Raw genomic sequence first — 115,343 nt, forward strand, 5'->3', positions numbered from 1 at the left:
GCGTATTCCTGTTATTATGCAAGAGCGATTAATTGAAATAGGAGATTGGTTGAAAGTAAATGGAGAAGCTATTTATGGCACTACTCTTAATGAAGAAACATGCCAGTGGACAAAAGGAAAAGTAGAAGATGCTAAAAGAGGTCGATATAAAGTAAAATACGACGTTATGAAATTAACTGTATCTCCAGATAAAGGTATGGCAACTAAGCAAATAATGTTTACTAAAAAAGGAAATATATTATATGGAATTTGCCCTATTTATCCAAAGAACCAATTGGTTGTAAAAAATGTAAAATTAAATTCGTCTGCTAAAGTAACATTGCTAGGGTACAGTAAACCTTTAAAATGGGTGCAGAAAGGCAATAATGTTGTTATAGAAGTACCTGCTTTAACTGCTTCTGAAGTACCTTGTAATTATGCGTGGACCTTTAAACTAGACGGGCTTAAATAAAAATAGCCTATTTATTTAGTAATAACCATCATTAAAGATGCTGGATATGTTTCTTAAGTAGTGTAATAAGTTTGTTTATCAAAACCTTTTAAGAAGACGAGGAAATGATAAAAGGATAGATAGGCCAATAAAAAGAATATTTTAAAAAGAATAAAATTTTAAAACCTGAAGGGGATTCTAAATATTCAAGAAGAGCTTCTTTTAAGAAGATTCATTAGATTTATAAGTAAAATATAGAAACTGATTATATTATTTTTTTAGAATTAGCATATTTATAGTTAGCACCCATTCAGCTCATTTCTCTGTATTCCGTTAACCCTTTCCGTTACTCTAGGAGCACTTCATTCTCAAGTAAAAAGTGAGAATCAAGTCCGCCAAATAAGGAAAAATATATTTATGTTTTGTTCCATTTCCTATGATTTTGTATTTCACAAAGAATTTAGAATCACATCCTAAGGCAACACCGTTATACCTTTTTTTGACATAAAAATAACAGCATTCAGTTTTTAATTTAGCGTTAGTTTGGTATATTAAAAACTGATAATCAACAACTTAAAAGGTTTCAAAGAAGGAATCATGTTATTCCTGTAAAGGTTAACTAAAATATGGACTTAAAAAATCTAATTTGTTGTACTCAAATAAAAAACCCAAGACTAAAAATCTTGGGTTTTCCTTGTAGCGAGAGGGGGGCACGATCCCCCGACCTCCGGGTTATGAATCCGACGCTCTAACCAACTGAGCTACCTCGCCATAATTTAAGGCTGCAAATATAAAAACAATATTATTGTAAGCAAACAGATATAGGAGAAAATATTATTAAAAATTGTTGTTTTACTTATCAATTAATGTATATATTGGGAACATAAAATTTTTAAGCTATTTATGGACGATAAAGTTAAATTTGATATTGAATTTCCAATACAAGCATCCCCTCAACTGTTATATCAATATATATCGACACCTTCAGGTTTATCTGAATGGTTTTCAGATAACGTAAACTCTCGTGGCGAATTGTTCACTTTTATTTGGGATGATAGCGAAGAGCAAGCGAAATTATTAAGTAAGAAAAGTGGTGAACGTGTTAAGTTTAGATGGATAAATGATGAAGATGATCAGGTTTCGTATTTCGAAATAAGAATTCAGGTGGATGAAATCACTAAAGACGTGTCTTTGATGATCACAGATTTTGCAGATGAAGACGAGGTAGATGAAGCTAAAATGCTTTGGGAAAATCAAATTTCTGATTTAAAGCATGTGCTAGGATCTGTTTAATTCTATATTTTAAATTATATTTGTCCCGCTCTTATTAATTAATAAAGCGGGATTTTTTTATGACAAATTTTAATGGAAATATTCTGGAAGAAAATACAATTCTTTCAATCGAAAATCGAGGCTATAACTATGGAGATGCTTTATTTGAAACCATTAAAGTAAGTTTTGGTAAAATCTTATTTTGGGAAGATCATTATTTTAGACTCATGGCTTCTATGCGAATTATGCGTATGGAAATTCCAATGAATTTTACTATGGAATATTTGGAAGAACAGATTCTTGCTACATTGCATTCGAATGAATTATTAAAAGCATCAGCAAGAGTTAAATTGTTGGTACATAGAAACGAAGGAGGGCTATATACTCCAAATACGAACGATGTAAGTTTTATAATTTCAGTAAAGCCTATTCAAGATGATTTTTATTTGTTTCAAGATCATTTTTATGAAGTTGATTTGTTTAAAGATTATTATGTGTCACCTAGCTTATTATCAACATTAAAAACGAATAATAAAGTATTAAATGTGGTAGGAAGTATTTATGCAAAAGAGAATAGCTTACATAACTGTTTGGTTTTGAATACCAATAAACATGTTATAGAAGCTCTTAACGGTAATGTTTTTGTTGTAAAAGGTAATGTTATAAAAACAGCTCCAATAAGTGATGGTTGTTTAAAAGGGGTTATGCGCAAGCAACTTATAGATATTATTAAAAGTATTCCCGATTATGAAATTGTTGAAGATTCAATATCTCCATTTGAGCTTCAAAAAGCTGACGAAATTTTTATAACAAATGCTATCGTTGGTATTCAACCCGTATCTAAATATAGAAAGAAGGTATATGTTAGTCAGGTATCTAAAAATTTACTACAAAAGTTAAATGTAAAAATAAGATTGAACTAATTATAGTTTGGGTTCTCTGGTGCATTAGACCAAATACTATATTCTCCTCCAAACTCTAACATTTTCTCTTTCCAAAATGATTTATAATCTTTTTCTATAATATTGTTTTTATAAATATTTTCAGTAACAACCCAAGAATTGGCTCTAAGCTCTTCTTCCAACTGGTCAGCTTCCCAACCAGAATATCCTAAAAAAAATCGAATATCGTTCTCGTTTATATCACCATTAGTAATAAGTTCTGCTACTTTACTAAAATCTCCTCCCCAAAAAATACCTAAAGAAATTTCAATACTTTCTGGTATTAACTTTGGTATCTTATGAATGAAATACAAATTATCCTGCTCTACAGGACCTCCATTATAAACTTTATAAGTAGCTTCAACTTCTGGAACCAGCTCATTGATGGTATAATCTAGAGGCTTATTGAGTATAAAGCCAATAGAACCTTCTTGGGAATGATCCGCAATTAAGACTATTGAGCGATTAAAAGAAACATCACCTATTATCGCAGGTTCAGCGATTAACAAATCACCTTTCTTTGGTTTAATTGTTATCATGCTTTTGAGGTATTAGTAACTAAATCTAATATTTATTTATTAAAAAAGCAACTGTTTTATAGATATAAAATAAAAAATGCCTCCAAATATTGAAGACATCTTTATAATATAAAAGAAGTAAACGACTAGTTTACTGCATTTGATAAATCTGATCCAGCTTTAAACTTAACAACGTTTTTAGCTTTAATTTTGATAGTTTGTCCAGTTTGAGGGTTTCTTCCTTCTCTTGCAGCTCTTTTAGAAACTGACCAAGATCCAAACCCTACTAAAGAAACTCTATTACCTTTTTGTAAAGCTCCTTCAATTTCAATGATTGCACACTCTAAAGCTTTCTTTGCAGCTGCTTTAGTGATTCCTGCGTGTTCTGCCATTGCGTCGATTAAATCTGTTTTGTTCATAATATAAAATTTAATTATTAATAAATTGGTTAAACATTATTGTTAAATCCTACTACAAATTTATACGGATTATGAAACCATGCAAGTAATAGCAAGGGAAAAACACGGTATTGTTAATAACTTGACGCTTTTGTTAATAAAGACAACGTATTTTATCGATGATTTGTAATATCAATGAGAATAAGGGTTTAGAGCGCTTTGGCATTTGCTTCAAAAGTATAACCGTTTAAAAGCGATTTTATATCCATAGTGCGCTTACCTGGAAGCTTAATTTCCTTTATGGTGATGTAACCATTTGTAACTGCTATCTTTAGCTCTTTTTTATTAGAAATTATACTTCCAATACTTTTTGTGTGTGGTGTTATTTCTTTATCTGCTCGATATATTTTTACGTCTAATTCATCTTCTCCATTTATAAAAGTACACCAAGCTGCTGGATATGGGCTTAAACCACGTATTTTATTATATATATTGTCTATAGAGGCATTCCAGTCAATTTTGCAATTGTCTTTATGTAACTTATAAGCCGTTCTAATATTTTTTGTTGTCTTCTGTGGAGTGGTTTTAACGTCTCCTTTTTTTATAGCGTTAACCGTTTGTATAACTAAGGTACTCCCTATATTCATTAGTTTATCATGGAGGCTCCCTACGTTTTCATCAGACTCTATGTCTATTTCTTCTTGGAGAATCATGTCACCAGTATCAATTTTTTCGTCAATAAAGAACGTTGAAACCCCTGTTTTGACTTCACCATTAATAATAGCCCAGTTAATAGGAGCGGCCCCACGATAGTTTGGTAGTAATGATGCGTGCAAATTAAAAGTACCATATTCAGGCATTTGCCAAACTACTTTTGGTAACATTCTAAATGCTACAACAATTTGAAGATTTGCTTTAAGAGCTTTTAGCTCGTCCAAAAAATCACCCTGCTTTAAATTGGTAGGTTGTAGAATGTTTAAATCAGCTTCTTTGGCATATATTTTCACAGCACTTTCATTAAGCTTGCGACCGCGTCCAGCTGGTTTATCTGGAGCAGTAATAACACCAACGATATGATACTTGTTTTCGACTAGTGCTTTTAAAGTGGTAACAGCAAAATCTGGTGTTCCCATAAATACAATTCTTAAATCCCTCATGTATGACTTAATTTATATGTGTTTGTTGGTGTAATAGTTATTATGTGATGTTCTAATAATAGTTTTAATACTATTTTCAAATCTGTTTCTTTACAATTCAGGGTTGAAATTATATCTCTAGATGATTTATCGCCGTTTTCTAATAATTCTACAATACGTTTTTTTATTGTATTAGTGTCTTGCGGTGTAACTGCTTTTTTAGACTCAATACAAATCGAGCACATATCACAGGGTTTTATGTCTTTTTCACCAAAGTAGGAGAGGAGCTGCATGCTTCTACAAACCGAATCATTTTCAATATAATTAAGCATGGCATTAACTTGATGCTGTTTTAATTTGTTTTGTTGTTCTATAATTGATGCAATTCTATTAATAGTTTTATCATCTTCCCTAGGTTCTATAAAAGTAATTTGAGCATCTGTTTTTGCTAAGTTCAAGGTAATGATTTTATCACTTTCTAATTGTTGAAGTACGTGAGTTAATTTAGTTTCACTTACCGATGCTTTGTTAGAAATTTTCATCAAATCAATTTTTGTAACATGATCAAAAATACCACCGTACATTCTTAATATTGATTTTACAATCATACTAAAATCTTGATGTGTTTCTAGATAATTAAAAAGCGAAGAGCTTGATATAACAAATTGAGCAGTTACTTTGTTTTTAAATTGTTTCGATAAGGTAATAATACTATTTCTATCTAATAACAATAATGTATTATAACATAAAACAGAACTAAAATTATAAGTTTTACAAAAGGTATTAAACTCAAAATCAAAAGTTAGATATTCGCCTTCTCCATAAGATATTTGAAAATAACTACATAGTTTTCTATAAACTTGTTTTACAAAATTGACTGTTGGTAAAATACTTAAAAACTGATTTTTAACTAAGGTAGCATCACTATTGTTTTTAAGAATTACGGCAAAAGCCTTTTCTCCATTACGGCCTACACGACCTGCCTCTTGAAAATAACTTTCAATACTTTCTGGTAAATTAAAATGAATAACCGTTTTAACATCTGGCTTATCAATGCCCATACCAAAAGCATTCGTGGCTACCATAACTTGTTTTTTGTTTTGAGACCACGCAGCCATATTAGAGTCTTTTTCGATATTGGAAAGACCTCCGTGGTAATATGTAGATGTAATATTTTTAGACTCTAAAAAAGTACTAATCTCCAGGGTTAGTTTTCTATTTCTAACATATATAATAGATGAGGTTTTATATTTTTTTAAAATAGTTTCAAGTCTATAATATTTATCATTCTCATGAAATACCATGTATGCCAGATTCGGTCTAACAAAAGATTGTTTAAATATTTTGGGTTGAATAAAATCGAGTTCTTTTATAATGTCTTCAACGACTTCTGGTCTCGCAGAAGCCGTTAAGGCTACGACATTTACACTGGGTTGTATTTGACGTAATAACGATATGTTTTTGTATGCAGGTCTAAAATCGCTTCCCCATTGTGAAATACAATGCGCTTCATCAACAGCTATTAAATTTACATGCATTTGTTTTATGCGATCTTGTACTAATTCCTGTTGTAAACGTTCTGGCGATAGATATAAAAATTTGTAATTTCCGTAGACACAATTGTCCAAAAGGGTGTCTAATTGGCTGTAGCTTATTCCGCTTGTAATTGACATAGCTTTGATGCCTTTATTATTTAAGGCTTGTACCTGATCTTTCATAAGAGAAATTAAAGGCGAAATAACAATACAAATGCCTTTTTTTGCTAAGGCGGGAATTTGAAAACATAATGATTTTCCACCACCAGTTGGTAATAGAACAAAAGTATCCTCTCCTTCAATAACAGCATTGATGATAGCTTCTTGGTTGAGCCTGAATGATGTAAACTTCCAATAGCGTTCCAATATGTTTATGGGGTGTTCCATAATTACATATCTAATGTGTTTAAAATAAAATCGACTCTATTTTTAATGGTGCCAAAGGGAACATCAATTAAGCTGTAATTAAAATTTTGATAGGTATTCAGTAAATGTTTATGAATGTCTAAAGCTTGTTCAAAATTTTCGTAACGCTCATTATCACTCTTGTAAATGGCTTCCCAAGGTTTTAAAATAAAAACGATATCATAAGCTGAATCGTTACAGGTATCTACAAAACTCTGTGGATAAGAGTCGCCTATATAATCCATATAAGCTAACACATCTGGTAAGCCTCTATCAAAAAATACAATTTCAGAAGACAGTATATTGGAATCTAAAAACTGTTGTTGCCTGCCTTTTAAAAGTAATTCACTAAACAATAAAGGGTTGGTTAAAAATAGTTGGTCAATGCCTTCTTTTTTTGCATTTAAAGTAACTTGACGTGAAATTTCTTCAAGACAGGTGTGGCCTCTATCAATCAATTCATTTATTAAAGTAGATTTCCCTGTTCCCGGCCCCCCTGTAATTACAATCTTTTTAGTATTCAAAACTGGCATTATTTTGCTGTAAAAATCGGAATTAAACTGCGATAAAAAAAATGTATACAGAAACAGTTATAATCAAAGTTCTTTATTCATATAGTTGTGATTGAGTGACTGTTATTTTATTGTGTGGAGAAGTCGTTAAGTATGCTGTTAAAAATGATGATTTAAACAGATGAAACTGTATATTTGTAGGATATAAAAATGACTATGAGTACATCTCCAAATTCCGAAGAGTTTTACGAAAAGCTAAAAGGACAATTACATGAAACTGCAAGTTGGCCAACAGAGTATTTATATAAATTTATTGTGAAATCTGATGTTGAAAAAATAGATAAACTAGAAACTATTTTTAATAACCTAGGAGCAGTAATAAATAAGAATGAATCTAAAAATGGCAAATATACAAGTATTTCAATCAATTTGTTGATGAAAGACCCTGATGCTGTTATTGAAAAGTATAAAGAAGTAGCAGAAAAAGTTGAAGGGGTGATAAGTCTTTAGTTTTTTTTTGTATTTTGCGCATGCATACCAACTTACATGCATAAATAATTAATTCTACACATTTAATTTTGATTATAGATAACTTAGAATACAATACAGAGCGTGAACATTTGATCATTCCAGAATATGGTCGGCATATGCAGAAAATGATTAACTATGCCAAGAGTATAGACGTGAAAGAAGAGCGTAATAAGGTTGCAAAAGCCATTATTGCCGTTATGGGAAATATACAACCACATTTAAGAGATGTTCCAGATTTCCAACATAAACTTTGGGATCAACTTTTTATAATGGCTAATTTCGAGTTAGACGTTGATTCTCCTTATGAGAAGCCTACGAAAGAACTTTTTGAAGAACGCCCAGAGCCTTTAAAATATCCACAAAATTTCCCTAAATATCGTTTCTATGGAAATAATATTAAAACAATGATTGATGTTGCTAATACATGGGAAGAAGGTGAACTTAAAGAAGCATTATTATATACGATTGCTAATCATATGAAAAAGTGTTTTTTAAATTGGAATAAAGACACTGTTGAAGATGCTGTGATTTATAATCATTTATATGAGCTTTCTGGAGGTAAAATTAATTTAAAAGGTTCTAAAGAAGATTTATCCGATTCTTCTAGTTTGTTGCGTTCTAAGAACAAATTTTCAAATAATAACAGTAATAAGAAAGGCCACCACAAAAAGAATTCTAATAGACAAAGAAAACGCCACTAGTTAAAGTATGGGAACATTTAAAATTGAGGGTGGTCACCAACTAAAAGGAAGTATACAACCTCAGGGAGCTAAAAATGAAGCGTTACAAATTTTATGCGCAGTGTTACTAACTCCAGAATTAGTAACGATCAATAATATTCCTGACATTGTTGATGTTAATAAGCTAATTAGTTTATTAAGAAAATTAGGAGTTAAAATTCAAAAAATAGCACACGGATCATATACGTTCCAATCAGACGATATAGATTTGGATTATTTAGAATCTGATGAATTTAAAGTTGATGGACGTGGTTTACGTGGATCGATTATGATAGTAGGGCCTTTATTGGCCCGTTTTGGAAAAGGCTATATTCCAAAGCCTGGAGGTGATAAAATTGGACGAAGACGATTAGATACACATTTTGAAGGACTTATAAATCTAGGGGCTAAATTTAGATATAGTAAAGAAGAGCAATTTTACGGTGTTGAAGCTGATAAATTAAAAGGAGCTTATATGCTTCTTGAAGAGGCTTCAGTTACTGGAACTGCAAATATTGTTATGGCAGCAGTTTTAGCAGAGGGCAAGACAACTATATATAACGCTGCTTGCGAGCCTTACTTACAACAGTTATGTAAAATGCTAAATAGAATGGGCGCCAAAATAAGCGGTGTTGGATCTAATATGTTGATTGTTGATGGCGTTGAGGCTTTAAGAGGAACAGACCATAGAATGCTGCCGGATATGATTGAAATTGGTAGCTGGATTGGACTTGCTGCTATGACAAAAAGCGAGCTGACTATTACCAACGTGTCTTGGGACGATCTAGGAGTGATTCCAAATGTTTTTAGAAAACTAGGTATTACTGTTGAACGCAAAGGAGATGATATTTATATTCCTGCCCATACTGATGGTTATGAAATACAAAGTTTTATTGATGGATCTATTTTAACGATTTCTGATGCACCATGGCCTGGGTTTACACCCGATTTATTAAGTATTATTTTAGTTGTGGCCACACAAGCTAGAGGAAGTGTTTTAGTACACCAAAAAATGTTTGAGAGTCGTTTATTCTTTGTTGATAAATTAATTGACATGGGAGCAAAGATTATATTGTGTGATCCACACCGAGCGACAGTTATAGGTCACGATTATAAATCGACATTAAAAGCAACAACTATGACGTCTCCAGATATTAGAGCAGGAGTATCATTGCTTATCGCTGCGCTTTCGGCAAAAGGGACATCAACAATTCAGAACATAGAACAGATTGATCGTGGCTATGAGCGTATAGATGAACGTTTACGTGCTATTGGAGCTAAAATAGAAAGAATAGATTAAATAGATTAGCTGTTGTTCCGTTTCGGTTTTTATCATATCATTTTATAGCAAAATGTAATTCGTCATATTTATCTTTTATATATTTTAAGAAATACAACCCTTTAGAATCTATATTCTCAAATTCTTCCCATTCACTTTTTGGAAAGTTATGGTATTGTCTGATTTGCCTGTTTTTTTAAGCTCAATTTCTAAAATTTTATTCTCTGAATCATACCCTATACTAACGTGAGTTCGACCTAAGAAACTTGTCTTTACGTTTAGAAAAAGCCTAGCTTTTAACATTAACTTTGTGCAAACAAATCAAATGTGCCTTAATCTTTTAGCTAGGTCGAAAACTCACGTTATTGTTAATATTAAGAGTTTATTGATGTTATCTCATATTCTAAAACATAGGGTGGTCATTCGCTACTACTTTAGGAACTCGCTGTATAACATCCCAATGTTCAACAAGTTTATTGTCTTCAACTCTAAATACATCCATAACAGAAGTAGGCCTGGGCTCTAAACCTGTTTTGGTATGAATAAAAACTAAATCGTCAGCGGCAAATAACTTTTGAACATCAATTGTTTCTTTACTTGCTGTTGGAAACCATGGACTAGCCCAATCAATTAATGCTTGCTTACCATCTGCAAGACTTGGGTTATGCTGTATATAAATATCCCCTATATATTTATGAATAGACTCCAAATTTTTATCTCCAAAAAATTCTTGATAAAAATCGCTAACCAATTTTTCATTTGCTTCTAATCTTGCTGCTTCAATAGCCAGATTTTCATTTGCTTCAACTTTCACATTCAACTCTTCAATAACCAACTCCAATCTTTCAATTTCTGCCAAAAGCTCTTCAATTCTTGTTTGTTGCGTTTCTAACTGTTCGGTATCATTACCATCATCTTCAGAGCATGAATTAAGACATAATAATAAAATGGTTAACAGTGTAAATACTTTAAATGATTTCATTTTTTTGTTTTTTATAATTATTTTTATTTGAAATCAAAAAAAGTAAATCTTGGTGTGTAAACTGTTTAGAATCCTGTTTCTAAACCAAAAAAATAATTAAACGCCACTTGCAAACTCTTTTCTAAATTGAGTTGGTGTCATTCCATGTGTTTTCTTAAATAAAATATTAAAAGTAGATTTTGAGTTAAACCCAACCATGTAATATATTTCTGAAATTGTTAACTTTTCTCTTGAGTTATGCTTTAATAACTCTTTACTTTTTTCCAAACGATATTTATTAACATAATCATTAAAATTAGAGTCAAATTTTGAGTTAATTGCTTGAGATATGTGTTTTGTAGGCACTTTTAATTCTTCCGAAAGTTTTGAAATAGAAAATTTAGGATCTATGTAAGGTTCCTTCAATTTTAAGTAAGCTTCTATTTTTTCATATAAATCATTAATGTTTTTTTCTGTGAGGCCAGATGTTTTATACTTTATTTGATTAATTATTACGTTTTTTGACTCAACAACAAAATACATAATTGTATAAGTAATAACAAAAGCAGTAATAAAATACATCCCATTAGTATAAGGGCAGATATAAAAATCTCTATAAATATCTATTAAAATAAAAGAGGAAAAATGTATCATCCATAAAAATAGAAAACCAATAAAAAGAGCATAAGACCATTTAATCTTTTCTTTAATTTTTATTTTAGGTTTCACTTTTTTAATAAGCCTGATAATAAGCCACAAGTAAATACTATTTTGAAATAAAATTAAACCCCCAGAAACAAACCTTAAAGGAGAAAAAAATATATTAAATCGCTTTTTTAAGGACAATAAATATATCAATATAGGGGTAGTAACAATAAACAGAAGAGTGTGTATAAGAAATTTTTTGAAAACAAATTTTTCATTGGTAAGAATCGTTTTTATATAAACGTACAAAAGCGGAATTAATAATAATGATATATGCCTAGATAGAAATAAGGCCTTATTATAATATTTAGGCAAATTAGAAATTGTTAACATATTACTCATAACAAGTAATGAAAACAATAACAATATGATAGCAAAAACTTTATGTTCATTAGTATTTGTTTTCTTTTCAAGAAAAAAATAGATAAATAAAAAAAACGTGTGTACACTTGCAATAAGACTAACAATAAACAAGACATTCGTGATATTCATAAATTAATAAAATATATAATTTATTTTAAATTTTAAAGAGCTGGCAAAATAGAAAATACTTCTTTATATCCTATAGAAATAAAAGTGAAATAATAGTTTAGTTCGTGTTTTAAGTGTCCGAAATTGATACACAGGTTTTCGATACTATATATAAAAAACCCAGAAAAATATAAAATGTTATATATTCTGGGGTTAATTTTTTAGGGTTTATAAAGACCTAATTTTAATAAAAAGGTAATTTATTTATCGCTATTCAAATTAAGAAAAATGAATATTAGTAGATATTTATGGTCTTCCTTTTAATCTTTTCTCTATTTTTTGCTTAATTACCGTTAAACGCTTCATTAAATCCATAATTTCTGGATCTTTCTCTTCTTTATAAATTTTATTTAAGCTTAATATTAAATTTTTAACTTCTCTTGATGCCTCTATTCTTTCGCTTGTTGTTTTAAAAGACTGTTTGCGTTGTTCGAATTCTAAAGCGTTGTTAATAATATCCATGTATTTTAATCTAATTTAAATCTGTCTGACAATTTTCTTTTTTCAGAATTTGACAATATAATAAAATATATGAGATATTTGATTTTTACAATGAATAATTATGTAAAATTTAATATTTTAAGTTTTTCACAGCACCTAATCGAGAAGTTTTTAAATTTTAAGCTGTCAAAGGAGCTCCTTTTAGTCGCTTTTCAACCTTTCTTTTTATTACGGTTAAGCGTTTCATAAGATCCATTATTTTTTCGTCTTTTTTTGCCTTATATATTTGATTTAAATCTAAAATTAAAGCTTTAGCTTCTCTCGAAATTTTTACTCTGTCACTAGTTGATAACGACCTCAAGCTTCTATTTTCAAATTCATGTGCTCTATCTAGTAAATCCATAATACCAATTTTTTAAATAGTTTTTTAATTTTTCTTTTTTTGGGTATACACCTGTACACATCTTTAGGTACTGTACAATATATAGTGATTAGCTATATCAAATATACAAAACGCATCATGTGCTTTTTCTATAAATTAAGCATAAATACTGATAGTATTATAAGGTTTCTTTATAATTTCGGTCTTTGATACCCAAAACGTGATCTGTTTTTAGGGATCGCATACCCATCTAATCCATTTATGGCTGCCACATCTGCTTTTGAAAGGTTTATAAAGCCATCTTCTTCAATGATTTTATTGTTAATATATAAATCAATTATTTTGCCAACTATTAATATCGTATTATTTGCTTTAATATGATATTCTTCAACAAATTCCATTGCTAATTGAACTGGAGTATTTTTAACAAATGGCGCATGAAAATTATTTTTATATTCTGATGATAAGCTTGTTACATCAAATTCTGAAATAGAAGCTTCATACTTAGCAGAGGTATGATGAGCTTCTTGAATAATATTTTCATGAATATGATTTATAGTATAAAACCCTGTGGTTTTTATGTTTTCGTAGGTATTTCTGATTACAGTGGTAGGTCGTAAAAAGAATCCTAGCATGGCAGGGCTTGAACCAATATGAGTTACAGAACTAAAGACAGCAACGTTTTCAAGGCCATCTTTTGAAGCCGTTCCCATTAAATTTGCCGACTTATACCCAGAACAGCTATTTATCAAGTTAATTTTATATAAATGATCTAGTTTTTCGATAGCTTCTTCATTAAAATGCTGCATTATAAGTTGGTGTAGTTATTTATTTTGATGTTATCAGCCTTTAAATCAAACATTAAATTATATAGACCAAAGAAGGTTCTATTTATATAGATAAAATGTTTCGAACCTCGATTACCATTCATTTTTTTTAAGTCGGTACTTTTTGAATAACGTTCACCCAATTCGGCAATTTTACCAAAGAATTCTGCGTCTGAAAAATCAAAAATATCAACATGAAAGGGTTTTGTAAATAAACTTAACATCTCATGAAACATGTTCGTGAAGAATTCAAGTTCTTCATTACTATCATCATCTCTTAATATCTCTAATTCATATAGTTTAGCAATAAAATGGTCTTTATTATTGATGTTCTCTGGTTTTGCTAATTCAAAATATGGAATATAAAAAGTGTCAGGAATGGATTTCATACACCCAAAATCTAGAGCTATAAGCTTACATTGTTCCGAGATTAAAAAATTTCCTGGATGCGGGTCTGCGTGTACGTTCCTTAACTTGTGAATCTGAAACATGTAAAAGTCCCAAAGTGCTTGCCCAATTTTGTTTGATTTTTCGGGATTAGTATTATATGAAGTGAATTCAGAAATATGTTCACCATGCATATAATCCATGGTAATAATACGTTCAGAAGATAAATCTTCATAATATTTGGGAAATAATAGATTAGGAATATGAGTGCATGATGAAGCAATCTCCTTGCTCTGTTTTATTTCCAAAATATAATTTGTTTCCTCAACTAATTTATTTTCAACTTCTTTAAAGTATTTATCAGAATCTCCGCCTTTTATATTGAACATATTCATAGCAATAGGTTTAACCATTGCTAAATCTGAAGCGATACTTTCTGCAACTCCTGGATATTGAATTTTCACAGCAAGTTTTTTCCCATCTTTTTCTGCAATGTGCACCTGGCCGATGCTAGCAGCATTTACAGAAGTTGCATTAAAAGTGTCGAATATATCGTTTGGTAATTTACCAAAGTATTTTTTGAATGTTTTTAGAACAAGAGGTGGAGATAATGGAGGAACTGAAAATTGTGCCAAAGAAAATTTTTCTACATAGGCCTGTGGTAAAATACTTTTCTCCATACTCAGCATTTGTGCAACTTTCAGAGCGCTCCCTTTCAATTGTTTTAATCCGTCATAAATATCAGATGCATTATTTTTATTTAAACGTTCTTTAGCTTCTGTTTCTGAGCTTACAATTTTATCCCCGTAGTATTTTAAATAATTTACGCCAACTTTAGCTCCAGTTGAAACCAGTTTTGTTGCTCGTTGAATTTTTGATGTAGGTATTTTATCTATAGTTTTCATAAGCTTAGTTCATGTGCATTTTTTCTTTAAACAAAAATTTCCCAAAATCAATAACACTTTTTAAAGGGGCTATATTTATAATATCAAAGCTTGTATTAACAGATTTTTCTATGAAAATATCTGTTTTTTCAAAAGATGGAGACGTATCATCTAACCAAAATTTAATGGTTAACAATAATTGCATCCATGCAGACTCCTGCAATGTTTTCTGTTGAATCTTTTCAAGTTTTTCTTGTTTAATATCTATCATTTCTATTTCTAAAAGAGAGATATAGTCCGTGAAATGCTTTTTCAACCCTGAAAGCATTTTTAATCCTTTCAAACCACCTTTGTATTTATGAAGTACATGAGTTACATAGCTTCTGTTTGCTGTAAGATTTTCGAAGAATGTGAAATAAAAGCTTAATAATTTATTTCTAGAATCGAAGCCTTTATAATCAGAACTTTTATCGAGAGCCGTTAGTGTGTTTTTATAAAAGGTAACAAAAATGCCTTTTTCAATAGCTTCGAATGATGTGAAGAATTCATAGAATTTCGATTCTTCTAAATGATTCGCTTTGCAAAAAGAATATATGGATTTAGGATTTTCATCATGTTCTAAAACATAATCCATATAAAAAGATATGATGTCGTTATTTGAGACTGTTTTTTTCTTTGCCATAATGATTAAGTTTATGGTAAAGATACAAAATGTTTAACAATATTTAAAATAAGTTAAACAAAACAATATAAAGATTCAATCAGAAGTTAAAATACCTTTAACAGCAATTATCATCTTTTACAATTTTGCAACTAGAAACTGCGGTTAAAGCTCCCAATATTGGTGCCGTAATATATAACCATAAATATTGAAAATTCCCAGTAAAAAGGGCAGGAGCTATAGAACGAATAGGGTTCATTGAGGCTTTGGTCATAGGACCAGCAAACATGGCTTCTAAAAGAATAACACCTCCTACAGCAATGGCGGCCATGGTTCCAATTTCTTTACTACCAGTGGAAACGTTTATAATAACAACCATTAGGAAGAAGGTTAATAAAAATTCTAAAATTGCAGCCTTAAACGGGGGGAAACCTGCTGCTGGAGTAGTTTCTCCCAAAAATTGACTTTCAGGAAATAAAAACCATAAAATAAAACTAGCAAATATAGCACCTAAAGCTTGCGCAAGTATATATTTAGGAACCTCTTTCCATGAAAACTTCTTTGCAAAAGCAAAACCAATAGTTACAGCTGGATTAAAATGTGCTCCAGAAACTTCACCAAAAGCATATATCATAGCCATAACGATAAGTCCCCAGGTAATTGCTACCCCAACATGCGATATACTACCATTTGTAATTTCATTTATAGTCATAGCGCCACAACCACAAAATATCATGGTAAATGTTCCTATTGTTTCTGCGTAATATTTTTTCATCAAATTTAATTTTTAGCCTTCACATAGAGTATAACTAGGATTCAACCCCTTGGTCAACGCCATAATTATTTTATATGGGGTAAATATACAACCTCTTATTTTAAGTTTTTGTTAACAATAATAGGATTTCGTATGCTTAATTTTATGAATATTATTAGAACTTATAATTAAACTTAATCAAAATGAAAAAACTATTATTAATGGCCTTAGTATTAACGTTTTCTTTTAATGTTAATGCACAGGTTAAAACACCGCAGCCTAGTCCGTTTTCTAAACAGGAACAAAAAGTAGGCTTAACAGACGTAACCATAGAGTATTCTAGACCGAATATGAGAGGACGTACCATTTTTGGAAACTTAGTGCCTTACGGAAAATTTTGGCGTACTGGTGCTAATAAAAATACAACTATTACTTTTAGTGATGATGTGACGGTTGATGGACAAACTCTTAAAGCGGGTTCTTATGCTATTTTTGTGAAACCTAATGCAGAATCATGGGATGTTGTATTTTATTCGGATGCTAATAACTGGGGAACGCCTCGCAAATGGGATGACACTAAAGTGGCAGCTAAAACAAATGCGAAAGTTTATAAGCTACCAATGAAGATTGAAACATTTACAATGTCTTTTGATGATTTAAGTAATAGTGGAGCTTCTTTAGGCTTAATGTGGGAAGATGTATATGTAGGAGTTAAATTTGAAGTCCCTACAGATGATGCGGTTGTTGCGAGTATAAAAAGCGCAATGAAAGGACCAAGTGCTGGAGACTATTTCTCTGCAGCTGTTTATTATTTACAAGAAGGTAAAGATATTAACGAGGCTAAAACATGGATTGATAAAGCTGTTGAAATGACTAAAGACAAGCCACGTTTTTGGTTTTTAAGACAACAGTCTTTAATTCATGCAAAAGCAGGAGATAAAAAAGGCGCTGTTGCTGCTGCTAAAAAATCTTTAGCTGGTGCTGAAAAAGCTGGAAATGCCGATTATGTAAAAATGAACAAAGATTCTCTTAAAGAATGGGGAGCTATGTAATTTAGTACCTAGACTCTATTAAAGGTCTAAAAAGTCTAATTTGACTTGTCATTCTGAGGAGCGCCAATAAGTGCGACGTGAGAATCTTTTAAATTAAAACTAAAATTAAGCAGATTGCCACAGTCGTGCCTCCTTCGCAATGACAGACAGAGAATTAGACTTTTTAGACCTTTTGTTATATTATTAATACTCCAATTTAATATTGACCCTCACATCGTCCAGAAGTTTTATGAGTTTCTTACTAAATTCAAAAGTCATAATATTACTTTCAGTTTTCCCTTCTCGCAAGAGCTTATTAAAGTGCATGATTTCATAGTTATATCCAATCGTTTTGTAATCAAAATCGATAGTTTCTTCTTTACCATCAGAAATTAATGTAACCGTTGTTGGCATAAAGAAGCCTTTATTTATTTTAATAGTTCCTTTTTCACAATAGAAAATAGCTTCAGTAGGGGTTTTTTCTAAAAGGGTACTTTTTAAATGTGCTGTTACATCATTATTGTAATTAAAAATCATATGACATGATGAGTCAGCTCCGTTTTCAAAGAAAGTAGCATCTGTTTTTATGTTCTTAGGAATGCCAAGAGAAGATAAAGCAGCAAAGATTGGGTAGATGCCAATATCTAATAAACTTCCGCCTCCTAGAGACTTTTTAAAAAGTCTGGTAGACTCATCAAATTCACGATAAAAGCCAAAATCTGCTTCGAGCTTCAAAATATTACCATAAGTTTTATTCTCTAATTCTTTTAATACATATTGATAATGCGGAAGAAAGTAAGTCCAAAGGGCCTCCATAAGAAGTACATTTTTCTCTTTGGCTGTAGAAATCATGGCGCTAACTTCTACGGCATTCATAGCAAACGGTTTTTCACATAATACAGCAATGTTATGTTCTAAACATAATAGTGTGTTTTCCTTATGTAATGCATGTGGTGTGGCTATATAAACGGCATCGATATTAGAATCTTTAACTAATGCTTCATAACTATCGTACGCTTTGGTTGCATGGTATTTAGAAGCAAAAGTATTTGCTTTTTCTTGAGACCTTGATGCTACTGCATATAATTTAGCGTCTTCAACAGTTAGTAAATCTTGTGCGAATTTATTAGCAATATTTCCTAGGCCTATGATGCCCCAGTTGATGGTTTTATTAGTCATTGTACCTGTATTATTCTATATTCGAATATAAAATTATAATTATAAAAATGGCTAGTATAAGTTTGCCAATTTTTGATGTTTTTCGTAAATCAATACACTGAACTCATTTAGATTTTTTTGGTATTGTTTGGAGAGAATAATTGAATTATGAAAGCAATTAATATCACTAAAATACATCCAAATAAATTTAGCCACAAGTATGGCATCCAATCAAACCACCAGCCAATAACAACTATTGTTTGGGTAATTAAAGCAGCTACGAAAACAGCATTTGCTTTTACAAATTTGAAGAAAAAAGCTAACAAAAATATGCCAAGCACATTGCCATAAAAAATAGATCCAATAATATTTACCAATTGAATTAAATTCTCAGCAAGATTAGCAAAACAAGCAATTATGATGGCTATAATTCCCCAAATAAGAGTGAAAAGCTTAGTTGCTTTAACCATGTGCTTTTCATCCTTTTTTTCTTTAATATTTCTACCATACAAGTCTATAGACGTTATTGTGGCTAAAGCATTAATTTCCGAAGCTGTTGAAGACATGGCAGCAGATAGAATAACAGCTAAAAGTAACCCAATTAATCCTTTTGGAAGGTATTTAAGAATGAATGAGATAAACATATAATCTCTATCGTTTGTTTGGGTGTCTTTTGCTGCTTCTTTATAGAAATCTTTTAATGCTTCTTTCTTTGCTATATAAGTATCACCTTCTTTATCCTTAATAGCTAGCAATTCATTATTTAAGTTATCATATTTATTCGAATAGACTGTATCTACAGCTCTTTTTATTAAGTACTTTGATTCTAATCGATATGTTTTTTCAATACTATCTAAATGCGATAAATTAGCTTTTATAGACTCTTCGTTGTTTTTTGAAAATAATATGCTTAACTCTTTCTTTTTATTGAAAAGTTGATTTTGTTTTTGTTGGAGCTCTTTGTATTGCTGAGAATACTCAGAAGCTAGAACTGTTTTTGTTGACGCATCGATAAAATTTAATGGCGCAGCGTTAAATTGATAAAATACGAAAACCATAACTCCCACTAATAAAATGAAGAATTGCATAGGAACTTTTAATAGGCCATTGAATATAAGCCCCATTTGCATTTCTTTCATGGATTTACCAGATAAATAGCGTTGTACTTGACTTTGATCGGTTCCAAAATAGGAAAGCATTAAAAATGTACCGCCAATTAATCCAGACCAAACGGTATATCTATTTTCTAAATCAAATGAAAAATCGAGAACCTCCATCCTACCACTGGCTCCTGCAATATCTATTGCTTCTGTAAATGAAACATCATCAGGGATTAAATTTAAAATTATAAATAGAGCGGCTAGCATACCTGCAAAAATGACAAACATCTGCTGTTTTTGTGTGACTGTAACAGCTTTTGTACCCCCAGTTACTGTATAAATTATAACTAAAATACCAATCGCGATATTTAAGTAAGTAATATTCCAGCCCAAAACAACAGATAGTATAATTGCTGGAGCAAAAATGGTTATTCCTGCTGCTAGACCACGTTGAATTAAAAATAGAATAGCTGCTAAACTTCTAGTTTTTAGATCAAATCTATTTTCCAAGAATTCATAAGCTGTGTATACTTTTAAACGGTGATAAAGCGGAATAAAAACAACACAGATTATCACCATTGCTAAAGGCAGTCCAAAATAAAACTGAACAAAGCCCATACCGTCTGAAAACGCTTGACCTGTAGTAGATAAAAAGGTTATAGCACTTGCTTGAGTTGCCATTACAGAAAGTCCGATAGTCCACCATTTTGATGTATTGCCACCACGCACATAATCTTGTACACTAGTACTACCTTTAGTTTTCCATGTGCCATATCCAACGATAGCCAATAATGTAGAAATTAAAACGACCCAATCAATCCAATCTAAAGTTTGCATCATTAAAAAGATTTGGTAATTATGTAAAAGATGATAAAATACAGTAAGTTAGCTATTAAAACTATAGAGTATAGCTTAAGCCAAGGCTGTTTAGGTGGTTTTTCATCTACCATGATTAGTCGTTTAATTTTGTTTCTAATTTTAAATCTTCTTTACCTATAGAAAGCATATTGGCAAATAAGCGATAAGCACCAGAAACGCCTTCTGGGAATTCTCTAAAAAAGCTTAACCCTGTATAGATGTAATACCCTTTTCCATGTTTGGCAACTAATAGACTGCCATCTTTCGGGGTCTCGTTTTTATCATTCATGGATAAAATAGGTGTGAATTCCTTAGACCATTTATTAGGAAAATACAAACCACGTTCTTGCGTCCAACCTTTAAAATCTTGTTGCGTGATTTTATTTGGGTAATTTAATAGCTCATGTTGTGGATTTAGAAATCGTACTTCTGCATGTTCATCAGTAACACGATCTCTTGATAATTTTAAATCGTAAGGAGCAAGTTTGTCAGTCTTTAATCTATAACTCGTGTTATATTGTACAATCATATTGCCTCCATCAGCCACAAAATCAAACAATACTTGCTGTTTAAACTGTAAGGCTTCTACAGTGTTATATGCTCTTATACCAACGACAACGGCATCAAAACGATTTAGTGTTTCTGGAGTCATGTCTTCTGGGTTAATAGTAAGCACATTATAACCAATTTGTTTTAAACTTTCAGGAACAACATCACCAGCCCCAGCTATATAAGCAATGTTTTCACCTCTTTTCTTAATGTTTAAGCGTACAATTTTGCTTTCGCTAGGAAGTAAAACAGTTTGAAACGGAATATGTTCATAATCTATTTCAATAAGTTCTTTTGTATAATTTTTATCATTAATATGAACTATAGGGCTTATATAACCTTCACTTTGATTTTTTGGTGGAATTATAGTAAATACAAGGGTTTGTTCTTCTCCCTTATGAGCAATGTTTACTTTTTGCTTTTCTGGATATACGCTCCAATCCTTTGGGTGACATAATTCTATATGACCTTCTAAATTATCGCGTCCAGATTTTACAATTACGGTAACATCCCGTTGAAGATCATTTTCAAAAACGATAACCTTTTCGGATATTTTAGCCGAGGCTTCTGGGATGATTTCAAACGGACGGTATAATTCGCCTTTATCTGGTTTTGAAAATCGCTGAATAATATGCTTGGTAAATGTTATTGGTACATTGTTAATTAGCAAATTAAAATCAATATTAAATGTTCTGGGAGTTTCTGGTAGGCCAATATATTTTTCATCAGCTCTATACATTCCTAAAGATCCTTTTTCATTAAGCCAATATGGCGTTGTAGGTCTTACATCATTATTAATCTTTATGGCTTCTTTAAAAGAGAACTTTACGTTGTTTTTTAAAACGATATTTTTTGAAACATTTAAATCTCTAGCATTATTATAACTTACTAAGGTAATATCTGTTTTACTTCTATTTAAGACTTCTATACTTAAATTTATAGATTCGCCTTGTGTTGCCCAGTTTGTTTTTGCAGAAGCTTCTAAATATAAACCAGCACACATTTCAATAATGGCTTTTAACTCTTTTGTTTTTTGAGCTTTCCAATGTTCGTCTTCAATATTTTGAAGTAATTTATAAGCTTCAATTAGTTGCGAAATGTGCTCGGAAGGGTTTTTAAAATTGAAGTTCTTTTCAATAGTGTATAAGATGTTACCAATAGCCTTGCCTCCTTTAACACGATTCCAAGATGTATCAATACCAGCAAAAACATTTTCGTTATTTGTTAATGCTTCTCCTTTTAAAAACTCTACATATTCTTGTTGTGTTCCTCGTTGGGCCAATCGTCCAAATCCTTGACATAAATGCTGACTACTTGCTATAGAGGCTAATTCATTATTAGAAAGTCCTTTAAGAGGATAATATGTTCCAATATCAAAACTAATCATGTTGCTTTTGTCGGCTTTCTCAAATTTTTCTTGGCTACCATAAAACCACCAGCTGGTATTAAAAAATAACCGCTGTGGTTTCCAAAGACTGGTTTCTTTTAATTGAGCAGGATATGCAGAGTTATCGTTGGCGAGATCAAAAGCCTCAAAACTCAACATAGCAGAACTTGTATGGTGTCCATGGGTGCTTCCTGGTGTTCTATGATCAAATCGATTAATAATAATATCTGGTCTAAATTTTCTGATAGCTAAAACGACATCGCTTAAAACCGTTTCTTTATCCCAAATATTAAGAGTCTCATCTGGGTGTTTTGAATAGCCAAAGTCGTTAGCTCTAGTAAAAAGTTGCTCACCACCATCAATACGTCTAGCGGCTAATAATTCTTGAGTTCGCATGACACCTAATAACTCTCTAATTTCTGTTCCGATAAGGTTTTGTCCGCCATCACCACGTGTAAGCGATAAATAAGCCGTTCTTGCTTTTACATGATTAGACATGTATGATATTAAACGCGTATTCTCATCATCGGGATGTGCAGCGATATATAAAACAGAACCCAAAAAATTGAGCTTTTGAATAGATTCATATATTTCTGAGGATGAAGGTGTTTTAGGTTTTTGGGCTGTAGAAATTGAAAAAGTGAATACTGTTATAAGTAGATATAGTATAGATTTTTGCATCATTGAGTTGTTAGCTAAAATCCAAATATAGCAAAGTTACGAGCTCTTCGAGTTTCTTTTAATGTTTCTTTAACGTTACTATGTTGTTGTTGGTAGAGAGTTGGTTGTTATACAATCGTATATGAGTTTAAAGTCAGGGACTTAAGAGTTACTCGCTAAATTAAAGCCACTTTTTACGTTTAAAATATATAAGCATACCAATAAAGAGGACAATCATAACACCCCATAAAATAAAGTAAGAGTATTTGTAATGTAGTTCGGGAATATTGTCGAAATTCATTCCATATATTCCTGCAATAAAAGTAAGTGGGATAAAAATAGAAGCCATGATGGTTAATACTTTCATCACTTCATTCATTTTATTGCTAATGGTTGTCATATACATATCCATTAAACTCTAGGTCATTTCTCGGTAAATATCTATATTTTCAGATACTTGAATTAAATGATCATAGATATCTCTAAAATAGGTAATGGTCTTTCGTTGAATGAGTTCACTTTCATTCTTTTCTATTCTATTAAGGATTTCACGAAGCGGAAAAATAGCACGGCGAACTCTTAAAATTTCACGTTTTAAATCTTGAATATTCTTATTAACATCTTCATTGGTGTTACCTGAAAATATTTCAGTCTCAAAATCTTCAATTTTGTCTCCTAAAACTTCGATGATATTAAAATAATAATCTACTACGGCGTCAATTAAAACATATAGTAAATAATCGGATTCCATGTTACGTATGCGTCCCTTGGCATGTCTAATTCGATTCCTTACAGCATCAAAGACATCTCCTTCTGACTCTTGGAAAGATAATACATAATTTTTGCCTAAAACAAAGCTGACTTGTTCTAAAACGATGTCTTCGTTTTTATCATAATACAACATTTTTAGAACGACAAATAAATAATCTGTGTACTCATCAATTTTTGGACGTTGAGAAATATTTACAATATCTTCAAGTACCAAAGGGTGTAATTTATAATGTATCCCTAGTTTTTCAATCTCTTTTACATGTCTTAAACCGTTTAGATTGACCCAAGTGGTGGAGTTTGTAGATTTAAATTTAAAACTGTCCTCTACATCAGATAAGTGATTTTCGGTATATTGCTCATTGTTATAATCAAATGCTTCAATAAAAAGCTCTTGAGATTCTTTTTTGCCAGTGTATATAATACTACCAGGAGCTTGTCCAGCTTTTTTTTTATAATTATTAGTTCTGGTTTTTGCCATTTGGAATAAAATCTATTAAATATTTAAACAGCTTCTGCACCTTCATCTATGGCATCTTTTTCAACAAGTGTGACTGCTTTTTGAAGCATTAAGTTATTGGGATAGGTTACTAAATCTCCATTATCTAATCTTAGGTGCAATTGGAACGCTCTAATATCTTCAATAATAGCTTTAATAGGAAAATCTTTATCATGAATTTCTATTTTATCACCTACTTTATAGGGGAAATTAAAAAACATGATAATGCCAGATGTTACGTTACTTAAGATTGACCAAATAGCGAATAAAGCAATGCCTAATATGGCAAAAACAGAAGAAAAAATAACTGCGAGGTCTTCAAATTCTGCACCAAAGATAAAAGCTTCAATAAGCATAGCAATTAAAAAAAGGGTCACGGTTACATATCTACGCATAAGGCGTATTCTGGCTTCGTTTATACCGTTTCTTCTGGCTACTTTTGATATAGTGAAATTTGTAACAAAGCGTATTACAAGTATAGAAAGAAAAACAATTCCTGTGATTATAAATTCTTCTTGGTTAGTTTCAAAAAAACTCATTTTATGAGAAATAAAGTTAAAAATCTAATGTAAAGATACGCTAGTAAAAATACATTTTTAATTTAATTGAAGTGTATCTCTTAAAATTTCATCCTTATTATGATTCTTTTCCCAGTAAGCTGATTTTATAGTTTTTAATTTTGTGGCTTTGGTCGTTAATTCTTTAGCATTCGAACCAAAACCACTTTTAAAGGTTTCTTCCCAACCTAAAATATCATAAGGAAAATTAGGGCTAAAATGAATAGCCAATGTTCTGTTTAAATCAGGATAATTTAAAGAGTAAGTACCATTAGCCAAAACTGCTGTGGCTTTGTATGCCTTTAAAGGAACATGCCTTAAACGACTATATTCAAAAGAAGGAATAATTTCTATATTTCCAATAGGAAGCGATTTAGGGGCAATACGTAATTGTGTCCACAATTCATTTTCTAAAATAGCTTTATCTAAGTTAAAACTTTTATCAGCTTCGCCTTCAAAGTAAGAATGGGACATGATCTCAAATAGCTCTTTATTGTTAAGTTGAGAATATACATGTCCACACCATTCTTGCATGGAGCTAGATGTTTTTATAGCATGTTTATTGTTAGAAACAGGGTAGAAGGTGCTTTGCATAATGGAATACGGATAAATACCCGTATTAAATTTTTTGGTAGCATTTAATTTTAAAACAGGCACATTACTTGCATTTTGCCCATCTGCTTTTACCTGAGTTTTTGGTAAGAAATCTTCTGTTACGTATATTAAAACAGCCTGCCCATTCCTTATTTCTCCATAGCGTGCTTGCTCTAATTTGTATGATGATATTTCTGCTTCACCTGCATACCAATAGCTTTTAAATTCCTTAGATAATTCTTTTGTTTCAAAAGGTTGATCTAAAACAGAGTGAGTTTCCAGGTTATAGGCTAGTTTTTTAGATTCAGATTCTTTTTTACAAGAGGTAAATAAACTTAGAATAGCAATAATGATGTAAAAAGCAATCTCAACTTTGATGATTTTTTTGAATGATTGTACCATGACGAAGATATTTAGCATGATAAAGTTACAAACTAATCATGCGTAAACCATAGCATTTAACGTTTTGTAAACAAGATAAAAGCGTGAGTTTAACGACTACTTTTTATTAATAACATTTTATTGACGTACCAGAAAACATAAATATTTGTTTGTACTACAATATGAATTATCTTTCACAAAATTAATCAGCATTTGAGTTATGAAAACCTACTTTATATAATTAATTCGAACCAAATACGTTAAAAATTCCGTATAATAAACAAAAGGCCCCAAATGAAAAACCTACTTTATTACCTGCTCATTTTTACGAGCTGTATGGCTATGTCATGTAGCAAAGACGATTCTGATGAGCCCACTAAGGATATCATCAAAGATACACCGCCAAATGTAATCACCACGCCTTGTGGGTTTGATTTATCAAATGTAGCAGCTAATTCCACAATAAAAATTGATTGTCTTTTAGATTTAAAAGATAAAACGGTCACTTTACCCGAAAATATTATCATTGAATTTGCAGGAGGTGATATTATAAACGGAGCGTTAAACTTCTCAAGTGGTGGTAAAATTGATGGCAATCTCCTTAGTTCTAAACTAAAACTAGAAGGGGATGTTAAATTAATTGACCCTACATTTAAATTTTATGCCGTAAGATGGGGTATTGTGGAAGGTGAAACGACTTCTGATATTGCATTAAAGAATAATGACATCCTTGAAGGTATCATGTTTTTTACACAAAAATTGGGAGCCACAACGTTTAATATAGATAAACTTGATGCTTATTTTGAGGTTACTAAAGTTACCAGTACAACTACGAATGCAAACTGGTATCCATCACAGGAAGCTATAAATATTCCTTCAGATTTTAATTTAGTCATGACAGATAACACGCATTTACGTGTATTCCCTGCTCAGCTTGGAGTAAGTAGAGAAGGAGCAACGTTACTAGCTATTAGACATGAATCTAACGTCACTGTAAAAGGAGGTATTTTACACGGAGATAGAGAATTACGTCAATATTCTGAAGATGATGGTCAGGAAGGTAGTCATCTTTTTCATATTCATTCAGGAAAGAACGTAACCTTAGATGGTATTCAATTTATAGAAGGCTCTGTAGGATCCATAACTATTTATTCAACGGGATTCTCATTTAATCCTAACTATGAGCCTACAACAGGTGTCGTTATCAAAAACTGTGAGTTCGTAAGATCCAGGAGAATGGCGATATCGCTTACAGATGGTCGTGATGTTCTTATTGAAGGAAATACGTTTATTGATACAGGTTTGCCTACGCCTAATTCTAAAGGAGGAGAAGTGGGCTACGCCATTAACATTGAACCCACCCGATTTAGAGACGAAAATGGAGAGCTTAAGGAATGGCAACGTGTTTTTGATGTACTTATTAAAGGAAATACAGAAACAGGAAGTAGAGGTGGTTTTGTAACATTAACCATAGGACAGGGATTAACTGTAGAAAACAATGATATAGGAACTAGAGTTGTTTATTCATTTGTTTCGGGAAGTAAGGTTATTAATAACAGGTTTAAAGCAACAGGAAAGGCTACAGAAAGCTGGGCTATTTTTGCGGCTGGTGATGGTGAAACAGTATTCGATAATGAGATTGGTGGAAATACTATAGAAGGCTATAGTCTTGGAATTGTAGTTGGATCCAATGACGCTTTTGTACATGATAATGAGATAAAAGATTGTGGTGCTGGTATACAGATAAGTAAAGCCTTTGAAGCTCGAATTCACAACAATACCATTAATGTATCTGGAAATGGGATACAAGCAACTAATACGCATAGTGATGCTATAGAAATTAAAGGAAATGAGGTAACAACATCTGGTAATTTTAATATCTATTTAGCTAATTTGAATATTGAAGAAGCACATAAAGATTATAAGATTGTACTTGATGGTAATAAACTTTTGAGTACTAAGAATGTAACTATTTCCAACGCTCGTGGGATAACCTTTAAAAATAATGAAGTGAATGGGGGTATAGGTGTTGGTGATGTGTTTGATGTTGAAGTATCCGCCAATACTATTAAACCTAACGAAAGCGATGGTATTCGTACGTTTGGCACAAATGCCTCTTTTTCTGTTTTAAACAATATTATAACAGAGCCCACTGGAGCAGCAAGATATGAATGTATTAATAATGATGCAGATAACCCAGATTCGACAGTTATGACTGGAAATACTTGCAATTAGTTAATGTGAGTCTACATAATTTGGTGATATTATGTAGACTTTATTTAAGTATGGGGCAAAATTACTTATACTGTACATTGGCTTTTTTTAAGCGATATGTTATTATAAACTAGCCTCACCAATAAAAAAGTATAGATTTTTTAATGAAGCGTCTCTTTTGGGAAATAATGCTTGCATTCGTTCATCTGTCCCCATTTGTTGCAAGCCTTCCATAGAATCAAAATAGAACCGATGAATCTCATTAGGCTGCTTTATACTTCCTTTTGATTGAAATGGAGCTATAAACCGTTCGAAGTGTGTCCCAAATTCTGGCATTATTGTACAAACTTCATCATGGTAAGCTTCAAATTGCTTTTCATATTTTTCACCATCATTAAAGTAAATTAATGCTACACCATAAGTTTTGCTTTTATCACCAACTTCTTTTTTAAATTCAAAGTCTGTATTTTTACTCGTAAAAATTGAAATATCTTTAAGTGCAGGAATCGCATATTCATTTCTAATTTGTATAAACTCAGGATCTTCATTGAATTTGTTAAACACTTCAATGCTTGGATAGCTAGCGAAATGAATTTCATCTGGCATCTCTAGTTCTCCTTTGACTAACATTTTTGGCTTGATAATGCGTTCAATTTTCCCTCCATATTTTTCCAAAATGCTACTTCCTTTCTTTTTGTATTCTTCAAAACGTGCTTCCTCTCCATCTTTTATATACATTAAAGCAACGTTTACTATTTCTTGATTTTTTGTATTCATTTTACCTGTTTTTTTTGTGTTATTATTTGAATTTTGTGCTTTTGTAGTACACGATAATAGTAATGATACTAGCAAAGCAAAACTTGTTAATGTTTTTAAATATTTCATTATTGATGATTTAAATTAAATGTTCCATTTGTAAAGCCTCTTTTATCAAATTTTCTTGAATTGGACTTGTTTTACTATTCAATTCATTTGTGTTGTAATCTATTCCTATAGCTTGCCTTATAGGTCTATCTCCTTTTTGTATTTCGATTACTTTTAAAATAGCATCGGGAATTTCTTGCGGATTTGGTGATATATCACTTTTGTAGAATGAATCAAAATTTTGAAGCATTGCTTTTGGAACATCAGCCATTTCTCCATAACTTTCTAAAGCAGTTACATCATCTTCTTTTGGTCCACTATACAATAGACCAGATGGATATGGTCCTGGTTCTATAACTGAAACATCTACACCAAGGGGCTTTAATTCGTATTTCAATGCTTGAGAATAAGCTTCTAAAGCAAATTTACTAGCACAATAAATCCCAAAATAAGGAAACACTAATCGTCCAGCTAATGACGAAATATTGATAATTAGCCCATCTGATGATTTTTTTAAGAGAGGAAGAAATGCTTTAGATGTTCGAATTACACCAAAGAAGTTCGTATCGAATTGTTCCTGTGTCTGCTTTAAACTATATGCTTCTGTAATGCCAACATACATTACGCCCGCATTGTTTACTAAAACATCTAGTCCACTTTCTTCTTCGATAAGAATTCGATCTATTAAATCATTGGTCGATTTATCACTAGTCACGTCTAATTCGGCAACTGTAATTGTAATGTTTTCTTTTGAAGCAATGTTTTCAAGTTCTTCTTTTTTTACTTTATTTTTCCCATTTATATCACGCATTGTTGCCCAAACGTTATAGCCTTTTCTGGCTAATGTTAATGCGGATAAATAACCAAGCCCGTTACTTGAACCTGTAATTAGTACTGTTTTCATATTTACATGCTTTTTTGTTACTGATGCAAAGATGAGAACAGAGAAAAGAGAAGTGTTTTAAGATTAGTTCAAAGATTTGTTTAAATGGGTCAACTTGTATGTTGTTGGAGAAATTCCGTATTTGTTTTTGAATGTTTTTGAGTAATGGGAAACATTTGAAAATCCACATTCATAAGCTATATCTGTAGTTCTTAAGTTTGTAGAAGCAAGTAGTTTAATAGATCTCTCTAGTTTTTTTTCACGTAAATAAGTTGCTGGAGATGAGTTGTAAATTTTTTTGAATTCTCTTTTAAAAGTAGATAAACTTTGATTATTTAATGTAGCTAGTTCTTCTAAGGTAATGTTTTCGTAGTAATGTGCTTTTACAATTTCTCTAAAGGAATGTGTAGTTGGACTAAACAGGTTAGAAAGTATAGATCGAATTGCTGAACCATTTTTGGTCTGATTTAACAAGAGGATGATTTCCTTTAGTTTTAAGATGAGTATTTCTTCCGTAACCAATTCTGGGTTCTGAAAATAAAACAAAATACCTTCAATATATTTCCGAATTAAAATATCACTATTCAGTTTAGACATTCCAATATCCAAAGGGAGATTTTGTGTTAGAAAACTAGGAAGCTTGTTTTCATAAATTTTCATCAAAATATCTGGATAAAAATGTACAGCTAGTGCCTGATAGGTCTGCGAATCTTTTGAAGGATACATATTACAAGTGTAGTTCCCACATTTCATTAATAGTGATTCTTCTGCTTCAATTCGAAGCCGTTCAGTTTCAGAAATAGAATCGTACTCACCTTTAATTATATACAAAAAACAGGCCTCATCAGGCATTAAATTGGGCTTTTTGTAAGGTGGCCTTAAAATGATTGTTTCAAACAATAACTTACCAAATAAGTCTATGGTTTTATAGTCTTGTACCATTTTCTTTTCTTGTAAAGATAACTTTTACAAATTGTTTAAAGTTTTCCTATTGGTTCATTTTGTTGTCAATTTGGGTCATTTTACAGCTTGCGTACACCAGTCTTTTTAGCTTCTCAATTCTGAGTGGATTCGGACGTTATCGAATTCACCATAATCTCGTTTATACATTTTTGGCAATTGGTTTTGTATCCAATCATATTCAATTTTTAAACGTAATATTCGTTATTCCAAATAGAATTCATAAATTCATGATGCATCAACAATATCATACAACGTTTTATAGACAAGATGTGTGGGTAGGCCCATAACATTAAAATAGGAACCTTCCAATTTGGTAACACCTATTTGTCCTATCCATTCTTGAATACCATAAGCACCTGCTTTGTCGAAAGGTTTGTAGGTGTTTATGTAGTAAGTAATTTCATCATCGGATAATTCTTTAAACGTTACTTTAGTAATAGCATGTAGTGTTTTTTCATAAGTTTTAGTTGTAAAGCAAACCGACGTAATAACTTCATGAGTTTCATTACTTAAAGATTTTATGATATTAAAAGCCTCATCTACATCTCTGGGTTTTCCTAAAGCTACATTATTATGCCAAACAATAGTATCACTGGTAATGAGAATATCGTTGTCTTTTAATTTTGCCTTAAAAGGAAGTGCCTTTAATTGAGCCAGGTAGTTGCTAATCTCAAAATGAGTTAAACGTGGTGGATACTCCTCTTTTACTGGTTTTAGAATGACATCAAAATCTAAGCCCAAATCTTTAAAAAACTCTTGCCTTCTAGGTGAGCCAGACGCTAAAATAATACGATGGTTTTTTAGTTTATCGTTAAGCATTGTGTAAAAAGATATACTTGTATAAAAGTAAGGAAAGCATTCCGAAAAGCATCACTAATTTAAGGATGTTACTAATATGATGGTAATCTTTTTTTGTTGTAGCACTAAAAGTCTTAATACTTATGTAGAATAATGGGCCAATTATAAATAGTATAGAATAAATAACAGCTATTTGGCTCTTATAAAGTTCGTTAATAGTATATAACGTGATAATAAAAAGTGGTACAAGTGATAATACAAATACTAGTTTGGTAGCGCGTTCTCTTCCTATTGCTATAGGTAATGTGCCCATACCGGCTTTATGATCACCATCAATGTCTTCAATATCTTTAACTATTTCTCTAAGTAAATTGATGATAAAAGCAAATATGGCATAATTAAAAATAATTTCAAAAAAGGCTAATTGTAATTGTTGATTTTGTCGCGTGATAGGAGGAAGTAATTCAAAAACACCAACAATAATAACACTTAGTGCCACTAATACGGAAATAACAATATTGCCTATTAAGATTATTCGCTTTAAATAACTAGCATATATATAGAGTAATACTGAAATGATCACAAAAATAGAAAAGAAAGGACTTTTGCCAACCAGATGTGATACATAGAAACCTAGACCAACTCCAATAACATTAAAAGCAATAAATAAATTATAGGCTGTTTTTTCTGAAATAGATTTGCCAATAATTAATTTATTTGGTTTATTGACTAAATCCGTATCTACATCATAAATATCATTAATAATATTTCCAGCAGCAGCTATTGATATGGTTGCTAGGATTAAAAGTGTAATACCTAAAGAAGTTAAACTTATTTTAGCTCCAAATGGTTCTAGAAAGGCATATTTAATAAGTAATTGCACAAAAGCAATCATAAGTAAATTTTTCCAGCGAATAAGGTTAAGGAAGTTCAAGGTTTAGTTAAAATTATAAATGGTTATCATGAATACACGAATGTTATTTTATTATCTATATGTTTTCTTTTGTGTTAAGTTCTATTTATTAATGATCTCTTTGTGCCTTAGCGTCTTTGCGAGCAAATAACTATATTACTAATAATATGGTTTAAAAATTCAAAATTTATTTACCCATTTCTGGATACTTCCACTACAAACAGCATACTTCCTTTAATCATACTTAGCTCCAAAATTACCATTCCATTTCTCTTGTACTTTTAATACTTGTTCAATAACATCGCGAGCAGCACCTTTACCACCTTTTTTATGCGAAATGTATTTGGAAATATTCTTTATTTCAGGAACAGCATCTTGCGGACAACAAGGTAAGCCAATAAGTTTCATTACAGGGAAATCAGGAATATCATCACCCATGTAGAGTACATTTTCAGATTTAATATGGTTATCTTTAAGGTAAGTGTTTAGCTGTTCAATTTTGTTATGAGCACCTAAATAAATATTAGAAATACCCAATCCTTGTAAACGAATACGAACCCCTTCATTAGAACCTCCAGAGATAATACAAACATTGTATCCCATATCGACAGCCGTTTTTAACGCATAACCATCTTTTATATTCATTTTCCGTAACATATCGCCAGACGATGTTACGGTAACAGTGCCATCTGTTAAAACACCATCTACATCAAATATAAAGGTTGTAATATGTTCTAAGTATTCTTTATAACTTTTTTCTTCCATGTGTACGCTGTATCGAGTTGGTTAATAGTTTATATATGTCCTTATGGTGTTGGTCTTCTAAAAGCTTTAAATGTTTACGAATTGTTTTTTTGTCATCACGCTTTGCAGGTCCAGTTTGTGCTTTAAAAGGAGACAAATCCTGTACTTTTTTAGCAGTTTCAAGAATAAGCGGTTTTAAAAGGTCGAATTCAGCACCTTGACTTTCAGTTATTTCGTGCCCTATCCTGTATAATTGATTGGTGAAATTATTTATAAAAACGGCAGCTAAATGCAATACTTTACGTTGGTCGCTATTAACCTTTTTTACAACGTTGCTAATAGCTAAAGCAAGGTTTTTTATAGTAGAATAGCTTTTTTTATCAATAGTTTCAATACAAATTGGTACAGTCGAAAAATCTATTTGAGCTTCTTTACTAAATGTTTGTAATGGGTAGAATACGCCTCGTTTGTGCTTTTTATCAATATCGTATACACTCACACTTCCAGAGGTATGCAATACTAATTTATTTTCAAAAGGAAGTTGAGATGATAGCTCCGAAATAGCATCGTCACTCACGGCCAAAATATAAACATTGGCCTCTTTTATTAATGATAAATCATCGATTATTTCAACATCATTTTTATAAGAAGCTATGACGTCTATACGTCTAGCATACCACTGATTTACATTGATATTATCCGCTTTATTAAAAGCCTTAAATAAATGAGTGGCAACATTGCCAGAACCTAGAATTACTACTGAAATCATGTTGCTAAAATACTAACGAATTACGAATTACGAATGATGAATTACGATTTTTTAACTGAAAGGTTTTTGGTAGTATTTAAAGAATAGGTTTTGGTCTAAATTAAATGTTATCGAATGTGCTTAGACTAACATTGTAACCTTAACTTAATGACATTGATTTTGCGGTTTCGCGAGAAAAAATACAGTAACTTTACAGGATGAATAAAAAAGATATTGAATCCAGAGAAGACGTGTTTTTATTGGTGTCGTCATTTTATGATAAAGTGAGAAAAGATACCGTTTTGGCACCCTTTTTTAACGAAGCTATAAAAGATTGGGATGCACATTTAGAGCGCTTAACAACTTTTTGGGAATCAAGTCTTTTTATGACACGAAAACTAAAAGAAAAGTATTTAGGAAACCCTTTAGAAGCACATATTAAAGTTGATAAGGAAAATAAACATCGTATTTCAGAAACACATTTTGGATTATGGATGAACTTATGGTTTGAAACTATTGATGAACTTTTTGAAGGAGACTATGCTGAAAACGCAAAAAGACGTGCCAGAAAAATGAGTACGTTTTTATATCTCAAAATTTTTGAAGCAAGGAAGGCTCAGTAATCAGTATTCAGTATTCAGTTGGCGGTATTCAGTTAGTAGTTTGGGAAAATAGGGAGGCAAATATTTTGGCTTTGCGTCTCTGCGCCTTAGCGAGAACAAATTCAAAACCCTAAGATTTTCAACATTATTAGCTGTCTTTTTTTTCAATACTTTAACATACCATAATAAACATAAATACGTAAATTTGCAGAACCTTAAAAAGGGTTTCAATTATGCAAAATAAGCTAACCAATATTCTCTTCTCAACGCGTCTTACAGCCATTTTATTTATTGCCTTTGCAGCAGCTATGGCTACAGGAACATTTTTAGATGCAGGACAAGAAACATCGCCAACGCCATATACCAGAAATTTAATTTATAACGCCTGGTGGTTTGAAGCTATTATGGTGTTTTTTCTCATAAACTTTACAGGTAATGTTTTCAGATTCCGATTGTATAAAAAAGAGAAGTGGGCGACTTTTACGTTGCATTTAGCCTTCATTTTTATTTTGTTAGGTGCTTTCATTACAAGATATGCGAGTTTTGAAGGTATGATGGCTATTCGGGAAGGCGCTACAGAAAACACCTTCCTATCTAGCGATACGTATATCATTGGACAAATTGTTGGAGATTATAAAATTAATGGGCAATTGCAACAACGATATTTAGAAAGTAAGGTTGATTTTTCTGGTAGATTGGAAAACGAATTTAAAATTGAAACAGATTACAATAAACAACCTGTTACTATTGAATTAGAAAAATTTATAGTTGGTGCCGAGGAAGATATTGTTCCAGACGAGCATGGCGAAGAATATTTAAAAATAGTTGAAGCTGGAGGAAGTGGACCTCATAATCATTTTTTAAAGGCCGGACAAGTACAGAGTATCCATAATATTTTATTTGCATTAAATAAGCCTACAGACGGCGCTATAAATATTACGTACAGTAAGAATGAGATTACTATCCAATCTCCTTTTGAAGGAGAGTACATGACCATGGCCACCAGAGCACAAGGAAAATTAGTTAAGGACAGTTTACAGCCTTTAATATTGCGTTCACGTTACATTATAGGCAATATGCAAATGGTATTTCCTAAACCAGTTGTTAAAGGAGTTTTTGATGTAGTTCAAAAATCAAAACTTTTAAAGAATGACTCCGATGGCGCTGTATTTAAAGTGACTGCTAATGGAGAAACAAAACGAGTTGGATTGTTAGGAGGAAAAGGTATTAACGGAAACTATAAACAAATTCAAGTAGGCGGTTTAGACTTTGCATTAAAATACGGCTCAAAAGTATTAGAATTACCATTTAATATAAAACTAAATGACTTTGAGGCAGAACGTTATCCTGGAACAGAACAAGGATTCTCGGCATTTTCAAGTCAGATCACTGTTTTAGATGAAAAAGAAGGTGATTTCGATTATAAAATATTTATGAATAATATCTTAGATCATCGTGGATATCGTTTTTTTCAGTCTGGATTTGATCCCGATGAAAAAGGGACTATTTTATCCGTAAATCACGATTACTGGGGGACTTTACTTACTTACATAGGTTATTTCATGCTGTATTTTGGGTTAATGGCTATTATGTTTGTGAAAGGGTCTCGTTTTGGAGATTTAAAAAATCAACTAAATAAAGTAAAAGCAAAGAAGGCAAAATTACTCACAGTATTGTTATTATGTTTTGGTTTGAATATGTTTTCTCAAGAACATTCTGCAAACGACGAGCATAACCATTCTAAGCCAACTAAAGCACAGATCGATTCTATTTTAGCAGTAAATATTGTACCCAAAACACATGCCGATGAATTTGGGCATTTGGTAATCCAAGACCTTGGTGGTCGAATGATGCCCGTAAATACTTATGCGTCAGAGATGCTACGTAAGTTAAGTAAACATGATACTTACGGCGATTTTGATGCTAACCAAGTGTACTTATCTATACAAGAAAGCCCAACGCTTTGGTACAATGTGCCCATCATTTATTTGAAACCAAAGAAAGCGGATTCTATTCGGAAAATGATAGGTATTCCTAAAGAAGATAAATATGCCACCTTAGCAGACTTTTTTACCGAACGCGGCGAGTATAAATTAGCTCCTTATTTAGAAGAGGCTTATAGAGTACAAGTGCCTAATGGATTTCAAAAAGAATTTAAAGAAGCCGATCAGCGTGTTACATTGTTGTACAATTCTGTAGAGGGTATGTCTTTAAAAATATTCCCGATTCCAAATGATGACAATAATAAATGGATTTCTACTTACGATTATAGACAGGGGACTCATAAAATACAAGATTCGCTTTATGGTAATTTTATAAAGAATGGGTTTAGCGTTTATCTATATACATTAAATCAAGCAAAACAAACGGGAGATTTCTCTGAAGCTTCAAAACTATTAAGGGCTTTCAGGAAAACACAGCACCAATATGGCGCTGAGGTTATGTTGAGTGATGATAAAGTACATACAGAGATTTTATATAACAAATATGATATTTTTAAGAAGCTATTTAGTTGGTATATGTATGCTGGTAGTTTACTTTTTATATTGCTGATTGTTCAAATTTTTAAAGATAGAAGTAAAGCTTTAAATATTTCTGTAACCGTTTTTAAATATATCATTCTGGGGTTATTTCTATTGCATACAGCTGGGCTAATTGTCCGTTGGTATATCTCTGGGCATGCGCCTTGGAGTGATGCCTACGAATCTATGATTTATGTAGCTTGGGCCACCATGTTTTTTGGCCTGGCTTTTGGTCGTAAAAGTGATTTAACTATTGCTTCTACTGCATTTGTAACATCCATGATTTTAATGATCGCTCATTGGAATTGGATGGATCCAGCCATTGCAAACCTACAACCGGTATTGAATAGTTACTGGCTTATGATACATGTAGCGGTGATTGTGGCTAGTTATGGCCCTTTTACTTTGGGAATGATTTTAGGAGTTGTATCATTATTATTAATGATCTTTACTAATAAAGAAAATAAAGAAAAAATGTTGCTCAACATTAAGGAGCTTACTATTATAAATGAATTGTCTTTAACGGTTGGTTTAGTCATGCTAACCATTGGTAACTTTTTAGGAGGCATGTGGGCTAATGAAAGTTGGGGACGTTATTGGGGATGGGATCCTAAAGAAACATGGGCACTTATTAGTATTATGGTTTATGCTTTTGTCATTCATATGCGATTGGTTCCTGGACTTCGCGGACGTTGGTTTTTTAATTTAATGTCAATCGTAGCATTTGCCAGTATTCTAATGACCTATTTTGGAGTTAATTTCTATTTAGCAGGGTTGCATAGTTATGCAAGTGGCGATCAAATTGTAAGCGTGAAATTTATAGCCATTGCTTGTGTTATAGTAGCTGTTTTAGCAGCTTTTGCTTATAGAGGGTATGCTAAATATTATAAAAAATAGTACATGCTATGGCTAAAACAGGTCGTGAGAAGAACACCAAAAACAAGTCAAAGCATACCAAATTAATGACTCGGAAGAAGAACAAAAAGAAATCTGAGGAAGCATTAAGAAAAGAGCGCTTAAAAGTGATCATTCAAAAAGCAAATTCACAAAGCAATAACGATTAATAGGGGGAAACCAATGTGTTTATTTTATTAAACGAAATCTCCTTAAAGTCTTTTATTACCATGTCAGCAATGCTATAATCTTGGTTTTTGGAGTGAAAACTATCAAATCCTACACAAAAAATATTGGCAGCTTTTGCTGCTTTCATACCATTAGTAGAATCTTCTATAACAATACATTCGTCTTCATTAAACCCTGAAGCTTCAGCAGCTTTAATAAAAATTTCTGGATGAGGTTTAGAGGCTTTTAAATCACCACCGCTTAGCTTAGCAACAAAATATGAATCTAAATCAAAACGTTCAAAAATTTGATTAATACTTGTCATAGCTGCTGATGATGCTAAAACCAAAGTTAATCCGTTACTATGATAGTCTTTAATTAAGTCTAAAACACCATCAATTAAAGCTAAATCAGAATTACTTTCAAAAAAACGTTTGTAATACTTTCGTTTTAAGGTAACTAAGGTTTCAGGAGTTTCTGTGAGGTTAAAATGATCACATAAACGTTTACAAATGTTAATAGTAGATTGCCCTGTAAATGATTCATAAAGTTCATCAGAAACATCAATTCCAATTTCATTAAACATATCATGATAGGCTTTGTTATGCATGGGTTCACTATCAATAATAACACCATCCATATCAAAAATAACAGCTTTTAGCATCTTTAATTTTTTTCACGAATATATAAGAATCACTTAATATAGCCTAAAAATCTATTTTGTAGTTTTAAATTATTTTGTAATCTTTGTAGTATGATTGTTTAAATTCACTTCCGTACCCGCGTTGAGGTTCTCTCAAGCAAAAATCTACTAAGCACACTTTATGTGTTTGGCTATTACTTATATTTAATACAATCAAAATGCAATCAAATAAAATTTCTTTAAAACAATTTTTTCAATATTTTAAAATAGCTGTAACAGGTAAAGAACAAAACTTTACTTCGGGTAGCATTCGTCGTGCCGTATTTATGCTATCCATCCCCATGATTTTAGAAATGCTCATGGAGTCAATTTTTGCGCTTGTAGATATTTTATATGTGTCTCAAGTTAGCGTAAATGCTGTCGCTACTATTGGCTTAACAGAATCTGTTATTACTTTGATTTATGCAGTCGCTATAGGTTTAAGTATGGCAGCAACAGCCATTGTAGCTAGGCGTGTAGGAGAAAAAGATATAAAAGGAGCTTCTAATGCAGCGGTGCAAGTTATATTCTTAGGGGTATTTGTAGCCGCTATTATTAGTGTAATAGGTATACTGTACCCTAAAGAAATCTTAGGATTAATGGGAGGTGAACCAGATCTTATTGCCGAAGGTTATGGATATACCCAAGTGCTTTTAGGTGGTAACATAACGATTATGTTACTATTTTTAATTAATGCTATTTTTCGCGGAGCTGGTGATGCTTCAGTGGCGATGTGGACATTAATTTTATCAAACGGTCTTAATATTATTTTAGACCCCATGTTTATTTTTGGTTTCGGACCCATCCCTGCTTACGGTGTTGAAGGAGCTGCCATTGCAACAACCATTGGTCGTGGTACAGCTGTTGTATTTCAACTAGCTATTTTATTTTTTGGATATAGTAAAATTAAAATAGGTGTTAAAGATATCGTACTTCGTGTTGAGGTTATGTTAAATTTAATAAAAGTATCACTAGGTGGAATAGGTCAGTTTTTAATAGGAACGTCTTCTTGGGTATTTTTAATGCGCATTATGAGTGAGTTTGGTAGCGAAGTATTAGCTGGCTATACTATTGCTATTCGTGTGATGATGTTTACTTTAATGCCAGCATGGGGCATGAGTAATGCTGCGGCCACTTTAGTTGGACAAAATTTAGGAGCTCAAGAACCTAAACGTGCTGAACTATCTGTATGGAAAACAGGAAAGTATAGTGCGATTTTTATGGGAATAGTATCAATTATATATTTAGTATTTGCACCGCAAATAATCGTGTTATTTAATGCCACTCCGGATGTAGTTAAATACGGAAGTTTATGCTTGCGAGTTATTGCAGCAGGCTATATTTTTTATGGCTATGGCATGGTGGTGATTAATGCTTTTAATGGGGCAGGAGATACCAAAACACCAACATATATTAATTTTGTATGTTTTTGGTTGTTACAATTACCTTTTGCTTATGTTATGGCCATTACTTTAGATTTTGGACCAGCAGGTGTGTTTTGGGCCATTACTTTAGCCGAAATATTAATAGCCGTTGTTGCTATTGTATGGTTTAAAAAAGGGCATTGGAAAACAGTGAAAGTCTAGCAAATTATTGTTTATTAGGAGCTTTATGAATTATGCTAAATGAAACAGATACATATTATCTAAATATAAGTGAGCCTAATAGATGTACTTTGCTGGCACTAAGAGATATTATTTTAGATCTGGATGAAACGATTATTGAATTTTTAAAATATAAAATACCTTGCTTTGAATATGGAGGTAAGGTATTTTGTTATTTATGGATTGATAAAGAAACAAATAAGCCTTGTATTCTTATGCAGGAAGGAAAAAAACTTAATCATCCGGATTTAGAAAAAACAAAACATAAACAAATTGAAATTCTTAGAATAAACCCAAACGAAGATTTACCAATTAAAAAGATTATTTCAGTTTTAAATACAGGATTAAAATTTCTTGAAAAAGAATAAAATAATATGGAACAAAGATTAACAATAGTTGGATTAGGAGTAAATAATTTAGAAGTCTCAAATGATTTTTATGAAAATAAATTTGGTTGGAAAAAGATGACATCGAGTAATGACGATATTTCATTTTTTCAATTAAATGGACTTTTATTGTCGCTTTATCCAAGAGAAAAATTAGCTGAAGATGCAGGTGTTAGCCATGAGGGAAATGGCTTTAAAGCATTTTCTTTAGCTTTTAATACCAGAACAAAAGAAGAGGTTGATGAATTAATAGAATCTTTAGAAGCAAAAGGAGTAACTATTGTAAAACGACCAGAAAGTGTTTTTTGGGGAGGTTATAGTAGCTATATTTCTGATCCTGATGGAAACTTATGGGAAATTGCCTTTAATCCCTATTTACAATTAGATGAAAAAGGAAATACAGTTGAAGAAGAATAAATAATAAGGTGCGTTCGGTATGAATTTTAATAGAAGAATAGGGTTTTGTAAAGGACAGAGTGAAGTATGAGCAACGAGACATCTCATAAGGATGAGATTCCTCCTCGAAAGCTCCGCTAGATATCTTCAAACAAAATACATTTTGTTTTCGATAGTGTTCGGAATGACATAGCTTCATTGCTAAAGCATTTAAATATCTGATTATCAGTTTTAAATATATATAACACGTTAATAGTTTAAGTTAAAATAAAAACCATCAAAAACAATCCAAACTTCCACGCAAACAACAAACATAAATCTGGATATGATTTAGATCTACTTTGTTCTTCATATCCAGATTTAGAACCGTTTGTATTTGAAAATAAATATCAAACACGAACGATTGATTTTGCAAATCCTAAGGCAGTAAAAGCATTAAATACAGCATTGTTGTTTGCTTATTATCATATTAAATTCTGGGAATTTCCAGATACTAATTTATGTCCACCAATTCCTGGTCGGGTAGATTATTTACATCATGTGTCAGATCTGTTGAAACAATCAAATATTCATGAAAATATAAATGTTTTAGACATAGGAACTGGTGCTAGTTGTATTTATCCTATCCTTGGTAATGCTGAATATAAATGGAGTTTTGTAGGTACTGATATTGATAAGGAATCATTAAAGTATGCGCAAAACATTATTTCAAAAAATGGATTAAAAAACTCAATTTCGTTAAGATACCAAGTGAATAGTTCAAACATTCTTAAAGGTGTTTTAAAAGAATTTGATAGATTCTTTTTAGCTATTTGTAATCCACCCTTTTATAAATCAGAAGTAGAAGCTTTAGAAGCGACCACAAGAAAATTAAAAGGTTTAAATAAGAACGATATTGTTAGAAATTTTTCAGGAACGCATAACGAACTTTGGTATCAAGGTGGTGAAAAGGCGTTTATTCATAACTATTTATATGAAAGTTCTTTGTTTAAAAATCAATGTATTTGGTTTACAACATTAGTTTCAAAAAAGGATTTAGTAAGAGGCATGCAAGTGTCTTTAAAAAAGTTGGGAGCAAAAGAAATTAAGATTATAAATATGGGACAGGGTAATAAAATATCCCGTATTGTAGCATGGACGTTTAAGTAAGATTGAGGGCGTCTAAAAAGTGTCATCAGAACGAAGTGAAGAATCTCAAAATGAGAACTCATAGGATTTTTATACACTCTCAGTCTTTATAATTTCAAGAGATTATCACGTTGTACCTCCTTGTAATAACAAACGGCTGTATTTCATTGGGTTACATAAGATGTTTTCGATAAAACTTACGTCGAAAACTCAGGTTAATTAGAAAATCATTATATACTAAATCTTTAAATATGTATATAGGAATTTTAATGTTTGTGCTCAATATGTTTTGAAAAAGTCTAAATGAGTTCTATATAAGCTATATAATTAAAGTAGCTAATATTAAATAATTTCAACTTTCCTAAAACTAAGTCCTAGAGGCTTTTTTCCAAGTCATATACAAAAGCATTTTCTATCAACCCTTTCTGTTCTGCCTATAGTGGATACACTAATGGAGTGAACTAAAAAGGGCATAACTACAAGTTGTTAGAAATAGTCAAAACATTAAAAGAATTAACAAAGGGGTTTAAAGATCCTAGATTTTTTGAATCGTAATTTTCTTAAGATAGAATAATACCATTTCTACATCCAAATGACCTTAATAAAACGCTCTTTTCTCCTTTCTACTTCAACATAAAAAGAAACCGTAACTAAGGCTATGCTTTATCTTTCTATTTTGTATAAAGAAAAAAACCTTCATTTTCTTTTACAGTAATTTAAATGCAGAAATGGTATAAAATCTAAAAAAAGGGTTACTCATGCAACCTTTTGTTTTTTCTAATGTCAATAAGTAAGTGTGAGAAAATATTATGAATAATTATTAATCCCAAAGAGAATGAAAAACACTTACAAAAATCTGTCAATAAACTCCTTGAACCCGCTTTTAGGGTTTGGTTGGAATACAAAAACATCATCAAAAAAAGAAACATTATATATTAAAAACAAAAAGAATGCGTTTAAAAACGAGTTCGAAACTGTTTGACACAAATCATATTTAAATTTTATAAAATCATTAATCAAAAAAGAATGAAAAATCTAGTATTAGTATTTATGTTGTTCACCGCAGTTTTGTCGGCACAAGAAAATTATACCGTTAGCGGTATAGTTAAGGAGGCGAAAAATGGAGAAACTGCTTTTGGAGCATCGGTATTTTTAAAAGGAACCAGTATTGGGTCAATTAGTAATGAGTATGGATTTTTCTCCATAACAGCTCCAAAAGGCACCTATACTTTGATTGTTTCGTACATAGGATTCGAAAATATACGTCAAGAAATAACTTTGGACCAAAATCAGAAAGTGAATTTTGAAATGGAGGAAAAATCAACTCAATTAGAAGAAGTTGTTATTCTTGCAGAAGAAAGCGAGCGTGTAAGCCTTAAGAAACCAGAAATGAGTGTTTCTAAATTAAACATTAAAACCGTGAAGCAAATGCCTGTCGTTTTTGGAGAAGTAGATGTTATAAAATCTTTACAAATGCTTCCTGGAGTGACTAAAAATGGTGAAGGATCTAGTGGGTTTCATGTAAGAGGTGGTGCTGTAGATCAAAATTTAGTATTATTAGATGAAGCTATTATATATAACACATCACATATGTTAGGTTTCTTTTCTGTGTTTAATGCAGATGCTATTAAAGATATCAAACTATACAAGGGAGGTATTCCCGCTCGTTTTGGAGGAAGAACTTCTTCTGTATTAGATGTACGTCAAAAAGATGGGAACAGTAAGCATTTTGCTTTAACAGGAGGAATTGGTTTAATATCCAGTAGATTAGCTGTTGAAGGCCCGGTTTTTAAAGACAAAGGGTCTTTTTTAGTTGCAGGAAGAAGTTCTTATGTAAACGTATTTTTAGCAGCAGCAGATGATGATGATAGAGTTGGCTTTTATGATTTAAACCTTAAAACAAATTATAAATTAAACGATAAAAACAAGTTGTATCTTTCTGGGTATTTTGGTAGAGACTCCTTTAAGTTTGGAAAAAGCTTTGCCAGTAGTTATGGTAATGCTTCAGGAAATTTAAGATGGAACCATATTTTTAACGATCGTTTATTTTCTAACTTATCTTTAATTTATAGTAAGTATGATTATGATTTAGAAATTACGCTTAATGAATTCGATTGGATTTCTTCAATTAATAATTATAATGTGAAGTATGATCTTAAATATTATGCCAGCGATAAATTTAAATTAGACTTTGGAGTCAGTGGTATTTATTATGATTTTGATCCTGGTCAAGTACGACCAACTTCCGAAACGTCACCTATAAACCCTTTATCATTAGATAGAAAAAAAGCATTCGAAAGCGGTTTGTATGTTAATGCAGAGCATAAGGTAACCGATAAATTAACCGTGCAATACGGATTAAGGTACAGTGCTTTTAGTCGTTTAGGAGGGCAAGCAATGACAGATTACGCGAACAATCAACCCGTAGTTTATAATAGTCTTTTGGGTATTTATGAGCGAGGTACAGCCATTGGGGAGACAGATTATGGCAAAAGTGAAACTATTAAAAACTTTGGAAATTTAGAGCCAAGAGCATCTTTGGCATACCAATTAAATGAATCATCATCTGTAAAAGCTGGATATTCAAGATCTGCTCAATACATTCACTTACTATCGAATACCACTTCGGTAACACCTTTAGATGTGTGGACTACGAGTGGGAAATTTATTAAACCACAATTATCAGATCAATATGCTATAGGATATTTTAGAAATTTTAATGATAAAAAATACTCGTTAGAAGTAGAAGGGTATTATAAAACAACAGATAATAGAATAGATTACATTGATGGATCTGATTTAATAGGTACAAACAATATAGAAACAGAGATTTTAAATGGAGAGGCCAGAGCTTATGGTTTAGAGCTTTTATTTCGTAAAAATGAAGGCAGATTTACAGGATGGGTTTCATATACTTTATCTAAGGCAGAACAAAGAACCTTAGGAGGAAATGCTGGAGGTCCAGGAATTAATAATGGGGATTGGTACAATTCTGCTTTTGACAGAACCCATGATTTTTCAATTACAGGAGCTTATGAGTTAAATGACAAATGGACATTTAGTAGTAATATGGTTTTTCAAACAGGACGACCAGTAACTTATCCTAATGGACAATATCAATATGAAGGACAATCGATTGCTAGCTTTGCAGCTAGAAATTCCGATCGATTACCAGCTTACCACAGGTTAGATATTTCAGCAACATATAAACCCAACAGAAAGCCCAATAACAGATGGAAAGGAGAATGGGTTTTTGGAATTTACAATGCCTATGGTCGAAAAAATGCAGCTTCAATTTCTTTTACCCAAAATCAAGACTTGGGTATTAATGAGGCTACCAGAACGTCTATTTTTGGAATGATGCCAGCAATAACTTATAACTTTAAATTTTAACAAAATGAACACATATTTTAAATTGATCGTACTTTTTTTAACTATGACATTAGTGTCCTGCGAGGATGTTATAGATGTAGATGTACAAGAGGGACCTACTAGATTAGTTATTGAGGCATCTCTTGATTGGGAAAAAGGAACAACAGGAAATAATCAAATTATTAAATTAAGTGAGTCAACACCTTATTTTGACACAACTACTAATACGCATGTTACGAATGCTTCTGTAAAAGTAACGAATGATGATAATGGGCAAGAGTTTATTTTTACACATCAAGGTAATGGTGAATATGTCGTTACCGATTTTGAGCCTATAATCAATCAATCTTATACCTTAGAAGTTATTCATGAGGGTGAAACGTATAGTGCAAATGAAACATTAACATCGGTTGTAGATATAGATGATATTTACCAGTCCACAGAAGACGGTTTCGATGATGAAGAGCTAGAAGTAAATATCATTTTTACAGATCCTGAAGCAGAAGAAAACTATTATTTATTTAAGTTTCAAAGACAGGGAGATTTATTGCCAATACTGGAAGATGGTGATGATGAATTTTCTAATGGTAAAGAAATTCCTTGGTGGTTTGAAAAAGAAGAAGATGAGGATACAGATGAAATAGAGGCTTTCAGGCCTGGAGATATAGTAGATATTTCTTTTTTTGGTATCTCTGAAGCCTATTCAAATTATATAGGAATTCTTATAGAACAATCTGAAGGGACAGGACTTTTTAGTACTACACCAGTACCTTTAAGAGGAAACTGTATTAATACTACAACTCCTGATAACTACGCTTTTGGATATTTTAGATTAACACAAGTTGTGAAAACCAGCTATACATTTCAGTAAGTATTGCTATTAAGATAAAGCAAAAAAGGTCTAAAAAGCTAAAATGAGACCGTCATTCTGAGGAGCACTACAAGTGCGACGTGAGAATCTGTCTAATTTAAAAAGATTGCTGCAGTCGTCCCTCCTTCGCAATGACACATAATTTAGCTTTTTAGACCTTTTTAAGAATTAAAGTAAACGATTACAATTCAAAATCCGCATGTTTCCAACTTTCTTTAAAAAATGAATCATAACGAACTGTGTTTTCTTTATCATTTAGTGCTTCATAAGCCGTTTTTATACCATGATAAGCCCATCCGTTTTTAGGTAAATACTCAAGGTCTTCAAGGTACAATTCAATAGCCATTTTATGTTGTCCGTTAAGTGTGTAAATACGTCCTAAGTGATGGCGAATTGAAAAAAACCAATCTGGTGGCTCGTTATAATTTAAAGCATCCTCCATGTCTACTGCCTGTTTTAAAAGTACGATACTGCTTTTTAAATCACCTTCTTGAGCTAAAATTTCAGCTTTTAAAACGTTTTCAGCTATTTTAACTAACTCGTAAACAGAATTAATATCCCAAACAGTAATCTCTTTTAATGTTTCGTCTTTTGCTAAGCTCTCAAGTTCTAATAATTCAGTTTTAGCTTTACCCAAATTTCCTTTTCCTAAATACGCCATACCTTCAGCATAATGCCTGATCGCTTTCGGATATTTTAAATTATAGGTTTCTAGCTTCATGTTTAGAATAGTATCCCATTTTTTAAACTTTACAGCTACATAATACGGGATGGTATAGTAATGTTGTAAAGTGCCCCAGCCAAGTTGTTTCATTATTTCTGGATGTACATGTTCAGATACTTTATGGGCCCCAATCATAGCCCAATGACTATTACCTTCTAAGGTCGCTGTAGCAGCCATAAAATGATAATTGTGAGGGTAATAGGCAAGTGGGTATGCCCCTTGTGCATGGCAGGTCGTAACATAAGCACTATCTGCTTTAACGGCAGCAATATTTGATAATGTTCCTTTGTGATATTCTCCAGTTCTTATGTACGTGTGAGAAGGCATATGTAACAAATGTCCAGAACCAGGAACTAATCTATCATCAAAAGCTTTTGCAGATATATTAGAACGTTCTGGGGTCTTTGAAGCTTCAACTGCATGAATATAAAAATGATGTGCACCAGGATGTTTCGGGTTTTGGGCAATAAGCTTTTCTAAAAGAGCTACTATTATTACAGTCCATGGTTTTTCTGTGCCATCTTTTTCATTTAAATCCCAAGGATGTAAATTCATAAGAGATTCCGCATATAAGGAACTAATTTCTGTATCATTAGGATATTGTGCATATAATGCTTTCATGGCATTAGAATATTTGGAGTCTAAAGCAGTTCTATCTTCAGGAGGTTCTGGTGCATAACGTAATGCCATGGCATCTATAAACTGTTTTTCCTTTTCGGTTGCATTTTTAGATAATTCTTTTGCTTTCTGGATAGCTTCATAAGCACGCTCGTAATTATCATCTTCCATACCAGCATTATAGTTGGGGCCTAATACATAAGCATATCCCCAAAAAGCCATAGCGCAATCTGGATCTAGTTTTGTGGCATAATAGAAAGAACGTGCTGCTTCTGCATGATTAAAACTATAAGCTAAAGTCATGCCCTGATTAAAATAACGTTGTACCAAAGCATTTTGAGTCGTTATTGGATAATTTACAACATCATAACCTTCTAAAAGAGGCGCTATATTGTCTTTTTTATACCATTCAGCATCTGTGACTTGTGGTACGCAAGCATATTTTGATGAGGTATTGGACTTCGTTATAAGTTCTTTTGGTGAAGTATTAGTTTTTTTACATGAAAAAAATAGATTTAGAGCAACAATTAATAATATTCTACTTTTCATTTTGTAAAATTTTAATTTTAGTAAATTTTTAACTTACAAATTACTAAAAATTTGGTTTTTATAATATAAAACTTACTTATTTTTGGTTTTTGTGTACCAAATAGATTAATATTACTTTTTTAAAGTGATGTCCTAAATATAAACAGTTAAATAGCGGTAAGCTACATTTGAAAACCCTCGAAAACATTAATAAATTATCCGATGAAGATCTGGTAAAAGCAATTGTGAAAGACAATAATACATTGCTTTTTGAGATCTTGTACGACAGATATGCCACTTTGGTATATAATAAATGTTATGGTTTTGCAAAAGATGAAGATGAAGCTCAAGATTTAACTCAAGATGTTTTTTTAAAACTTTTTGTTAAGTTGGGAAGCTTTAAAGAGAAATCGAAATTTTCAACATGGCTGTATGCCTTTACATATAATCATTGTGTAAATTATGTCACTAGAAATACCGCTAAAAAATTAGAAAAACAATCTGTAGATTATAAAGATATTGAAAACCTTTCTGAAGAAGACAATGATTATAGTTTTCTTGATATGAAAGTAGATAAGCTAAAAATAGCTTTAGAACTAATTTCTCCTGATGAGAAAATGATTTTATTACTAAAATACCAGGATTTCCTTTCTATTAAAGAGATTGAAAGTGTTTTAGAAATTGGGGAAAGTGCCGTTAAGATGAGAATTAAACGCGCTAAAGATAAGTTGATAACAGTGTATAACGATAATATCTTAAATAATGGAAAATAATCCGTTTAAAGACATAAACAAGCCACTTAAGCATGTTCCGAAGGAACTTAAGTCTAAGGTTATGAGAGATATTGCCATGGCCAAGTTGCTTATGGATCTCGCTGAATTATTTTCTTATAATATCGGCGATTTAATTGAATCTGTTATGAAGCAGAGAAAAGGTAAGAAATAACGAAAATTAAAATATAACATTAACAAAATAGAATATGGAAGAAGCAACAAAAGCTAAAGATGTAGCCATGGAGTCTTTAAGTAGGATGTGGCTTGAAATAACCGACATATTTCCGAACATTATAGGAACCATAATAGTCTTGGTTATTGGTTGGTTGGTGACTAAACTTGTTGTCAAAATTATCAAGAAAGCTTTAAAGCTGGCAAAGGCGAACAAGCTGGATAATGCTATAAATGACATTGAGATTGTTGAAGGGAAAAAGTTGAATTTTGACACTGTAAAAGTAGTCTCAAATTTTGTGAAATGGGTGATGTATATCATGCTATTAATCATGGCATCAGATATTATGAATTTAACCATGATTTCTACGCAAATAAGTAACCTTTTGGGGTATTTACCACAATTATTTTCTGCATTAGTCATATTTACGGTCGGATTAATTTTAGCCAATGTTATTAAAAAAGGTCTAAAAACTTTTTTTGAATCGATGGATTTATCTGGAGCAAAAATTATAAGTCAAGTGGTCTTTTTTATCATTCTCATATTTACTTCTATAACTGCATTAAATCAAGCAGGTGTAAATACAGAAATCATTACAAGCAACTTAACCATGATTTTAGCTGCTTTTTTATTGGCATTCGCTTTAGCATTTGGATTTGGTGCGCAAAAGGTAGTTGGAGACGTCTTAAAAGCTTTTTATACCAGAAAAATATACGAAATTGGACAGGTCATCGAATTTAACAATATTAAAGGTGAGGTTGAAACAATAGATAGTATAACTATTACGTTAAAAACTAAAGAAGGAAAATTAGTTGTTCCTATTAAAGATATCGTAGAGAGCCAAGTAAAAATTGAGGATTAACTTTAGTTAGGGTTAAAGTTTTGGTTGGTTACTTTTCCTGGTTTTTAGCAACTTTCTATAGCTCCCCTTTTCATTAGTTTGAGAAGGGGCATCTTTTTTTTAAAACCTTTCTAAAAGTTGCAATACGTCTTTCTTATAACTTCTACTTATTGGTAACGACTTCTTGTTAATAATGATTTCTTCATTTGTAAATGAAGCAATATTATTTATGGATATAATATAAGACCTATGTATTCTGATAAACTTTTTAGGAGGTAGCTTCCCTTCAATAGCACTAATGGTTTCTCTGGTTATAATGGTATTATCGGCTAAATGAATTTTAATGTAGTCGCTATAACTTTCTATATAAATAATTGCATCAAAATTTATTTTGATCATACGTCTATCAGATCGAACAAACATAAAGTCATTATTGTTTGTACTTTCTATAGCAGTATTTTTTGATTCACTATATATATCAAAATAATTGTTAACAGCTTTTAGCAGACGATTAAAGGAAACAGGTTTCAATAAATAATCGACTGCTTGTAATTCGAAACCTTCTACGGCATAATCCCGATAAGCCGTTGTGAATATAACTTTAATATCTTTGTTAATTGATTTTGCAAAAGAGATTCCAGATATTTCGGGCATATTAATATCTAAAAAAACCAAATCGATATTATTATTTCTTATATGAGAAAATGCTTCAATGGCATTACTACAGCTGGCTATTATTTTAATATTCGGTATTTTCTTTAGATGCGTTTCTATAACTTCTCTAGCTATATGTTCATCATCAATAATAAGGCACGATATGTTTTTGCTTTGTAACAATTATTCTGAAGCGTTGGTATTTAGAATTAAATTTACTTTAAAAAAATCATTATTCTTAGTAATATTTAAAGTGTAATTATCTTTATATAATAAATCTAGTCGTTTTTGAATATTTTCTAACCCAATACCATTTTTATAGGTGTCTGGTTGTGTGCTCGTATTTTCAATATTAAAATGAATGTTCTTGTCTCTACAGTTTAGATTTATTTTAATAGATAATAAACCGTTTTTTATAGCACCATGTTTAAAACTGTTTTCGATAAATGGCAGTAATAGCATAGGGGCAATCTTAATATCATTAGGAATGTTTTCGGTAAAAAAAACAATATCTAAAGTATCATTAAACCGCATTTTTTCTAGTTCTATATAATCTTTAATGTGATCAATATCATCTGTTAATTGTACAAATGGTTTGTCCACTTTATAGAGTAAATAATCTAATAAGTTAGAAAGTTTTAAAATCATTTCTGGTGCTTCATCTGCTTTTTTTAAAGCAAAACCATACATGGTATTTAGTGTGTTAAATAAAAAATGAGGATGAATCTGCATCTTTAAATAATTAAGTTGCTGTTCCTTAAGTTTAAGTTGTGTTTCTAAAACTTTGTTTTCGAGTTTATTGGTTTGTTCAACTTGTTTTAAATTAAGTTTTAATAATTTAAATCCACTTACTACAATAACCACTAAATAAACGGCAGTAGCTACAAAAAATAAATTTCTACTAATTGGAGCCATATCCGCATATTTAAAATGGGATAAATAAATTAATCCATAAAATACAGAAATAACAATGAGGTAGGAAGAGATTATAATAGTATATACACTATACAAACCAAACTGAAAGTATTTTTTTGTTATAAGGTAGTTAGGTACAAGCTTATAAATAAAAACATAGGTAGTAGCAATAGTTATCGGCATTAAAAACAATGAAAATGATACTACATAACTAAAATCAATGCTATCAAAACCAAAAAAATAGGTGTAGAACAAAAGGACACCACACCAAAATATGATATGGAGTAATAACTGACCTATTTTGTTAAAAAAGAATTGTCTTGTTAGCATTTACTTAAATAATATTACAATAATACCATATTTCTATAGCTAAATTGGTTTTTGTAGATAGATAACCAATTTAGCAATAGTTTTAACAGGATGTTATTTTAATTGCTAAATCAGTCATCCATCGCATTTTAATTAATCGGTTATAAAAGCACTATAAATTTGTGTCATGTTTAATTAAAATCATTAGTTATGATAATATTACCAATTCTTTTAGCAAACCTAGTAATGGAAAGCCATTGTTTATATCCGATAGTTTTTAATGTGAGAGTATAATTTAAGATATAATAAAAAACTCAAGGTTTACTTACACGTTTAAAACTTCTAATTCATATTAAAATTGTAAAGCAAATGAAAAAACTACTATTAATACTACTATTAGTAACAGCAACAGGTTTCTCTCAAAGTACTAATTATAAACAATTGGATTCCTTTTTAGAGTTATTATATCAAAATAATAAAGTTATGGGAAGTTTATCTATTCTGCAAAAAGGAGAATCCGTTTATAATAAATCTGTGGGCTTTCAGTACATCAATCAGAACGACAGTAAATTAGCAACAATAGCTGCTAAATATAGAATAGGTTCTATTACAAAAACATTTACCGCAACATTAATTTTCCAGTTGGTAGATGAGGGAAAAATCAAATTAGAGGATAAGCTGTCTGTTTATTTTCCGAAGGTTGCAAATGCATCAAACATCACTATTGCCCATTTATTAAATCACAGTAGTGGTTTATTTGATATCACTAATGATGAAAATTTTCAGACCTGGATGTTAGAACCAGCAACTCAAGCAGAAATGTTGCCAAGAATTATAAAACATGATGTTGTTTTTCAGCCTGGAGAAAAACATGAATACAGTAATTCTAATTATGTGTTGCTTGGATATATTTTAGAAAAAATAGAAAGCAAATCGTATAAAGAAATTTTAAAAGAAAGAGTTGTAGATAAACTTCATTTAAAAAACACCTATTATGGTAGTTTTATAGACATAGTTAGCAAAGAGTGTTTGTCTTATTATTATGAAAACGCAAGATGGAATGAAAAGTCTCAAACCGATATGAGTGTTCCTGGAGGAGCAGGGAGTATTGTATCTAACCCTTCGGATTTAGTTGTTTTTATAGATGCATTATTTCATGATAAATTAATGTCTAAAGAAAGTTTCGCTTTAATGACTAGAATTGAGAATGAATATGGTAGTGGCATTTTTAGTATGAAAAAGAACGGAATAACATTTTTTGGACATAATGGCGGGATCGATTCCTTTCTGTCTATGTTAATATATATACCAAAGTTAGAAATTGCAATAGCTTTAAATACTAATGCACTAGATTTTGATCCGATGTCTATCATGTTTAATGCTGTTAATGCAGTAACGGGTAAAGATATAATAATACCCAATTTTGGTACTATTGAGTTAACAGAAGAAGAGATAGAGCAATACGCAGGGGTTTATGAGAATGAGGAGATGCCCTTCAAACTGGTATTCGAGGCTCATGGAAAAACATTAATAGGTGGAACGGAGGGGAATAATTTACTAGAGCTATCAGCCAGACCAAAAATAGAGTTTACTACACTAAAGAATTTAGGGGTTGTTTTAGACTTCGATATTAAAAATAAAATAGTCATACTTAAAAACTCGGGACATGCGCCCAAAACATTCATTAAAAAACAATAAATTTATAAATTATGAGAACATTATATATATTACAAGGAAGAAGTTTTTTTTCAGAACTAGTTAAGAGATTTTACGAAGGAGGCCCATTATTCATGTCGTTAATATTGATATGTCTTTTAGTCGCCATATTCTTTTTAATTAGAGGATTTCTAAGCTTAAATAAGGATGGAGGAGTATCTAAAAAAATGTCTGCTCTGGCATCCGATGCAAGCTTATTAGGATTGGTGTTGGGGTTTTTAGGATCCATGATAGGTCTTATTACTGCCTTCGATATTGTAGAAGCTACGGATATAATATCTACGCCCAGATTAGCAGGAGGACTAAAGGTTTCTTTTTTAACTACAGTGTTTGGTAGTATTACTTTTGTTTTAATAAGAATAGGTATTATTATATTAAAAATATTTCAGAAATCTTAATACATTTTTACAAAGTATATTTAAGTCCCTTTTCAAATAAATGAAAAGGGACTTTTTCTATTAAGATTTCCTTTTTAAACGTTTTTTTATTAAAAAGAAAATTAAAACCCCAATAATAATCAATGGCCATATATGGATCATACCAATAACTATAGATTCTATAAAATCCCAACCAAAAGAGATACCCTCTTTAGATTTAGACCAAAATGTTTTGTTATAAGCGGTAGGCTCTTCTTTGTATACAACAGTTTCATACAAATCAATTTGAATGGTACTATAAGAGACCTTATTGGTTAGATATTTAAGTCTTCCTTGAGCTACTTCAATCTCTTCTTGTATAACTCTTAATTTGTCCTCAGTTGCTAAAATATCTTCAACAGTAATAGCATTTTTGCGTAAAATAGATTCATAACGCTGTTTTACTTCCAACTTTGTTTTAAGACGCGTTTCTATGTCAATATATTCTTCAGTAACATCTTGTGTGGTAATGTTTTCATAATCAATAAACTCAACAAAAGAACCAATGGAATCCATCATAGAATCAAAATATTGTTCAGGTACTTTAAGAGTAAACCGATTCTCTTTTTTGTATAGATTATTATCAAACCTTAAATCAGAAATATAAGCACCGTATTTGTATGCCATACGTTTAATTTGATTAGTAGCTTTTTTTACATCCTTAACTTTATATTTGGCATTAGCAGATTTAATTATTTTTAAATGTTTCGGAATTGCATTTGTTGATGCATCTTGTTTTAAAACAAAATCATAGTCGTCATCATTAACAGATTCAAAATCTTCATTTATTTCAACATTTGAAACAGGAACACTTTCTTTATACTTAGAAGATTGGTTACAAGCGAAAAATGAAACAAGGATTAAATTAACTGCTAAAATTTTTAATACTGTTTTTAATTGATTTGCTTTCATAATTTTATATTTTTAATAATTATATGAGCAAACATATGGAGCAATCAAAGCAACGAATTGTAAAGCCATTGTAAAAGGTTTGTAATCTGTTTTACAATTTGTAATTAATTTATAATCAGTAGTTTTTCGTTTGATTAAACAAGACCTTTATTACTTCAATCTTTTAAAAAAGAAAGTAGCAACTACTTTTTTAAAAAGTAATCATGCGCCAGATTTAATTGAAAAATGGAAAGGAGAAGACATTGTTTCATTTCAAGAAGACTTATTTGTTAAAGTAAAAGCAAAGGTTAGTGAAAAGTGGTTCTATACTTATTTTAAAAATAATACTGAAAAATTACCGAGAATTGACATGCTTAATTTACTAAGTGAGTATGTTGGTTTGAAGGATTGGAATACATTTAAAGCTACTCATAAAAACAAAGAACCCTTTTCTTTAAATAAAAGAAAATCTTTGTATTGGCTGTTGTTGCTAATTCCTGTACTTGTTTTTTTTGTGTTTGGTATGAATTCTAAAAATCAATTTCATTTTTGCTTTGTAGATGCTATTAAAAATGAGCCTATAACTAAAACGCCATTAGATATTAAGATTTTACAAGATGAAGAATCGCCTTTATATTTTAAAACGGATAGTTTGGGGTGTTTTAATTATGAGACTAAAGAAACTCGTATTAGGTTTGTAGTGCAATCTCCATATCATAAAACAGATACAATAGTTAGGTCTATCGACTCCAATTCCAACCAAACAGTTAAACTTATTACAGATGATTATGCTTTAATGTTACATTATTATTCTAACGGAAATGTAAAAGACTGGAAGAAACATAAACAACAACTTGATAAACTTATAGCAAATGATGCTCAGATATATCAATTATTTAATGATAACATAGGGGTTGAAATATTTACCAAAGAAGATTTTATTAGGTTTATCACAATACCTACCCGTAACTTAGGAAGAGTTGAAATTTTAGACAAAACATTGGAACACGGAAAGATTGTTAAACTTAAATTTATTGTGAAATGAAGAAACTGATCTATATAATATGTATTCTGATTTTTATTTCATGTAAAAATGAAGTTAATAAGGTCTCTGAAATTCCCGCTTTTGAAGAAGAAGATGCCGAAGTCTATCGATCTGATGATAATTTTGTAATGAATAGGTATCAAATTTTGTCAACTCAAAAACTTCAGGAGTATTTTGATTTAATTAAACTTAAAGAAAAACATCCGGAATTTAAAGATGATATTTTAATACAACTTAGAAAGCTATCAAATGATTCGATTCCAAATTATGCAGGAGATTTTTCTATAGAAAACATTCGTCAAGTAGGAGAGGTTGAGACTATTTCTGATTCTGTACAAAAAATAAAACTAGTTTATAATGTTGTATCAGACGCTTATAAAAGTAATGACTCCATTTTAGCAACCATTTCTTCAAAAACCATTTTTATAGATGATACAGCTACCATTTCTAATAAAGTTGTGTTTTCTGGATTATAGGAGTAATGTTTTTTTATAAATTATTGATTTTAAATTTAAAAATATAATTTTGTTTATGATCAGATGTCAAACGAATTTATATCTGATCATAATGTAACCCCAACCAAACCCCAAATGAAATATTACATCTACTTGCCAGTATTAATTATTCTTATCATTTCCTGTAATAATGATAAAAAAGGCCATGAAATTAATACCAATAATAACAAAACTTCGGAGCAAATCCAGAAAGAGAATGATTTGCCTAAAAAAGAATCTCAAGTAGAAAAATCAATAGAATCAAATACTTCAAGCATAAATAAGGATTCAGAAGCAATACTAATAATTAGAAAGCGGTTTAACGATATTAACGCTTCTATTTCAAGCTTCACAAAAAAAGAAAGTAAAGATATAAGTGTTAGCAAGGATATGAATCCTGAAAACTATGCTTTTGAAAGTGAAAGTATATATAGAATGGCTATGGCAAACCTAGATCGATTCTATCAAGGAGATGATTTAAAAAAATCAATTGTAAGTTTTCAAGGAGATAAAGCAGATTTAGTTTCAGAATATTATTATTGGAATAATAAGCTATTCTTTGTATTCAAAACGAAAACTGTATATCAAAACCCTAAGTGGTCCGAAGACTTTAAAGAATCTGACAAAGAGAAGATCGAAAACAGATTTTATTTTGAAAATGATAAATTGATTAGATGGATCGATCAAGATAAAAATCAAATAGATCTGAATAAAGAAGAAGCAAAGAACACGGAGAAAGAAACCTTGAGTGATTCACAATTGTATAGAGATTTAAAATAACAACTATCGAAAACAACTGCAAACTGCCACTGAAAACTGAACACTAAAAACTACTTCCTCTTATTCCGTTTATTATAATTCTTATCGCCTCTCGTTTTAGGTTTTTTATATTTAGCAGCAATTTTAAATTTATAAGAACCTCCTAAATTTTCTTTGGAATTTTTTTCAGACTTTTCATGAAACGCTGGGCCTGGAGCATCTTCATCTTTTCGTTTTGTAGGGTTGTTACGCTCTTTTATTTGTGGACGTTCTTCTTCAATTAATTCTGTAGAAACTTCTACAATAGGAGGGATTTCCAAAAGCGGGATTTCCATATTCATTAAAGATTCAATATCTTCAATAGACTCTTGTTCAGTTTTAGTAGAAAAAACGATTGATTTACCTTCACGTTCTGCACGTCCCGTTCTACCTATACGATGCATGTAATTCTCGGGGTATAAAGGCGTATCAAAATTGATAACATGAGACACGTTATCAATATCCAACCCACGCGCCATCACATCTGTGGCAATTAAAATACGGTTCTCGCCATTTCTAAATTGTTCAATACTTCGTAGTCTGTAATTTTGGGTTTTATTAGAATGAATCACACACAATTCGTCATGAAATATGGTATCTAGTTTTTCAAACAAACGATCTGCCATGCGTTTAAAGGCAACAAAGACTAAAACTTTATTAAAGGTTTCGGTGTCATTTAGTAAATGCGTTAATAAATTGACCTTAGTATAAAAATTAGGAACATTATAACGTGTTTGTGAAATGTTTTCAAGAGGTGTACCAGAAACAGCTATAGAAACACGCTCTGGACTTTTAAAGAAATCACTAATTAAAGTATCAACATCTTGCGTCATAGTCGCCGAAAACATAATGTTTTGTCTACGTGTAGGCAGGATGTCAAAAATATTAATCAATTGATGTCTAAACCCTAAATCGAGCATCACATCAACTTCATCAATAACCAATTTCTGAATAGATTTAAGTTGTAAAACCCTGCTTAAAGCTAGGTCGTATAACCTTCCGGGTGTGGCTACCAAAATATCTATACCTTCTGCAACCGCTTGTTTCTGTGTATTAATATTGGTTCCTCCGTAAACTCCTAAAATACGATTGTTCGTGTATTTAGAAAGCTTTTCTATTTCATCTACTACCTGTACAACCAGTTCTCGTGTAGGAACCAAAACTAAAACTCTGGGGTTTTCTTGAGTAGAATATTTTAAATTTTTAATAATTGGTAACATGTAGGCAAAAGTCTTACCAGTACCAGTTTGCGCAATACCGACCATGTCTTTACCAGAACTAACAACATTAAATGCTTGTTCCTGTATGGGCGTTGGGGTTGTAAAACCCAAATCGTCTAACGCGTTATAAAGTGGTGTGTTTAAATTTAAATCCTGAAAACTCAAAATGATATTATTTAATCGGCAAAGTTAAGCCTAATAAATTTATAAATGACTGTTATGTATTTCAATACTATAAGACGCTTTAAATGTTTGTTGCGACATCAAAGTTAAAATACCTTCTTTTTCTTTTAAATTCTGATTCGTATTTTCACTATCAGCAATACCAAGCCATGGTTCGATACATACATAATCACCATCCAGTTTTGCCCAAATGCCTAAATAAGGAAAATCTTTATAGCTAACTGTAAGAATAGCACCCTGCGATTTACTCTTTAAAGTAACTTTTTTAGATTTTAAATCTTTAAAAATAAGGGCATCTTCATTAAATAAGTCATGTCTCAATTCTAATATGTTAGAGTTATTAAAAATAGGTTTCGTTTTATTTGAAATAAGACCATTTCTCATGTTTATTAAATGTGTTTCAGAGTTTTCTGTGTGTTCAAATTCTAAGAAGTAATCATCATAGGCTTCATCATTATACACAGGACATTTGAATGCAGGATGACCACCTAATGAAAAATACATGATGGTATCATCCAGGTTATTAATAGTATGTGTCATGGTTATTATATTATCTATAAGTTTATAGGTAATAAGAAACTCAAACTTAAAAGGGTATATTTTTAATGAATCTTCGTCATAACTTAATTTAAAAGTTAAAGAATTCTCGCCTTGTTTATGTACTATTAGTTTATCATTGTTTCTTACAAGACCGTGTTTAGGTAGCTTATAAGTTTTATTTTCAATATGGTAAGAGCCGTCTTTTAATGCGCCAATAATAGGGAATAGGTTAGGGGCGTAACTTCCCCAAACCTTGGGGTTTGCATTCCACATAAAGTCAATATCATTTTTAATCGAAGTGATTTTACATAATTCTGCACCTGTTTTTTTAACAGCTATTTTTAATTTTTCGTTTTCTAAAGCGAACATGAAAATGGAATATTTTAAGTAATCAAATTGTTTAGACTGCAAAACTTATAATTTTTTAAGGATTCTAACTAACTTTACACATTAAATTTTATTCTTGAGGGCAACACAAATTCACAATTTAGAAAATGCTGAACAATTCAAAAATCAATTATTGATTTGGAGTCAGCAATTTGACGATGTTGTTTGGTTAGATTCTAACAACTACAAACAAAATCATTCCAACTACGAAGCAGTCTTGGCGGTAGATGCTTTTACAAGTATTCAAACGGGATTTGAAGGGAGTTTTGACATGTTAAAAGAATATCAGTCCAATGTAAATGATTGGATTTTTGGATATTTAACCTACGATTTAAAAAATGATGTTGAAGATTTAAACTCTAAAAATTTTGATAGTTTAGAATTTCCGGATTTGTACTTTTTTCAACCTAAAAAGTTGTTTCTGTTTAAAGGGAATCAGGTTGAAATACAATATTTAAACTGTGTCGATGATGAATTAGAAGAGGATTTAAAAAATATATGTCATTGCGAGGAGGTACGACGTGGCAATCTTTCAAATGAAGAAAAACAAGTAAAAATAAAACTCCGTATACATAAAGATCAGTACTTCGAAAAAGTAAACAAGATGCTTGCTCATATTCATAGAGGCGATATATATGAAGCTAATTTTTGCCAAGAGTTTTATGCAGAAAATACTAATATTGATCCATTGGAAACCTACTTGAAACTTAACAGTATATCAAAACCTCCTTTTGCAACATTTTTAAAATTTGGAGATAAATATCTATTATCGGCATCTCCAGAACGGTATTTGAAAAAAGATGGTGACACCATTATTTCTCAACCTATAAAAGGAACTGCGAAACGTTCTGCGGATATGGAAGAAGATGAAGCACTAAAAGAAGCTTTATCACAGGACACAAAAGAACGTAGTGAAAATATAATGATTGTTGATCTGGTGCGTAACGATCTATCTAAAACAGCTATAAAAGGTAGTGTAGAAGTAGAAGAATTAACCAAGGTATACACGTTTGATCAAGTACATCAAATGATTTCTACGGTCACCTCAAAGGTTGAAGAAACAACAAATCCAGTCGATGTTATTAAAAGTACATTTCCGATGGGAAGTATGACGGGGGCTCCTAAAATTTCAGCCATGCGTATTATTGAAGATTTAGAAGAAACGAAACGTGGATTATATTCTGGTTCTGTAGGCTATTTTTCTCCCACGGGCGATTTTGACTTCAATGTCGTTATTAGAAGCATTCTTTATAACGAAACAAAAAACTACGTGTCATACTCTGTAGGAGGTGCTATAACAGCAAAAAGTGATCCTTTAAAAGAATATGAAGAGTGTTTGGTAAAAGCAAAGGCGATGCGGCACGTATTAGAAAATTAGCTTAAATACTTTTAAAAGCCTCCATAACTAATTTTATTACACGCTCAACACGTTTAGTTTCAATATTTTTAACTTCAGCAATCTCATCGTAGGTAAGTCTGCCAAAAATAAAAAGATCGACTATATCTGATACTTTAATTGGTAATAATGTGTAAAATTTACCTAATAGATTTTTATTGTGTATTGCGGATAAATCTTCAATTTCTAAAGCATTTATTATAGAAGAATTGTTGTCATCATATAAAAATAGATGTTTGTGCTTATCATCTTGTTTATACGAGATATCATCTAACTCTTCATTCATAATAAAATCGAAACCGTCATCAACAGTAAAATTTTCTTCTAAATTATCTAGCTCTTCCTCTAAAATATAGTTTGTACTCACCGTATCTTTGTGAAAGGCTTCTTTTTTAAAAAGGGTATCCAAATCGGTATCAATAATTTTAAATAGCTTAATTTTTATAGCAGTGGTATCAATATCTATATCATATCCATTTTCATAAAACTTGGCAATACCTTCATCAATAAAATCATTAGAAGTGTACATGTTTTTGGGAATAACACCTATTGATTCGGCAATATATAATCTGTGTTTTATATAAGCTTGTAAATGCTGTGTTACTGAAACCACCTTCTTATTAAAAGCGGTTTGAGCCGCTTTATCGTTTAATTTTTCAAGAGTACACATGATAAATAGTTTTATAATTTATACTTTAAAGTTACAAAACCTACACTTTTGGTATATGATTTATGTCATTTGATTAAAGAATTAAGATACGTATTTAAATAGGCAAAGTTGTATATTTGAAAACATGCTAAATCAACTAAAAAAACATATTGATAATCGTCTTGATTTTTTAAATAAAAATAGACTTCTTATTGCTATTTCTGGAGGTGTAGATAGTGTTGTATTAACGCATTTATGCCACCAATTAAATTTAGACATCTCTTTAGCGCATTGTAATTTTAATCTTAGAGGAAAAGAAAGTGATGATGATGAGAAGTTTGTATTGCAACTAGCAGATGATCTAAATATAGAGGCTTTTACTGAAAGTTTTAATACAGAAGGATATGCTAGTGAACACAAAATATCAATTCAAATGTCTGCCAGAGAATTACGTTATTATTGGTTTGATGAGTTGGCACTACAATTAGGGTTTGATTATATCCTTACAGCACATCATGCAGATGATAATTTAGAAACCTTTCTAATTAATTTTTCCAGAGGCACAGGGTTAGATGGTTTAACAGGAATTCCAGAAATTAATAACAAGTTTGTGCGACCATTATTGCCATTCTCTAGAGAACATGTTATTGATTATGCAAAGGCTAACAATTTGAAGTGGCGCGTAGACAGCAGTAATGAATCCACTAAATATTTACGTAATAAATTAAGGCATGAAGTGATTCCTATTTTAAAAGAAATAAACCCTAGTTTGCTACAAAGCTATCAAGGTACGATTAATAATTTAAGTGATAGTGGAGATATCATTGAAGATACTATGGAGTTGTTTTTAAATGATGCCATTGATGTTATTGAGGATAATAAAATAACTTTTAAAATATCTGAATTTAAAAAACAAAATAACCCAAAAGCATATTTATTTGAAGTGTTTAAAGATTACGGGTTTACAGAATGGAATGATGTTGTTAATTTATTAGAGACCCAGTCTGGCAAATATGTGGTGTCTAACACGCATAGATTGATAAAACATAGAGATACTTTGCTTTTAAGCGAGCTTTTTTTAGAAGTGCAAGAAGACATTCTCATTTTAGATATAAATCAAGAAATTGAAACGCCTTTTGGCCTTTTAACATTTTCAAAAACTAATGGTGTTTCATTAAATGATACAACAACTATTTATGTTGACGAATCGCTTCTAAAGTTTCCTTTAGTAGTAAGACCTTGGAAAATAGGAGACGTGTTTTTTCCATTCGGTATGAAAGGAAAAAAGAAAGTAAGTAAATATTTTAAAGACGAAAAATTATCATTGTTAGATAAAGAAAGTTCTTTATTACTCTGCTCAGGCAATACTATTGTTTGGGTCATTAATAGAAGAGCAGATAATAGATTTAGAGTCACCGAGAACACAGAAAATATTATTAAAATAGAACTAAAATAGAACTAAAATAATGTTGTCATGCTGAGCATAGTCAAGGCATCTAACCAATTCATAATTTGAAAATACAAGGACACATAGTAGACATACAAAACAAGCGTATTTATAAAGGGGAAATTACTTTTGAAAATGGAAACATTATATCTATTCAAGAAAAAGAGCACGATGTAAACCATTATATACTGCCAGGTTTTATAGATGCACATATCCATATAGAAAGTTCTATGTTAGTACCTAGTGAATTTGCAAGGTTAGCTGTGAAACATGGTACAGTTGCAACGGTTTCAGATCCTCATGAAATAGCGAATGTATTGGGGGTTGAAGGTGTAGAATTTATGATTAGTAATGGTAAGAAAGTGCCTTTCAAGTTCAATTTTGGAGCACCTTCTTGCGTACCAGCGACTAATTTTGAATCGGCAGGCGCTGTTATAAATTCAGAAGCTATTAAAACACTTCTTGAAAATCCAGATATTAAGTATCTAGCAGAAATGATGAATTATCCAGGTGTGTTGTTTGATGATGACGAAGTCTTAAAAAAAATAGCATGGGCAAAACATTACAATAAACCGGTAGATGGTCATGCACCTGGTTTAAGAGGCGATGACGTTACAAAATATATTAATGCTGGGATTTCTACAGATCACGAATGTTTTACTTATGAAGAAGCCTTAGAAAAGCTAGAAAAAGGTATGAAAATTCTAATCAGAGAAGGAAGTGCCGCCAAAAACTTTGAAGCCTTAATAGATTTGCTCCCAGCACATTTTGAAAATATGATGTTTTGTAGTGATGATAAGCATCCAGATGATCTGTTACTACACCATATTAACAATTTATGCGCCAGAGCTGTAGCAAAAGGAATAGATGTTTTTAAAGTTTTAAAAGTAGCCTGTATTAACCCTGTAAAACATTATAATTTAGATGTTGGTTTACTTCAAGAAGGGGAATATGCAGATTTTATTGTTGTAGAAGATTTAACCAATTTTAAAACCGTTCAAACTTATATAAACGGCGAACTAGTTTTCGATAAAGACACCTCCTTAATACAGCCGGTAACTTTTAAGAATCTTAACAACTTTAATTGTAACAAAAAGGACGTATCAGATTTTAGATTTGAATCATCAACAAAACAAATTCGTGTAATAGAAGCCTTAGAAGGACAGTTGGTCACAAACGAACTTATTGTAAATGCTACCATTTTAAATGGAAATTTGGTTTCTAATACTGAAAACGACATCCTTAAAATGGCCGTTGTTAATAGATATCAAAATCAAAAACCGGCCATTGCTTTTATTAAAAATTTCGGATTAAAAGAAGGCGCTATTGCATCCTCTGTTGGTCATGATTCCCATAATATTATTGTTGTAGGGGTTAGTGATGAAGCCATTTATAAAGCTGTTAATTTGCTTATTGAGAATAAAGGAGGTATTTGTGCTGTTTCAAATTCCGAAGAAAAAACAGTACCACTCCCTGTAGCTGGTATTATGAGTGATAAAGATGGAGAAACCATAGGGAAGCAATACGCAGAATTAGACGCTATGGCAAAAGACTTAGGTAGTCATCTTTACGCACCTTATATGACCTTATCATTTATGGCTTTATTAGTCATTCCTTCATTAAAACTAAGTGATAAAGGACTATTCAATGGTACCGATTTTAAATTTACTTCTTTAGAAGTTTAAAATATATAGTAAGCAGTAAACAGTGTTCAGTGATCAGTAACAGTAGGCAGTTCTTGGAGTGTTCAATTAGTGTTATTAAGTTATTAATAAAATATTGCAAATGATACGAAAATCCACAGATGAAAAAACATCTTTTACTGAACACTGAACACTGAACACTGAACACTGAACACTGAACACTGAACACTGAACACTGAACACTGAACACTGAACACTGAACACTGAACACTAAATTATGCCAGTAATAGATTCAAAGTACAAACCTGCTTTCCTTTTTAAAAACGGATTCGTTTCAACCGTGTATTCTGGTTTGGTAAGACGGATTAAAGATTTAGAACAAGAACGCGAACGCATAATATTGTTTGATGGTGATTTTATCGATTTAGATTGGAGTTTTTCAAAAGCAAAAACAAAGAAGCTCGTTATTCTATTGCATGGGTTAGAAGGAAATGGGCAGCGACCTTATATGACAGGCCCAGCGAAACTATTTAATAATAATGATGTTGATGCTGTTTGTGTAAATCTTAGAGGCTGTAGTGGAGAAGATAATTTAAAATACCGCAGTTATCATTCTGGCGCCACCGAAGATTTAGAAGCTATTATTACACATATTATTTCAGAAAAAGACTATTCAGAAATTTATTTAAGTGGAATCAGCTTAGGTGCTAATATGATTTTAAAATATTTGGGAGAAAGAGACATCGTACCCAATGAAATAAAAGCAGCAATGACAGCTTCAGTACCTTGTTATTTGTATGGTTCGGCTAAAGCATTACATACTTTTAAAAATAAACTGTATCACGATCGATTTTTAAAGTATTTAGTGAATCGTTTAAAAACGAAGCAGCAAAACTTTAAAGATGATTTAAGCATTGAAGACATTGCGTCTATAAAAACATTATTCGACTTCGATACTATTTATACATCCAAAGCACATGGTTTTAAAGACGCACTAGATTACTATGAAAAATGCAGCTGTTTACAATTTCTTCCAAATATTAAGGTTCCAACTTTAGTTATTAATGCTTTAAACGATTCATTTTTATCACCAGAATGTTATCCTGTAAAAGAGGCAAAAAACAATCCCAATCTTCATTTAGAAATGCCACAACATGGCGGACACGTTGGATTTGTGGATAAAAAAAATGTTTATTATAATGAAAAAAGAGCTTTAGAGTTTGTTAAAGAAATATCATAAAACTTCTTCTATAATGTGTTTTTCAGTGGTATCCTTATCAAAATAATATTCAGCACTTTCTTTAGAAATACTTGGTTTGAATTCTGGATGGTCATAATATTTCCATAGTATATCTTTTCTATGTTCTATGGCTTCTAGTTTTTTTCTGGAAATAAATGATTGCAAATAGTATGATGTCTCTTTATATCGACCTTGCCACACCGTTCTTTCTATCAATCGAATATAGCGATGGTTTTTTCTTATATAAAGATGATACACAGCTATGACACTAAAAATAATAACCCCATGTATACCCAAATACCCAAATAAAAACATATTGGAAGGCACAAACAACACTAATAACCTAAGATAAATGATGATTAAAACTATTCCAAGTAACATTCCAGGAACTATTAATTCTGATATATGAAAGTTGTTTTTCTCTAAGAATTTATCACGAAATCTAGGTTTATGTATTGACTTTTTAATTTGAGAAATTACGGTTTCACCTCCCTTATTTTCAATCGTTTTTCGATCAAAAAATGCTTCAGCCTCTTTTTTATGAGAATCACTATAAAATGACTCCACATCTTTCCATTTTACATTTTTGTTATAGATTATTTTTTCCAGTTTTTTGTATGAAATACATGATTGAACGACATAATATACATGATCTTCATTTTGACCGCTCTGTTCTGTTCTTTTTATGATTCGATAATAGCGGTGATAAAACGTGTTATGAATTTTAAATAGGATCATCATAACTACTACAGATGCGCCTAAAATATATAAGGACAAATGAATTGTTAAAAATATTACTAGTAAACCAAAAGCAATAATTAAAAACATGAGCATCGCAAGCAGGAATATGCCCGTATCTTGTCTATGACTACGAATGGTATTATCATATCTATAGGGCTTGTGTAATGATTTTCGAACTTGGGACGTTTCTTTCATTTTTGTTTTATATAATTTAGACTATTCTTTCTGTATGACTATAAATAATGGCATTGTCATATCTATAGGGTTTGTGTCTTGAAGATTTCTTTCACTCTTTTAGAAGCATGTATTTAATCTATTGATGCATGAGTTATTAGGTGTTATAGTTTACTTATTAGTATCGAAAAAGTGAAGTTTGTTACTAATTAATAAATAATTCCCTAATCTGAGGTGATTCCTTGATTTTTGGTTTCTATAATATAACTCAAGTTTCGTATCTGGTACTTTGGATATTTTCCGGCTATTAGATATAAAACTCAGAGGAATTTTTAATATCCTTTAAAACAAACGTACTGTTCAATACCCCGATATTTTCAATTTTGGAAAGTTTATACTTCACGAAATTATGATAATCTTCCAGCCCCTTTGTATTTATTTTTAAAATAAAGTCTACCTGACCAGCCATATGATAGCATTCCTGAACTTCATCTAAGTTTTGAATCTGTTCCTCAAACTTCTCAATAAAGGCTTCACTATGATACCGCATAGATACCTGACATATCGTAGTGACCGATCGATCAAGTAGTTTTTTATCTAGTATAGCAACATATTTTTTTATAAAACCTTGATTTTCAAGCCTACGTATGCGTTCGTAAACAGGAGAAGGCGTTAAATTTAAAATTTTAGCAATTTCCTTAGCCGTTTTTTTAGAGTCATTTTGTAAAATCCTAAGGATGGTAATATCAGTTTCGTCCAAGTTTTCCATATATGTCAAATAAAAATTATTGCAAAAGCTAATTATTTCATTGTTTAAAAGTAAATATAGCTGTTTTTTGTTTATGAAAAAGTTATAATTACTTAATTTTTATGTATATTTTATTTTAAAAGCTGTAATATTTAATTTTGTTAGTAAATAATGCTTTTATGGATACAATAGTTTTAATAATAGGGGCTAATGGTCAAGTTGGAAAAGTGCTTACCCAAACCTTGCAGGATAAATACGGAAAGGAAAGTGTCATTGTTTCAGATATAAGAAATAGTGAAGATTCAGATGGTATTTTCGAAGTTATTGATGCTACAGATATAGATAGAATTAAAGAAGTTGTAGTACAATATAAAGTAACTCAAATCTACCATTTAGCAGCTATTTTATCAGCTAAAGGAGAAGAAAATCCATTAAAAACCTGGAATATTAATGTGAAAACCTGGTTAAATGTATTGGAAGTCTCTAGGCTTTGTAATATAGAAAGGGTGTTTTATCCAAGCTCAATAGCAGTCTTTGGAAATAACGCCCCAAGAAATAACACACCTAATAATGCCTATTTAGATCCAACAACCGTATACGGTATTAGTAAGGTAGATGGTGAAAATTGGGCACAATATTATCATATTAAATATGGTTTGGATGTTAGGTCTATTCGCTATCCTGGAATTATAGGTTATCAATCGTTACCAGGTGGAGGAACGACTGATTATGCCGTAGATATATATCACAAAGCTGTTTTAGAAGAAGATTTTACTTGTTTTTTAAATGAAGATACAGCCTTACCAATGATTTTTATAGACGATGCAGTAAGGGCTACTATAGAAATTATGGAAGCTCCTACTGAAAACATTAAGGTGAGAACATCTTATAATCTAGGAGGGATAAGTTTTTCCCCAAAAGAAATTGCATCAGAAATTCGTGAAATATATCCTGAGTTTAAAATTGACTATAAACCAGATTTTAGGCAAGATATTGCTGAAGATTGGCCAAAGTCTATAGACGATTCTGAAGCAAAAATGGACTGGGGTTGGAAGCCTAAATACGATTTATGGGCTATCACAGAAACCATGATTCGTGAACTAAAAGAACAATATAAAGTAACCGCTTAAGTTTAATAAAAAAATAAGACTATGTACTCTAACATAAAGAATGATTTGCAGAATGAAATTGAAGACATTAAAGCTGCAGGCTTATATAAATCTGAAAGAATTATAACAACACCTCAAGGTGCAGAAATAAGTACAACAATATCGTCAGAAGTATTGAACTTTTGTGCGAATAATTATTTAGGCTTGTCATCTCATCCAGAGGTTGTTGATGCTGGTAAAAATGCCATTGACTCTCACGGTTATGGTTTGTCTTCTGTACGTTTTATTTGTGGAACACAAGACATTCATAAAGAGTTAGAGCAAAAAACAGCCTCATTTTTGGGAATGGAAGATTGTATTTTATATGCAGCTGCCTTTGATGCCAATGGAGGTGTATTTGAGCCTATTTTAAATGCAGAAGATGCTATTATTTCGGATGCTTTAAACCATGCTTCAATAATTGATGGCATTCGTTTATGTAAAGCAAAACGATTTAGATATGCCCATAATAATATGGCTGATCTGGAAGAACAATTAATTCAAGCAGAAGGATCTCGTAGAAAGTTAATCGTTACAGATGGCTCTTTTTCTATGGACGGTACGATTGCTCAACTTGATAAAATTTGTGATTTAGCTGATAAATATGGTGCCTTAGTTATGATTGATGAATGCCACTCTACAGGTTTTATTGGTAAAACGGGACGTGGAACTCATGAATATAGAGATGTTATGGGACGCGTAGATATTATAACCGGAACCTACGGAAAAGCTTTAGGAGGTGCTTCTGGTGGATTCACAGCAGCAAGAAAAGAGATTGTTGATTTATTAAGACAGCGTTCCAGACCTTATTTATTTTCAAATACGGTAGCTCCATCTATAGTAGGAGCATCTATAAGAGTCTTAGATATTATAAGTGCTTCTACTCAACTTCGAGATAAATTGGAAACCAATACACAATATTTTAGAAAAGAGATGACAGCGGCTGGGTTTGACATCGTTCCAGGAGATCACCCTATAGTGCCAGTTATGCTATATGAAGCGACATTAGCACAAGAATTTGCATCAAAATTATTAGAAGAAGGTATTTATGTGATCGGTTTTTTCTATCCAGTAGTACCAAAAGGAAAAGCAAGAATCCGTGTGCAGTTATCAGCAGGGCATGAACGTCATCATTTAGATAAAGCGATTAAAGCCTTTACCAAAATAGGTAAGGAGCTTAAGGTGATTTAATAGATTAAAGGATATAAAAAAACATAAAGGTTTATATTAAAAACCTTTATGTTTTTAATGCATTGGATTTAGAAAAATTACAAGTTATAAATCCAGAAAAAGAGATGACTATCGGGCTTGCTGAAAACGATTTCCTGATTGTTTTAATTGAAGATAAGCTTTAAAGGAGGATTTCTATTTTAAATTAGTTGTCATTTCGACAGAGTGAAGTATGAACCTTTCGGCTCCGCTCAAGATAAACTTGTGAAATCTCATAATAATGAGATTCCTCCTCATACTTCTAGCGGAATGACATAAGGCTCCGAATAAAAACTTTAACTAGTTTTTGAGCTTGTATCTAACAAAATGATTTATATCGATTTGTATTAAAAAATAGAAGCAAACCAATGCGATATCATAGAAAGTAGATAAGATATGTCATTAATAACTGGAATATCATAACGCACGCCTTTGCCAATAGAATAAGCAACAAACAGAACATATAATAATAATAGCAATCTAGCATGAAGTTTCTTGATACCATTTTTAGCCAAGACAAATATAAAGAAGACGATTATCGTTGAAATTAAGAGGAGAATACGTAATTGTCCAACATTTTCAATAGTATCGCTACTCATTTCTATAGGGCCATAAATTAGTGTAAAAAGAAAAAGAGGCAATCCAAGAGCAAAACAAACGTCAAAAATATTACTGCCTAAAGCATTAGCAACAGCATCATCGTAATTACCTTTCATAGCATCTTTGTATGAGATAATAGTATCAGGTACGCTGGTCGCAGCAGATGCCAATACGACGGAAACAAAGTAAATAGGCATCCCAATAGCAGTTCCAAATTGCTCACAAGCTTCAACAAGCCAAAAACAAGCTAAGCCTATAAAAAGAACAGAAAGCACTAATAGACCAATAGCTTTGGCTTTATTAATTTTAGAGTCACCCATGACCACGGTAGCAAGATCTCCTTTAAATAGGGCAATACTTCTGTTACCACCATCTGCAGTCTCTTCATAATCGTTTTCTACATCTCCAGCTCCTTGACTTATTAACATATAAGCAACATAAATAAAATATAACACCATCAAAATAAGTCCATGAGTCCAGTTTAAAGATGGCCCTGTAATCACAAAAATTAAAGCTAATTCGGCAATGATAAGTGAGATACCATCCCGTAATATAACTTTTCTAGAGATTTCAATTTTCGAAGAAATGCCTTTTCCTATAACTACTAAAATTACAACCGCAGGAATAATCATAGCATTAAAAACGGCACTTCCCGCTGTAGTACCAATACCACCAGAAAAACCATCTTTATCTTTTAATACAAATAAGAAAAAAAGGGTCGTAAATAACTCAGGCAAACTACTTCCAATGGCGTTGATAGTAGCCCCTTTAATACCTTCTTTCATGTTTCTACCTAAATAGTTTGAAGCCATTTCAAAACCATCGCAAGCTCTCCAAATAATGATACAAGTAATTAAAATAAGTCCTAGGGAAGAAATAATAGCCATAAGTAGTATTTGTCTTTGGCAAATCTAAAAAAATTAAAAGTAGAAAATAAAATCTAGTGACTATATAATATTTCAACGCATTAAAAAAGGCGAACTCACTTATATATTAGAGTTAACGATTTAGAATCTCTTAAAACAATGTTAAAACAGATATAATAGCAAAAAGTGACTTCTATTTTTTTGTACATTTAAACGAATACATCTAATTAAACATGCCGCTTATGTCAACCTTCAATTTAAAAATCAATAATAAAAAGCATACTGTAGAAGCAGATGCAGACACGCCTTTGCTTTGGGTTTTAAGAGACCAAATCGATTTAGTAGGGACTAAATATGGTTGTGGAATAGGACAATGTGGCGCTTGTACAGTGCATGTTGATGGTCATGCTATGAGAAGTTGTTTGCTTCCAGTTTCACAGGCTGAAGGTATGAATATAACAACCATTGAAGGACTATCGGAAAACGGAAATCATCCTGTACAAATAGCATGGAAAGAAATTGATGTTCCCCAATGTGGGTATTGTCAATCGGGACAAATTATGACAGCTTCGGCATTTTTGAATCAAAATTCAAATCCTAGTAGTTCAGAAATAAGAGACGCTATGCATGGAAATATATGTCGTTGTGCATCATACAACAGTATAGAAAAAGCAGTGAAAGTAGCAGCAGAAAAAATAAGTTAAACCTCAATAAAGTAAGAAACAAAATGAATCTTTCAAAAACACAAACATTTAGTAGGAGGTCATTCTTAAAAACATCGGCATTAGCCAGTGGAGGCATTCTTATTAGCTTCAACCTATTTACAGCTTGTAAAGATCATGTAGAACCGCCAATAGACATTAGTCAGTTAAATTTTAACGATTTTAATGCCTTTATAAGAATTTCAGATGAAGGTAAAGTCACCATATTTTCACCCAATCCGGAAATTGGTCAGGGAGTAAAAACGTCTATGCCTATGCTTATTGCAGAAGAACTGGATGTGCCCTGGGAAGATGTGTATGTTCAACAAGGCAAGCTTGATACTAAAAACTATTCGCGTCAGATGGCGGGAGGGAGTCAATCTATAAGGCATGGATGGGAACCGTTAAGGCAAACAGGGGCTACAGCTAAACAAATGTTAGTGAATGCAGCTGCGGCAAAATGGGGTGTTTCAGCTTCAGAATGTAAAGCGTCATTAGGTGTCATTACCAATAAGAAAGGTGAAAAACTAGGATATGGTGATGTTGTGAAAGAAGCCGCTTTGTTAAAAGTGCCTGAAGATGTTAAATTAAAAGATCCTAAAGATTTCACTATTATAGGTAAAGATATAAGTAATGTTGATATAGATGAAATCATTACAGGGAAACCTCTATTTGGTCTAGACTATAAAGAAGAAGGTCTGCTGTATGCATCAGTTTTAAGACCGCCCGCTTTTGGACAGGTTTTAGAGTCTTTTGATGATACAGATACAAAAAATGTTAACGGCGTTATTGATGTTATTAAGTTTGGAGATAAAATTGCGGTTTTAGCAAGAAATACATGGACAGCTATGAAAGGGAAGAAAGCTTTGAAAGCTCTATGGAAGGAAGGTTCTAAAGCTGAAAGTACAGAATTTCATGATGCCGAGTTACTAAAAATATTAAATGGGAACAAGTTTAAAACTCGTAGAAAAGATGGTAATGTAAAAAAAGCATTTGCTGAAGCGGATAAGATCTTGGAACGCATATACGAGTCACCATTTTTACCTCACAACTGTATGGAACCCATGAATTTCTTTGCTCATGTTACTGAAGAGAAAATAAATTTAGTTGGGCCTATACAAACTCCAAAATCGACAGCAGACAGAGTTGCAAAACTGCTAGAAAGAGATATTAGTGAGGTGTCTTTAAAAATGACCAGAATGGGAGGAGGTTTCGGTAGACGATTATACGGTGATTTTGCTTTAGAAGCAGCAGAAGTTTCAAATTTAGCTAAAAAACCTGTAAAAGTGGTATTCTCTAGAGAAGACGATATGACTGCTGGAACTTATAGACCAGCAACCAAATATAAAATTGCAGCATCAATCAAAGACGGAAAGTTAACAGGATATCATTTAAAAGAAGCTTGTATTAATAGAAATATGTATGGATTAATTCCAAATTTCTTTCCAGCGGCAGCCATCGAGAATTATCAAGTTGATACCGCTAATTATAAAAGTAATATAACAACAGGAGCTTGGAGAGCACCATACACTAACTTTCTTGCAAGTGCAGAGCAAAGCTTTTTTGATGAATTAGCAGAGGTTCTAGAGGTGGACCGTGTTCAATTACATTTAGATTTATTAGAAAATGTAAAAAATAATCCGAAACCCAATATAGAATATAGCCCAGAACGTTTACAAGGCGTTATAAAAATGGTGGTCGATACATCTAATTGGGGAAAGACAGAAGCAGGAGTTTATCAAGGGTTTTCAGTGTACTATTGTCATAACACGCATGTCGCAGAAGTTGCAGACATTATTATGGAAAATGGTAACCCGGTAGTAAAAAAAGTAACCTGTGCTGTAGATTGTGGTATTGTTGTAAACCCACTGGGAGCATTAAACCAAATTAAGGGAGGTGTCATTGACGGTATAGGGCATGCTATGTATGGTGAGTTAACTTTTAAAGAAGGAAGGCCACAATCTAATAATTTCAATACCTATCAACTAATTAGAATGGGACAGACGCCACAGGTAGATGTTCATTTTGTTAAAAGTGATATCGCTCCAACCGGTTTGGGAGAACCTACATTACCGCCGGTAGGTGCTGCAGTAGCTAACGCTATTTATAAAGCTACAGGAAAAAGATTAACCAAACAGCCATATATTCATAATATGGATTTAGAAAAGGTGGTAGGATAATCTTCGTTTATGACACATGAATTTAAAGACATTGTTAATCAAGCTGAAATAGCTGATAAAAAAGGAATCAAATCGGTTTTGGCATCTGTCGTATCGCTAGATGGTTCGTCCTATAGAAAGCCAGGAGTTAGGATGCTTATTCTGGAAGATGGGAAAATGATTGGAGCCGTGAGTGGAGGCTGTGTAGAAAAAGAAATTCTGTTACAATCTGAATCTGTTTTTAAGACAGGAGTATCTAAAATGATGACCTATGACGGTAGATACAGATTAGGTTGTGAAGGAGTCCTATATATTTTAATAGAAATATTCGAACCGAATAACGCTTTTAAAAAAGCTTTTTTTAGTGCTTTGGAAGAAAGAAAATCATTCGAAATTAGGTCCTATTTTGATAAAAAAGAGGCCTTGGTTTCAGGAATAGGGTCTTGGGTGAAAATTAAAGAGTCTATCTTTTCATTACAAAAAAACAGAAAAAAACTAAAAACAAAGAATTCATTATCGCTTTTTAAACAAAGTATGCTACCATGTTTTAAACTTGTTATTATAGGCGCAGAGCATGATGCCGTACAGCTATGTAAATATGCAGCATTAACAGGGTGGGAGGTTGCGATTATTTCTGGACCATCAGAATCTAAATCGATTGCAAATTTCCCAGGAGCCAAGAGCTTTCAAGCTGTTTCAGCAGAAAATATGGAAACAATATCTATCGATAATCAAACGGCTATTGTATTGATGACTCATAATTTTGCTAATGATCTTAGATACTTAGTGCAATTAAAAAACACAAATCCTGTTTATATTGGCGTACTAGGTCCAGCAAAGCGCAGAGAAGATTTATTATCCCAGTTTATAGAATATTGCCCAGAAGTAGACCATACTTTTTTAGATGCTATTTATGGCCCCGCTGGATTAAATATTGGTTCTGAAACACCACAGGAAATTGCCATTTCTATAGTATCAGAAATATTATCTGTAGCTAGAAAACAAGACCCAATATCGTTAAGTAAAAAAACAGGTAAGATTCACTCATAAATATTTTAAAGTGTCCAAGTATTCTTTAAACATTCCTATAGTTATTTTAGCAGCAGGAGCTTCAAAACGTATGGGGACAGCAAAGCAATTACTATCATGGGGAGATACGACACTTTTAGGACATGCTATTCAAACAACATTAAAGACCTGTACTAATGATGTTTTTGTAGTATTGGGAGCCAACTACCAAGCTATAAAGAATGAAATAAGTAAGTTTCCTGTGACCATTATTAAAAACGAAGATTGGAAATTAGGTTTGGGTAAATCCATAGCCATTGCCGCTATTCATATTTTAAATGAAAGACCAAAGGCTGAGGCTGTACTTATTTGTTTAGCGGATCAACCATTCATAAATACAGAATTTTTAAATACTTTAATCCAAAACTTCGTGCCAAATACAAATCAAATTATAGCAACTACTTATAAAAATGATGTGTCTGGTGTTCCTGTAATTTTTGATAAAATATACTTGCCTGAATTATCAAAATTAGATGATGATAAAGGGGCTAAAAGACTTCTTGAAAAATATACTGCTTTGGTAAAAAGATGTAAACCTAAATTAGAAAATATCGATTTAGACTATAAAGAGGACTATGAAAATCTACATAGAAGTCAATTTTAAGCAATATAATTAGGTTGTTTTTCTTACATATGATATAAGGAAAACAACTTTTTTTACTTTAATTATTATTTTACCTCTTTATTGATTTTATAATTCAGTTTTATAGTTCAAAAAAATCTGAAACCACTAATTTTATAATTCACATGAAAACTAATCAAATCTTTCGTGTTGATAACATTATGAATACATTTCAATTAAATGGAAATAATGGCATTGCGTCATTTAGTCTAACAGTTAATTCTGCTAAACGAGTCATTTATATTGCAATTGGTTTTACTTTAGGTGTTTTAGCAATTAATTACATCAATGCTAAAAGATGCTATTATTAATTTAAAGAGGCTGTCTAAAAAGTGATATATTTTGTCATCAGAGCACAGCGAAGAATCTTATTGGTTTATAAATCAAAATATTAAAACCTTTATAGATTCTTCATTTCATTCAGAATGACACTTTTTAGACAGCCTCTTTTTTCTTTTGAGAATTGCTATTTAAAAAAAACTTAATTTTACTAATAATAGAAATTGAATATAGCATAGTTTCATGAGTGGATCTCCAATAGATAAAGCAAATACACCAGAAGAATTCAAAAACTTAAAAACAACAAAGCCAGCAAGAAATAGTGGTGGTTTTAAAGGTTTGAAAGCTGCAGTTACACATGTTTCAAAATATATGAACCCTGCAGATGCTATTAAAATTTCAACTAAAATAAATCAAAAAGGAGGGTTTGATTGTCCAGGTTGTGCTTGGCCAGATCCAGATGATGAACGTTCCTCATTAGGGGAATACTGTGAAAATGGTATGAAAGCCATGTCTGAAGAAATGCAAAACAAAACCATTGGTCATGAGTTTTTTACAGACCATTCCGTTGAAGAACTTGCTAATTTATCCGATTTTGAAATCGGGAAATCGGGACGTCTTTCAGAACCCATGTTTTTGGCAGAAGGCGCCTCTCATTATCAGCCCATATCCTGGGAATTGGTCTTTGAAAAAGTTGGGACGCATCTAAATGCTTTAAATAATCCAGACGAAGCCGTTTTTTATACATCAGGAAGAACGACTAATGAAGCGGCCTTTTTATATCAATTATTTGTTCGTGAATTTGGAACGGCTAACCTTCCAGACTGCTCTAATATGTGCCATGAAGCTAGTGGAAGTGCGCTTTCTGAAACCTTAGGTATCGGAAAAGGTTCTGTGACTTTAGATGATTTGTATAAAGCAGAATTGGTTATGGTTATTGGTCAGAATCCAGGAACAAACCACCCGAGAATGCTAACAGCTTTAGAAAAATGTAAAAAGAATGGTGGGAAAATTATAGCAATCAACCCATTGCCAGAAGCGGGGCTTATTAAATTTACGAATCCACAAAACCCTATTAAATTATTAACAGGAGGTACCAAATTAGCTGATGTATTTGTGCCTATCACCATAAATGGAGATGTGGCACTTGTAAAGGCTTTATTGCTTAAGTTATTAGAAAAAGAAACCTCTGAAGGAAATGTATTTGATAAGGAGTTTATCAACGAGCACACCCATGGTTACGATGCCTTTATTTCAGATTTAAAACAATTTGATTTTGATGATTGTTTGGGGCTATCAGGCGTCTCTAGATCTACGTTTGATGCTATTTTCGATTTAGTTCTAAACAAAAAAAAGATTATCATTTGCTGGGCTATGGGGCTTACGCAGCATGAGAATGCCGTTGATAATATTCGCGAATTAGTGAATTTGTTATTATTAAAAGGAAGTATAGGAAAAGAAGGCGCAGGTACCTGTCCCGTTCGTGGGCATTCTAATGTACAAGGCGATAGAACGGTTGGAATTTGGGAAGCAGCACCACAAGCTTTTTTAGATAAAATTGAAGATAAATATGGCTTTAAGCCCACTACAAAACATGGGTATTCGGTAATTGATGCCATTAAAGCCATGAACGAGAAAAAAGCCAAAGTATTTTTTGGTTTGGGAGGTAATTTTATCTCTGCAGTTCCAGACACTAATTATTCTGCTCAAGGATTGGCTAACTGTAATTTAACTGTCCATGTAAGTACGAAGTTAAATCGTTCGCATTTAGTTACAGGTAAAGAAGCTTTAATATTACCCTGTTTAGGCCGTGCCGAAAAAGATTATCAAAAAACAGGCATTCAAACCCAAAGTGTAGAAAATTCTATGGGTATTGTATCATCTACCAAAGGTGTTTTAGAACCTTGTTCTGATACCTTATTAAGTGAGGTGGCTGTGGTTTGTAACATAGCACATGCAACTTTAAAAGAACGTTCTAAAATCAATTGGCTTCAATATAAAGATGATTATAATTTAGTTCGTGATGATATTCAGGAAGTTGTAGAAGGATTTCAAGATTACAATGAAAAACTTAAACAACCCTCAGGTTTTTATTTACCTAATGGAGCCAGAATAAGAAAATTTAAAACAGCTACAGGAAAAGCAAATTTCTCTTTAAATAAATTGCCAGAATGGAAGCTTAAAGATTCAGAATTAATTATGATGACCATTCGTAGTCACGATCAATTTAATACGACTATTTATGGTTTAAATGATCGTTATCGTGGTGTTTTTAATGAACGACGAATTATTTTTATGAATCGCGAAGACATGAAAAGTAGAAACCTTGAAGAGCACCAGGTTGTAAACTTAACTTCAGAATTTAATGGTAAACTCAGAAAAGCCAATAACTTCAAAGTTGTTGGTTATGATATTCCTAAAAACTGTTGTGCGACTTATTTTCCAGAAACAAATGTGTTAGTACCTATAGATAGTTATGCGCATACAGCGAAAACACCAGCTTCTAAGAGTATTATTATTACCGTGAAAGCGAATTAGATTTTACTTTTTAAGTTTTTAGGATTTTGTTTGTCGTTCCAGAAGAGTAATATTTCTAGTGTGTTTTCATCTAAAGCCCTGTAAATTAATGTAGTTTTCTTTGAAATAGTTAAATTCATATGACCACTTCCTGAATGTTTGCCTAATAAAGGAAATTTTTTAAGCTGTTCTAAAACGTCTTAAACTAAATTAATAAAGGATGTAGCTTCTTTGTTTGTCCATTTTTTAAGAATAAAATCTATTTCAGCTTCAAAAGATAATTCAGTTGTTTTAGTCCAAAAAATTCTCATAGAATTTAAAAAAGATTGTACTTAGCTCTAATATTAGCCATTACTTCTTCATGGGACTTAACACGACCTTGTTCAGAATCTTCTATGCTTTGAGATAAGAGTCTTTGAATAGATTCAGGTAATTCAGAAATTGAACTCTGTTGAGCTATATCTTCGTTTATTACTTGTTCAAGCTTATATAAGGTTTCTTCATCTGAAACTTTCATCAACTTTTTAACTATTTTATATTTTCTAGCTTCTAAATCCATAACCATCATGTATACATACAAATATAACAAAAATTGCTCCTAAAATAGTATAATATGAGCTGAGGATGACATCAATAAGTTGATTCATTGAAATTTATTCATTTTTAATTCATGCCCTTATATTTTATCTAATGGATAATTATTCTGACACTAATCTGAGAAATCGTTAATAATCAATAACTCGCTAAAAATTATTAAAACTACGTATTTGAAATTACGTAATACTACGTATATTTGTTTTAAAATACGTAGTTATGATAAAGATTATAGTTGTAGGTAATGGTATGGTAGGATATAAATTTTGTGAAAAATTCGTATCTCACTCAAACTCTAAAAACTTTAAACTTACTGTTTTTGGAGAAGAAATAAGACCAGCTTACGATCGTGTGCATTTAAGTGAGTTTTTTGAAAATGGAGATGCGAAAGCATTAGAAATGGCTTCCAGAACATGGTACGAAGAACAAGGGATCGAACTAATTACTAATGAACGAATTACGGATATACACAGGTCTTCCAAAAAAATAACAACAACCAAAGATTTACATTATAAATATGATTATTTGGTCTTAGCTACTGGATCTGCACCCTTTGTACCAAATATTAACGGTATAGAAAAGAAAGGTGTCTTTGTTTATAGAACTATAGAAGATTTAGAAGCTATGCTAGCCTATGCAGATATCTTAAAATCTAAAAATTCAGAAACTACAAAAGCAGCTGTTCTAGGAGGGGGACTTCTGGGTTTAGAAGCTGCTAAAGCTGTTATGGATATGGGCTTTGAACCTCATGTTGTAGAGTTTGCCCCCAAATTAATGCCTAGACAATTAGATACACGTGCCAGTAAGGTTTTACAAGAAAAAATAGAATCTATAGGTATTAATGTTCACTTATCTAAAGCCACCAATAAAATTCTAGGAGATGATTCTATTACTGGGATGGAATTTGGTGAATATGATAAAATAGATGTAGACATGTTAGTTATTTCTGCAGGTATTAGACCTAGAGATGAATTAGCTAAAACCTGCGACCTGGAAATGGGAGTAAGAGGTGGTATTGTGGTGAATGATAAAATGCAAACATCCGATCCCGAAATTTACGCTATAGGAGAAGTTGCTTTATACAATCAAATGATTTACGGTTTAGTAGCTCCAGGTTATGACATGGCTGACGTTGCTGTGAATCAAATTTTAGGTCATTCTGAAGTTGTGATGGAAAGTGATATTGATATGTCTACAAAACTAAAATTAATAGGCGTTGATGTAGCAAGTTATGGAGAGCCTTTTATGCCAGTAGAAAAAGGCTATTCAATAATTTACGAAAACAAAACAAAAAATTTATATAAGCGAATTAATATTAGTCACGATGGTAAAAAACTATTAGGAGGTATCTTGGTTGGAGATGCATCAGATTATAATATGTTACACCAAATTTATCTGAACGGTTTACCAATTCCTGAGGATGCTGAAGAATTAATTGTTGGAGCCAGAGGCGAAGGCGAAGGCGGGTTTGGTAGTGTGATGGATATTCCGGATGCTGCTCAAGTATGTTCTTGTGAAAGTGTTACTAAAGGAGATATTTGTTGCTCCATTACAGAAGGCGATTGTAATAACTTAGGAGATGTTATAGCAAAAACAAAAGCAACAACAGGCTGCGGAGGTTGTAAGCCCATGGTAGTCGATTTAGTCAATGAAACGCTTAAATCACTTGGAAAAGAAGTCAAAGAAACCATTTGTGAGCATTTCGATTTTAACAGACAAGAACTTTACGATTTAATAAAGATAAATAAAGTAAAAGATTATCAGGAAGCTTTAAATCTGTTTGGCGAAGGTCATGGCTGTGAAACTTGTAAACCACTAGTAGCTTCTATATTTGCAAGTATTCATATGGAAACGCCTAACCGCCAAGTAGGGATTCAAGATACAAACGATCGATTTTTGGCAAATATTCAACGTAACGGAACCTATTCTGTAGTACCAAGAATTCCTGGAGGAGAAATTACACCAGACAAGTTAATTGTTATTGGTCAAGTTGCTAAGAAATATGATTTGTACACTAAAGTAACTGGAGGACAGCGTATCGATTTATTTGGCGCACAATTACATGAATTACCACTAATATGGAAAGAACTTATAGATGCTGGTTTTGAAAGTGGTCATGCCTACGGTAAATCACTTCGAACCGTTAAAAGTTGTGTAGGATCTACATGGTGTCGCTATGGTATGCATGAAAGTGTTACTTATGCTATAGAAATTGAAAACCGTTATAGAGGATTACGTTCACCACATAAATTAAAAGGTGGTGTGTCAGGATGTATCCGAGAATGTGCAGAAGCTAGAGGAAAAGATTTCGGATTGATAGCTGTAGAAGGAGGTTGGAATTTATACGTATGTGGAAACGGTGGAGCCACACCAAAACATGCTGTATTATTTGCAGAGCAATTAGATGATGCCACGGCTATTAAATACTTAGATAGGTTTTTAATGTTTTACATACGAACCGCTGGACCACTAGTAAGAACAGCTCCTTGGTTGGATAAACTAGAAGGTGGCATAGAATATTTAAAGCAAGTCGTTATTGAAGATTCTCTTGGAATAGCGGAGGAATTAGAATTAGAAATGCAAGGTTTGGTTGATAAGTATGAATGTGAGTGGAAACAAGCTATTGACAACCCAGAAATGATGAAACGTTTTAAGCATTTTGTTAATTCGGACGATACAGATGATAATTTGGTATTTGTGCCAATGCGTGATCAAAAAATGCCGAAGGCTTGGAACTAGAAGTTGCCTAAAAAGTTGAATTGTTTAACTGTTGAATTGTGTGATTTAATTGAAATTACGATTAAATAAATCAAGGAATAAACATTTTCCGCGTTAGGGATTGAAGCGGCATCCTTTTTTAATATTGAAACGTCATTGCGAGGCAATTTTTCTTTGCCGTGGCAATCTGTTAATCAATAAAAAGATTACCACGTCGTTTCTCTCCTCGTAATGACAGAAACGAGAACAAATAAAAAGATATAGAGGAAAGCCCGACCCTTTAGGGTAACGCCAAAATAAAATAATATAACATACTATAAAAATGCAAGATATACTTAGTCAGTACGAAACAGTAACAGAAGCCGATGTAAAAGAATGGTTTAATGTTGGAGTCGTGTCCGATTTTCCAGAAAATAGTGGTGCCTGTATTAAATATAAAACGAAACAAATAGCGGTTTATAATTTTAGCAGAACATCTAAATGGTATGCCACACAAAACCTATGTCCGCATAAAATGGAGATGGTACTATCGTTAGGTATGATAGGAGATAAAGATGATATTCCTAAAGTAGCTTGTCCTATGCATAAAAAGAATTTCTCTTTAGAAGATGGTTCTAATCTTGCAGGGGAAGATTTAAAAATAGCGACCTATCCTGTTAAAATTAAGGACGGAAATGTGTATATTGGCTTTTCTGATTAACACACAAATAAATGAAGCCCACAAGATTCGAAACAAGTATCGCATTAATAGATAAAAAAAATTCTGAAGACATAAATACATATCAGGTTTCTGGTATAGATTACCCGAAGGAATTACTGTATTCGCAGCGTATGTCTCGAAAATTATTACAGTTTAATCCAAATGCTTCAAGAGCGCTCCAAATAGCTGCACGAGCACAGCATATTTGTAGATGGAAGATCGCAAGAGATGAATACCCTATGGATAGAGTTGGGTATTTAAAATGGCGAGAAACGCTAAAAAAAATGCATGCAGAATTAACTGCCGAAATTCTTAATCAAGTTGGATACGATACTGAGTTTATTGATAGAGTTTCTTTATTGATAAACAAAAAGTTAATTAAAAAAAATGAAGAATCTCAAGCTTTAGAAGATACTATTTGTTTGGTTTTTTTAGATTATTATTTTGAAGAGTTTGCTGCTAAGCATGAAGATGAAAAGATTATAGATATTCTTAAAAAAACCTGGGTTAAAATGTCTGATAAAGGGCATGAAGCTGCTCTAAAAATCAAATTTTCAGACAAAAGTTTGGCTTTAATAAAGCAGGCGATTGGTTAATAATTTATAACATGAGTAAAAACGGTAATTCTTTAGATCAACGTACGTTTGATAAACTAAGCCGTTTGTACATTATTGCATTAAGTGCAGTAGCACTTTCGGTTATTGTTAGTCAAATCCTTATTAGAAAGCATTTAAACACCCAACAAAGTGATTCTACAGTCATTAATATTGCTGGAAGACAGCGTATGTTAAGTCAGAAACTGACAAAAGAAGTCTTTTCACTTTCTATAGTAGACAATCAAGAAAAGCGAGGTGCGTTAAAAAAGGAGTTTAAAAATACACTCCAACTATGGGAGTCGTCGCATGATGCGCTCCAGAAGGGGAATGATAGTCTTGGGTTGCCAGGTAATAATAGTGATGTAATTATAGCGATGTTTAAAGATATTAATTTGTCTTTTAATGCTATAAAAGAAGCATCTTTTTCAATTATAAAAACGATTGAAAACAATCCAATGGTTCCAACTTCAGTATTTGCAGATGAATTAGAGGTTATTCAACAAAACGAAGCAGCATTTTTGCTGCAAATGGATCAAATTGTTAACCAATTCGATTTAGAGGCAGAAGAAAAAGTAGCCTGGCTACGTAATTTGGAAACGGTTCTAATGGCAATAACTTTATTGCTTTTATTGGCGGAATTACTTTTTATATTCTGGCCAGCAGCTAAAACCGTAAAAAATAATCTTTCCGAATTATTGGAAGCAGAGAAGAAAGCAAAAGAAATGGCTTATAATGCCGATGTATTAAGTGAAGCCAAAGAAAAATCAATTAAAGAGCTGCGTGCACTAAGTCATGCTATAGACGAAACCCTTTTGTTTGCTCGTATTGCTCCTAATGGTGTTGTAACACATATGGGCAATAAGTTTTCACGTTTGTTTAAGTTTAGCAAGTTTAATACAAATGTGCTTTTTTCCGAAGTACTGTCTATTCATGAAAAAGAACAAACCATTATAGATGACATCGTTTCCAAACATAAAAAAACTGGGTGGCAGGGCGAAGTTAGAGCCACAACAAAGGAAGGCGTTAGGGTGTGGTTAGAAATGTCAATCATTCCTTTTAGCCCTACTGGTGATACATCTGAATTGTTAATTATTGCTTCAGAAATAACCTCGAAAAAGGCAGGGCAAATAGAAATAGAAAGATTGACAAAAGCCAGTTTTGAAGAGAAGATGAGTCAGCAAAAAACGATTTCCAGTAAGATTATCGAAAATCAGGAAAAGGAGCAAAACCGTATCGCTAAAGATGTTCACGATGGTATCGGGCAAATGCTTACAGGGTTAAAGTATAATCTTGAGAGTATTGATATTAGTGATATTGATAAAACAGCTGTTAAAATTGAACATCTTAAAGAATTGACCGCTAATATTATAAAAGGCGTAAGGACTGCAACATTTAATTTAACACCTCCAGAGTTAACAGATTACGGTATCGTACCAGCAATAACGAAATTGACACAAGAACTATCTAAACTTACGGGAAAGCATATCGTGTTTTATAATAAAACAGATTTTATTGATAGACAGGATTCGTTAGCAGAAATTAATATCTATAGAATTGTACAGGAAGCGATAAATAATGCTATAAAATATGCAGATTCTACACATATTATAGTATCTCTGTCGCATAGTAAAGACATACTTAGTATTGTTATTGATGATGATGGGAAAGGTTTTGATCCCAGCAAGGTTAAAAATGTTAAGAATGGAGAAGGAGGTATGGGAATGACTTTTATGAAAGAACGCATTAAATATATTAATGGCCGATTATTTCTTAATTCTGAAATAGGTAAAGGGACTCGTGTTACTTTGAATATTCCTTTGAATTAGTTTAAAGTCAAGTCCATTGTGTAGTCATGTCGACGATAGGAGACATCACATAGCGTTTTATAAGAATAGACAATGCGCGTTTTATGCGATTTCTCACTTTGTTCGAAATGACTAAGTGTGTTAATTAGGATTGGTAGTCATGTCGACATCAGGAGACATCATATAATACAGGAATGTTAAAAAAAATCATATTCAGGTGATTAGAATATTTGATTATTCAAGTTTTCCCATTTAGGATTAAAATCAGATACTAACTTATTTTTCTTTTCTCGTCTCCATTTTTTCAATTCTTTTTCTCTGGCAATACCGATTTTGGGATAATCAAAAGTTTCATAATAAACAAGATAAACACAACCATACTTACCAGCAAAGGACTTTTTAGCATTTTGACTATCAAAATAATGTTGAGACAATCTGTTTTGGATATTATTGGTAAACCCGATATATAAGGTCGTTCGAAATTTATTAGTTGTTATGTAAACGAAGTATTTGTGTAGCATGAATTAAATATAATACTTTTACTTAAAAAGTAGGATTTGTCATATGATTAATTTGAAATATTAAAAAGACCTCAGAGTCATGACAATAGGAGACATCGCATAGTATTTTAAATAAGAAGTGATCCCTTTTATGTGATTTCTCACTTTGTTCGAAATGACTCAGAATGTAGAATTATTATTTTAGTTGATTCATAAACAAATCTTAATTTAGACAACCACATAATAAGTCTTTAGCTATTATGCCCACATTTTATCTATAATCCACATCAAAATACGTAGTATTACGTAAAATTCTTATTTTTGTACTTATAATTCAAGTTTATAAATATGATTAACATAGTTTTAGCAGATGACCATGAGCTAGTAAGGGATGGTATAAAAGCACTTTTAGAGGATCAACAAGGGATCGAGGTTATAGATGAAGCTGCAGACGGTCGAGACGCTTTAGAAGTTTTAAGTCGTACCAATCCAGATTTGTTAATTGTAGATATAAGAATGCCTGAACTTAATGGTATTGAAGTTGTAACAGAAGTTACGAAAACATATAAAAATGTAAAAACTTTGGTGCTCTCAATGCACGACTCCGAAGAATACGTTGTTAAAGCGATTCAGGCTGGAGCTGATGGTTATTTATTAAAAGGAGCCAGTAAAGATGAGTTCTTAAAAGCTATTACCAAAGTAGCATCTGGAGGTAAATACTTTACAGGTGATGTATCTGCCATTATTATGAATAATTTTGTAAGCGGAAATGCTACAGCTACTCCAAAGAAAGAAGTAGAAGCAGACCCGTTTCATCTTACCAAAAGAGAAAAGCAAATACTTAGTTTAGTTTTACAACTTAAAAATAATAAAGTGATTGCTGAAGAACTTAAAATTAGCAAGCGTACAGCCGAAGTGCATCGTTTTAATCTTATGAAAAAATTAGATGTAAAAAATATTATGGAACTTAATAATAAAGCTAAGGAGTATAAACTTGTTTAATTTGTAAAATAATTTTTTACTCTTATTAAAAAACCTAAAAAAAGACTTTATTAAGTTATTGGAAATATATCCAAAATATTCTGGGTTAATAATTTTAAGCTATTGCTATTTATAAGATTAAAAAGAAAGATTCTTTCAATATGCTTTGAATCTAAAAGTTCGAAGCGTTAGGTTAACTAAATTAATCGTGAACCATATCAGAAAGCACCATGAGTGTGTAGGATTTTTAGATGGTTTTATGTAAATAGATATTTGATACTATTAGAAGTCCTATAAAGATTAGGTTTATTATGGTTAGAATTATGGAGTCACGATGTGCTGTATGAGCAACAATGGCCGTTATGAAAAACAAACCAATACCTGCGTATGACCACTCTTTTATTTGTATTGGAATAGATGGTAATAGTAAAATTATTACACCAACAATCTTTAAAATAGCTAATTCGATTCGAAAAAAATCAGGAAATCCCAGCTCTCTAATTCCCTCGATTGTGGATTTATTAAAAAGGTAAGTATAAGAACTTAGTATTAGCATTAAAGATACTAATGATGTTGATGTCCAATATATTATATTCATATTTTTGTTAATTAGTTTGTTTTTATTCTTTTAATCTAATTAAAATCAAAAACTAGACGGCTTTGCAAATCAATTCGTTGTTCGATTTCGTTGGGTTTTAGCTTTTGACTAACGTTTATGTATAAGATTAATTATGTTTATTAAACAACCAACTTACTAAAAATGTAATGAATCAGAGAAAGATCCGCAAGATTTTCTGTATAGGTTAAGTGTTGGGCAATTATTTTTGTACTGCGTTGTCTTTTTGCCGTTTTTAGAGTCTTAATATTCAATCACCTATTTCTAAATTTGAAAACTTTTACATATCCCATGGCTAATTCCGTGAAATCTGCCTGTCCAAGATTTGAATTTATAAAAGCACCTATGTAAAGATTGTTAGTAGTTTTTTTAGCAGTTCCTATAAGGTAATATTTTAGTCCCAATCGAGCAGATATTGTACGTTTAATCTTGAAGTAAGACTCTTCTAAATCCCCAAGTCTAAAATTACCACCGCTTTCAGGGATTGTTCTAGGCACATATCCCCAACCTTGATTAATACGCCAGTCAATTTTATATGCAGGTTTATAAAGGTTTATACCAAACTGTAAGTCTATTCCAAAATGATTTAATAACAATTCGCCATTTGCAGTTATGCCAACATTTAAAGCATTAGCAAATGCATTAGACTTCAAATCTGAAAATTCCCTACCATTTTGTACAAGAGATTCATTATTCGAAATATAATTGTAATACGCCTCATAAAACCTAAAATAAGCACCTACGCCAAGTTTTAATATATTATTATAGATCTTACCATATTCTCCTGAGATAGTATACACACTTTCCTTGTCATCAAAAGCTTCAGAAAGTACATTTAGACCGTAACCTGTACGTATTGAGATATAATTAGATATAGTCCTTTCGGGCGCTTTTACAGGTGTTGAATTTTTAAATGATTTTTTTGAAGTATTTATTTCTGCTCCAAGACTAAATAGAAAAGAATTATAACCTTGGTTTGGCAATTTAGTATGTCCGTTAGAATTATGAGCATAGCCAGTTCCAATTCTCCAATTAATTTGCTTAGATTGTATCATGTTGTAATACATAAACAATCTAAATGACCAAGTGAAGTCTGTAGATACAGCTTTATTAAATTCGTTTGTAATTGGGTGGTGTTTTATAGTAAAATAAGAAATTCCTGTGCCTAAATGAACGCTTATATTTTTAGATTTAAAAGCATTGAATTCTAAAAACGGTTGTATTGTAAAAATCTCTCCTAGTTCAGTTTTGTTACCTAAATTAGTGTATCCTATACTTACACCAGTTTTTGGAATTTTTAAGTATGAAGCCCATGCTTTTGTATGTTTTGTGTGGTGCCAGCCTAAGCTTATAATGGCTTGTTTTTGAAGTCCTCTATCTGGAAAACTGGTATTTGATTCCCCAGTAATACCAATAAGAAGTTCAGGAGTAATACTGAATAAATTAGAGTCATTTTCTTGTCCTGTTGAAATTAAAACGCTTAATAATAATAGAAGGGTAAGCCTGTTTATCATAAAAAAAAATTATAAGAGAGGGGCTTAGGGGTGCAATTTTAACATATTTAGTTATGATTAGAAAGAATTAATGTAAAAAAATCTTTAATATCTGTTTTGTATTGATTCCAGACATGCGAATAATTGTCTTTAAAAAGACTTATTTTTAATTCAGTGCTTTGTCAGCAAGCAGCTGTTCATTTTATATTCAAAAACCCTTTCGCAATTTTATCCACGACTGCATGATGCGTATCCCATTTTTTATAAACCTCTGTCGCCCATTTTTTAATCAACTCCTTGTTTTCAACTTCAGTATTCGATTTTATAAGAATGTCAGTAGTCGTTATGTTTCCTCTATTAAGTGCATTAGGAGGATTTAAATACTCATCTTGCTTATCAACTTTGTACTTATTCAAATACTCACTCAGTTTAGGTGATAAATCATAAGTCCACTTCATATTGTAATTGAAAATCAAGTGGAGTCTGGTAAGGTGAAAGTGGTTATTCCACCTTCCATGGATTTCAGGGTGTTGTAAAGTATGAGCATCTACTATTAGAAATCTATAGATGTGATTTTTAGGTTTAGCAAAATCAATGTCTTGGAATCCAAGATTAAAAATTTCTAAACATTCGTGAATACCCCTTTTCGTATTAGCACTGCAAAATTGGCATATTCCAGTATCAAAAAGAGTTACTCCGTTCTTTATCGCTAAATCAATGTAATCTTGCATTGTCTTTTTCGCTTGTTGCCAACTGGTTACGGGTTAACGTGCGTTAATTTTCGGTTTAGCACAGACTTTAGCAATTCCGAGTGGATTCGGACGCAGTCGAATCCACTCGGAATTGCATTGTTGTTCACCATTTTTATTTACATTATTTTATTAAATTCCAATCAACTAATATGGTTTTAGTTGTCGGATTAAATTCAAATTCCGTAATTTTTTCTTTACATTTTAAGGTTAGATACCCATTTTCAAGTTTGTTGGTATAGAAGTATCCTAATAGTTGTCCCCAACAATATGTCGGTAGACAGCTTTCTTTTTCCAATTCCGAGAGTTGCTCAAATTCCTTTATTGAAATATCTTTTAAATATGGAATTTCAAAATTTCCAATATTTAGTTTTCCGTTACTCAATTCAATATTTTCAATCTCTATTGATAAGTCAGCATATGAGATTACCAAATTGTCATTTTCATTTTCAGATTCAATAGGCAAATAAAATTTTCCGTCAAAGTCTGCTAAAACTTCTTTGTCAGATTCTTTAAATTTAATTTCAGCTCCAGGTAATGATAAAGAATCCATTAATATCTTTCCGCTAACTTGACTAAATGCAATATCTGTCAAGGCAAAAAATATAATTAGTAATATGTAATTTAGTTTTTTCAAATGATACACAACGGTTTATATATGGAACGTAGCGTGCAAAAAAGACACTAACCTTTCGGATTAACACATAGCCGAATTTTTATATTTTGTTTTTAATTTTTCTTTTTTAAAAGCCAAATTTAATAATTTGGCGGACTTCCCAAATATACACAGCCCCTTCGATCTAGCCCAAACTCCGCATTGAATATAGGTGGTGTTATAAAATGTTTAGGTGACAATTTAGATTTTTCATTTAACCTTGGATAGAAACCATTCTCTATTTTCATTTTTATCATAAAAAAGGATTGCTAGTTTTTCCAACAGATCGTAAGAATGGTCTTTTAGATCCTTGGCATTAAGATATTCAACCACGTCTTTCTCTTCATAACCATCAGCTTTCCAGCCCCAAGTGTTATCCTCGTCACCATAACAAACAATACAATCATCTGTTACTTTAAATCCAGCTTTGATAAGTTCAACTTTGATGTCATGACCACATTTCCATAATTCACCACAGAGAATATCATCAGGTAATTCCCATTCCTCAATCAATTCTTCTTTTTTTTCCTTATCTAAATTTGAAAGGCTAATTAATTTAGAATAAGAATCACTGTCATCTTCTTTACTATCAATCAATTCTTCAATGTCAGTTGGAAAAAGATTCTTTGCATATATTTCAAATGATTGCTCATTTAATCCTTTTCTGTCTTTTCCTCCATAGTTCAAAGTTATGTGAGTGACTGCTATACCTCCTTGACATCCTTGTTGCAGTTTAATCCAGCTAATGGGTTCAATTATGTCTCTTTTGTTTTTAATAATTTCTGAAATTGCATCCAGCTTTATTGAATCGCAATACGTATCAAACGAATATTTTTTCATTTCAGCGTTTTTTATGTTTTATAACATAGATATATAGTTAACATTAACTACATATCTATTATATCAACGAATATAATAAATCTTTTATGTTAACCTTAATCTCGATAAGGTCTATCGAAGTTCATTTTCATTTTATTAATTCTGAAGAATCTATCCCTTATAATTTCCTTTTTTTACAAAATCCTCAAAATCTACTTTCAATAATTATCAATCTGATATTTATTCGTAATTACGTATTTAAGTATTTTTAAATTAAGTATAAATACTTAATTTTGTACGTATAAAAATACTTAATTATGAATACACCTAAACAAACAAAGTCTACAAAATTAAATTTATTGAACCTCAAGAATGTATCTATTCGTACATTTTGGATTACGTCTATATCTTTTTTCATGTGCTTCTTTGCCTGGTTTGGTATCGTCCCTTTTATGCCGGATGTTGTTAAAGATTTGGGATTAACTCCAGACCAAAAGTGGAATTCTATCATTTTAGCCGTTTCGGGAACTGTATTTGCTCGTTTACTTATTGGTAAATTATGTGATAAATACGGACCAAGAAAGTGTTATACATGGCTACTGGTTTTAGGGGCTATACCAGTTATTTTATGCGGATTGGTACAAACGCCACTTCAGTTTTTAATATGCAGATTATTTATTGGTTTTATAGGGGCATCATTTGTTATTACACAAGTACACACGTCTTTAATGTTTGCGCCTAATATTGTTGGTACAGCAAATGCCACATCTGCTGGTTGGGGTAATTTAGGAGGAGGTGCCAACCGTTTAGGGATGCCTTTAATAGCTGCGGCAGTTGTAAGCTTTGGAGTCGCAGACGCAGAAGCCTGGAGATATTCTATGGTCGTAGCGGGTATTATATGTTTTTTAATGGGAATTGTATATCATTTCTTTACACAAGATACTCCAGAAGGAAATTTAAGCGAGCTAAGAGCTACTGGTAAAACTATTGAAACTAAAAAAGATCAGGTTGATTTTTTAACGGTGCTGAAAGATTATAGAATCTGGATACTCTTTGTTGTATATGCTGCCAGTTTTGGTATTGAGCTTACGGTTTATGGCACGATGGACGATTATCTTCAAAACACCTTTCAATTAGAAAGGCTTACGGCAGGTAATATTGTTTTGTCGTTTGCTTTAATGAACATATTTGCTCGTACGTTAGGCGGATTTTTTGGTGACAAATTTGGAAAATTAAAAGGACTTAGAGGTCGTGTGCTATTCCTGTCATTCATATTAACACTGCAAGGTGTTATGTTGGTTACATTCTCATCTGCAACCAGTATCGTTATAGGTATTGTATTTTTAATTCTATTTAGCTTATCAGTTCAAATGGCCGAAGGAGCTACATTTTCGGTCGTTCCATTTATAAATAAAAAGGCCATAGGTTCAGTCTCAGGTATAGTTGGTGCTGGTGGAAATGTAGGTGCGTTTTTAGCTGCGATATTGCTTAAATCCAAATCTGCTGTAGCAGAAAAAGCAGCTATAGCAGCAAATCAAGGACTAGGAGAGGATGTTATAAATAGTGCACAAGCTGCAGCATCTTCTGCAGCAGTTTCCCAAGGATATTTAATGATTGGTTGTATCGTAATTATTACTGGTGTAGTGGCATTAACAATCCGATTTTCTAAAGAAGATGAAAAAGTTGCAGATACAGAATTAAAACAATCTTTGGGAACATTAGCATCAGTAAATAGCTAATTTATTGCTGCGATAATTATCATTTTATGAATATCAATATTGATTTTTATGGTATTCAGAATAATTAAAACACAAGTTGCATCGCATGGTTTTATTTTTTTAATTAGTATAAAATGTTATGGTAAATGGTTACAAATGAAGTGAAAACTACCTGTTCTTATTGTGGTGTCGGATGCGGTATTGTAGTTAAGAAAGACATTAATAATAAGGTATTTGTAGAAGGGGATAAGAACCACCCAGTAAATAAGGGTATGCTTTGCTCAAAAGGCATGAATTTACATTATGTGGTTAATGATACATCAGATAGAATTTTGTATCCAGAAATGAGATGGAGCAGATCGCATCCAAGAGAACGCGTAAGTTGGGATGATGCACTAGATAGAGCCAGTAGCGTTTTTAAATCAATTATAAAAAAATACGGCCCCGATAGTGTTGGGTTTTATATGTCTGGGCAGAGCCTTACCGAAGAATATTACATTGCCAATAAACTAACAAAAGGGTTTTTAGGAACCAATAATATAGATACCAACTCACGTTTATGTATGAGTTCTGCTGTTGTTGGGTATAAAAAAACATTTGGAGAGGATAGTGTCCCTATTTCTTATGAAGATATAGAACTGGCAGATTGTTTTTTGATTACAGGCGCAAACCCGGCGTGGTGTCATCCCATTCTTTTTAGGCGTATTGAAAAGCGTAAAGAAGACAACCCAGATGTTAAAATTATTGTTATAGATCCTCGTAAAACAGACTCTGCTAATTTTGCAGATTTACACCTTCAATTACTGCCAGGAACCGATGTTATTCTATATAATGCCATAGGAAGACGTTTATTTGAACGAGGTTTGATAGATGAAAAATTTATTAAAAACCATACGGAAGGTCTAGCTCCTTACAAGGATTTAATCTTTTCAACATCTATAAAACAAGCATCAAAACTTTGTGGCGTATCAGAAAAAGATATTAAAAAAGCGGCAGATATCATTGGACTTTCGAAAGGCTTTATCAGCATGTGGGCCATGGGACTCAATCAAAGTGTTGTGGGAACCGATAAAAATGTATCATTATTAAACTTATCATTGATCACAGGCCAGATAGGTAAGCCTGGTTCTGGACCATTTTCACTTACCGGGCAACCTAATGCAATGGGTGGACGTGAAGTAGGGGGTATGGCCAATTTATTAGCCGTTCATAAAGATTTAATGAATGAAGAACACAGGAGGGAAGTGGCTCAGTTTTGGGGTGTTGATAAAATATCGGAGAAACCAGGGTATTCAGCTACCGAAATGTTTGAAGCACTAGAAAGCGGTAAATTAAAAGCTGTTTGGATTGTTTGTACCAATCCATTAGTGAGTATGCCAAACACGCATCAAATTGAACGTGCTATGAAAAAGGCAAAGTTCGTTGTTGTTCAAGATATCTCCCATAAATCTGATACTGTAGACTATGCCGATTTAGTATTACCAGCAGCAGGCTGGTTGGAGAAGGAAGGAACTATGACGAATTCTGAAAGACGTATTTCGTACTTACCAAAAGAAATTGATGCCCCAGGAGAAGCAAGACCAGATGTTGAAATTTTTTGTGATTTTGCACAGCGTATGGGATTCAGAGGCTTTAATTATGGCAATGCCAGTGAGATTTACGATGAGTATGCATCCATGACTAAAGGAACCAATATTGATGTATCGTTTCTAAACTATGATAGATTAAAAAATGAAGGCACTTTTCAGTGGCCAGTACCAGAATATAGACACGAGGGAACACCAAGACTTTTTGAAGATAAAAAGTTTTATACTCCGTCTCAAAAAGCGCAATTTAACTTACCGAGTACTATTAAGAATACGTCGGTTCAGCCTAGTGAAGACTTTCCATTAATTTTAACTACGGGACGTGTTAGAGATCAATGGCATACAATGACTAAAACAGGAAAAGTGTCCAGGTTAAAAACACATTACCCAACACCTGTTTTAGAAATAAATCCAGTTGATGCTTATTTGTGCAAGTTGAAAGATAGCGGTATTGCTGAAATTAGAAGTGAAAATGGGGTTGTTAGAGTACGAGCTAAAATAACCGATACTATAAAGAAGGGGGTTGTGTTTTTACCAATGCATTGGGGAAAACAGCTTCAAAGTGATTTAAATAGAACGAATAACTTAACGAATACACATGTAGACCCGGTATCCAAAGAACCAGATTTTAAGTTTACTTGCGTATCCGTTTCAAAATATGAAAAACCTGTTGAAAAAATTATCATTGTAGGTGCTGGTGCTGCGGCGTTTAGGTTCGTGCAAAATTATCGTGAGTCTAACGAAGTAGACGAAATTCATGTATTTTCAAAAGAGCCTAATTTGTTCTACAACAGAGTGTTGCTTCCTGAGTATGTAACTGAAGAACTAACTTGGGAACAACTTCTTAAAATTAAAAAATTAGAGTTAAACAAGTTAAATATTCAAGTACATCCAGAAACATCTATTTCAAACATAGATAAAGAAAATAAGGTTGTAACAGATAGTCATAACGAAAAACATACGTTTGATAAATTGATTTTAGCAACGGGTAGTCGTGCCTTTATTCCCAAGGATGTACAAATAGATTTGCCAGGGCGTTTTACCATGCGTAATAAAATGGATGCAGATAAGTTTAAAGCATATTTAGATGCTACAAATTTACCTCCTGAAGACCAACACGTTGTTATTGTTGGAGGCGGTTTGTTAGGTCTAGAGTTAGCTGCAGCTATGAAGCATAAGAATGCTAAAATTACTATTGTACAGCGTGCTTCTCGCTTAATGGAACGCCAGTTAGATAAAGTATCCAGTAAACTATTGGCATTAGATGTTCAAGAACGTGGCATACAAATTTATTTTGATAACGAAGTAAGCACCGTATTTGATGATGAAGATACAGGTGAATTGAACATTACTCTAAAAAGCGGAAAACTCATTACGGCCAATGCCATTGTATATGCTATTGGTACCATTCCTAATGTTGAAATAGCGAGAGAAAATGGTATTGATTGTAGTAGAGGCGTCAAAGTGAATCAGCATTTACAATCGTCAGATCCCGACATATTTGCTATTGGAGAAATAGCAGAGTTTAACAATCAGTTATTTGGAATTACATCAGCAGCAGAAGAGCAAGCAGCTATACTAGCAAATTTTATTGCGGGAGACATTAGCTGTTCTTATAATGGTTCGGTACTAATGAATATTTTGAAATTTAATGATTTAAACCTTTGTAGTATAGGAGACATTATTGTACCAGATAATGATGATAGTTACGAAGAGATCATTTTTACAGATATTAAAAAGCGTTATTACAAAAAATGTATTGTCAAAGATGATTTGCTTATTGGAGCTGTTTTAATGGGTGATAAAAATGAATTTGCCGAATTTAAAACCATGATTGAAAGCAAGATTGAAATGGCAGACAAACGAAATACCTTGCTTCGTGGTTCGTCAAATGACACACCGGTATTAGGGAAATTGGTATGTTCTTGTAGTCAAGTTGGTGAAGGTAATATAGAAGAAGCTATAGCAAAAGGTTGCACTAATTTTACAGAATTATGTAATAAAACAGGAGCAGGTTTAGGCTGTGGAAGTTGTAAAACCGAGGTTAGGGAAATACTTCATAATTCAAAAGTATTAGCATGATGAACGAACCATATAGATTAAGAATTAATGGAGGTGTGGTATCTCCTGGCGAATTAAAATATATATGTGAAGCCGCAGAAGGTTTAGGCTTAGATGCTATTTCTTTTGGCTCTCGTCAAGACATTATATTTCCAGAGAAAATTGATAAAAGTAAGTTTGGTAAATTTGACAAAATTCAATTTATTAAACCAAAAAAAGATGGTATAGAAAACATTGTATCTTCTTATGTATCGGCAGATATATTGTCAAGTACTTCATGGCTTACTAGTGATAGGTATTTATATGTTATAGAACAATTTAAGCATAAATTAAGCTTAAGAGTTAATGTAACAGACCCAAAACAACGTTTGGTGCCGTTGTTTACTGGGAATATTAATTTTATAGCTTCAGAGCACGAGGATTATTGGTATTTGTATGTAAGGCTTCCTGGTTGGAGGAAAACACAAATGTATCCTGCACTTATCTATAGTTGGGATATGGATAAAATTGAACTGGCTATTGAAAACATTTTGCAGGAAGAACCTGAAACTATTGAAACACTTTTTGAATTAGTAAGCGATGCGATAGATACTAATAATAGAACGGTTGATAAACCCTTGGAGGTCCCTTTTTACCCGTTTCCATATTATGAGGGAATGAATCGTATTGGCACAGATGGTTATTGGCTGGGATTATATTGGAGAAATAACAGATATGACTTAGCTTTTTTAAAAGCCATGTGTGACTTATGTTCTGAAAATAAGATTGGTAAAATTTCGATCACTCCATGGAAATCTTTTATCGTTAAAGGAATTCCATCAAAGTCTAAACTGCAATGGGAAAAGCTTTTGGGTAAATTTGGTATCAATGTGCGTCATTCCATGTTAGAGATGAATTGGCACGTTCCAGTCAATAATAAAGATGCTTTAAGTTTAAAAAAATACCTTGTTACTAATTTTGATCAGAATGATATCAGTACGTATGGGTTAACTTTTGGTATTACGAGTCATGAAAGTGATACTTATAATTTCACCTCTATAGTTATCGAGAAAAATAAACAACCAGAAGCTATTGGAGATTTTAAAATAAGAGATACCTATAATTTATTGTATGCAAAGAAATTCGATCCAAATACACTGGAATACATCATGCATGTTCAAGATGTCGATAAGGTAGAATTACCAGGGCTTTTAATGGAATTAAGTCAGTTATATTTTGAGCAATTAGGAACTGAAGATGATGATGAAAAAACCGTTGAAATAGCTTCAGAGACATCTGAAGAAGAAGTATATCAATGTAAAGATTGTTTAACTGTTTATAATGAGGTCTATGGAGACATGACTCAAAATATAGCTAAAAACACAACGTTTGATAGTCTTCCTGAAACTTATGAATGTTCTCTTTGTGAAGCCCCAAAGAGTCATTTTGAAAAGAAAGTATTAGTAAAGTAGGGAGTGAAGTATAATTTAGAGAAGCTTACACTCTTGGTTTGTCTATTCCTCTGTCGTACATCACAATACTTCCAGCTACAGATACATTCAAGCTTAATTGAGATTTGAATTTCACCAAAAAATGACTTTTTTCTATAGCTTGATTAGATAACCCATGGTCTTCTGCTCCTAATAAATAAACACAGCGTCTTGGATGATGAAAGGTTTCTAAATCTTCTGCTTCATCTGTTAATTCTACACCGACTATACGAGCGCCTTTTGGTAAGTTTTTTAAAAAATCGTCAAAATTTTCATAATGAAAATAAGGCATTGATTTTACTGCATTATGTGTGTCACAAGCTTGTTTTGCATATCTATTCCCAATAGTAAAAATAAAACTTGCTCCAAGATTTTGTGCAGATCTCCAAAGCACACCAAGATTTTTAGGGGTTTTTCCGTTTTGTATACCTATACCAAAGAATTCATTTTCGAAGTTATTTATCATAATTTCAAAAATAAGTATTCTCAGGTTTCTACTAAAAAATTAAGGTTCTAATTTACTTCAAATAAAAGTTATAATCTTATTATTATATACTCAAGATACATTCTTTAATGCTACAATAAATATTATTTTATGTAAGTTTATTAGTGTTAAAATTACATTTAATCGAATAAATTTGACTTTTAAAGATGTTTATTGTTATATTCGTAATGCTAACCTACACGAGAATAATTATGAAACAGTCTTGCCTTATGATAAAAAGACACTACTTTTTATCGTTTTTGTTTATTCAATTTTCTTTAATACTTGTACACTCACAATCAATTACTGTGAGTGATAATACTCCATATGAAAGTCCAACATATACCTTTAGTTATATCACAACTGAAGCAATTGGTGCTGGGAGTAATACACCAAATATATTTTATATGACATTACCAGATGGGTTTCCATCAATTACTAACACTATAGATTATCCAAGTTTATTAGATTCTAACATTGTATTAAAAGTAAATGGAAGTGAAAGGGTTATAGATGCTACTACCTTTGGACCAATAGGTGGATCGTGGGCAAATGGAATTCAAATGTCTACCTTAGGCGGATCACCAGGATTAACAATACCAGCAGGATCATCTATTGAAATTATAGTTACAGGAATTATTATAAATCCTACTGCTGGAGATTACACATTTAAATGGAGAACGGCAGAGGCAAATGGAGTTGCGACAGAATGGCACTCAGCTGATTTGAATTTTGATATTTTATCTCCTAATAAATATGTTGAATCGAGTTTAAAAGTTGGATTATACCCTAATCCATCTAAAGGAATAACAAATATTAGTGTTTCTAATGATTCCAAAATTGAAATCACTGACTTACATGGAAAACGTATTTTAGAAAAAGAAATAGATACAGGTGTGTCTCAATTAGTTTTATCGGACTTTAAAATTGGTACTTATATATTAAAAGTAGAAGGGAGCAACCATAGTATAGCTTATAAAAAATTAGTTAAAAAATAGTGAAAAAGAAGAAACCTTAAAATGAAGTCTAAAAGCTAAAATATCATTTATTTTAGCTTTTTTTATTATTAAATTTTTAAAAGCAATAAATGATTTAAGAGACTTCATGTATTTAAAAACCATTCGTCGACACTTAATTTCCATTCAACTATACTTAATTTCCATTTAACGAGGCATACTGTAACGTATATCTTATTACATTATTTTTATATGGAATTAAATTTATTATGATGAAAAATAATTTAAAAATTCTCCTTATAGAGGACGATATGATAGAAATCATGAAGCTAAACAGAGTTGTAAAATCTCTGGATCTTAAGCACGATATAGTAGAAGCCCATAATGGAGAAGAGGCTTTGAAAATTTTAGAAAAAAAATACGAATTACCTCACATAATTTTATTAGATTTAAACATGCCAAAAATTAATGGTCTGGAATTTTTGTCCATTTTGAAAAAGGACGAAGACTTAAGACATATTCCTGCTATTATATTAACAACCTCTAATAATCAAAAAGATTTATTAGAATGTTATAAGTTAGGTATTGCTGGTTATGTTTTAAAACCTTTAAAGTACGAGGATTATGTTACTAAAATAGAGAACTTGCTAGCGTATTGGAGTATCAATGAACTAATAAAACTAAGGTAAGGCGCTAACAATAGTAAATTATTGACATATAAGCCATTCATAAAAAGGATGCATAAAACTCTTATTTATAGAAAGGTTTAATTTAAGAAACGTGCTAGTAGCATGTATTCTTAGTTTTTAATTAACGAATTGTTTTAATTACAAAAAAATTAATGTATGAAAGGTATTGTATTTACAGAGTTTTTAGATCTTGTTGAAGAAAAATTTGGTTTGGAAGTAGTCGATAAGATCATATCGCAATCAGAATTAGAATCCGAAGGCGCTTATACAGCAGTCGGAACTTATAAATTCTCAGAAATGCTACAATTACTTCAGCACTTAAGTACTCATACAAATATTGAAATAGATGATTTGTTATTAGTTTACGCAGAACATTTTTTTGATGTTTTAAAACAAAGTTATCCAGGGCTTTTAGCAACGTATAAAGATCCTATAGAGATGTTGGCGTCCATTGAAAATCATATTCATGTGGAAGTCAGGAAAATTTATCCTGATGCAGAACTGCCTACTTTTGAAGTTCTTGAAAAAACAAGTAATTCACTTGTAATGATTTATAAATCAAGCAGGTCGATGCATCATTTTGGACTGGGATTAATGAACAAAACGTTCGAACATTTCAATTCTACTGCGACTATTGAGTTAGAGAAAATAAAAGAGGATGGAACAGAGGTTAAGTTTTTAATTAATAAAAATTAATGAGTCAAGATCAAATTGACATGTTGAAACGTGCGCTAGCACGCGAAAAAGTTGCCAGAAAACAGGCAGAAAAAATCCTTGAAGATAAAGCAGGCGAATTATACGAAGCTAAGCAAAAATTAGAAAAATCTTATTCGGAGTTAGAAGCATTGTTGGATAAAACAGATTCTCAGTTACAAGGTGTTTTTGAAAATATTGTTGATGCTTATGTTATTATAGACCTTAAGGGCTATATTCTAAAAATGAATGATGCAGCTGTAGATATGTTAGGGTTTGATAATGCTAAGGAAAATTTCAACCTTATAAAGATGGCAGCACCAGAAGAGACTAAACGTGTTACAGATTCATTTAAATTGTTATTAAAAAATGGTGCCATTACAGATTTTTTTCTAAATATTATAACCAGAAAAAAAGAATCTAAATTGGTTCATATTAATGCGAGTGTTATTTACGATAAAGGAGTTCCAGTAGCGGCACAAGGTATTGTTAGAGATATAACCATAGCCAAACAAAATGAGGAAGAATTAATTGAATCAGAAAATAGATTATCAACACTTATTCTTAATTTAGATAGTGGTGTTTTACTTGAAGATGAAAACAGAAAAATAGTACTCACAAACAAAAAGTTTTGTGAATTATTCAGTATTCCAATATCTCCAGAATTAATGATAGGACAGGATTGTTTAAATGCAGCAGAACAAAGCAAAAATTTATTTGTAGATAAAGAAAAATTTATATCAAAAATTAATAGCATTCTAGTTGATAGAGTAACTGTTTTAGGAGATGAGCTTAAAATGTTAGATGGTAAAATTTTAGAACGCGACTATATTCCTATTTTTAAAAATAATCAATATAAGGGACATCTATGGAGTTATAGAGATGTTACTTTAAAAAGAAATTATAGTCAAAGTTTAGAGGCTCAAAAACAAAAGTATAGTAACATTATAGCCAATATGAATTTAGGCTTGGTTGAGGCTGATAATGATGGTAAGATATTAATGATAAATCAGAGCTTTTCTGAAATGTCTGGATATTCAGAAGAAGAAATCATAGGAAAAACAGGTAAAGAACTATTTTTAACAGAAGAAAATGCTGAGGTTATAGAAACTAAAGATGTAAAACGTCGTAAAGGCGAATCACATTCTTACGAAATAAAAGTTAAAAATAAATCAAATGAAGATAGACATTGGCTAATAAGTGGAGCTCCCAATTATAATTTAAATGGAGAATTAGTAGGTTCTATAGGTGTTCATTTAGATATCACTGAGATAAAAAAATTAGAACTCCAGAAAGAAAAATTGTTAGCAAAACTGGAAAAGAGTAATGATGAATTACAAGAATACGCACACATAGTATCTCACGATTTAAAGTCACCATTACGAAGTATAGACGCTTTGGTTAATTGGATAAAAGAAGATAACAAAGGTAAATTAGATGCTGTGAGTATTCAGAACTTCGAACTCATAGAAACGACATTAGAAAAGATGGAACAACTTATTTCTGATATTTTGTTGTATTCCAGTATAGGTTCTGAGGTTCCTGAAAAAGAACCCGTAGATTTAAATGACGTAGTTAGTGAACTAAAAACAATACTGTTTGTACCAGAACACATTTCTGTAAATGTACTTAACAAATTACCAGTAGTAAAAGGAGACAAAACGAAGCTCAAGCAGCTATTTCAAAACTTAATAAGCAATGGGGTTAAGTTTAATGATAAAGAACAGGGTATTATTGAAATAGATGTATTAGAACAAAAATCGTTTTATCAATTTTCAATAAAAGATAATGGTGTAGGTATTAAAAAGGAATATCATGACAAGATTTTTAAAATATTCCATTCCCTAAATACGAGTAAAGAGTCAACAGGAATTGGACTCTCTATAGTCAAAAAAATTATTGACTTATATAAAGGTGAAATCTGGATTGATTCTGAAGTAGGGAAAGGCACAACATTTTATTTTACACTCAAAAAGAAATGATAGAACAACCTAATTTATCATACATAAATACGCTTTCAGGCGGAGATGAGGCTTTTAAAGCTAAGATGATTACTATTATTAAAAATGAATTTCCAATTGAAAAAGAAATCTACTATAAAAACATTGAAGCTGAAAACTTTAAAGAATCAGCAGAAAATGTACACAAAATTAAACATAAAATTAGTATTTTAGGACTTGAAAAAAGTTATAAGGTAGCTGACGATTTTGAAAATAATTTAAAAGAGGGCAGTATAATTGGTAAAGAAGAGTTTGATGCCATTTTACAACTTATTACAGACTTTTTAAAGACACTATAATTACTTCTTATGAATTGTATTATTATTGATGATGAAGCTACGGCCAGAGCTATTATCTCTCAGCTTTGCACAAATATTCCAAGTTTAAACATTCTTGAAGAATTTCCTAATGCGATTCAAGCCATTAAGTTTTTAAATCAAAATCATGTAGATCTTATCTTTTTAGATATACACATGCCAGACTTTACGGGGTTTGATTTTATTCAAACCTTAAAGAATCCTCCTAAAATAATTTTGACGACTTCGGATGCTAATTTTGCGATTGAAGCTTTTGAATACGATTGTATTGTAGATTATTTGGTAAAACCCATAGCCTTACCACGTTTTGAGAAAGCCATACAAAAAGCTGAAGCGACAGCGTCTGATACAATTAAAAGTAATGAACCTACTACTGCTTTAGAAACAGCTTCGGGTAATGATTTGTATATAAATATAGACAGACGTTTAATAAAACTAGATATTCCTAGTATTTACCTTATTGAAGCTAAAGGTGATTATATCAATGTGAAAACAGAGGACAAAAATTACACAGTGCATTCTACCTTAAAAAAGATTGAAGAAAAATTACCAGATTCATTATTCCTTAAAGTACATCGTTCTTACATCATCAATATTAAAAAAATCATAGATATTGAAGATAATAGTGTACTAATTAAAAAGGATGTGATTCCTGTTAGTCGCTCAAACAGACCGGAACTGATGAAGCGTTTGAATTTGTTGTAAGCTTTAAAATTATACGTAGTCAATTTCGACAGAGTGAAGGATGAGCGACGAGAAATCACATTGAGTAATTTAAGATATTAATAATCAAATATCAGCGACGAGAAATCACATAACAGTTAGCCATATTATGTGATATCTCAATCGTACCTCATTTCGACATGACTCCAAGACATGATTTTGTACTCTGAGTCATTTCGACGTTAGGAGAAATCACATCATCATAAAGTTTTGAAATAGCTAAAATATTATAATTAGTCATGCTGCATAAATACTTAGTTTATATAACTACCAATAAGTATCGAACCACTTTGTATATTGGTTTTACTAATAACATCCAAAACAGGTTATCTCAACACTATTTTGATAGTCAAAATGCTAAGAAGTCATTTGCGGGCAAATATGGCTGTATTTATCTAGTATACTATGAAACTTTTGAATATCCTAAGCTTGGCATAGCCAGAGAAAAAGAATTAAAAAAATGGAGACGTGAAAAGAAAAATAAATTAGTATCAGATTTTAATCCAAAATGGGAGAATTTGAATAATCAAATATTTTAATACTTTTGGTTATATGTTGCTTCAGATATATTCAACATGACTCCAAGACATAATTTCACATTCCGAGTCATTTCGACGACAGGAGAAATCACATAATCTTAGTAATATAAAATTTATAATAATGCGATATCTCAATCGTACCTCATTTCGACATGACTCCAAGACATGATTTTGTACTCCGAGTCATAACATGATAACCAAATATAAATTTAACTTCGTAGTCAATTTCGACAGAGTGAAGCATGAGCGACGAGAAATCACATCAAGAAAGGTGTTTGCTCAATTATTATGCGATGTCTCAATCGTGCCTCATTCGACATGACTCTAGGGAATAATTTCACATTCTGAGTCATTTCTACATTTCGACTTCACTCAAGGTAAACTTTAAGAGAAATCACATAATCTTAGCAATATAGAGCTTATAATTATGAGATGTCTCAATTACTATTCACTTTTCATGACCTCGTATTATTGACGTAGACGACTTTATTCAAAATCATTTAACCGCAATAGCTTTCCATTCGTCTACACTTGATTTTCATTCACCGAAAATAAAAATATACCCCCTAATGGTCATGTAACTTTGTAGTATAAAACACAAAGACCATGAAAAAAATATTACTACTACTTGTACTTATTTACACGAATGTATATACACAAGATATACCGTTTAATTGTGATTACAATGCATACTTATTCCAATACAATGATGTGTATGCTATAGATTTAGCTTCTGGTAGCTCATATACAGTCGCTACCGATGTTACAGAAGGCTCTATTAATGCAGCCGCATATAATCCTGCAGATGGCTTTATCTGGGGGTCATTAAGCTTTCCTTCAAAATCTATAGTTAGAATAGGTAAAGACTTTTCAACGCTTACATTTTATGTAGATGAATTACCGACTTCTAGTAGGTATGTTGGAGATGTTAGTGCAGAAGGTATTTATTATCTAAAAGGTGGTGGAACACCATATTATGCTATAGATCTAAATCCTGAATCTGATAACTACGGAAATTATATAGCAACTAAGAATTTATCAAAAAGTATAAGTATTCACGACTGGGCATTTAATGCTGTGGACGGTAAGCTATATACTGTAGAAAAGAAAACGAATATATTATACCGTATAGAAGCAGAAAACGGCACCATGGAAAGTTTAGGCGAAGTCCCAATCTTATCTGGTTTAAATTACACCTATGGCGCCGTTTATTTTGATGCATCTGGACGTTTTTATGTATCGGCAAATCAAACAGGAACTATTTATGTGATACAGAACGTACAAGATTTAGATGGTACGAATGCTATGGATTCTAATCTATTTGCTTTTGGTCCTTCTAGTTCTCAAAATGATGGTGCGCGTTGTCCAACAGCTCCAGTACCACAAGAAGATTGTACCAATGGTATTGATGATGATGGAGATGGTCTAATAGATTGTGAAGATCCTTCATGTTCTGGTTATGCAGCGTGTCCTGTAATAGAAGCACCAACATCTAGTGGTAATTCAGGAGGACTGGAAAGCAACAACAGGTTGTCTGAACAGATTAATAAACGAAACTTTAATCGTGCTAAGAACAATTACAAATTTGATAAAACATCAGCGAAACGATTTACAAAATCTGCTAAATATGGTAAAAAGACTGGTAAAACAGGATTACAATTATCAGACTTCGTTCCGTTAGAGATTTTAAATGAAGATCATGTTATAGAATCATCCCCTACAGATTTATTAGGTATTACGAATGCAACAGATATATATTCAGTGGACTATATGAAAGCAAACGAAGCTGTTGCAACGATAATGGTTTTAAAAACGGATAAAGGCGTTTACGAACACACGAAATACATTTGTGATAGATTATTAGGCGCCGAATTAATATCTGTATCAACGATAGAAATCAAAGAACAGAAATTTATAAAAGCATTGATTAGAAATATTGATGGTTCTTTGGAATTTGTATTGAGTTTATCAGCAAAACCTATTAATAATGGTAGCGAATTTGGAATTGAAAGCCATTGGAATTTAGATAAATATGAAAACAATGTGCCGTTCTATAATTTCCAAATATGGTCAAATTCTTTAGATGATTTATTACGTCTTGGAGAAGAAGTAGTACGATTGTTAGATGTTCAAAAACCAGTAACAAGTTATGATAACTCAACACCACCAACCGTATTTGTTAGAAAAGGTAAGTATCATCATGGAAAACTAGAATTACAAATTGTAAATACCAATAGGAGTGAAGCCGTAAAATTTGATGGCGGATTAAGAGTTACTGAATCGGATACAGTAGAGTACGTGTCATCAACCTTAGATTTAGATGGTAATTATATTACCAATATAGAAGTAGATGCAGGTAACTTGTTTGATATAGGTTTTAGAATAGGCGATGGGATAGAAACTCCAGATGATTTGTTTATGTCTGATGGTCCTTGGGGATACGATAATGCAGCACCAAGTACAGTCGTTAACACATATAATGTAACACCTAATGAAGAGGAATTTAATGATGATGAATATCCTATTGAGCGTAATATAGAATTAGTAGCCAATACGAGCGAATATATTGCAGCTTACAGAGCTTTAACACCTAAATTTAATCCAATAAATTTATCAGATTATAATAGCTTACAGTTTAGAGCTAAAGGAACTGGTACTTTGATTGTAAGATTGGTTAAGGAAGGTGTAAGCAACTGGGAAGAACAATACAAAACCAGTGTTGCATTAACTAACGAATTACAGGATTATAGTTTAACGTTTTCTGAATTTACATCTATTACTGGTGATAATTTTGAAGCGAACGATGTAACGTCTATAGTGTTTACTATGCTAGCAGAAACCGGTGTTGTAGAAACTAAAGAAATGACGTTGCAACAATTACGTTTTTCGACTAGTAGCACACTTTCGGTAGAATCATTTACTAATGAAAAATTTAATAAGACGTTTGCATCTCCTAACCCAATGGTATCTAATACAACGATCCATTTTACAAGTCAAGCTTCAGAAAAAGTTGAGTTGTTAGTCTACAATCAATTAGGAAGTTTGGTTAAAAAGATGACTCATGAGACTGTAAGTGGTAAAAATGAAATAAAATTAAATAGAACAGGTTTAGGTTCAGGGTTGTATTTCTGTAATATAAAAAGCAATGCAACAACTTATAAAACAATAAAATTACTCATAGAATAATTAATAGCTAATCTAATTTCTATTAAGAGGTAAAAGACATTGTTTTTTTGCCTCTTTTTTACTTAAAAAGTGAATAAACCAAAAGTAAAGCCTTAATTATATTAGTAGTATAGATAATAAGCATGTAGTTTATAAATGGAAATTCAAACTTGATATTGGATTTCAATCACCACCTAAATTCACGCATATCCATCAATTAAAACCTGTAGTAGGATCTCTGGCTAGTATGCCATTATGCCCTAACAACAGCAGAAACAAACTAAATTGGTTATTATTTCTAATAAATAGATGTGTATAGTTCATACTGTCTAAAGGGGTAATAGAATTCGAATGAATTTTTATTATCTAGTTAAAGGTTAAAACCCTGCAATTTCATTGCAGTTACTTTAGTCTCTATAAACTTTTTTGCGTGCCGATTGTCATTTCGAACACAGAGAGAAATCTCATCACAAATTCCAAAATAATGAGATTCCTCTTTGTAAGCTTCGCTTATATCTTCAAACAAAATATATTTTGTTTTCGATAGCATTCGGAATGACAAACCAACTTTAAAAAAAGAATTCCATTCTTTTTTTAAAACTATGGATTTTCAATCTATAGTAGTTTATTTAGCTTTCTGCTAGTTATGTTAAATTAAATATATTCTATTTACTTCCACGCAACCAAATAACAAAAGGTGCATCTTTTAAATAAATTTGAAAGTATGAAGAGTAAAATTTATGTCATAGCGTTACTATTACTTAGTATTTTAATAGCGTCTTGTGAGTCTGATGATTTAACATATCAAGATGACTTTGAGAATAGCCGTAATGTTTGGATGGATTTTAAAGAATCTTCTGAAAACTCATATAAATATGTAGTTTCTAATTCATCGTGGGTTGGCTTTGCTTGGGAAACGACTATAACTGTCTCTAACGGAAAAGTTATTCAAAGGCATTTTAAATATACTAATACAGAAGGTTTATCCGATGATATTCCAGATGAAGATTTGGAATGGACTGAAGATGAAAATGAAATAGGTAGTCATAAAGATGTAGCGGAACCTTTGACATTGGATGAAGTATACGAAAAAGCGAAACAGGAATGGTTATTAAAAAGAAAGGAAGCACAAACATACTTCGAAACTAAAAACAATGGATTAATCTCGATGTGTGGCTATGTAGAAAATGGTTGTCAGGACGATTGTTTTATAGGAATCATTATAAAAAGTGTTGAGGTGTTATAAGCCAGAAAGATAAATAAGAATAAGAGTAGGCGTTAGCTTGTAACTAACTCATGTGGTTACTTCTTAAAAACAGGCTTCTCAAACAAATACCACTTAAAACGCAGCCCAATTTCAGTAAACGTAAATCCAGCAGCAGTAGCAGAAGCTATATTACTTCTAGTCCCATAAATATTTAATAAAGCGCGGTCACAAAATTTATAACCTAACTTGCCTTGAATACGATATGTACTTTGTTTTTCATTGTTTTCAATAAATTGATAACCCGTAGCAGCCGTTAACTCATAAAACCATTCTTTAGGTTTGGTGGTCACTTCATCTTTAATCAAGTTTATAAAAATCTCTGTAGCATTAAATTTTTCTGGACTAAAATAAATAGCTGGAACTTGGTTCTTAAAAGTAATGTACTGATAGTTTAGGCCTGCTTTTAATGATGGTTTACTAAGGATGTTATAATACAAGGAGGTAAACAATAAATTTCTGCTGTTATCATCGTTTTGCGACGTATAATAATATTGCGTAAACCAGCCTAAATTAAAGTTGGTACTTAAGTTATAATTCGCATAAAAGTGGTTCATAACAATTTCACGATCTAATAGATCTGCATTAAAATTTTGAAGCTCTCGTTTATAACCAATATCTAAAACTTGTAATTTAAAGGGTTTTATATTAAAAGACACATCGGTTAGTAATTGCGTGTAATCATCTGTATCCGCTTTTGCTGAGGTGATACCAGCAGTGCCTTTAAAAGTGATGTTTGGTAATAACTGATAGGCTAATCCTAATGAAAAATTATTTGATGTCGCTTTATTATCGGTTACAGAATTACTAGTCGTTCTATATCCGTAATTAGCAAGCCACTTAAATTTTGTAGATGTTGGGAATTCAAGATTCGTTTGGAATGCATAAGTTTCGTTATCCCCATTATCAAAAGTATAAGACCCTTTCGTTTCTAAAAAAGGGGTAAAACGCATATCTAAATCTTTAATAAAATTAGTAGCATCTTTTTGTTTATCATAAAACTGTAAAGTGTTGTTTGCCGACTCGTAGGCTTCATTATAAAAACCAGAGGCTTTTAGTGCATTGGCCTTTCCTAAGTTGCCATCAAAAGAGGAGGTATCGTTTTTTAAAATACTGTTGTAATCCATCACACTCTTTTTAAAATCACTTTTATAGATATTCAATGTCGCTCGTAAGGCTAAAACCCAATTATCATTAGGCTTTATTTTTATCAATTCATCTATTAAAGATTGAGCTTCTTTATACTTTTTATTCCAAATTAAGGCTTGAATATAGAGCTCTTGCGTTTGCTGTTTGAGTGTAGCATCGTTTAAATTTGCTAAGGTGCTATAAGCCTCTTCACTAATTTTAAAAGCGGCTTTTTCTTTGCCTTTTAAGTGTTTTACTAAGGCAAGTCCGTTTAAGGCTATCGTTTTATCAGTTTCATTGCTACCTATAGTATTATAGATTGTTTCGACTTTATCGAAGGTTTCAGTTATTAAATATAGATTGGCTAAATTGATTAAGGTTTCTTTATCATTTTTAAAAAGAGATAAATTCTCTTTTAAAAGGCGTTCAGCTTCCTCATAGTTCTGTTGCTGTTGATTTTTATAAGCATAACCTAAATTGATGTACTTTTTGGAGGTTAATGCATTTTGGTTTCCTGGAGAAGTTTCTAAAGCTTTATTAACATATCTTAAAGCCTCATCATAGATCTTTAGATTAGATAAGGTGTTGGCATACCCTAAAAGCGCTGGAAAACTTTGATCGTTTTCTTTAATAAGATTTTCATAATAGTTTTTAGCTGTATCATAGTTTTTATCCCATAGTAGAGATTCAGCGTAATTCAGTTTGATTTCAAAATCATTGGGATAGTCTTTTAACAAATCTGTAAATATAGAAACAGCTTCTTTAGAGTTTCCATTTAATCCGACGGCACGCCCATAGCATAGTTTTGCTGTTTTATTTTGTGGATACTCCTTTAAAACAGTTTTAAAGTATGTTTCAGCAGCTTCATATTTGCCAGTTTCTAAGTAGGTGAATCCTTCTTGCATGTTTTGAGACACCCCAAGTGAACTAATAAACAGGGCTATTAAAACTAAATATGATTTAAATGTCATGAGCGATTTTTAATACATGCAAGGTAAGCAATAGATTTTAATCATTCATCTACAGCAACCTGCCACTCACCGATATTGCACCTAAACTTTACATATTTGATAGCATCTTTGTTTCAGAAATTAAAAAGAATAATAACTAAAAAATAGAAATTATGGCACTTAAAATTACCAATCAAGATGGAACATTTTTAATAGAAGGAACTATCAACACTTCTACGGCACTGAATTTTCAAAATCATTTAGAATCTATTTTAAATGTATATGAGACACTAACGATTGATATTGAAAACGTCACAGAAATTGATGCTAGCGGTATGAATGCTTTAAGAGCTCTATACTCAAATGCATTAATTTACAACAGACCCTTTTATATTATTGGTACGGGTTGTAAAGAAATCTATGATGATTTCATGTTTACCAATGCAGCATAATTAATTCTTAGTATAAACTCAAATCTAAATATTATGAACTTCAAAATTATAAATAACAAAGGTGTTTTTGAAATACACGGACACTTTACAAATGCAAATACCAACCAAGTAGCTGACTTCTTTAATAATCTATTGGATAGATATTATGAGATTGTAATATGTCTTAAACAAGTAAAATGTATAGATAGTAAAGCCATAAATGTTATGCAGTTTATAACTACTAAAGCTAAAAGACGAAGTAAAGTACTATTTGTTTTAGGGAAAGATAATATACGTATAAAGAAGCAATTTGAAGAAGTTAACTTAATGAACATATTTAGAAATGATTACTCTAGCAAATAATTTAAAGAAAAGAGTGACTCCAGAACAGTTATTTATGATAAGTGTTCTAGCTGTAAACGGCGGGAATTATTTATATAATCTCATTCTTGGTCGTTTGTTAGGACCAGCACAATTTTCAGATGCTGCGGTATTAATAACATTTTTATTGGTACTGTCTTTTGTCGCCATGACGTTTCAGTTGGTCACAGCAAAATTCTCAGTACTTTTTGAAAACCAATTATTTAAAAGCTTTGTTTCAAAAATTTATAAAAACGCATTAATCGTTGGCATCGTAATGGGGGCATTAATTATTGGTTTTGCAATACAATTACAAGAACTGTTTAATACTTCGTCATCCAGTATGTTCGTAATATTTGGCTGTGGAGTACCCTTATATTTTTTAATGAGTGTGAATAGAGGTGTTTTTCAAGGAAAAAAAGCATTTAAGGCATTATCTATGACGTATCAATTTGAAATGCTTAGCCGTTTGCTGGTTACCTTAGGGTTGATCTTTTTGTTCAACATACAATCTTCTGTAGTCATAGCGATGGGTATTTTAATCTCATTTGGATTTGGTTTAATACCTTTTAAATTCAAGGCAATTGATCTTAAATTGAAATCTTCCCTATCTGTTTTACAAGCGAAACAAGTAAAACAGTTTTTTATATTAACAGCGTTTTATGAATTGACACAAATCATAATAAACAACAGTGATATTCTTTTAGTAAAACATTACTTTGAATCTTATGAAGCAGGCTTATATGCGTCTTTAGCTTTAATAGGACGTATCGTTTACTTTATAGCCTGGATGTTTGTTATGTTGCTATTGCCAACGGTGGTTCAATTAAAAAAAGAGGGGAAGGAAACGGCCTCTATATTGTTTAAATATGTTGGGTATATAGCTGTCATTTCAATACTGATTGTTTTAGCATGTTTAATGTTTCCCGAAACCATCATAAAACTATTATTTGGTAATAATTACATTGCTATGGCACCTCTTTTATGGAAATACGCTATGGCTACCAGTATGTTTGCCATTTCTAACATATTTGCGTATTACTATTTGTCTTTAGATACCTATATACCAGTGATTATATCGGGCGTATTTGGAATACTTCAAATGATATTAGTGATCTTTTATCACGATAGTTTACAGCAAGTTGTTTATATGCAGATTATTGCCATGGCTTTATTACTGATTATTCAACTTCTATGCTTCAAATTAGATCAGAGAAGCGTTTAATCTGTATTTGTCATTCTGAGGAGCACCATAAGTGTGACGTGAGAATCTGTCAAATTTAAAACAAAATCACCTTTTATTTTTTCTTTCAATAATGCGATTTCTCGTCGCTCATGCTTCGCTCAGTCGAAATGACACAGAACGTTGAATGATCTCTTTAAGTCATGTCGAACGCAGTGAGACATCACACAGCAATGGCTTTACTATGCTTCTGTAACCTATCTCTATATTAATAACTAAATTTAACTATTGTTAAATGAAAAATATAATTATAAGTAAATTGTGAATGCTTTAGTTGAAAACTATAAATAGAGAATCTATTCTATTTATATAGTAGCTTCTATTCTTCAAATTAGATCGTAATAGAGATTAATTTTGCCTGTCATTCAGAGCAAAGCGAACCTGCCTGCAGCAGGCAGGGAATCTCAATGTGTATCAATTAGAAATTAATGGTTTGTGTTATTTTTAGATTCTTCAGTCGTTCTTTCTTCTGAATGACAAAGTATTTCTTCAGATTAAATTAAAAGGCGTTTAGTAACTACTTGTCATTCCTGCGAAGGCAGGAATCCACTTAGAAAGTAATAGTTTCAATTCATAAGATTCCTGCCTTCGCAGGAATGAGAGCCTAATCTAAACCAAATTACCATTCATCTACAGTAAATGTCAACCTATCTACAACCAACCCTTTTCAAAATATAAAATCCTCAAATTTATACTATAACTAAAGAAAAAAACTATTAAGAAACTTTAAAACATAGACTTATGAAACTAGCAATCGTAACAGCATATCCACCAAGTAAAGTCACTTTAAACGAATATGCATATCATTTAGTAAAACATTTTAGACAAAGAGAAAACCTTACTGAAATTGTTCTATTAACCGATAAAACAGAAGGAGAAAAAGATTTACAATTTGTAGAAGCTGGTTGTAAAGTGACCGTTAAAGCATGTTGGTCATTTAATAGTTATACAAATATTATAAAAGTAACTCAAGCTATAAACCAAACAAAACCTGATGCCGTATTATTCAATTTACAGTTTATGAAGTTTGGAGATAAAAAGATTGCTGCAGCTTTAGGGTTAATGTTACCTTGGGTTTGTAAACTAAAAAAGATCCCGACAATAGCTTTATTGCATAATATAATGGAAGAAGTAGACTTAGAAAGTGCTGGTTTTACTTCGAATAAAATCATGAAAAAAATATACGGATTTATAGGGGCGACTTTAACCAGATTAATTCTCAAGGCAGATGTGGTAGCCGTTACAATGCAAAAGTATGTAGATGTTTTAGAAGAAAAATATAAGGTCAAAAATGTAAAATTAATCCCTCATGGAACATTTGAAATCCTCGAAGAGCCGAGTTTTAATGTGCCACTACAACCTTTTAAAGTGATGACTTTCGGGAAATTTGGAACGTATAAAAAGGTAGAAAACTTAATTGAAGCAGTAGAAGCAATTAGAAGATATTCAAATTTAAATTTAGAAATTGTCATAGCAGGAACCGATAACCCAAATACACCAGGGTATTTAGAGTCTGTAAAAAAGGCTTATAGCCATGTAGAAGGATTAACTTTTACGGGGTACGTTGAAGAGCAGGATGTACCAAAATTGTTCAAAGAGAGTGCGCTTGTAGTATTTCCTTATACATCTACAACAGGAAGCTCTGGTGTTTTACATCAAGCAGGAAGTTATGGTAAAGCGGTCGTGATGCCAGACATAGGAGATTTAGCTCTTTTGGTTAAAGATGAAGGGTATAGAGGTGAGTTTTTCGAGCCAACAAGTGTGAGCAGTTTAGCATTGTCGATACAAAAAATCCTTGAAAATAATGCTTATAGAGTAGAATTAGAACGCGCTAATTATAAGGCTGCTACGGCATATCCTATGTCCAGAATAACGAATATGTACTTAAACACCTTTCAATCTATAATTTTGAAAAAGAAAAAAGAAACATCACAAGAAGAACAAATGACACTGGTTTAAACTATTTAAAATCGTAATCATTTCCGAAAACATAAATTAGATTGGCTTTATTTAATTGACTATAGATTCTTTTGTTTTCATTGCCAAGCACAAAAAGTATTTTACTTCTTCGCTTGGCTTTGTTGGAGATAAACTTCATAACGTTGATAGCTGTTTCATCAATCTGCTTTACATGTTTAAGGCATATTACAATCTCATAATATGTATCTAATAGATTGTTAAAAAACGTGGCGACCTGATTGGTATGCTCGTTAATGAAATCACCATGGATTTCAAACACACCTTTGTTGTTTACTATTTCAAGATTCATAATGATATGATTTGGGGATAAAATTATGCAGTCTTAGTAATCTTTAAATCATCATAGATTTCTTTACAACCCGTACCAATAATATAAAAGGGCCTGTTATAAGTTACTGCGTTATCGTAAAGTACTCTTAGAGCATGC

General features: G+C 31.8%; 107 protein-coding genes, 1 tRNA gene and 1 pseudogene (2 of these 109 running past the window's edge). 59 read left to right on the forward strand and 50 right to left on the reverse strand.

Annotation, left to right across the window (positions count from 1 at the left end; translation table 11 throughout):
• Positions 1-451 carry the 3' end of an alpha-L-fucosidase gene (locus tag Q4Q39_RS04080; RefSeq protein WP_303281094.1) on the forward strand. The gene continues 1,010 nt to the left of window position 1, outside the view, so only the last 451 of its 1,461 coding nucleotides appear in the window; the start codon falls outside the window, past its left edge; the stop codon is at positions 449-451.
• 676 nt (positions 452-1,127) lie between these two features.
• On the opposite strand, the gene Q4Q39_RS04085 is transcribed toward Q4Q39_RS04080, so the two are convergent.
• Positions 1,128-1,201: transfer RNA gene (locus tag Q4Q39_RS04085), tRNA-Met, on the reverse strand.
• Positions 1,202-1,333: 132 nt separating this feature from the next.
• On the opposite strand from Q4Q39_RS04085, the gene Q4Q39_RS04090 reads away from it, so the two are divergent.
• Together Q4Q39_RS04090 and Q4Q39_RS04095 are read left to right on the forward strand one after the other, a co-directional pair.
• On the forward strand, positions 1,334-1,723 hold the full coding sequence (locus Q4Q39_RS04090; RefSeq protein ID WP_303281095.1) for an START-like domain-containing protein: 390 nt from the start codon (positions 1,334-1,336) through the stop codon (positions 1,721-1,723).
• Between the two features lie 59 nt (positions 1,724-1,782).
• A complete protein-coding gene (locus Q4Q39_RS04095; protein ID WP_303281096.1) occupies positions 1,783-2,625 on the forward strand; it encodes an aminotransferase class IV in 843 nt (280 codons plus the stop codon).
• Here Q4Q39_RS04095 and Q4Q39_RS04100 read toward each other — a convergent pair.
• The 5 genes from Q4Q39_RS04100 to Q4Q39_RS04120 all read right to left on the reverse strand — a co-directional run bounded on the left by Q4Q39_RS04100 (position 2,622) and on the right by Q4Q39_RS04120 (position 7,159).
• On the reverse strand, positions 2,622-3,182 hold the full coding sequence (locus Q4Q39_RS04100) for a YqgE/AlgH family protein (protein ID WP_303281097.1): 561 nt from the start codon (positions 3,180-3,182) through the stop codon (positions 2,622-2,624). The two genes, Q4Q39_RS04095 and Q4Q39_RS04100, sit on opposite strands and share 4 nt — an antisense overlap.
• A gap of 125 nt (positions 3,183-3,307) precedes the next feature.
• Positions 3,308-3,580 (reverse strand): HU family DNA-binding protein, encoded by a 273-nt coding sequence (locus Q4Q39_RS04105; protein ID WP_102754658.1) that lies wholly within the window; start codon positions 3,578-3,580, stop codon positions 3,308-3,310.
• A 188-nt stretch (positions 3,581-3,768) separates the two neighbouring features.
• Complete coding sequence (fmt, locus tag Q4Q39_RS04110) at positions 3,769-4,716, reverse strand: methionyl-tRNA formyltransferase (RefSeq protein WP_303281098.1); 948 nt, start codon at positions 4,714-4,716, stop codon at positions 3,769-3,771.
• Positions 4,713-6,617 carry a RecQ family ATP-dependent DNA helicase gene (locus Q4Q39_RS04115; RefSeq protein ID WP_303281099.1) on the reverse strand — a complete coding sequence of 635 codons (1,905 nt, stop codon included), beginning with the start codon at positions 6,615-6,617 and terminating at the stop codon, positions 4,713-4,715. Before Q4Q39_RS04115 ends, fmt begins: the two co-directional genes overlap by 4 nt.
• A gap of 2 nt (positions 6,618-6,619) precedes the next feature.
• Positions 6,620-7,159 (reverse strand): AAA family ATPase, encoded by a 540-nt coding sequence (locus tag Q4Q39_RS04120; RefSeq protein ID WP_303281100.1) that lies wholly within the window; start codon positions 7,157-7,159, stop codon positions 6,620-6,622.
• 204 nt (positions 7,160-7,363) lie between these two features.
• Here Q4Q39_RS04120 and Q4Q39_RS04125 point away from each other — a divergent pair, with 204 nt between their 5' ends.
• From Q4Q39_RS04125 to murA, 3 genes are all read left to right on the forward strand, one after another.
• Entirely contained in the window at positions 7,364-7,657 is a 294-nt protein-coding gene (locus tag Q4Q39_RS04125; RefSeq protein WP_303281101.1) for a DUF493 family protein, read from the forward strand.
• 71 nt (positions 7,658-7,728) lie between these two features.
• Positions 7,729-8,379, forward strand: coding sequence for a DUF4290 domain-containing protein (locus tag Q4Q39_RS04130; RefSeq protein WP_303281304.1), 651 nt, complete (start codon positions 7,729-7,731; stop codon positions 8,377-8,379).
• A gap of 7 nt (positions 8,380-8,386) precedes the next feature.
• Positions 8,387-9,697, forward strand: a complete 1,311-nt coding sequence (gene murA, locus Q4Q39_RS04135) for a UDP-N-acetylglucosamine 1-carboxyvinyltransferase (RefSeq protein WP_303281102.1) — start codon at positions 8,387-8,389, stop codon at positions 9,695-9,697.
• A gap of 37 nt (positions 9,698-9,734) precedes the next feature.
• Here murA and Q4Q39_RS20585 read toward each other — a convergent pair whose 3' ends face one another.
• The 9 genes from Q4Q39_RS20585 to Q4Q39_RS04175 all read right to left on the reverse strand — a co-directional run bounded on the left by Q4Q39_RS20585 (position 9,735) and on the right by Q4Q39_RS04175 (position 16,230).
• A complete protein-coding gene (locus Q4Q39_RS20585; protein ID WP_367892710.1) occupies positions 9,735-9,860 on the reverse strand; it encodes a KTSC domain-containing protein in 126 nt (41 codons plus the stop codon).
• 219 nt (positions 9,861-10,079) lie between these two features.
• Entirely contained in the window at positions 10,080-10,658 is a 579-nt protein-coding gene (locus Q4Q39_RS04140) for a nuclear transport factor 2 family protein (RefSeq protein ID WP_303281103.1), read from the reverse strand.
• A 96-nt stretch (positions 10,659-10,754) separates the two neighbouring features.
• Complete coding sequence (locus tag Q4Q39_RS04145) at positions 10,755-11,366, reverse strand: helix-turn-helix domain-containing protein (RefSeq protein ID WP_303281104.1); 612 nt, start codon at positions 11,364-11,366, stop codon at positions 10,755-10,757.
• 753 nt (positions 11,367-12,119) lie between these two features.
• Complete coding sequence (locus tag Q4Q39_RS04150) at positions 12,120-12,335, reverse strand: hypothetical protein (protein WP_135874675.1); 216 nt, start codon at positions 12,333-12,335, stop codon at positions 12,120-12,122.
• A gap of 157 nt (positions 12,336-12,492) precedes the next feature.
• Positions 12,493-12,717 (reverse strand): hypothetical protein, encoded by a 225-nt coding sequence (locus Q4Q39_RS04155; RefSeq protein WP_303281105.1) that lies wholly within the window; start codon positions 12,715-12,717, stop codon positions 12,493-12,495.
• A gap of 170 nt (positions 12,718-12,887) precedes the next feature.
• On the reverse strand, positions 12,888-13,505 hold the full coding sequence (locus Q4Q39_RS04160) for a flavin reductase family protein (RefSeq protein WP_303281106.1): 618 nt from the start codon (positions 13,503-13,505) through the stop codon (positions 12,888-12,890).
• The gene (locus Q4Q39_RS04165; protein ID WP_303281107.1) at positions 13,505-14,815 is read right to left on the reverse strand and encodes an ABC1 kinase family protein; all 1,311 of its coding nucleotides are present in this window, start codon (positions 14,813-14,815) and stop codon (positions 13,505-13,507) included. Before Q4Q39_RS04165 ends, Q4Q39_RS04160 begins: the two co-directional genes overlap by 1 nt.
• 4 nt (positions 14,816-14,819) lie before the next feature.
• Complete coding sequence (locus Q4Q39_RS04170; RefSeq protein WP_303281108.1) at positions 14,820-15,476, reverse strand: TetR family transcriptional regulator C-terminal domain-containing protein; 657 nt, start codon at positions 15,474-15,476, stop codon at positions 14,820-14,822.
• A 97-nt stretch (positions 15,477-15,573) separates the two neighbouring features.
• The gene (locus Q4Q39_RS04175; RefSeq protein WP_303281109.1) at positions 15,574-16,230 is read right to left on the reverse strand and encodes an MIP/aquaporin family protein; all 657 of its coding nucleotides are present in this window, start codon (positions 16,228-16,230) and stop codon (positions 15,574-15,576) included.
• 182 nt (positions 16,231-16,412) lie between these two features.
• Here Q4Q39_RS04175 and Q4Q39_RS04180 point away from each other — a divergent pair, with 182 nt between their 5' ends.
• The gene (locus Q4Q39_RS04180) at positions 16,413-17,261 is read left to right on the forward strand and encodes a DUF2911 domain-containing protein (RefSeq protein ID WP_303281110.1); all 849 of its coding nucleotides are present in this window, start codon (positions 16,413-16,415) and stop codon (positions 17,259-17,261) included.
• A 183-nt stretch (positions 17,262-17,444) separates the two neighbouring features.
• Here the strand turns inward: Q4Q39_RS04180 and Q4Q39_RS04185 are convergent, their stop codons facing one another.
• From Q4Q39_RS04185 to Q4Q39_RS04210, 6 genes and pseudogenes are all read right to left on the reverse strand, one after another.
• A complete protein-coding gene (locus tag Q4Q39_RS04185; RefSeq protein ID WP_303281111.1) occupies positions 17,445-18,419 on the reverse strand; it encodes a Gfo/Idh/MocA family protein in 975 nt (324 codons plus the stop codon).
• Between the two features lie 107 nt (positions 18,420-18,526).
• Positions 18,527-20,335: a sodium:solute symporter family transporter gene (locus tag Q4Q39_RS04190; RefSeq protein WP_303281305.1), complete on the reverse strand. Its 1,809-nt coding sequence runs from the start codon at positions 20,333-20,335 to the stop codon at positions 18,527-18,529.
• Between the two features lie 115 nt (positions 20,336-20,450).
• Positions 20,451-22,973: a PIG-L family deacetylase gene (locus tag Q4Q39_RS04195; RefSeq protein ID WP_303281306.1), complete on the reverse strand. Its 2,523-nt coding sequence runs from the start codon at positions 22,971-22,973 to the stop codon at positions 20,451-20,453.
• A gap of 160 nt (positions 22,974-23,133) precedes the next feature.
• Positions 23,134-24,201, reverse strand: a pseudogene (gene corA / locus Q4Q39_RS04200) (magnesium/cobalt transporter CorA).
• Between the two features lie 23 nt (positions 24,202-24,224).
• Positions 24,225-24,758 (reverse strand): mechanosensitive ion channel domain-containing protein, encoded by a 534-nt coding sequence (locus Q4Q39_RS04205; RefSeq protein WP_303281112.1) that lies wholly within the window; start codon positions 24,756-24,758, stop codon positions 24,225-24,227.
• A 57-nt stretch (positions 24,759-24,815) separates the two neighbouring features.
• On the reverse strand, positions 24,816-25,772 hold the full coding sequence (locus Q4Q39_RS04210; RefSeq protein ID WP_303281113.1) for a septum formation inhibitor Maf: 957 nt from the start codon (positions 25,770-25,772) through the stop codon (positions 24,816-24,818).
• Between the two features lie 273 nt (positions 25,773-26,045).
• On the opposite strand from Q4Q39_RS04210, the gene Q4Q39_RS04215 reads away from it, so the two are divergent.
• On the forward strand, positions 26,046-27,986 hold the full coding sequence (locus Q4Q39_RS04215) for a right-handed parallel beta-helix repeat-containing protein (protein ID WP_303281114.1): 1,941 nt from the start codon (positions 26,046-26,048) through the stop codon (positions 27,984-27,986).
• A 102-nt stretch (positions 27,987-28,088) separates the two neighbouring features.
• On the opposite strand, the gene Q4Q39_RS04220 is transcribed toward Q4Q39_RS04215, so the two are convergent.
• From Q4Q39_RS04220 to Q4Q39_RS04250, 7 genes are all read right to left on the reverse strand, one after another.
• Positions 28,089-28,850, reverse strand: coding sequence for a DUF1330 domain-containing protein (locus Q4Q39_RS04220; protein ID WP_303281115.1), 762 nt, complete (start codon positions 28,848-28,850; stop codon positions 28,089-28,091).
• A 10-nt stretch (positions 28,851-28,860) separates the two neighbouring features.
• Positions 28,861-29,733, reverse strand: coding sequence for an SDR family oxidoreductase (locus Q4Q39_RS04225; protein WP_303281116.1), 873 nt, complete (start codon positions 29,731-29,733; stop codon positions 28,861-28,863).
• Positions 29,734-29,796: 63 nt separating this feature from the next.
• A complete protein-coding gene (locus tag Q4Q39_RS04230) occupies positions 29,797-30,654 on the reverse strand; it encodes a helix-turn-helix domain-containing protein (protein ID WP_303281117.1) in 858 nt (285 codons plus the stop codon).
• Positions 30,655-30,900: 246 nt separating this feature from the next.
• Positions 30,901-31,494, reverse strand: coding sequence for a Maf-like protein (locus Q4Q39_RS04235; RefSeq protein WP_303281118.1), 594 nt, complete (start codon positions 31,492-31,494; stop codon positions 30,901-30,903).
• Positions 31,487-32,407, reverse strand: coding sequence for a geranylgeranylglycerol-phosphate geranylgeranyltransferase (locus tag Q4Q39_RS04240; RefSeq protein ID WP_303281119.1), 921 nt, complete (start codon positions 32,405-32,407; stop codon positions 31,487-31,489). Before Q4Q39_RS04240 ends, Q4Q39_RS04235 begins: the two co-directional genes overlap by 8 nt.
• A gap of 213 nt (positions 32,408-32,620) precedes the next feature.
• Complete coding sequence (locus tag Q4Q39_RS04245; RefSeq protein WP_303281120.1) at positions 32,621-33,151, reverse strand: KdsC family phosphatase; 531 nt, start codon at positions 33,149-33,151, stop codon at positions 32,621-32,623.
• Positions 33,132-33,899 carry a Rossmann-like and DUF2520 domain-containing protein gene (locus Q4Q39_RS04250; RefSeq protein WP_303281121.1) on the reverse strand — a complete coding sequence of 256 codons (768 nt, stop codon included), beginning with the start codon at positions 33,897-33,899 and terminating at the stop codon, positions 33,132-33,134. Before Q4Q39_RS04250 ends, Q4Q39_RS04245 begins: the two co-directional genes overlap by 20 nt.
• Positions 33,900-34,096: 197 nt before the next feature.
• Here Q4Q39_RS04250 and Q4Q39_RS04255 point away from each other — a divergent pair, with 197 nt between their 5' ends.
• From Q4Q39_RS04255 to Q4Q39_RS04265, 3 genes are all read left to right on the forward strand, one after another.
• Complete coding sequence (locus Q4Q39_RS04255) at positions 34,097-34,501, forward strand: group III truncated hemoglobin (protein ID WP_303281122.1); 405 nt, start codon at positions 34,097-34,099, stop codon at positions 34,499-34,501.
• Between the two features lie 212 nt (positions 34,502-34,713).
• Complete coding sequence (locus Q4Q39_RS04260) at positions 34,714-37,899, forward strand: cytochrome c biogenesis protein CcsA (RefSeq protein ID WP_303281123.1); 3,186 nt, start codon at positions 34,714-34,716, stop codon at positions 37,897-37,899.
• Between the two features lie 8 nt (positions 37,900-37,907).
• A complete protein-coding gene (locus Q4Q39_RS04265; protein ID WP_303281124.1) occupies positions 37,908-38,066 on the forward strand; it encodes a hypothetical protein in 159 nt (52 codons plus the stop codon).
• Here the strand turns inward: Q4Q39_RS04265 and Q4Q39_RS04270 are convergent.
• Positions 38,063-38,728: an HAD family hydrolase gene (locus Q4Q39_RS04270; RefSeq protein WP_303281126.1), complete on the reverse strand. Its 666-nt coding sequence runs from the start codon at positions 38,726-38,728 to the stop codon at positions 38,063-38,065. The genes Q4Q39_RS04265 and Q4Q39_RS04270 overlap by 4 nt on opposite strands.
• Before the next feature lie 197 nt (positions 38,729-38,925).
• Here Q4Q39_RS04270 and Q4Q39_RS04275 point away from each other — a divergent pair, with 197 nt between their 5' ends.
• The 7 genes from Q4Q39_RS04275 (at position 38,926) to Q4Q39_RS04305 (ending at position 46,503) form a co-directional block, all read left to right on the forward strand.
• On the forward strand, positions 38,926-40,332 hold the full coding sequence (locus Q4Q39_RS04275; protein ID WP_303281127.1) for an MATE family efflux transporter: 1,407 nt from the start codon (positions 38,926-38,928) through the stop codon (positions 40,330-40,332).
• Positions 40,333-40,364: 32 nt separating this feature from the next.
• Positions 40,365-40,718, forward strand: coding sequence for a DUF1801 domain-containing protein (locus Q4Q39_RS04280; RefSeq protein WP_303281128.1), 354 nt, complete (start codon positions 40,365-40,367; stop codon positions 40,716-40,718).
• Between the two features lie 6 nt (positions 40,719-40,724).
• Complete coding sequence (locus Q4Q39_RS04285; protein WP_303281129.1) at positions 40,725-41,153, forward strand: VOC family protein; 429 nt, start codon at positions 40,725-40,727, stop codon at positions 41,151-41,153.
• A gap of 255 nt (positions 41,154-41,408) precedes the next feature.
• Positions 41,409-42,281 (forward strand): 23S rRNA (adenine(1618)-N(6))-methyltransferase RlmF, encoded by an 873-nt coding sequence (gene rlmF, locus Q4Q39_RS04290; protein ID WP_303281307.1) that lies wholly within the window; start codon positions 41,409-41,411, stop codon positions 42,279-42,281.
• 814 nt (positions 42,282-43,095) lie between these two features.
• Positions 43,096-43,242 (forward strand): hypothetical protein, encoded by a 147-nt coding sequence (locus Q4Q39_RS04295; RefSeq protein ID WP_303281130.1) that lies wholly within the window; start codon positions 43,096-43,098, stop codon positions 43,240-43,242.
• Positions 43,243-43,286: 44 nt separating this feature from the next.
• Positions 43,287-45,653: a TonB-dependent receptor gene (locus Q4Q39_RS04300; RefSeq protein WP_303281131.1), complete on the forward strand. Its 2,367-nt coding sequence runs from the start codon at positions 43,287-43,289 to the stop codon at positions 45,651-45,653.
• A 4-nt stretch (positions 45,654-45,657) separates the two neighbouring features.
• Positions 45,658-46,503, forward strand: a complete 846-nt coding sequence (locus tag Q4Q39_RS04305) for a DUF4249 domain-containing protein (RefSeq protein WP_303281132.1) — start codon at positions 45,658-45,660, stop codon at positions 46,501-46,503.
• 181 nt (positions 46,504-46,684) lie between these two features.
• Here Q4Q39_RS04305 and Q4Q39_RS04310 read toward each other — a convergent pair whose 3' ends face one another.
• Entirely contained in the window at positions 46,685-48,394 is a 1,710-nt protein-coding gene (locus Q4Q39_RS04310; protein ID WP_303281134.1) for a tetratricopeptide repeat protein, read from the reverse strand.
• Between the two features lie 167 nt (positions 48,395-48,561).
• Here Q4Q39_RS04310 and Q4Q39_RS04315 point away from each other — a divergent pair, with 167 nt between their 5' ends.
• From Q4Q39_RS04315 to Q4Q39_RS04325, 3 genes are read left to right on the forward strand one after another with little or no spacing between them, the layout of a single operon-like run.
• The gene (locus Q4Q39_RS04315; protein ID WP_303281135.1) at positions 48,562-49,146 is read left to right on the forward strand and encodes an RNA polymerase sigma factor; all 585 of its coding nucleotides are present in this window, start codon (positions 48,562-48,564) and stop codon (positions 49,144-49,146) included.
• Complete coding sequence (locus tag Q4Q39_RS04320; protein WP_303281136.1) at positions 49,136-49,318, forward strand: hypothetical protein; 183 nt, start codon at positions 49,136-49,138, stop codon at positions 49,316-49,318. The genes Q4Q39_RS04315 and Q4Q39_RS04320 overlap by 11 nt, the downstream gene beginning before the upstream one ends.
• A gap of 34 nt (positions 49,319-49,352) precedes the next feature.
• Positions 49,353-50,180 (forward strand): mechanosensitive ion channel family protein, encoded by an 828-nt coding sequence (locus tag Q4Q39_RS04325; RefSeq protein ID WP_303281137.1) that lies wholly within the window; start codon positions 49,353-49,355, stop codon positions 50,178-50,180.
• 99 nt (positions 50,181-50,279) lie between these two features.
• On the opposite strand, the gene Q4Q39_RS04330 is transcribed toward Q4Q39_RS04325, so the two are convergent.
• Entirely contained in the window at positions 50,280-50,996 is a 717-nt protein-coding gene (locus Q4Q39_RS04330; RefSeq protein WP_303281139.1) for a LytR/AlgR family response regulator transcription factor, read from the reverse strand.
• Positions 50,997-52,058 (reverse strand): sensor histidine kinase, encoded by a 1,062-nt coding sequence (locus Q4Q39_RS04335; protein WP_303281140.1) that lies wholly within the window; start codon positions 52,056-52,058, stop codon positions 50,997-50,999. It lies immediately after the preceding gene.
• A 348-nt stretch (positions 52,059-52,406) separates the two neighbouring features.
• Here Q4Q39_RS04335 and Q4Q39_RS04340 point away from each other — a divergent pair, with 348 nt between their 5' ends.
• Together Q4Q39_RS04340 and Q4Q39_RS04345 are read left to right on the forward strand one after the other, a co-directional pair.
• On the forward strand, positions 52,407-53,735 hold the full coding sequence (locus tag Q4Q39_RS04340; RefSeq protein WP_303281141.1) for a serine hydrolase domain-containing protein: 1,329 nt from the start codon (positions 52,407-52,409) through the stop codon (positions 53,733-53,735).
• 11 nt (positions 53,736-53,746) lie between these two features.
• Positions 53,747-54,151, forward strand: a complete 405-nt coding sequence (locus tag Q4Q39_RS04345; RefSeq protein WP_303281142.1) for a MotA/TolQ/ExbB proton channel family protein — start codon at positions 53,747-53,749, stop codon at positions 54,149-54,151.
• Positions 54,152-54,211: 60 nt separating this feature from the next.
• On the opposite strand, the gene Q4Q39_RS04350 is transcribed toward Q4Q39_RS04345, so the two are convergent.
• Positions 54,212-55,081 (reverse strand): DUF4349 domain-containing protein, encoded by an 870-nt coding sequence (locus tag Q4Q39_RS04350; RefSeq protein WP_303281143.1) that lies wholly within the window; start codon positions 55,079-55,081, stop codon positions 54,212-54,214.
• Positions 55,082-55,211: 130 nt separating this feature from the next.
• On the opposite strand from Q4Q39_RS04350, the gene Q4Q39_RS04355 reads away from it, so the two are divergent.
• The 3 genes from Q4Q39_RS04355 to Q4Q39_RS04365 all read left to right on the forward strand — a co-directional run bounded on the left by Q4Q39_RS04355 (position 55,212) and on the right by Q4Q39_RS04365 (position 57,379).
• Positions 55,212-56,105 carry a hypothetical protein gene (locus Q4Q39_RS04355; protein WP_303281144.1) on the forward strand — a complete coding sequence of 298 codons (894 nt, stop codon included), beginning with the start codon at positions 55,212-55,214 and terminating at the stop codon, positions 56,103-56,105.
• Positions 56,102-56,581: a hypothetical protein gene (locus Q4Q39_RS04360; RefSeq protein WP_303281145.1), complete on the forward strand. Its 480-nt coding sequence runs from the start codon at positions 56,102-56,104 to the stop codon at positions 56,579-56,581. Before Q4Q39_RS04355 ends, Q4Q39_RS04360 begins: the two co-directional genes overlap by 4 nt.
• Before the next feature lie 114 nt (positions 56,582-56,695).
• Complete coding sequence (locus tag Q4Q39_RS04365) at positions 56,696-57,379, forward strand: hypothetical protein (RefSeq protein ID WP_303281147.1); 684 nt, start codon at positions 56,696-56,698, stop codon at positions 57,377-57,379.
• A 50-nt stretch (positions 57,380-57,429) separates the two neighbouring features.
• Here Q4Q39_RS04365 and Q4Q39_RS04370 read toward each other — a convergent pair whose 3' ends face one another.
• On the reverse strand, positions 57,430-58,782 hold the full coding sequence (locus Q4Q39_RS04370; RefSeq protein ID WP_303281148.1) for a DEAD/DEAH box helicase: 1,353 nt from the start codon (positions 58,780-58,782) through the stop codon (positions 57,430-57,432).
• 39 nt (positions 58,783-58,821) lie between these two features.
• Positions 58,822-59,751, reverse strand: coding sequence for an aldose 1-epimerase family protein (locus Q4Q39_RS04375; RefSeq protein ID WP_345075784.1), 930 nt, complete (start codon positions 59,749-59,751; stop codon positions 58,822-58,824).
• Positions 59,752-59,803: 52 nt separating this feature from the next.
• Here Q4Q39_RS04375 and pabB point away from each other — a divergent pair, with 52 nt between their 5' ends.
• Positions 59,804-61,105: an aminodeoxychorismate synthase component I gene (pabB, locus tag Q4Q39_RS04380; protein WP_303281149.1), complete on the forward strand. Its 1,302-nt coding sequence runs from the start codon at positions 59,804-59,806 to the stop codon at positions 61,103-61,105.
• Position 61,106: 1 nt separating this feature from the next.
• Here the strand turns inward: pabB and Q4Q39_RS04385 are convergent, their stop codons facing one another.
• Positions 61,107-61,793: a hypothetical protein gene (locus Q4Q39_RS04385; protein ID WP_303281151.1), complete on the reverse strand. Its 687-nt coding sequence runs from the start codon at positions 61,791-61,793 to the stop codon at positions 61,107-61,109.
• Between the two features lie 124 nt (positions 61,794-61,917).
• On the opposite strand from Q4Q39_RS04385, the gene tilS reads away from it, so the two are divergent.
• The 3 genes from tilS to Q4Q39_RS04400 all read left to right on the forward strand — a co-directional run bounded on the left by tilS (position 61,918) and on the right by Q4Q39_RS04400 (position 66,102).
• Positions 61,918-63,228 carry a tRNA lysidine(34) synthetase TilS gene (tilS, locus tag Q4Q39_RS04390; RefSeq protein WP_303281152.1) on the forward strand — a complete coding sequence of 437 codons (1,311 nt, stop codon included), beginning with the start codon at positions 61,918-61,920 and terminating at the stop codon, positions 63,226-63,228.
• Between the two features lie 56 nt (positions 63,229-63,284).
• Positions 63,285-64,904 (forward strand): adenine deaminase, encoded by a 1,620-nt coding sequence (gene ade, locus Q4Q39_RS04395; RefSeq protein ID WP_303281153.1) that lies wholly within the window; start codon positions 63,285-63,287, stop codon positions 64,902-64,904.
• Positions 64,905-65,139: 235 nt separating this feature from the next.
• Positions 65,140-66,102 carry a YheT family hydrolase gene (locus Q4Q39_RS04400; RefSeq protein WP_303281154.1) on the forward strand — a complete coding sequence of 321 codons (963 nt, stop codon included), beginning with the start codon at positions 65,140-65,142 and terminating at the stop codon, positions 66,100-66,102.
• On the opposite strand, the gene Q4Q39_RS04405 is transcribed toward Q4Q39_RS04400, so the two are convergent.
• Positions 66,097-67,038, reverse strand: coding sequence for a hypothetical protein (locus Q4Q39_RS04405; protein ID WP_303281155.1), 942 nt, complete (start codon positions 67,036-67,038; stop codon positions 66,097-66,099). The genes Q4Q39_RS04400 and Q4Q39_RS04405 overlap by 6 nt on opposite strands.
• 286 nt (positions 67,039-67,324) lie before the next feature.
• On the reverse strand, positions 67,325-67,786 hold the full coding sequence (locus tag Q4Q39_RS04410) for an Lrp/AsnC family transcriptional regulator (RefSeq protein ID WP_303281156.1): 462 nt from the start codon (positions 67,784-67,786) through the stop codon (positions 67,325-67,327).
• A gap of 158 nt (positions 67,787-67,944) precedes the next feature.
• On the opposite strand from Q4Q39_RS04410, the gene Q4Q39_RS04415 reads away from it, so the two are divergent.
• Positions 67,945-68,895 (forward strand): NAD-dependent epimerase/dehydratase family protein, encoded by a 951-nt coding sequence (locus tag Q4Q39_RS04415; protein ID WP_303281157.1) that lies wholly within the window; start codon positions 67,945-67,947, stop codon positions 68,893-68,895.
• 21 nt (positions 68,896-68,916) lie between these two features.
• Entirely contained in the window at positions 68,917-70,104 is a 1,188-nt protein-coding gene (gene kbl / locus Q4Q39_RS04420; protein WP_303281158.1) for a glycine C-acetyltransferase, read from the forward strand.
• A 365-nt stretch (positions 70,105-70,469) separates the two neighbouring features.
• On the opposite strand, the gene Q4Q39_RS04425 is transcribed toward kbl, so the two are convergent.
• Positions 70,470-71,609 (reverse strand): sodium:calcium antiporter, encoded by a 1,140-nt coding sequence (locus tag Q4Q39_RS04425; protein ID WP_303281159.1) that lies wholly within the window; start codon positions 71,607-71,609, stop codon positions 70,470-70,472.
• A 221-nt stretch (positions 71,610-71,830) separates the two neighbouring features.
• On the opposite strand from Q4Q39_RS04425, the gene Q4Q39_RS04430 reads away from it, so the two are divergent.
• From Q4Q39_RS04430 to Q4Q39_RS04455, 6 genes are all read left to right on the forward strand, one after another.
• A complete protein-coding gene (locus tag Q4Q39_RS04430) occupies positions 71,831-72,292 on the forward strand; it encodes a (2Fe-2S)-binding protein (RefSeq protein WP_303281160.1) in 462 nt (153 codons plus the stop codon).
• Between the two features lie 23 nt (positions 72,293-72,315).
• Positions 72,316-74,469 (forward strand): xanthine dehydrogenase family protein molybdopterin-binding subunit, encoded by a 2,154-nt coding sequence (locus tag Q4Q39_RS04435; RefSeq protein WP_303281161.1) that lies wholly within the window; start codon positions 72,316-72,318, stop codon positions 74,467-74,469.
• 9 nt (positions 74,470-74,478) lie between these two features.
• Positions 74,479-75,498 (forward strand): XdhC family protein, encoded by a 1,020-nt coding sequence (locus tag Q4Q39_RS04440; protein ID WP_303281162.1) that lies wholly within the window; start codon positions 74,479-74,481, stop codon positions 75,496-75,498.
• Between the two features lie 10 nt (positions 75,499-75,508).
• Positions 75,509-76,120 (forward strand): nucleotidyltransferase family protein, encoded by a 612-nt coding sequence (locus Q4Q39_RS04445; protein ID WP_303281165.1) that lies wholly within the window; start codon positions 75,509-75,511, stop codon positions 76,118-76,120.
• A 143-nt stretch (positions 76,121-76,263) separates the two neighbouring features.
• Positions 76,264-76,449, forward strand: coding sequence for a hypothetical protein (locus Q4Q39_RS04450; RefSeq protein ID WP_303281167.1), 186 nt, complete (start codon positions 76,264-76,266; stop codon positions 76,447-76,449).
• A gap of 211 nt (positions 76,450-76,660) precedes the next feature.
• Entirely contained in the window at positions 76,661-78,955 is a 2,295-nt protein-coding gene (locus Q4Q39_RS04455) for an FdhF/YdeP family oxidoreductase (protein ID WP_303281168.1), read from the forward strand.
• A 295-nt stretch (positions 78,956-79,250) separates the two neighbouring features.
• Here the strand turns inward: Q4Q39_RS04455 and Q4Q39_RS04460 are convergent, their stop codons facing one another.
• The gene (locus tag Q4Q39_RS04460) at positions 79,251-79,493 is read right to left on the reverse strand and encodes a hypothetical protein (protein ID WP_303281169.1); all 243 of its coding nucleotides are present in this window, start codon (positions 79,491-79,493) and stop codon (positions 79,251-79,253) included.
• Between the two features lie 254 nt (positions 79,494-79,747).
• Between Q4Q39_RS04460 and nirB the strand changes: the two genes are divergently transcribed.
• From nirB to Q4Q39_RS04480, 4 genes are all read left to right on the forward strand, one after another.
• Positions 79,748-82,267, forward strand: a complete 2,520-nt coding sequence (nirB, locus tag Q4Q39_RS04465; RefSeq protein ID WP_303281170.1) for a nitrite reductase large subunit NirB — start codon at positions 79,748-79,750, stop codon at positions 82,265-82,267.
• Between the two features lie 301 nt (positions 82,268-82,568).
• Positions 82,569-82,946, forward strand: a complete 378-nt coding sequence (gene nirD, locus Q4Q39_RS04470; RefSeq protein ID WP_303281172.1) for a nitrite reductase small subunit NirD — start codon at positions 82,569-82,571, stop codon at positions 82,944-82,946.
• Positions 82,947-82,957: 11 nt separating this feature from the next.
• Entirely contained in the window at positions 82,958-83,542 is a 585-nt protein-coding gene (locus tag Q4Q39_RS04475; RefSeq protein WP_303281173.1) for a DUF4202 domain-containing protein, read from the forward strand.
• An 11-nt stretch (positions 83,543-83,553) separates the two neighbouring features.
• The gene (locus Q4Q39_RS04480; RefSeq protein ID WP_303281175.1) at positions 83,554-85,368 is read left to right on the forward strand and encodes a sensor histidine kinase; all 1,815 of its coding nucleotides are present in this window, start codon (positions 83,554-83,556) and stop codon (positions 85,366-85,368) included.
• 200 nt (positions 85,369-85,568) lie between these two features.
• On the opposite strand, the gene Q4Q39_RS04485 is transcribed toward Q4Q39_RS04480, so the two are convergent.
• A complete protein-coding gene (locus tag Q4Q39_RS04485; RefSeq protein ID WP_303281176.1) occupies positions 85,569-85,868 on the reverse strand; it encodes a GIY-YIG nuclease family protein in 300 nt (99 codons plus the stop codon).
• A 321-nt stretch (positions 85,869-86,189) separates the two neighbouring features.
• Here Q4Q39_RS04485 and Q4Q39_RS04490 point away from each other — a divergent pair, with 321 nt between their 5' ends.
• The gene (locus Q4Q39_RS04490) at positions 86,190-86,849 is read left to right on the forward strand and encodes a response regulator transcription factor (protein WP_303281309.1); all 660 of its coding nucleotides are present in this window, start codon (positions 86,190-86,192) and stop codon (positions 86,847-86,849) included.
• A gap of 226 nt (positions 86,850-87,075) precedes the next feature.
• Here the strand turns inward: Q4Q39_RS04490 and Q4Q39_RS04495 are convergent, their stop codons facing one another.
• From Q4Q39_RS04495 to Q4Q39_RS04515, 5 genes are all read right to left on the reverse strand, one after another.
• Complete coding sequence (locus tag Q4Q39_RS04495) at positions 87,076-87,426, reverse strand: DoxX family protein (RefSeq protein ID WP_303281177.1); 351 nt, start codon at positions 87,424-87,426, stop codon at positions 87,076-87,078.
• Positions 87,427-87,698: 272 nt separating this feature from the next.
• Positions 87,699-88,958 (reverse strand): acyloxyacyl hydrolase, encoded by a 1,260-nt coding sequence (locus tag Q4Q39_RS04500; RefSeq protein WP_303281178.1) that lies wholly within the window; start codon positions 88,956-88,958, stop codon positions 87,699-87,701.
• Positions 88,959-89,134: 176 nt separating this feature from the next.
• Positions 89,135-89,668 carry a DUF5946 family protein gene (locus tag Q4Q39_RS04505; protein ID WP_303281179.1) on the reverse strand — a complete coding sequence of 178 codons (534 nt, stop codon included), beginning with the start codon at positions 89,666-89,668 and terminating at the stop codon, positions 89,135-89,137.
• A gap of 142 nt (positions 89,669-89,810) precedes the next feature.
• Positions 89,811-90,281 carry a hypothetical protein gene (locus Q4Q39_RS04510; RefSeq protein WP_303281181.1) on the reverse strand — a complete coding sequence of 157 codons (471 nt, stop codon included), beginning with the start codon at positions 90,279-90,281 and terminating at the stop codon, positions 89,811-89,813.
• A gap of 270 nt (positions 90,282-90,551) precedes the next feature.
• Entirely contained in the window at positions 90,552-91,181 is a 630-nt protein-coding gene (locus Q4Q39_RS04515; protein WP_303281182.1) for a hypothetical protein, read from the reverse strand.
• Positions 91,182-91,477: 296 nt separating this feature from the next.
• Between Q4Q39_RS04515 and Q4Q39_RS04520 the strand changes: the two genes are divergently transcribed.
• From Q4Q39_RS04520 to Q4Q39_RS04530, 3 genes are all read left to right on the forward strand, one after another.
• Complete coding sequence (locus tag Q4Q39_RS04520) at positions 91,478-92,899, forward strand: MFS transporter (protein WP_303281183.1); 1,422 nt, start codon at positions 91,478-91,480, stop codon at positions 92,897-92,899.
• 125 nt (positions 92,900-93,024) lie between these two features.
• Positions 93,025-96,546 carry a nitrate reductase gene (locus Q4Q39_RS04525; RefSeq protein WP_303281184.1) on the forward strand — a complete coding sequence of 1,174 codons (3,522 nt, stop codon included), beginning with the start codon at positions 93,025-93,027 and terminating at the stop codon, positions 96,544-96,546.
• Positions 96,543-97,976: a rubredoxin domain-containing protein gene (locus tag Q4Q39_RS04530; protein ID WP_303281186.1), complete on the forward strand. Its 1,434-nt coding sequence runs from the start codon at positions 96,543-96,545 to the stop codon at positions 97,974-97,976. Before Q4Q39_RS04525 ends, Q4Q39_RS04530 begins: the two co-directional genes overlap by 4 nt.
• A 25-nt stretch (positions 97,977-98,001) precedes the next feature.
• On the opposite strand, the gene Q4Q39_RS04535 is transcribed toward Q4Q39_RS04530, so the two are convergent.
• A complete protein-coding gene (locus tag Q4Q39_RS04535; RefSeq protein ID WP_303281188.1) occupies positions 98,002-98,460 on the reverse strand; it encodes an RNA methyltransferase in 459 nt (152 codons plus the stop codon).
• Positions 98,461-98,786: 326 nt separating this feature from the next.
• Between Q4Q39_RS04535 and Q4Q39_RS04540 the strand changes: the two genes are divergently transcribed.
• The 9 genes from Q4Q39_RS04540 to Q4Q39_RS04580 all read left to right on the forward strand — a co-directional run bounded on the left by Q4Q39_RS04540 (position 98,787) and on the right by Q4Q39_RS04580 (position 108,806).
• Positions 98,787-99,476 carry a T9SS type A sorting domain-containing protein gene (locus Q4Q39_RS04540; RefSeq protein ID WP_303281190.1) on the forward strand — a complete coding sequence of 230 codons (690 nt, stop codon included), beginning with the start codon at positions 98,787-98,789 and terminating at the stop codon, positions 99,474-99,476.
• A 230-nt stretch (positions 99,477-99,706) separates the two neighbouring features.
• Positions 99,707-100,123, forward strand: coding sequence for a response regulator (locus tag Q4Q39_RS04545; protein ID WP_303281310.1), 417 nt, complete (start codon positions 99,707-99,709; stop codon positions 100,121-100,123).
• A 156-nt stretch (positions 100,124-100,279) separates the two neighbouring features.
• Complete coding sequence (locus Q4Q39_RS04550; protein WP_303281191.1) at positions 100,280-100,819, forward strand: heme NO-binding domain-containing protein; 540 nt, start codon at positions 100,280-100,282, stop codon at positions 100,817-100,819.
• Complete coding sequence (locus Q4Q39_RS04555; RefSeq protein WP_303281192.1) at positions 100,819-102,798, forward strand: PAS domain-containing sensor histidine kinase; 1,980 nt, start codon at positions 100,819-100,821, stop codon at positions 102,796-102,798. The genes Q4Q39_RS04550 and Q4Q39_RS04555 overlap by 1 nt, the downstream gene beginning before the upstream one ends.
• Entirely contained in the window at positions 102,795-103,115 is a 321-nt protein-coding gene (locus Q4Q39_RS04560) for an Hpt domain-containing protein (protein WP_303281193.1), read from the forward strand. The genes Q4Q39_RS04555 and Q4Q39_RS04560 overlap by 4 nt, the downstream gene beginning before the upstream one ends.
• Positions 103,116-103,124: 9 nt before the next feature.
• The gene (locus tag Q4Q39_RS04565) at positions 103,125-103,838 is read left to right on the forward strand and encodes a LytR/AlgR family response regulator transcription factor (RefSeq protein ID WP_303281194.1); all 714 of its coding nucleotides are present in this window, start codon (positions 103,125-103,127) and stop codon (positions 103,836-103,838) included.
• A gap of 257 nt (positions 103,839-104,095) precedes the next feature.
• Positions 104,096-104,395, forward strand: a complete 300-nt coding sequence (locus tag Q4Q39_RS04570) for a GIY-YIG nuclease family protein (RefSeq protein ID WP_303281195.1) — start codon at positions 104,096-104,098, stop codon at positions 104,393-104,395.
• A 606-nt stretch (positions 104,396-105,001) separates the two neighbouring features.
• Positions 105,002-107,581 carry a DUF6923 family protein gene (locus Q4Q39_RS04575; RefSeq protein WP_303281196.1) on the forward strand — a complete coding sequence of 860 codons (2,580 nt, stop codon included), beginning with the start codon at positions 105,002-105,004 and terminating at the stop codon, positions 107,579-107,581.
• Between the two features lie 703 nt (positions 107,582-108,284).
• A complete protein-coding gene (locus Q4Q39_RS04580) occupies positions 108,285-108,806 on the forward strand; it encodes a hypothetical protein (protein ID WP_303281197.1) in 522 nt (173 codons plus the stop codon).
• Positions 108,807-108,862: 56 nt separating this feature from the next.
• On the opposite strand, the gene Q4Q39_RS04585 is transcribed toward Q4Q39_RS04580, so the two are convergent.
• Positions 108,863-110,923 (reverse strand): tetratricopeptide repeat protein, encoded by a 2,061-nt coding sequence (locus tag Q4Q39_RS04585; protein WP_303281198.1) that lies wholly within the window; start codon positions 110,921-110,923, stop codon positions 108,863-108,865.
• A 152-nt stretch (positions 110,924-111,075) separates the two neighbouring features.
• Between Q4Q39_RS04585 and Q4Q39_RS04590 the strand changes: the two genes are divergently transcribed.
• The 4 genes from Q4Q39_RS04590 (at position 111,076) to Q4Q39_RS04605 (ending at position 114,895) form a co-directional block, all read left to right on the forward strand.
• Positions 111,076-111,354, forward strand: a complete 279-nt coding sequence (locus Q4Q39_RS04590; RefSeq protein WP_303281199.1) for an STAS domain-containing protein — start codon at positions 111,076-111,078, stop codon at positions 111,352-111,354.
• A gap of 33 nt (positions 111,355-111,387) precedes the next feature.
• Positions 111,388-111,696 carry an STAS domain-containing protein gene (locus Q4Q39_RS04595; RefSeq protein WP_303281200.1) on the forward strand — a complete coding sequence of 103 codons (309 nt, stop codon included), beginning with the start codon at positions 111,388-111,390 and terminating at the stop codon, positions 111,694-111,696.
• Complete coding sequence (locus tag Q4Q39_RS04600; RefSeq protein WP_303281201.1) at positions 111,677-112,918, forward strand: oligosaccharide flippase family protein; 1,242 nt, start codon at positions 111,677-111,679, stop codon at positions 112,916-112,918. The genes Q4Q39_RS04595 and Q4Q39_RS04600 overlap by 20 nt, the downstream gene beginning before the upstream one ends.
• Before the next feature lie 759 nt (positions 112,919-113,677).
• Positions 113,678-114,895: a glycosyltransferase gene (locus Q4Q39_RS04605; protein WP_303281202.1), complete on the forward strand. Its 1,218-nt coding sequence runs from the start codon at positions 113,678-113,680 to the stop codon at positions 114,893-114,895.
• Position 114,896: 1 nt separating this feature from the next.
• On the opposite strand, the gene Q4Q39_RS04610 is transcribed toward Q4Q39_RS04605, so the two are convergent.
• On the reverse strand, positions 114,897-115,205 hold the full coding sequence (locus Q4Q39_RS04610; protein WP_303281203.1) for an STAS domain-containing protein: 309 nt from the start codon (positions 115,203-115,205) through the stop codon (positions 114,897-114,899).
• Positions 115,206-115,228: 23 nt separating this feature from the next.
• Positions 115,229-115,343, reverse strand: the end of a protein-coding gene (locus tag Q4Q39_RS04615; protein WP_303281204.1) for an STAS domain-containing protein. It continues 164 nt past the right edge of the window; only the last 115 of its 279 coding nucleotides appear in the window; the start codon falls outside the window, past its right edge; the stop codon is at positions 115,229-115,231.

The organism is Flavivirga amylovorans (assembly GCF_030540875.1).
GTDB lineage: Bacteria > Bacteroidota > Bacteroidia > Flavobacteriales > Flavobacteriaceae > Flavivirga > Flavivirga amylovorans.

Excerpts from the sequence above, each read along its gene's own strand:
- Q4Q39_RS04090 (WP_303281095.1), top strand. The coding sequence starts at position 1,334 with ATGGACGATAAAGTTAAATTTGATATTGAATTTCCAATACAAGCATCC.
- Q4Q39_RS04095 (WP_303281096.1), top strand. The coding sequence starts at position 1,783 with ATGACAAATTTTAATGGAAATATTCTGGAAGAAAATACAATTCTTTCA.
- Q4Q39_RS04100 (WP_303281097.1), bottom strand. The coding sequence starts at position 3,182 with ATGATAACAATTAAACCAAAGAAAGGTGATTTGTTAATCGCTGAACCT.
- Q4Q39_RS04105 (WP_102754658.1), bottom strand. The coding sequence starts at position 3,580 with ATGAACAAAACAGATTTAATCGACGCAATGGCAGAACACGCAGGAATC.
- fmt (WP_303281098.1), bottom strand. The coding sequence starts at position 4,716 with ATGAGGGATTTAAGAATTGTATTTATGGGAACACCAGATTTTGCTGTT.
- Q4Q39_RS04115 (WP_303281099.1), bottom strand. The coding sequence starts at position 6,617 with ATGGAACACCCCATAAACATATTGGAACGCTATTGGAAGTTTACATCA.
- Q4Q39_RS04125 (WP_303281101.1), top strand. The coding sequence starts at position 7,364 with ATGAGTACATCTCCAAATTCCGAAGAGTTTTACGAAAAGCTAAAAGGA.
- murA (WP_303281102.1), top strand. The coding sequence starts at position 8,387 with ATGGGAACATTTAAAATTGAGGGTGGTCACCAACTAAAAGGAAGTATA.
- Q4Q39_RS04140 (WP_303281103.1), bottom strand. The coding sequence starts at position 10,658 with ATGAAATCATTTAAAGTATTTACACTGTTAACCATTTTATTATTATGT.
- Q4Q39_RS04150 (WP_135874675.1), bottom strand. The coding sequence starts at position 12,335 with ATGGATATTATTAACAACGCTTTAGAATTCGAACAACGCAAACAGTCT.
- Q4Q39_RS04155 (WP_303281105.1), bottom strand. The coding sequence starts at position 12,717 with ATGGATTTACTAGATAGAGCACATGAATTTGAAAATAGAAGCTTGAGG.
- Q4Q39_RS04160 (WP_303281106.1), bottom strand. The coding sequence starts at position 13,505 with ATGCAGCATTTTAATGAAGAAGCTATCGAAAAACTAGATCATTTATAT.
- Q4Q39_RS04165 (WP_303281107.1), bottom strand. The coding sequence starts at position 14,815 with ATGAAAACTATAGATAAAATACCTACATCAAAAATTCAACGAGCAACA.
- Q4Q39_RS04170 (WP_303281108.1), bottom strand. The coding sequence starts at position 15,476 with ATGGCAAAGAAAAAAACAGTCTCAAATAACGACATCATATCTTTTTAT.
- Q4Q39_RS04175 (WP_303281109.1), bottom strand. The coding sequence starts at position 16,230 with ATGAAAAAATATTACGCAGAAACAATAGGAACATTTACCATGATATTT.
- Q4Q39_RS04180 (WP_303281110.1), top strand. The coding sequence starts at position 16,413 with ATGAAAAAACTATTATTAATGGCCTTAGTATTAACGTTTTCTTTTAAT.
- Q4Q39_RS04185 (WP_303281111.1), bottom strand. The coding sequence starts at position 18,419 with ATGACTAATAAAACCATCAACTGGGGCATCATAGGCCTAGGAAATATT.
- Q4Q39_RS04190 (WP_303281305.1), bottom strand. The coding sequence starts at position 20,335 with ATGCAAACTTTAGATTGGATTGATTGGGTCGTTTTAATTTCTACATTA.
- Q4Q39_RS04195 (WP_303281306.1), bottom strand. The coding sequence starts at position 22,973 with ATGCAAAAATCTATACTATATCTACTTATAACAGTATTCACTTTTTCA.
- Q4Q39_RS04205 (WP_303281112.1), bottom strand. The coding sequence starts at position 24,758 with ATGAGTTTTTTTGAAACTAACCAAGAAGAATTTATAATCACAGGAATT.
- Q4Q39_RS04210 (WP_303281113.1), bottom strand. The coding sequence starts at position 25,772 with ATGGTACAATCATTCAAAAAAATCATCAAAGTTGAGATTGCTTTTTAC.
- Q4Q39_RS04215 (WP_303281114.1), top strand. The coding sequence starts at position 26,046 with ATGAAAAACCTACTTTATTACCTGCTCATTTTTACGAGCTGTATGGCT.
- Q4Q39_RS04220 (WP_303281115.1), bottom strand. The coding sequence starts at position 28,850 with ATGAAATATTTAAAAACATTAACAAGTTTTGCTTTGCTAGTATCATTA.
- Q4Q39_RS04225 (WP_303281116.1), bottom strand. The coding sequence starts at position 29,733 with ATGAAAACAGTACTAATTACAGGTTCAAGTAACGGGCTTGGTTATTTA.
- Q4Q39_RS04230 (WP_303281117.1), bottom strand. The coding sequence starts at position 30,654 with ATGGTACAAGACTATAAAACCATAGACTTATTTGGTAAGTTATTGTTT.
- Q4Q39_RS04235 (WP_303281118.1), bottom strand. The coding sequence starts at position 31,494 with ATGCTTAACGATAAACTAAAAAACCATCGTATTATTTTAGCGTCTGGC.
- Q4Q39_RS04245 (WP_303281120.1), bottom strand. The coding sequence starts at position 33,151 with ATGGAAGAAAAAAGTTATAAAGAATACTTAGAACATATTACAACCTTT.
- Q4Q39_RS04250 (WP_303281121.1), bottom strand. The coding sequence starts at position 33,899 with ATGATTTCAGTAGTAATTCTAGGTTCTGGCAATGTTGCCACTCATTTA.
- Q4Q39_RS04255 (WP_303281122.1), top strand. The coding sequence starts at position 34,097 with ATGAATAAAAAAGATATTGAATCCAGAGAAGACGTGTTTTTATTGGTG.
- Q4Q39_RS04260 (WP_303281123.1), top strand. The coding sequence starts at position 34,714 with ATGCAAAATAAGCTAACCAATATTCTCTTCTCAACGCGTCTTACAGCC.
- Q4Q39_RS04265 (WP_303281124.1), top strand. The coding sequence starts at position 37,908 with ATGGCTAAAACAGGTCGTGAGAAGAACACCAAAAACAAGTCAAAGCAT.
- Q4Q39_RS04270 (WP_303281126.1), bottom strand. The coding sequence starts at position 38,728 with ATGCTAAAAGCTGTTATTTTTGATATGGATGGTGTTATTATTGATAGT.
- Q4Q39_RS04275 (WP_303281127.1), top strand. The coding sequence starts at position 38,926 with ATGCAATCAAATAAAATTTCTTTAAAACAATTTTTTCAATATTTTAAA.
- Q4Q39_RS04280 (WP_303281128.1), top strand. The coding sequence starts at position 40,365 with ATGCTAAATGAAACAGATACATATTATCTAAATATAAGTGAGCCTAAT.
- Q4Q39_RS04285 (WP_303281129.1), top strand. The coding sequence starts at position 40,725 with ATGGAACAAAGATTAACAATAGTTGGATTAGGAGTAAATAATTTAGAA.
- Q4Q39_RS04295 (WP_303281130.1), top strand. The coding sequence starts at position 43,096 with ATGAAAAACACTTACAAAAATCTGTCAATAAACTCCTTGAACCCGCTT.
- Q4Q39_RS04300 (WP_303281131.1), top strand. The coding sequence starts at position 43,287 with ATGAAAAATCTAGTATTAGTATTTATGTTGTTCACCGCAGTTTTGTCG.
- Q4Q39_RS04305 (WP_303281132.1), top strand. The coding sequence starts at position 45,658 with ATGAACACATATTTTAAATTGATCGTACTTTTTTTAACTATGACATTA.
- Q4Q39_RS04310 (WP_303281134.1), bottom strand. The coding sequence starts at position 48,394 with ATGAAAAGTAGAATATTATTAATTGTTGCTCTAAATCTATTTTTTTCA.
- Q4Q39_RS04320 (WP_303281136.1), top strand. The coding sequence starts at position 49,136 with ATGGAAAATAATCCGTTTAAAGACATAAACAAGCCACTTAAGCATGTT.
- Q4Q39_RS04325 (WP_303281137.1), top strand. The coding sequence starts at position 49,353 with ATGGAAGAAGCAACAAAAGCTAAAGATGTAGCCATGGAGTCTTTAAGT.
- Q4Q39_RS04335 (WP_303281140.1), bottom strand. The coding sequence starts at position 52,058 with ATGCTAACAAGACAATTCTTTTTTAACAAAATAGGTCAGTTATTACTC.
- Q4Q39_RS04340 (WP_303281141.1), top strand. The coding sequence starts at position 52,407 with ATGAAAAAACTACTATTAATACTACTATTAGTAACAGCAACAGGTTTC.
- Q4Q39_RS04345 (WP_303281142.1), top strand. The coding sequence starts at position 53,747 with ATGAGAACATTATATATATTACAAGGAAGAAGTTTTTTTTCAGAACTA.
- Q4Q39_RS04350 (WP_303281143.1), bottom strand. The coding sequence starts at position 55,081 with ATGAAAGCAAATCAATTAAAAACAGTATTAAAAATTTTAGCAGTTAAT.
- Q4Q39_RS04360 (WP_303281145.1), top strand. The coding sequence starts at position 56,102 with ATGAAGAAACTGATCTATATAATATGTATTCTGATTTTTATTTCATGT.
- Q4Q39_RS04365 (WP_303281147.1), top strand. The coding sequence starts at position 56,696 with ATGAAATATTACATCTACTTGCCAGTATTAATTATTCTTATCATTTCC.
- Q4Q39_RS04385 (WP_303281151.1), bottom strand. The coding sequence starts at position 61,793 with ATGTGTACTCTTGAAAAATTAAACGATAAAGCGGCTCAAACCGCTTTT.
- tilS (WP_303281152.1), top strand. The coding sequence starts at position 61,918 with ATGCTAAATCAACTAAAAAAACATATTGATAATCGTCTTGATTTTTTA.
- Q4Q39_RS04400 (WP_303281154.1), top strand. The coding sequence starts at position 65,140 with ATGCCAGTAATAGATTCAAAGTACAAACCTGCTTTCCTTTTTAAAAAC.
- Q4Q39_RS04405 (WP_303281155.1), bottom strand. The coding sequence starts at position 67,038 with ATGAAAGAAACGTCCCAAGTTCGAAAATCATTACACAAGCCCTATAGA.
- Q4Q39_RS04410 (WP_303281156.1), bottom strand. The coding sequence starts at position 67,786 with ATGGAAAACTTGGACGAAACTGATATTACCATCCTTAGGATTTTACAA.
- Q4Q39_RS04415 (WP_303281157.1), top strand. The coding sequence starts at position 67,945 with ATGGATACAATAGTTTTAATAATAGGGGCTAATGGTCAAGTTGGAAAA.
- kbl (WP_303281158.1), top strand. The coding sequence starts at position 68,917 with ATGTACTCTAACATAAAGAATGATTTGCAGAATGAAATTGAAGACATT.
- Q4Q39_RS04425 (WP_303281159.1), bottom strand. The coding sequence starts at position 71,609 with ATGGCTATTATTTCTTCCCTAGGACTTATTTTAATTACTTGTATCATT.
- Q4Q39_RS04430 (WP_303281160.1), top strand. The coding sequence starts at position 71,831 with ATGTCAACCTTCAATTTAAAAATCAATAATAAAAAGCATACTGTAGAA.
- Q4Q39_RS04435 (WP_303281161.1), top strand. The coding sequence starts at position 72,316 with ATGAATCTTTCAAAAACACAAACATTTAGTAGGAGGTCATTCTTAAAA.
- Q4Q39_RS04440 (WP_303281162.1), top strand. The coding sequence starts at position 74,479 with ATGACACATGAATTTAAAGACATTGTTAATCAAGCTGAAATAGCTGAT.
- Q4Q39_RS04450 (WP_303281167.1), top strand. The coding sequence starts at position 76,264 with ATGAAAACTAATCAAATCTTTCGTGTTGATAACATTATGAATACATTT.
- Q4Q39_RS04455 (WP_303281168.1), top strand. The coding sequence starts at position 76,661 with ATGAGTGGATCTCCAATAGATAAAGCAAATACACCAGAAGAATTCAAA.
- Q4Q39_RS04460 (WP_303281169.1), bottom strand. The coding sequence starts at position 79,493 with ATGGATTTAGAAGCTAGAAAATATAAAATAGTTAAAAAGTTGATGAAA.
- nirB (WP_303281170.1), top strand. The coding sequence starts at position 79,748 with ATGATAAAGATTATAGTTGTAGGTAATGGTATGGTAGGATATAAATTT.
- nirD (WP_303281172.1), top strand. The coding sequence starts at position 82,569 with ATGCAAGATATACTTAGTCAGTACGAAACAGTAACAGAAGCCGATGTA.
- Q4Q39_RS04475 (WP_303281173.1), top strand. The coding sequence starts at position 82,958 with ATGAAGCCCACAAGATTCGAAACAAGTATCGCATTAATAGATAAAAAA.
- Q4Q39_RS04480 (WP_303281175.1), top strand. The coding sequence starts at position 83,554 with ATGAGTAAAAACGGTAATTCTTTAGATCAACGTACGTTTGATAAACTA.
- Q4Q39_RS04485 (WP_303281176.1), bottom strand. The coding sequence starts at position 85,868 with ATGCTACACAAATACTTCGTTTACATAACAACTAATAAATTTCGAACG.
- Q4Q39_RS04495 (WP_303281177.1), bottom strand. The coding sequence starts at position 87,426 with ATGAATATAATATATTGGACATCAACATCATTAGTATCTTTAATGCTA.
- Q4Q39_RS04500 (WP_303281178.1), bottom strand. The coding sequence starts at position 88,958 with ATGATAAACAGGCTTACCCTTCTATTATTATTAAGCGTTTTAATTTCA.
- Q4Q39_RS04505 (WP_303281179.1), bottom strand. The coding sequence starts at position 89,668 with ATGCAAGATTACATTGATTTAGCGATAAAGAACGGAGTAACTCTTTTT.
- Q4Q39_RS04515 (WP_303281182.1), bottom strand. The coding sequence starts at position 91,181 with ATGAAAAAATATTCGTTTGATACGTATTGCGATTCAATAAAGCTGGAT.
- Q4Q39_RS04520 (WP_303281183.1), top strand. The coding sequence starts at position 91,478 with ATGAATACACCTAAACAAACAAAGTCTACAAAATTAAATTTATTGAAC.
- Q4Q39_RS04525 (WP_303281184.1), top strand. The coding sequence starts at position 93,025 with ATGGTTACAAATGAAGTGAAAACTACCTGTTCTTATTGTGGTGTCGGA.
- Q4Q39_RS04530 (WP_303281186.1), top strand. The coding sequence starts at position 96,543 with ATGATGAACGAACCATATAGATTAAGAATTAATGGAGGTGTGGTATCT.
- Q4Q39_RS04535 (WP_303281188.1), bottom strand. The coding sequence starts at position 98,460 with ATGATAAATAACTTCGAAAATGAATTCTTTGGTATAGGTATACAAAAC.
- Q4Q39_RS04545 (WP_303281310.1), top strand. The coding sequence starts at position 99,707 with ATGAAAAATAATTTAAAAATTCTCCTTATAGAGGACGATATGATAGAA.
- Q4Q39_RS04550 (WP_303281191.1), top strand. The coding sequence starts at position 100,280 with ATGAAAGGTATTGTATTTACAGAGTTTTTAGATCTTGTTGAAGAAAAA.
- Q4Q39_RS04555 (WP_303281192.1), top strand. The coding sequence starts at position 100,819 with ATGAGTCAAGATCAAATTGACATGTTGAAACGTGCGCTAGCACGCGAA.
- Q4Q39_RS04560 (WP_303281193.1), top strand. The coding sequence starts at position 102,795 with ATGATAGAACAACCTAATTTATCATACATAAATACGCTTTCAGGCGGA.
- Q4Q39_RS04565 (WP_303281194.1), top strand. The coding sequence starts at position 103,125 with ATGAATTGTATTATTATTGATGATGAAGCTACGGCCAGAGCTATTATC.
- Q4Q39_RS04570 (WP_303281195.1), top strand. The coding sequence starts at position 104,096 with ATGCTGCATAAATACTTAGTTTATATAACTACCAATAAGTATCGAACC.
- Q4Q39_RS04575 (WP_303281196.1), top strand. The coding sequence starts at position 105,002 with ATGAAAAAAATATTACTACTACTTGTACTTATTTACACGAATGTATAT.
- Q4Q39_RS04580 (WP_303281197.1), top strand. The coding sequence starts at position 108,285 with ATGAAGAGTAAAATTTATGTCATAGCGTTACTATTACTTAGTATTTTA.
- Q4Q39_RS04585 (WP_303281198.1), bottom strand. The coding sequence starts at position 110,923 with ATGACATTTAAATCATATTTAGTTTTAATAGCCCTGTTTATTAGTTCA.
- Q4Q39_RS04590 (WP_303281199.1), top strand. The coding sequence starts at position 111,076 with ATGGCACTTAAAATTACCAATCAAGATGGAACATTTTTAATAGAAGGA.
- Q4Q39_RS04595 (WP_303281200.1), top strand. The coding sequence starts at position 111,388 with ATGAACTTCAAAATTATAAATAACAAAGGTGTTTTTGAAATACACGGA.
- Q4Q39_RS04600 (WP_303281201.1), top strand. The coding sequence starts at position 111,677 with ATGATTACTCTAGCAAATAATTTAAAGAAAAGAGTGACTCCAGAACAG.
- Q4Q39_RS04605 (WP_303281202.1), top strand. The coding sequence starts at position 113,678 with ATGAAACTAGCAATCGTAACAGCATATCCACCAAGTAAAGTCACTTTA.
- Q4Q39_RS04610 (WP_303281203.1), bottom strand. The coding sequence starts at position 115,205 with ATGAATCTTGAAATAGTAAACAACAAAGGTGTGTTTGAAATCCATGGT.